The organism is Amycolatopsis suaedae, from assembly GCF_004214935.1.
Classification (GTDB): domain Bacteria; phylum Actinomycetota; class Actinomycetes; order Mycobacteriales; family Pseudonocardiaceae; genus Amycolatopsis; species Amycolatopsis suaedae.
In genome coordinates this window covers 57,330-156,520 of record NZ_SFCC01000019.1, presented here as the reverse complement: position 1 = coordinate 156,520, position 99,191 = coordinate 57,330, and the positions used below count along the sequence as shown (strand labels likewise).

88 protein-coding genes and 2 pseudogenes (1 of these 90 only partly in view) are annotated in these 99,191 nt (G+C 71.2%); 54 read left to right on the top strand and 36 right to left on the bottom strand.

Translation table 11 applies throughout. The features are described from left to right. Positions 1–433 precede the first annotated feature (433 nt). From EWH70_RS31190 to EWH70_RS31180, 3 genes are read right to left on the bottom strand one after another with little or no spacing between them, the layout of a single operon-like run. Positions 434–880, bottom strand: coding sequence for an SRPBCC family protein (locus tag EWH70_RS31190; RefSeq protein ID WP_130479149.1), 447 nt, complete (start codon positions 878–880; stop codon positions 434–436). Further along, positions 877–1,200: an ArsR/SmtB family transcription factor gene (locus tag EWH70_RS31185; RefSeq protein WP_130479148.1), complete on the bottom strand. Its 324-nt coding sequence runs from the start codon at positions 1,198–1,200 to the stop codon at positions 877–879. Before EWH70_RS31185 ends, EWH70_RS31190 begins: the two co-directional genes overlap by 4 nt. A 40-nt stretch (positions 1,201–1,240) precedes the next feature. Further along, positions 1,241–2,080 (bottom strand): LuxR C-terminal-related transcriptional regulator, encoded by an 840-nt coding sequence (locus tag EWH70_RS31180; protein ID WP_240687323.1) that lies wholly within the window; start codon positions 2,078–2,080, stop codon positions 1,241–1,243. Positions 2,081–2,253: 173 nt separating this feature from the next. Here EWH70_RS31180 and EWH70_RS31175 point away from each other — a divergent pair, with 173 nt between their 5' ends. Then, a complete protein-coding gene (locus EWH70_RS31175; RefSeq protein ID WP_130479147.1) occupies positions 2,254–3,618 on the top strand; it encodes an MFS transporter in 1,365 nt (454 codons plus the stop codon). A gap of 23 nt (positions 3,619–3,641) precedes the next feature. Then, positions 3,642–5,339, top strand: coding sequence for an AMP-binding protein (locus EWH70_RS31170; protein WP_130479146.1), 1,698 nt, complete (start codon positions 3,642–3,644; stop codon positions 5,337–5,339). On the opposite strand, the gene EWH70_RS31165 is transcribed toward EWH70_RS31170, so the two are convergent. After that, positions 5,336–6,205, bottom strand: coding sequence for a hypothetical protein (locus tag EWH70_RS31165; RefSeq protein ID WP_130479145.1), 870 nt, complete (start codon positions 6,203–6,205; stop codon positions 5,336–5,338). The genes EWH70_RS31170 and EWH70_RS31165 overlap by 4 nt on opposite strands. 107 nt (positions 6,206–6,312) lie before the next feature. On the opposite strand from EWH70_RS31165, the gene EWH70_RS36650 reads away from it, so the two are divergent. After that, positions 6,313–7,116 carry a metalloregulator ArsR/SmtB family transcription factor gene (locus EWH70_RS36650; RefSeq protein ID WP_130479144.1) on the top strand — a complete coding sequence of 268 codons (804 nt, stop codon included), beginning with the start codon at positions 6,313–6,315 and terminating at the stop codon, positions 7,114–7,116. 79 nt (positions 7,117–7,195) lie between these two features. On the opposite strand, the gene lgt is transcribed toward EWH70_RS36650, so the two are convergent. Together lgt and EWH70_RS31150 are read right to left on the bottom strand one after the other, a co-directional pair. Beyond that, positions 7,196–8,086, bottom strand: a complete 891-nt coding sequence (gene lgt, locus EWH70_RS31155) for a prolipoprotein diacylglyceryl transferase (RefSeq protein WP_130479143.1) — start codon at positions 8,084–8,086, stop codon at positions 7,196–7,198. A gap of 62 nt (positions 8,087–8,148) precedes the next feature. Then, complete coding sequence (locus EWH70_RS31150; protein WP_130479142.1) at positions 8,149–10,440, bottom strand: alpha-L-fucosidase; 2,292 nt, start codon at positions 10,438–10,440, stop codon at positions 8,149–8,151. Between the two features lie 195 nt (positions 10,441–10,635). On the opposite strand from EWH70_RS31150, the gene EWH70_RS31145 reads away from it, so the two are divergent. From EWH70_RS31145 to EWH70_RS31130, 4 genes are all read left to right on the top strand, one after another. After that, a complete protein-coding gene (locus EWH70_RS31145) occupies positions 10,636–11,877 on the top strand; it encodes an alpha/beta hydrolase family protein (protein ID WP_130479141.1) in 1,242 nt (413 codons plus the stop codon). A 141-nt stretch (positions 11,878–12,018) separates the two neighbouring features. Next, a complete protein-coding gene (locus tag EWH70_RS31140) occupies positions 12,019–13,245 on the top strand; it encodes a lipase family protein (RefSeq protein ID WP_130479140.1) in 1,227 nt (408 codons plus the stop codon). 85 nt (positions 13,246–13,330) lie between these two features. Next, a complete protein-coding gene (locus EWH70_RS36535; RefSeq protein WP_276320591.1) occupies positions 13,331–13,453 on the top strand; it encodes a hypothetical protein in 123 nt (40 codons plus the stop codon). Between the two features lie 246 nt (positions 13,454–13,699). Further along, the gene (locus tag EWH70_RS31130; RefSeq protein WP_130479139.1) at positions 13,700–14,446 is read left to right on the top strand and encodes a class I SAM-dependent methyltransferase; all 747 of its coding nucleotides are present in this window, start codon (positions 13,700–13,702) and stop codon (positions 14,444–14,446) included. Here EWH70_RS31130 and EWH70_RS31125 read toward each other — a convergent pair. Continuing rightward, the gene (locus EWH70_RS31125; RefSeq protein WP_130479138.1) at positions 14,443–15,267 is read right to left on the bottom strand and encodes a helix-turn-helix domain-containing protein; all 825 of its coding nucleotides are present in this window, start codon (positions 15,265–15,267) and stop codon (positions 14,443–14,445) included. The genes EWH70_RS31130 and EWH70_RS31125 overlap by 4 nt on opposite strands. A gap of 101 nt (positions 15,268–15,368) precedes the next feature. On the opposite strand from EWH70_RS31125, the gene EWH70_RS31120 reads away from it, so the two are divergent. From EWH70_RS31120 to EWH70_RS31110, 3 genes are read left to right on the top strand one after another with little or no spacing between them, the layout of a single operon-like run. Next, positions 15,369–16,532, top strand: a complete 1,164-nt coding sequence (locus EWH70_RS31120) for a CynX/NimT family MFS transporter (protein WP_130479137.1) — start codon at positions 15,369–15,371, stop codon at positions 16,530–16,532. Positions 16,533–16,552: 20 nt separating this feature from the next. Then, on the top strand, positions 16,553–17,392 hold the full coding sequence (locus tag EWH70_RS31115; protein WP_130479136.1) for a LysR family transcriptional regulator: 840 nt from the start codon (positions 16,553–16,555) through the stop codon (positions 17,390–17,392). A gap of 31 nt (positions 17,393–17,423) precedes the next feature. After that, positions 17,424–18,344 carry an aminoglycoside phosphotransferase/kinase family protein gene (locus EWH70_RS31110; protein WP_130479135.1) on the top strand — a complete coding sequence of 307 codons (921 nt, stop codon included), beginning with the start codon at positions 17,424–17,426 and terminating at the stop codon, positions 18,342–18,344. Here EWH70_RS31110 and EWH70_RS31105 read toward each other — a convergent pair. Continuing rightward, on the bottom strand, positions 18,341–18,901 hold the full coding sequence (locus tag EWH70_RS31105; protein ID WP_130479134.1) for a helix-turn-helix domain-containing protein: 561 nt from the start codon (positions 18,899–18,901) through the stop codon (positions 18,341–18,343). The two genes, EWH70_RS31110 and EWH70_RS31105, sit on opposite strands and share 4 nt — an antisense overlap. 88 nt (positions 18,902–18,989) lie before the next feature. Here EWH70_RS31105 and EWH70_RS36380 point away from each other — a divergent pair. From EWH70_RS36380 to EWH70_RS31095, 3 genes and pseudogenes are all read left to right on the top strand, one after another. Beyond that, a pseudogene (locus EWH70_RS36380) lies at positions 18,990–19,583 on the top strand (class I SAM-dependent methyltransferase); the annotation flags it as partial. After that, a complete protein-coding gene (locus EWH70_RS36375) occupies positions 19,569–20,051 on the top strand; it encodes a DinB family protein (protein ID WP_240687326.1) in 483 nt (160 codons plus the stop codon). The pseudogene EWH70_RS36380 and the gene EWH70_RS36375, both read left to right, overlap by 15 nt. 112 nt (positions 20,052–20,163) lie before the next feature. Then, entirely contained in the window at positions 20,164–21,003 is an 840-nt protein-coding gene (locus EWH70_RS31095; RefSeq protein WP_205669335.1) for an alpha/beta fold hydrolase, read from the top strand. Here the strand turns inward: EWH70_RS31095 and EWH70_RS31090 are convergent. Together EWH70_RS31090 and EWH70_RS31085 are read right to left on the bottom strand one after the other, a co-directional pair. After that, on the bottom strand, positions 21,000–21,650 hold the full coding sequence (locus EWH70_RS31090) for a response regulator (protein ID WP_130479132.1): 651 nt from the start codon (positions 21,648–21,650) through the stop codon (positions 21,000–21,002). The genes EWH70_RS31095 and EWH70_RS31090 overlap by 4 nt on opposite strands. Beyond that, the gene (locus tag EWH70_RS31085) at positions 21,647–22,738 is read right to left on the bottom strand and encodes a sensor histidine kinase (protein WP_130479131.1); all 1,092 of its coding nucleotides are present in this window, start codon (positions 22,736–22,738) and stop codon (positions 21,647–21,649) included. Before EWH70_RS31085 ends, EWH70_RS31090 begins: the two co-directional genes overlap by 4 nt. Before the next feature lie 31 nt (positions 22,739–22,769). Between EWH70_RS31085 and EWH70_RS31080 the strand changes: the two genes are divergently transcribed. Continuing rightward, entirely contained in the window at positions 22,770–23,558 is a 789-nt protein-coding gene (locus EWH70_RS31080; RefSeq protein WP_130479130.1) for a methyltransferase, read from the top strand. Between the two features lie 255 nt (positions 23,559–23,813). Here the strand turns inward: EWH70_RS31080 and qcrB are convergent, their stop codons facing one another. Next, a complete protein-coding gene (qcrB, locus tag EWH70_RS31075; protein ID WP_130479159.1) occupies positions 23,814–25,373 on the bottom strand; it encodes a cytochrome bc1 complex cytochrome b subunit in 1,560 nt (519 codons plus the stop codon). Between the two features lie 65 nt (positions 25,374–25,438). Continuing rightward, a complete protein-coding gene (locus EWH70_RS31070; protein ID WP_130479129.1) occupies positions 25,439–27,172 on the bottom strand; it encodes an L-aspartate oxidase in 1,734 nt (577 codons plus the stop codon). Between the two features lie 100 nt (positions 27,173–27,272). Here EWH70_RS31070 and EWH70_RS31065 point away from each other — a divergent pair, with 100 nt between their 5' ends. Then, complete coding sequence (locus EWH70_RS31065) at positions 27,273–28,091, top strand: transglutaminase-like domain-containing protein (RefSeq protein WP_130479128.1); 819 nt, start codon at positions 27,273–27,275, stop codon at positions 28,089–28,091. Here the strand turns inward: EWH70_RS31065 and EWH70_RS31060 are convergent. Then, entirely contained in the window at positions 28,081–28,557 is a 477-nt protein-coding gene (locus tag EWH70_RS31060; RefSeq protein WP_130479127.1) for a GNAT family N-acetyltransferase, read from the bottom strand. The two genes, EWH70_RS31065 and EWH70_RS31060, sit on opposite strands and share 11 nt — an antisense overlap. Before the next feature lie 110 nt (positions 28,558–28,667). Between EWH70_RS31060 and EWH70_RS31055 the strand changes: the two genes are divergently transcribed. From EWH70_RS31055 to EWH70_RS31045, 3 genes are read left to right on the top strand one after another with little or no spacing between them, the layout of a single operon-like run. Beyond that, on the top strand, positions 28,668–29,756 hold the full coding sequence (locus EWH70_RS31055) for a winged helix DNA-binding domain-containing protein (protein WP_130479126.1): 1,089 nt from the start codon (positions 28,668–28,670) through the stop codon (positions 29,754–29,756). 56 nt (positions 29,757–29,812) lie between these two features. Continuing rightward, positions 29,813–30,433, top strand: a complete 621-nt coding sequence (locus tag EWH70_RS31050) for a ClpP family protease (RefSeq protein WP_130479125.1) — start codon at positions 29,813–29,815, stop codon at positions 30,431–30,433. Further along, a complete protein-coding gene (locus EWH70_RS31045) occupies positions 30,430–31,020 on the top strand; it encodes a ClpP family protease (RefSeq protein ID WP_130479124.1) in 591 nt (196 codons plus the stop codon). Before EWH70_RS31050 ends, EWH70_RS31045 begins: the two co-directional genes overlap by 4 nt. Before the next feature lie 402 nt (positions 31,021–31,422). Here the strand turns inward: EWH70_RS31045 and EWH70_RS31040 are convergent, their stop codons facing one another. Next, positions 31,423–31,752, bottom strand: coding sequence for a helix-turn-helix domain-containing protein (locus tag EWH70_RS31040; RefSeq protein ID WP_130479123.1), 330 nt, complete (start codon positions 31,750–31,752; stop codon positions 31,423–31,425). A gap of 77 nt (positions 31,753–31,829) precedes the next feature. After that, positions 31,830–32,654, bottom strand: coding sequence for an alpha/beta fold hydrolase (locus tag EWH70_RS31035; RefSeq protein ID WP_130479122.1), 825 nt, complete (start codon positions 32,652–32,654; stop codon positions 31,830–31,832). A 99-nt stretch (positions 32,655–32,753) separates the two neighbouring features. Here EWH70_RS31035 and EWH70_RS31030 point away from each other — a divergent pair, with 99 nt between their 5' ends. The 11 genes from EWH70_RS31030 to EWH70_RS30980 all read left to right on the top strand — a co-directional run bounded on the left by EWH70_RS31030 (position 32,754) and on the right by EWH70_RS30980 (position 48,133). Continuing rightward, complete coding sequence (locus EWH70_RS31030) at positions 32,754–35,414, top strand: LuxR family transcriptional regulator (protein WP_130479121.1); 2,661 nt, start codon at positions 32,754–32,756, stop codon at positions 35,412–35,414. Positions 35,415–35,529: 115 nt separating this feature from the next. Continuing rightward, positions 35,530–38,025 (top strand): S8 family serine peptidase, encoded by a 2,496-nt coding sequence (locus EWH70_RS31025; protein WP_130479120.1) that lies wholly within the window; start codon positions 35,530–35,532, stop codon positions 38,023–38,025. A gap of 18 nt (positions 38,026–38,043) precedes the next feature. Continuing rightward, entirely contained in the window at positions 38,044–39,567 is a 1,524-nt protein-coding gene (locus EWH70_RS31020) for a S8 family serine peptidase (RefSeq protein ID WP_130479119.1), read from the top strand. A gap of 65 nt (positions 39,568–39,632) precedes the next feature. Beyond that, complete coding sequence (locus EWH70_RS31015; RefSeq protein WP_130479118.1) at positions 39,633–40,439, top strand: poly(ethylene terephthalate) hydrolase family protein; 807 nt, start codon at positions 39,633–39,635, stop codon at positions 40,437–40,439. A 38-nt stretch (positions 40,440–40,477) separates the two neighbouring features. Continuing rightward, positions 40,478–41,902 (top strand): phytoene desaturase family protein, encoded by a 1,425-nt coding sequence (locus EWH70_RS31010; RefSeq protein WP_130479117.1) that lies wholly within the window; start codon positions 40,478–40,480, stop codon positions 41,900–41,902. Between the two features lie 71 nt (positions 41,903–41,973). Further along, positions 41,974–42,348 carry a hypothetical protein gene (locus EWH70_RS31005; RefSeq protein ID WP_130479116.1) on the top strand — a complete coding sequence of 125 codons (375 nt, stop codon included), beginning with the start codon at positions 41,974–41,976 and terminating at the stop codon, positions 42,346–42,348. A gap of 3 nt (positions 42,349–42,351) precedes the next feature. Continuing rightward, a complete protein-coding gene (locus EWH70_RS31000; protein WP_130479115.1) occupies positions 42,352–43,584 on the top strand; it encodes a hypothetical protein in 1,233 nt (410 codons plus the stop codon). A 97-nt stretch (positions 43,585–43,681) separates the two neighbouring features. Then, entirely contained in the window at positions 43,682–44,815 is a 1,134-nt protein-coding gene (locus EWH70_RS30995; RefSeq protein ID WP_130479114.1) for an NAD(P)/FAD-dependent oxidoreductase, read from the top strand. A 24-nt stretch (positions 44,816–44,839) separates the two neighbouring features. Further along, positions 44,840–46,357 carry an L-piperidine-6-carboxylate dehydrogenase gene (gene amaB / locus EWH70_RS30990; protein WP_130479113.1) on the top strand — a complete coding sequence of 506 codons (1,518 nt, stop codon included), beginning with the start codon at positions 44,840–44,842 and terminating at the stop codon, positions 46,355–46,357. Between the two features lie 43 nt (positions 46,358–46,400). After that, the gene (locus EWH70_RS30985; protein WP_240687322.1) at positions 46,401–46,922 is read left to right on the top strand and encodes a PadR family transcriptional regulator; all 522 of its coding nucleotides are present in this window, start codon (positions 46,401–46,403) and stop codon (positions 46,920–46,922) included. Continuing rightward, on the top strand, positions 46,919–48,133 hold the full coding sequence (locus EWH70_RS30980) for a cytochrome P450 (RefSeq protein WP_130479112.1): 1,215 nt from the start codon (positions 46,919–46,921) through the stop codon (positions 48,131–48,133). The genes EWH70_RS30985 and EWH70_RS30980 overlap by 4 nt, the downstream gene beginning before the upstream one ends. 745 nt (positions 48,134–48,878) lie before the next feature. Here the strand turns inward: EWH70_RS30980 and EWH70_RS30975 are convergent. From EWH70_RS30975 to EWH70_RS30965, 3 genes are read right to left on the bottom strand one after another with little or no spacing between them, the layout of a single operon-like run. Then, positions 48,879–50,162 (bottom strand): ArsB/NhaD family transporter, encoded by a 1,284-nt coding sequence (locus EWH70_RS30975; protein WP_130479111.1) that lies wholly within the window; start codon positions 50,160–50,162, stop codon positions 48,879–48,881. 1 nt (position 50,163) lies between these two features. Next, entirely contained in the window at positions 50,164–50,667 is a 504-nt protein-coding gene (locus tag EWH70_RS30970) for a CBS domain-containing protein (RefSeq protein ID WP_205669333.1), read from the bottom strand. Next, a complete protein-coding gene (locus EWH70_RS30965; RefSeq protein ID WP_165436487.1) occupies positions 50,664–51,233 on the bottom strand; it encodes an SPFH domain-containing protein in 570 nt (189 codons plus the stop codon). The genes EWH70_RS30970 and EWH70_RS30965 overlap by 4 nt, the downstream gene beginning before the upstream one ends. A gap of 175 nt (positions 51,234–51,408) precedes the next feature. On the opposite strand from EWH70_RS30965, the gene EWH70_RS30960 reads away from it, so the two are divergent. The 3 genes from EWH70_RS30960 to EWH70_RS30950 are packed head-to-tail and all read left to right on the top strand — an operon-like array spanning position 51,409 to position 55,044. Beyond that, positions 51,409–52,386 (top strand): HAMP domain-containing sensor histidine kinase, encoded by a 978-nt coding sequence (locus EWH70_RS30960; RefSeq protein WP_130479109.1) that lies wholly within the window; start codon positions 51,409–51,411, stop codon positions 52,384–52,386. Next, on the top strand, positions 52,383–53,033 hold the full coding sequence (locus EWH70_RS30955) for a response regulator (RefSeq protein WP_130479108.1): 651 nt from the start codon (positions 52,383–52,385) through the stop codon (positions 53,031–53,033). Before EWH70_RS30960 ends, EWH70_RS30955 begins: the two co-directional genes overlap by 4 nt. Before the next feature lie 22 nt (positions 53,034–53,055). Next, positions 53,056–55,044 carry an acyltransferase family protein gene (locus EWH70_RS30950; protein ID WP_130479107.1) on the top strand — a complete coding sequence of 663 codons (1,989 nt, stop codon included), beginning with the start codon at positions 53,056–53,058 and terminating at the stop codon, positions 55,042–55,044. On the opposite strand, the gene EWH70_RS30945 is transcribed toward EWH70_RS30950, so the two are convergent. Next, positions 55,041–56,477 carry an amino acid permease gene (locus tag EWH70_RS30945; protein ID WP_130479106.1) on the bottom strand — a complete coding sequence of 479 codons (1,437 nt, stop codon included), beginning with the start codon at positions 56,475–56,477 and terminating at the stop codon, positions 55,041–55,043. The two genes, EWH70_RS30950 and EWH70_RS30945, sit on opposite strands and share 4 nt — an antisense overlap. Positions 56,478–56,534: 57 nt before the next feature. On the opposite strand from EWH70_RS30945, the gene EWH70_RS30940 reads away from it, so the two are divergent. From EWH70_RS30940 to EWH70_RS30925, 4 genes are all read left to right on the top strand, one after another. Next, a complete protein-coding gene (locus tag EWH70_RS30940) occupies positions 56,535–57,521 on the top strand; it encodes a lactonase family protein (protein WP_130479105.1) in 987 nt (328 codons plus the stop codon). A 27-nt stretch (positions 57,522–57,548) separates the two neighbouring features. Beyond that, positions 57,549–58,145, top strand: a complete 597-nt coding sequence (locus EWH70_RS30935) for a GNAT family N-acetyltransferase (protein WP_130479104.1) — start codon at positions 57,549–57,551, stop codon at positions 58,143–58,145. Then, positions 58,138–59,046, top strand: a complete 909-nt coding sequence (locus tag EWH70_RS30930; RefSeq protein ID WP_130479103.1) for a phosphotransferase family protein — start codon at positions 58,138–58,140, stop codon at positions 59,044–59,046. The genes EWH70_RS30935 and EWH70_RS30930 overlap by 8 nt, the downstream gene beginning before the upstream one ends. An 88-nt stretch (positions 59,047–59,134) precedes the next feature. Continuing rightward, the gene (locus EWH70_RS30925) at positions 59,135–59,899 is read left to right on the top strand and encodes a polysaccharide lyase family 7 protein (RefSeq protein WP_240687321.1); all 765 of its coding nucleotides are present in this window, start codon (positions 59,135–59,137) and stop codon (positions 59,897–59,899) included. 385 nt (positions 59,900–60,284) lie between these two features. Here the strand turns inward: EWH70_RS30925 and EWH70_RS30920 are convergent, their stop codons facing one another. Beyond that, positions 60,285–60,887 (bottom strand): helix-turn-helix domain-containing protein, encoded by a 603-nt coding sequence (locus EWH70_RS30920; protein ID WP_130479101.1) that lies wholly within the window; start codon positions 60,885–60,887, stop codon positions 60,285–60,287. A gap of 60 nt (positions 60,888–60,947) precedes the next feature. Here EWH70_RS30920 and EWH70_RS30915 point away from each other — a divergent pair, with 60 nt between their 5' ends. From EWH70_RS30915 to EWH70_RS36370, 3 genes and pseudogenes are all read left to right on the top strand, one after another. After that, a complete protein-coding gene (locus EWH70_RS30915; RefSeq protein WP_130479100.1) occupies positions 60,948–62,690 on the top strand; it encodes an ABC transporter ATP-binding protein in 1,743 nt (580 codons plus the stop codon). 3 nt (positions 62,691–62,693) lie between these two features. Continuing rightward, on the top strand, positions 62,694–64,424 hold the full coding sequence (locus tag EWH70_RS30910) for an ABC transporter ATP-binding protein (protein WP_130479099.1): 1,731 nt from the start codon (positions 62,694–62,696) through the stop codon (positions 64,422–64,424). 48 nt (positions 64,425–64,472) lie between these two features. Next, positions 64,473–65,516: pseudogene (locus EWH70_RS36370) on the top strand (MFS transporter); the annotation flags it as partial. 47 nt (positions 65,517–65,563) lie between these two features. Here the strand turns inward: EWH70_RS36370 and EWH70_RS30900 are convergent. Together EWH70_RS30900 and EWH70_RS30895 are read right to left on the bottom strand one after the other, a co-directional pair. Continuing rightward, positions 65,564–67,267, bottom strand: a complete 1,704-nt coding sequence (locus tag EWH70_RS30900) for a bifunctional lysylphosphatidylglycerol flippase/synthetase MprF (protein WP_165436486.1) — start codon at positions 67,265–67,267, stop codon at positions 65,564–65,566. A gap of 193 nt (positions 67,268–67,460) precedes the next feature. Then, positions 67,461–68,942 (bottom strand): flavin-containing monooxygenase, encoded by a 1,482-nt coding sequence (locus tag EWH70_RS30895; RefSeq protein ID WP_130479096.1) that lies wholly within the window; start codon positions 68,940–68,942, stop codon positions 67,461–67,463. 69 nt (positions 68,943–69,011) lie between these two features. Here EWH70_RS30895 and EWH70_RS30890 point away from each other — a divergent pair, with 69 nt between their 5' ends. Next, positions 69,012–69,629 carry a TetR/AcrR family transcriptional regulator gene (locus EWH70_RS30890; RefSeq protein WP_130479095.1) on the top strand — a complete coding sequence of 206 codons (618 nt, stop codon included), beginning with the start codon at positions 69,012–69,014 and terminating at the stop codon, positions 69,627–69,629. A 531-nt stretch (positions 69,630–70,160) separates the two neighbouring features. On the opposite strand, the gene EWH70_RS30885 is transcribed toward EWH70_RS30890, so the two are convergent. From EWH70_RS30885 to EWH70_RS30865, 5 genes are read right to left on the bottom strand one after another with little or no spacing between them, the layout of a single operon-like run. After that, positions 70,161–70,634, bottom strand: a complete 474-nt coding sequence (locus EWH70_RS30885) for a Clp protease N-terminal domain-containing protein (RefSeq protein ID WP_130479094.1) — start codon at positions 70,632–70,634, stop codon at positions 70,161–70,163. Continuing rightward, positions 70,631–70,855 carry a winged helix-turn-helix domain-containing protein gene (locus EWH70_RS30880; RefSeq protein WP_130479093.1) on the bottom strand — a complete coding sequence of 75 codons (225 nt, stop codon included), beginning with the start codon at positions 70,853–70,855 and terminating at the stop codon, positions 70,631–70,633. The genes EWH70_RS30885 and EWH70_RS30880 overlap by 4 nt, the downstream gene beginning before the upstream one ends. A gap of 39 nt (positions 70,856–70,894) precedes the next feature. After that, positions 70,895–71,188, bottom strand: a complete 294-nt coding sequence (locus tag EWH70_RS30875; protein ID WP_205669331.1) for a DUF6204 family protein — start codon at positions 71,186–71,188, stop codon at positions 70,895–70,897. After that, on the bottom strand, positions 71,185–71,817 hold the full coding sequence (locus EWH70_RS30870; RefSeq protein ID WP_205669330.1) for a TetR/AcrR family transcriptional regulator: 633 nt from the start codon (positions 71,815–71,817) through the stop codon (positions 71,185–71,187). Before EWH70_RS30870 ends, EWH70_RS30875 begins: the two co-directional genes overlap by 4 nt. 40 nt (positions 71,818–71,857) lie before the next feature. Then, positions 71,858–73,228, bottom strand: coding sequence for a PucR family transcriptional regulator (locus EWH70_RS30865; RefSeq protein WP_130479092.1), 1,371 nt, complete (start codon positions 73,226–73,228; stop codon positions 71,858–71,860). Between the two features lie 180 nt (positions 73,229–73,408). On the opposite strand from EWH70_RS30865, the gene EWH70_RS30860 reads away from it, so the two are divergent. The 8 genes from EWH70_RS30860 to EWH70_RS30825 all read left to right on the top strand — a co-directional run bounded on the left by EWH70_RS30860 (position 73,409) and on the right by EWH70_RS30825 (position 85,252). Further along, on the top strand, positions 73,409–74,515 hold the full coding sequence (locus EWH70_RS30860; RefSeq protein ID WP_165436485.1) for a DUF917 domain-containing protein: 1,107 nt from the start codon (positions 73,409–73,411) through the stop codon (positions 74,513–74,515). Further along, positions 74,512–75,966 (top strand): hydantoinase/oxoprolinase family protein, encoded by a 1,455-nt coding sequence (locus tag EWH70_RS30855; protein WP_130479090.1) that lies wholly within the window; start codon positions 74,512–74,514, stop codon positions 75,964–75,966. Before EWH70_RS30860 ends, EWH70_RS30855 begins: the two co-directional genes overlap by 4 nt. Then, positions 75,953–77,284, top strand: a complete 1,332-nt coding sequence (locus tag EWH70_RS30850; protein ID WP_130479089.1) for a purine-cytosine permease family protein — start codon at positions 75,953–75,955, stop codon at positions 77,282–77,284. Before EWH70_RS30855 ends, EWH70_RS30850 begins: the two co-directional genes overlap by 14 nt. After that, a complete protein-coding gene (locus tag EWH70_RS30845) occupies positions 77,281–78,843 on the top strand; it encodes a hydantoinase/oxoprolinase N-terminal domain-containing protein (protein WP_130479088.1) in 1,563 nt (520 codons plus the stop codon). The genes EWH70_RS30850 and EWH70_RS30845 overlap by 4 nt, the downstream gene beginning before the upstream one ends. Next, positions 78,836–79,918, top strand: coding sequence for a DUF917 domain-containing protein (locus tag EWH70_RS30840; RefSeq protein ID WP_130479087.1), 1,083 nt, complete (start codon positions 78,836–78,838; stop codon positions 79,916–79,918). The genes EWH70_RS30845 and EWH70_RS30840 overlap by 8 nt, the downstream gene beginning before the upstream one ends. 70 nt (positions 79,919–79,988) lie before the next feature. After that, on the top strand, positions 79,989–81,293 hold the full coding sequence (locus tag EWH70_RS30835; RefSeq protein WP_130479086.1) for a sensor domain-containing diguanylate cyclase: 1,305 nt from the start codon (positions 79,989–79,991) through the stop codon (positions 81,291–81,293). Positions 81,294–81,531: 238 nt separating this feature from the next. Next, the gene (locus tag EWH70_RS30830) at positions 81,532–84,342 is read left to right on the top strand and encodes an AfsR/SARP family transcriptional regulator (RefSeq protein WP_130479085.1); all 2,811 of its coding nucleotides are present in this window, start codon (positions 81,532–81,534) and stop codon (positions 84,340–84,342) included. Positions 84,343–84,352: 10 nt separating this feature from the next. Continuing rightward, entirely contained in the window at positions 84,353–85,252 is a 900-nt protein-coding gene (locus EWH70_RS30825; protein WP_130479084.1) for a LysR family transcriptional regulator, read from the top strand. Here the strand turns inward: EWH70_RS30825 and EWH70_RS30820 are convergent. Together EWH70_RS30820 and EWH70_RS30815 are read right to left on the bottom strand one after the other, a co-directional pair. Then, complete coding sequence (locus EWH70_RS30820; protein ID WP_130479083.1) at positions 85,204–85,767, bottom strand: GNAT family N-acetyltransferase; 564 nt, start codon at positions 85,765–85,767, stop codon at positions 85,204–85,206. The two genes, EWH70_RS30825 and EWH70_RS30820, sit on opposite strands and share 49 nt — an antisense overlap. 13 nt (positions 85,768–85,780) lie before the next feature. Next, on the bottom strand, positions 85,781–86,785 hold the full coding sequence (locus tag EWH70_RS30815; RefSeq protein WP_130479082.1) for an MDR family NADP-dependent oxidoreductase: 1,005 nt from the start codon (positions 86,783–86,785) through the stop codon (positions 85,781–85,783). Between the two features lie 99 nt (positions 86,786–86,884). Between EWH70_RS30815 and EWH70_RS30810 the strand changes: the two genes are divergently transcribed. Together EWH70_RS30810 and EWH70_RS30805 are read left to right on the top strand one after the other, a co-directional pair. Next, on the top strand, positions 86,885–87,871 hold the full coding sequence (locus EWH70_RS30810; RefSeq protein WP_130479081.1) for a carcinine hydrolase/isopenicillin-N N-acyltransferase family protein: 987 nt from the start codon (positions 86,885–86,887) through the stop codon (positions 87,869–87,871). 79 nt (positions 87,872–87,950) lie between these two features. Next, on the top strand, positions 87,951–88,817 hold the full coding sequence (locus EWH70_RS30805; RefSeq protein WP_130479080.1) for a manganese catalase: 867 nt from the start codon (positions 87,951–87,953) through the stop codon (positions 88,815–88,817). Positions 88,818–88,904: 87 nt separating this feature from the next. Here EWH70_RS30805 and EWH70_RS30800 read toward each other — a convergent pair whose 3' ends face one another. Next, a complete protein-coding gene (locus EWH70_RS30800; protein WP_130479079.1) occupies positions 88,905–89,597 on the bottom strand; it encodes a TetR/AcrR family transcriptional regulator in 693 nt (230 codons plus the stop codon). Positions 89,598–89,689: 92 nt separating this feature from the next. Here EWH70_RS30800 and EWH70_RS30795 point away from each other — a divergent pair, with 92 nt between their 5' ends. After that, positions 89,690–91,219: an MFS transporter gene (locus EWH70_RS30795; protein WP_130479078.1), complete on the top strand. Its 1,530-nt coding sequence runs from the start codon at positions 89,690–89,692 to the stop codon at positions 91,217–91,219. A gap of 10 nt (positions 91,220–91,229) precedes the next feature. Beyond that, positions 91,230–92,612 (top strand): protein kinase domain-containing protein, encoded by a 1,383-nt coding sequence (locus EWH70_RS30790; protein WP_130479077.1) that lies wholly within the window; start codon positions 91,230–91,232, stop codon positions 92,610–92,612. On the opposite strand, the gene EWH70_RS30785 is transcribed toward EWH70_RS30790, so the two are convergent. The 6 genes from EWH70_RS30785 to EWH70_RS30760 all read right to left on the bottom strand — a co-directional run bounded on the left by EWH70_RS30785 (position 92,566) and on the right by EWH70_RS30760 (position 98,370). After that, positions 92,566–93,354: an FHA domain-containing protein gene (locus EWH70_RS30785; protein WP_130479076.1), complete on the bottom strand. Its 789-nt coding sequence runs from the start codon at positions 93,352–93,354 to the stop codon at positions 92,566–92,568. The genes EWH70_RS30790 and EWH70_RS30785 overlap by 47 nt on opposite strands. A gap of 66 nt (positions 93,355–93,420) precedes the next feature. Next, entirely contained in the window at positions 93,421–94,227 is an 807-nt protein-coding gene (locus EWH70_RS30780) for an FHA domain-containing protein (RefSeq protein WP_130479075.1), read from the bottom strand. Between the two features lie 17 nt (positions 94,228–94,244). Further along, the gene (locus EWH70_RS30775; protein WP_130479074.1) at positions 94,245–96,029 is read right to left on the bottom strand and encodes a serine/threonine-protein kinase; all 1,785 of its coding nucleotides are present in this window, start codon (positions 96,027–96,029) and stop codon (positions 94,245–94,247) included. A gap of 73 nt (positions 96,030–96,102) precedes the next feature. Continuing rightward, positions 96,103–96,624, bottom strand: a complete 522-nt coding sequence (gene lspA, locus EWH70_RS30770) for a signal peptidase II (RefSeq protein WP_130479073.1) — start codon at positions 96,622–96,624, stop codon at positions 96,103–96,105. A 104-nt stretch (positions 96,625–96,728) separates the two neighbouring features. Then, on the bottom strand, positions 96,729–97,457 hold the full coding sequence (locus tag EWH70_RS30765; RefSeq protein WP_130479072.1) for a chitinase: 729 nt from the start codon (positions 97,455–97,457) through the stop codon (positions 96,729–96,731). A 535-nt stretch (positions 97,458–97,992) separates the two neighbouring features. Beyond that, positions 97,993–98,370 carry a hypothetical protein gene (locus EWH70_RS30760; protein WP_165436484.1) on the bottom strand — a complete coding sequence of 126 codons (378 nt, stop codon included), beginning with the start codon at positions 98,368–98,370 and terminating at the stop codon, positions 97,993–97,995. Between the two features lie 327 nt (positions 98,371–98,697). Between EWH70_RS30760 and EWH70_RS30755 the strand changes: the two genes are divergently transcribed. Then, positions 98,698–99,168 carry a formate dehydrogenase subunit gamma gene (locus EWH70_RS30755; protein ID WP_130479070.1) on the top strand — a complete coding sequence of 157 codons (471 nt, stop codon included), beginning with the start codon at positions 98,698–98,700 and terminating at the stop codon, positions 99,166–99,168. Beyond that, positions 99,165–99,191, top strand: the 5' portion of a protein-coding gene (locus EWH70_RS30750) for a formate dehydrogenase beta subunit (RefSeq protein ID WP_130479069.1). 1,527 nt of this gene lie beyond the right edge of the window; 27 of the gene's 1,554 nt are visible here — the first part of the coding sequence; it begins with the start codon at positions 99,165–99,167; its stop codon lies off the right edge, out of view. The genes EWH70_RS30755 and EWH70_RS30750 overlap by 4 nt, the downstream gene beginning before the upstream one ends.

Here is a 99,191-nt window from a genome sequence, read left to right as displayed (position 1 = left end):
GCCTGATCAGACCGGTGACAAACTCGATGGTGGACTTCGATACCGGCAGGGCGCTCTGGTAGACAGTGGGGCCGGAGCCCTCAGAGTGCTGATCTTGGGTCACATCTTGATCAACATCTGAGGGCTCCACCTCGTTCCAGCGAGCACCGCTGACACCCCTCCACCCCGTTCCCGCGCAACGGTTACCGCGAATGTCACCGCACTGACCAGCACAATCAGGATGAAAAATCCCCAATGTGGCATTGGGGGAGTTCAAGTTCCCCAATGCCACATTGGGGAACTTTGCTGGATCTCTTTCGTGGTGACGGCTGCGTCTGTTGGGCCGGATGTGACTGGTGAGGCCGCGACCGCGGCAAGCATGCCGTGAAGGGGGCACTCACGGCATGAGACGCCGTGAAGGCCCCCTTCACGGCAAAGTCCGGGGACGGAGCGGTCAGGCCAGCTGGTCGAGCACCTCGCCGAGCGCGACGACCATGTGGCCTCCCCAGCCGCCCGCCATCTGCCGGAAGCCCTCCAGCTGGGCGGGGTTGGTCAGGTCGAAGCCGGAGTGCTCGCCGATGAGCAGCGTTCCCGCGACACCGCCGCGTTCGGTGGCCTGGAGCCGGAACCGCATCACGGTGTCCAGGCCGGGGCCGCCGCGGAAGGTGTAGGCGAGCACGTTCGGCTCGTCGAGTTCGATCACCTCGCAGTGGGTGACCCCGTCGAAGTCGGGTGGGATCGGGTCGGTCCGGAAGGTGAACCGGTGACCGATCTCCGGCTTGAAATCGTTGGGCATCAACCATTTCGCGATCGCGTCCGGGTCGGTGATCGCGCGCCATACCTTCTGGACGGGATGCGGGAAGAACGTCTCGTTGTGGATGGCGGTCGTGGTACGGCTCATTCGTCTGTCTCCTGGGCGTCGAGGTATTCGCCGAGTGCGGCGAACCTGGCGTGCCAGAACCGCTGGTAGTAGCTCAGCCAGCGGGCGACCTCGGCGAGCCCGTCGGGCTCGAGGTGGTAGATCCGCTGCCTGCCGGAGCGCTGCTCGGACACCAGGCCGGCCTCCCTGAGCACCTTGAGGTGCTGGGAGACCGCCGGCCTGCTCATCCGGAACGACTCGGCGAGAGTTCCGGCCGACCGGTCCCCCTCGGCCAGCAGGTCGAGGATGGTCCGGCGGGTGGGGTCGGCGATGGCCTGGTAGACGTCCGTGGCGGTGGGCACACAGCCAAAATACGTAAGGAACTGCTTACGCGTCAACCCGTCAGGGCAGCAGCCCGAGCCTGCGGGCGGCCAGCACGGCCCGGTACCGGTTGTGGACGGCGAGTTTGCTCATGGCGCTGCGCAGGTACGCCTTCACCGTCTCCGGCCGGACGGCGAGCCGGGTGGCCGCCTCGGCGTTGCTGCAGCCGAGCGCGATCTGGCTCAGCACGTCGATCTCCCTGGGCGACAACGTCACCGGGGCCGGATCGGGCGGCGGGCCGCCGAGCGCGCTGATCCGGTCACACGCGCGGCGGAGCCGGTCGTGCAGCGGTCCGGGCGGGACGTCCGCGGCGATGCCACGCAGCTCGGCGTGCAGTTCGCGGAGCTGCTCCCGGCCGGCCGGGCCGGGTTCCGCGGCGGCCGCCGTGAGCAGCTTCAGCCGCTGGTCCACCTCGTCGCGGACCAGCAGCTCGCGGGCGACCTCACCGGCGATGCCGACGAGCGCGTCGACGGCACGGGTGCCCAGCGGCAGATCCGAGCGGACGGCGGCGTACAGCACGCCACGGACCCGGCCGTGCGTCGCGACCGGGACGGCGATCGTCGCGTGGATGCCCTCGCCCAGCACCGGGTCGTCGTAGTCGTGGGTGATCGAGCGGGCGGCCCGGTAGTCCGAGACGCCACACGGGCGGCCGCGTTCCAGCACCGTCCCGCCGACGCCCTTGCCCGGCTCGACGTGCAGGTCACGCAGCCCGGTCGTCCGCGCGCCGAGGAACTCGGAAAGGACGAGCCGCTGGTCGTGGAGCTGACCGGCGAAGGCAAGGGGCACTCCGGTGCGGTGGCGGATCCCGCGCAGCGCACGCCGGTAGAGCTCCCCGTCGGCCGGCCGCAGCACTGTGGACACGGTGACCTCCTGCGCTCGTCGGTGGGCGTCGCTGGCAGCAAACCCGCCCGCCCCGGCCGGGGCTACCCCTTTCCGGGGGTAGCGGGGCCAGCCGGACGATTCGGATGATACGCCCTCGCCAGCGTCCCACCTGGTGCGAAGAACGGCAGGTCCGAGCTCAACGAGGAGCCTCGATGTCCAGTTCGCAACACAGTGCCACCCCGCCCGTCCCGCTGTGGCGGGTCGCGGCAGCCAGCTGTGCCGGCACGACCATCGAATTCTACGATTTCTTCATCTACGGCACCGCCGCCGCGCTGGTGTTCCCCAAGGTCTTCTTCCCGGCACTGGGTTCCACGGCCGGCACGGTGGCCTCGTTCGCCACGTTCGCGGTGGCGTTCGTCGCCCGCCCGGTCGGCGCCATCGTGTTCGGTCACTTCGGTGACCGGATCGGCCGCAAACGCACGCTGATCTCGACCCTGCTGCTGATGGGTGTCGCGACCGTCCTCATCGGCCTGCTACCCGAGGCGGAGACGATCGGCGTCGCCGCGCCGATCGCCCTGGTCGTGCTGCGTTTCGCGCAGGGCTTCGCCGTCGGCGGCGAGTGGGCAGGGGCGACGCTGCTGACCGCGGAGTACGCGCCGAAACACCGGCGCGGGTTCTACGGCGTCTTCCCCCAGATCGGCCCGGCGATCGCGTTCGCCCTGTCCAGCGGCACGTTCCTGGCGACCGGCCTGATCATGGGCGACACCGACGAGGCGTTCCTGTCCTACGGCTGGCGGATCCCGTTCCTGTTCTCGATCGTGCTGATCCTGGTGGGGCTCTACGTCCGGATGAGCATCGAGGAGACCCCGGCGTTCCGCGAGGCGCAGACCCGGGCGCGGGCCGAGGCGAACTCGCTCGACCGGGCCAGGCGGATGCCGTTCCTGGAGGCGATCCGCGCCCAGCCGCGCGAGGTGCTGCTCTCCGCCGGTGCGCTGACCATGCTGTTCGCGTTCTTCTACATGGGAACCGCCTACCTGACCAGCTACGGCACCAACCCGAACGGCGCCGGGCTGTCCCGCCCGGTCGTGCTGGGCATCGGTATCGGTGCCGCGGTCCTGTTCGGACTCACCACCATGGCCGCCGGGATGCTGTCGGACCGGTTCGGGCGCCGCAACGTCATCCGCGTCTCCTGCGTGGCGGGCATCGTGTGGGCACTGGTGCTGTTCCCGCTGCTGGACACCGGCAGCGCCACCGCATTCGCCGTCGGGCTGTCCGGCACGCTGGTGATCTTCGCAGTGTCCTACGGCCCGGCCGGTTCGTTCCTGCCCGAACTGTTCACCGCGCGGCACCGCTACACCGGCGCCGGGCTGGGCTACAACCTCGCCGGCGTACTCGGCGGTGCGATCCCGCCGCTGGTCGCCCCCGGGCTCGCCGCGTCGTTCGGCAGCATCGCCATCGGCGTCATGCTCTCGCTGACCGGCGTGCTGTCACTGGTCTGCGTTTCCGCGCTGGCCGAGACCCGCGACCGAGCCCTCGAACACGAACAGCCCCGGCACGGCGAGCCCACCGCCGCCTGACCACCCCGCCCGGAAGGACCGTGATGCCGACCAACCACGAGATCTACCGCGAGTCCCGGGACCGTCTCGTCGCCCTGCACGGCGACCACGAGAAGGCCGTCGCGGACTTCACCTGGCCCGTCCTCGACGGCCCGTTCCAGTGGGCACACGACTGGTTCGACGTCATCGCCGACGGTGAACAGCAGACGGCGCTGCACATCGTCGAGGAGGACGGCTCCGAGGCGTCGTGGAGCTACGACACCATGCGGCGGCGCTCCAACCAGGTCGCCCGCTGGCTCGCCGGGCACGGGGTGCGCAGGGGCGACAGCGTCCTGATCATGCTGGGCAACCGGGTCGAGCTGTGGGAGTCGATGCTCGCGGTGATGAAGCTCGGCGCGGTGATCATGCCGACGACCACCGCGCTGGGCGCCGTCGACCTGCCCGGCAGGCTCGACCGCGGCGAGGCCCGGCACCTCATCGTCGACTCGGCCTGCGCGCACAAGTTCGACGGGCTGGCCGGCGACCGCACCCCGATCGCCGTCGGCGAGCCGGTGTCCGGATGGCTGAACTTCGCCGACTCGCACTCCGCGGACGACGCACCCGTCGAGCATCCCGGCACGACCGCGGACGACCGGCTGCTGCTGTACTTCACCTCCGGCACGACCAGCCTGCCGAAGCTGGTCGAGCACACGCAGGCGTCCTACCCGGTCGGGCACCTGACCACCATGTACTGGCTGGGCATCCGCCCCGGCGACGTGCACCTCAACATCAGCTCGCCCGGCTGGGCCAAGCACGCGTGGAGCTGCCTGTTCGCCCCGTGGATCGCCGGCGCGACGATCTTCGTCCACAACTACGGCCGGTTCGACGCCGCGACGCTGCTCGGCCAGCTCCGGGAGAAGGGCGTCACGACGTTCTGCGCGCCGCCGACGGTCTGGCGGATGCTGATCAAGGCGGACCTCTCCGGCGGGCCCGGCACCCTGCGGGAGGTCGTCGCCGCCGGGGAACCGCTCAACCCGGAGATCATCGAACAGGTCCGGGCGGCCTGGGGCCTGACCCTGCGGGACGGGTTCGGCCAGACCGAGACCACCGCGTCGGTCGGCAACACGCCGGGGTCGGTGGTCAAGCCGGGGTCGATGGGACGGCCGTTGCCCGGCGTTCCGGTGGTGCTGGTCGACGAGGTGACCGGCGAGGTCTCCGACACCGAGGGCGAGATCTGCATCGACCTGTCCCGGCGCCCGGTCAGCCTCATGGTGGGCTACCTCGACATGCCGGAGAAGACGGCCGAGGTCACCGAGGGCGGCTTCTACCACACCGGGGACACCGCGACCCGCGACGAGGACGGCTACCTGTTCTACGTCGGCCGCACCGACGACGTGTTCAAGGCATCGGACTACAAGGTCTCGCCGTTCGAGCTGGAAAGCGTGCTGCTGGAACACCCGGCCGTCACCGAGGCCGCCGTCGTGCCCCAGCCGGACCCCGTGCGGCTGGCCGTGCCGAAGGCCTACGTCACGCTGTCGGCCGGGTGGGAGCCGGACCGGGACACCGCGCTGGCCATCCTCCGGCACGCCCGCACGAACCTGGCCCCCTACCTGCGGATCCGCAGGCTGGAGTTCGGCGACCTGCCGAAGACGATCTCCGGGAAGATCCGCCGGGTGGAGCTACGCCGCCGCGAACGTGAGGAGGCCGGCGCGGTCGCGCGGACCGAGTGGCGCGACGACCAGTTCCCCGAGCTGAGGAGCTAGGACAGCCGGACCCAGCCGCCGAGGTTCTCGTCATCGGTGCCCAGCAGCATGGAGTCGCCGGACCGGCCGAGCAACGTGAGCGCCTCGATCTTGCGACCGGGGTAGGTGGCCATGGTGCGCGGCTTGTCCAGCAGGGTGACCTCGGGGCCGTCGGCGAGCTGGCCGATCACGTGCACCGCCGAGGCGAACGGGCCGTCGTCACCGGGATCGGAGGCCGAGGACACGACGAGCCGTCCGTTCGCGGTGACGTCCAGGTCCGAGATGTGCCGGACGTGCGTGGCCGGGGACGGCGCGCGGAACGTCACCGACCGGGCTGGGCCGAACGTCAGGTCGTCGACGTCGAACTCCGCGCTGTACAGCGTGCTCGGGCGAGCGTCCTGGCCGCGGTCGGCCCACAGCGCGACCGTCCGGTCCCGCTGCGCGACGAGCGCGAAGGACTCGTAGTCGTCTCCCGGCTGCCCGGCGGGCAGCGTGAAGGTGCCCAGCACCGACACCGCGCCGGACTCGAGCTTGATGTGGAACCCCTTGCCACCGCTGGCCAGCGTGACGTACTCACCCGGGCGGCCCGGCACCGGGTCGATGGACTCCAGGTCGACCGGCAGCTCGCCACGCCACGCCAGCGGTTCGACCGCCGGAGCCCGGCCGGGCCGCCAGGTCAGCCGGGCGATCCGGTTCTCCCCCGGCTTCTTGTTGTCCCGCACGACCAGCGCGTCGATCCGCCGGTCGGACCGCTCGACGACGGCGACACCGCTGACGCCGGACCTGATGTCCGCGCCGACCTGGACCCACGACGAGCCGGCACCGGCGACCGGCGTGAAGGCGAGGACACCGGCCACGGCCAGCAACCCGACGAGCATCCGGCGCATCCTCCACCTGCTTCTTCGACGATCAGTAGATCGTCAACGACTATCGCAGCTCCCTATTCCGGTCAACGGATTGACACCGAGCCTTGGTAAGTTCAGACTAACGGTTAGTGGAAACTTACGATGTTGACGGGTGGGGCGTGCTCGGCGACCGCACCCGGCGCGTGATCTTCGAGCGCGTCGCGGCGCGGGCGCAGACGGTCGGTGAACTGGCGGCGACGTTGCCGGTCAGCCGGCCGGCCGTCTCACAGCACCTGAAGGTGCTCAAGGACGCCGGATTGGTCGCCGACCAGCCGGTGGGCAACCGGCGAATCTACCGGGTGGATCCCGACGGGCTGGCCGCGTTCCGGGCACAGCTCGACAGCTTCTGGACGAGAACTTTGGCGGCGTACAAGCGATCCGCCGAGCAGGACGACGCAGGAGAATCGATGGCCGCACAAACTGGACAGGAAACGGTCCGTACGCAGATCGTCGTGGAGGCGTCCATTGAGGACGCGTTCCGCGTGTTCACCGAGAGGTTCGGCGACTTCAAGCCGCCGGAGCACAACATTCTCGGTGTCGAGCTGGCGGAAACGGTGTTCGAACGCCGGGTGGGCGGGCACATCTACGACCGCGCGGTCGACGGCAGCGAGTGCCGCTGGGCGCGGGTACTGGCCTACGAGCCGCCGAACCGGGTCGTGTTCAGCTGGAACCTCGACCCGCGGTGGCAGATCGAGTCCGATCCGGACCGGACCAGCGAGGTCGAGGTGCGGTTCGTCGCCGAGACGCCGCGGCGTACCCGGCTGGAGCTGGAGCACCGGCACATCGAGCGGCACGGCGACGGCTGGGAGGCCGTCGCGGGCGGCGTCGGCAGCGACGGCGGCTGGCCGCTGTACCTGCGGCGCTTCGCCGGCCTGTTCGGCCAGGACTCCTGACCGCCGGGCCGGACCGGGCCTTGCCGTGAAGGGGGCCCTCACGGCGTCTCATGCCGTGAGGGCCCCCTTCACGGCAGTGTCACGGGGTGACGGTGGGCTCCGGCTTCCCGGCCCGGGGTTCGAGCACTTCCCGTGGACCTCTCCGGCGAGCCAGGAAGAAGTAGGTCAGCGCGCCGAGGAACAGCAGGATCGAGACCCAGACGTTCACCCGGACTCCGAACACCGGCGTCGCCGGGTCGGTACGCATCAGCTCGATCCAGGTCCGCCCGAGCGTGTACGCCGCGACGTACAGGGCGAACGCCCGGCCGTGACCGAGGCGGCGTTTGCGGTCCACATACACCACCACCGCGGCGACACCCAGATTCCAGAGCAGTTCGTAGAGGAACGTCGGATGTACCGGGCTCTCCGCGAGCGGGATACCGTTGGAGATGCCGTTGAGCTGGTCGGGCTCGCCGTTGGCGTTGACGCGGTGGTAGATCTCCAGGCCCCACGGGAGCGTGGTGTGCGCGCCGTACAGCTCCTGGTTGAAGTAGTTGCCGAGCCGGGCGATGGCGTGCCCGACCGCGATGCCCGGCGCGACCGCGTCGGCGAACACCGGCAGCGGCACCCCCTTGCGCCTGCAGCCCAGCCACGCTCCGACCGCGCCGAGGGCGATCGCACCCCAGATGCCGAGGCCGCCCTCCCAGATGTACAGCGCGCGGACCGGGTCCTTGCCTTCCCCGAAATACTGGTGGTAGTCGGTGATCACGTGGTAGATCCGGCCGCCGATCACGCCGAACGGCACGGCGAACACGGCGACGTCGGCCACCGTCCCGGCGGCCCCGCCCCTGGCCATGAGGCGCTTCTGGCCCCACCAGATGGCGACGACGATCCCGAGGACGACGAACACCGCGTAGGCGCGAACCGGGATGGGGCCGAGTTCCCACACGCCCCGCGGTGGACTGGGAATGGTCGCCAGAAACGTCGTCACGGGGCCACACGGTAGCGGTCAGGACGCCGCCCGGTCCGGGAAAAAACGAAACCGAGACCAACTCAGCCGATCCGGAACGTCCACGCCCACTTCCCCGCCGCTCGCGCGGCGTCGGGCACGTCGATCATCAGCTTGCCGCCCTGCTTCGTCCACTTCAGACTGTGACCGGGGAAGCCGAGCATGGTGATCCGGTCGCCGTCGCGGATGGGCACCGGCGCGTCCACCACGATCTGGCTGCCCGGCGGCTCCAGCGAGGTGATGTAGAAGGCCTCGTTCTGCTTCACCGAGAACCGCAGCGGGCCCTGCTGTGCCATGCGTGCCCAGTAGGTCGTCCCGTGGATCGACTCGCCGTTCACCCGCAGCCACTCGCCCGCCTCCCGCAGCCGGGTCTGCATGATCTCCGGGATCGAGCCGTCCGCACGCGGTCCGATGTCCAGCAGGAAGTTGCCGTTCTTGCTGTTGGTGTCCACCAGCGTGTCGACGACCTCGTCGGCGGTCATGTACATGTGGTCCGGCGTCGCCCGGTTGTAGCCGTAGGACCGCGGATCCAGGCCGCGGCTGGTCTCCCACTTCTTCACCACGGTGTCCGGATACGTCGTGTACTCGGGCGTGGTGAAGTCGTGGGTGGGGATGCCGCAGCGGTCGTCGACCGTCACGTCCTTGGGATCGGGACGGTTCTTGGCACGGTTGAAGTACTCGGCGAGCACCGAGCGGCTGTCGTTGACCCCGCCGATGTCGCACCAGATCACGTCCGGGTCGTACTGCCGCACGATCTCCCGCATCTGCGGGCCCTGGTAGTCACGCACGTAGTCCTTGCCAGCCTGGTAACCGGTGTACGGCTCGTCGGCGCCGGTGTACGGGTTGCGTGGACCGTGCCCCATCCAGGGATTGTCCGGGTTGTACCACTCGGGCATCGAGAAGTAGAGGCCGTTGCGCAGCTCCGGGGTGTACCGGCGGGACGCGTCGAACAGTTCCTTCACCAGGTCGCGGCGCGGACCCAGGTCGACCGAGTCGCGGCCGGACACCTTGGAGTCGTAGAGCGCGAATCCCTCGTGGTGCTTGGAGGTCAGCACGTAGTACTTCGCTCCGGCTGCCTGGATCAGTTCAGCCCACGCCCGGGGGTCGTACCTGTCCGCGGTGAACCCGGGAATGAACCGGTCGTAGCTGAAGTTCTCGCCGTAGGTCTTCGCGTGGTGGGCGTACACCGGGTTGTTCCTGTCCTCCATCCAGCGCCAGTACCACTCGGCGTACTGCTCGCCCGGCGGCGACCAGGCGGGCACCGAGTAGAGGCCCCAGTGGATGAAGATGCCGAACTTGGCGTCGTCGAACCAGTACGGCGACTCGTGGGTGCCCAACGACGCGTCGGTCGGCTGGTAGTCGGGGACGCCGAGGGTGAACCGGACCGGCTGCTCGGCCCGCAACCGCCTGCCCTGGGCCACCACCGTGCCGTCCACGACGGTGTTCGCCGGCGCCGTGGTGCGCACGATGCCGATGCGGACCCTGGCCTGTTCGCCCGGGCCGAGCCTGCGGACCAACGCGGGCCGGACGGTCCGCGCACCGGCCACCTCGGCCCGCACGGTGATCCCGTCCCGCTCGGTGATCCACTCGGTGCCGAGATTGGTCACGGTGGCCTCGACAGCCTGGACACCACCGGGCAGCGACTTCGTGGTGGACCGCGATCCACGCAACGCCAACGTCTTGCCCGCGCCCGCGGGCTGCGCACTCAACGCGAACACGTGCAGGCTCGACTGGTTCGGCTGCGCGGGCTTCGTCGTCGGCAGGGTGACGGCGACGGCGTCCCGGCCTGCGTCGATCCACACCTGGGCAGCCGAGATCGAGACCGCGTGCTGGTCGGTCCCGCCGGGCGTGTACCGGAACGGCGCGGTGATCGCGCCGGACCCGCCGTACCAGTCCGGGCCGGACAACGTCGCGGTGGTCGTGCCGCCGTCGGCGTAGTGCACGGTCGCCGGACCGGACGCGGCGCCGTAGCTGCTGGCGACCAGGAAGTGCGCCGAGTGGTACCGGCCCGGCCTGAGCTCGATCCGCTGGCCGAGTGCCACGACGTTGTTCTTCACACCGGCCGCACCGGACGGGAAGGTGAAGTCGATGCCGTCGACCGACGTCCGGCCGCTGGGCAGTCCCTCGGCGGGGAAGGTGTTACCCGAGCCGTCGAAGTTGCCGTCCCGTGCCGATGCCGAGTCGATGCCGTCGTTGTCGAAGTAACCGTCGAGCGGCACGATGACCGCGGCCGGTGCCGCGGTGGCCGCCGGGCGGTCGTCCGCGTTGGCGGCCGGGATCGCGGCGGCGAGCAGGGTGCCGGTGGCCAGCAGGACGAGCGTTCGTCTGGGTCGCATGGGCGTGCACCCTCCGTTGACAGTCATCCGACCTATTGATGCTGCTTCGCCCGCATGTGCTCAGTCAATACGACAAACGTGCACTATTCATCAGATGTCCCGCTGGCGAGGGAGCTGGCCCCCGCTCGGGAGGGAGGCCGAAGGCCCCGCGCATGCCCATGCTGAGGACGGCGGGCTTTCGGAAAGGAAACCGGGATGTCGGTGAACCTCACACGGCGCACAGCCTTCGGTCTGTTCGCGGCAGCTGGAATCCAGGCGCTGGGGGCTGCGCCGGCGCACGCCGCCACGCGGGTCGCCCTGCCCCGGCCGACGGGTCCGCACGGCGTGGGCCGCGCGGCGGTGCGTGTGGTGGACTGGTCCCGGACCGACCCGTGGGATGCCGACGTGCCGTACCGGGAGCTGATGGTCAGCTTCTGGTATCCGGCCGACGGCGGCGGCGAACCGGCCCGGTACCTCGGGCCCGCCGCGACGGCGACCGTGTCCGGCAACCTCGCCGACTGGGCGCAGGTGCCCGCGGGGCTGGGAACCGTCGACATCCGCGGACGGGACGGCGCACGGCTGCTGCCCGCGAAACGCAGGCCGGTGCTGCTGTTCTCACCGGGACATCTCGCGCCCCGCGAGCTGAACACGATGCTGGTCGAGGATCTGGCCAGCCACGGCTACGTCGTCGTGACCGTCGACCACACCCGCGAGACCGCCGTCGACTTCCCCGGCGGGCGGGTCGTCCCCCGGACGGTTCCGGTGCCCACCGTGGAGACCGTCACCGAGTTCAACCGGTCCACGATCGCCGCCAGGGTGGCCGACGTGCGCACGGTGCTGGACCGGCTGGACTGGCTCGCGGACGGCCGCGGCTGCGGCGACGGGCCCCTGCCGGCGGGGCTGGGCCGGTCGCTCGACCTGTCCCGGATCGGGATGTTCGGCCACTCCGGTGGCGGCGCGACCACCGCGGAGGCGATGTACCACGACGACCGGATCCGCGCCGGAGCCGTGGTCGACAGCGGGCTGGCCTACGACCTGCACGGCAAGGTGCTGCCACCGGTGGCGCGGCACGGCCTGGACCGGCCGGTCCTGTTGTACTGCAGCGAACAGGCCAACCCGACCCACCTCGCCGATCCGTCGATCGCCTCGTTCTGGAAACACCACCGCGCCTGGAAACGCGACCTCCGGGTCGCTGGTTCCCACCACATTTCCTTCGCCGACTACGAACCGCTGCTGCCCGCGCTGCTCGCCGCGGGCGCCGTCCGGCTCGAACCCGGGCAGACGGCGGACGCCTACCTCACCACGCAACTGGGGCGCACGGCGCCGGGCAGGGTCGTCACGGCCACCCGGACGTACCTGCGGGCGTTCTTCGACCTGCATCTGCGCGACCGGCCCACCCGGTTGTTCGACGGTCCGCACCCCGCCTGCCCGGAGGTCGAGTTCATCGGCGACGCGTAATTCGTGACGTCCCGCTCGTGGCAGGCTGACAAGTTCGGTGACCACTCGGTTTTCGTGAATTGACGCTGTGCGATGGATCGGTTTCCATCCTTGGCAGCAGGCGCCTCGTCAGTCACGTTCCGACTCAATGTGGAGTGCCGCATGTCCATTTCCCGCCGCCGCGGGCTGATCGCCACCGTAACCCTGGTCGCCGCCGCGTTGTCGATCGCGCCGGCGACCGCCGACACCACCTCGGTCTACACCGCTCCGGCGACGTTGCCCGCAGGCCAGAACGGGGACGTGATCAAATCCCAGCCGTCGAACTATCCCGGCGCCAAGTCGACGCGGATCCAGTATTTGTCCAGGGACAACAAGAACAAGCCGGTCGCCGTCAGCGGCACGGTCCTGGTGCCGTCCAATCCGTGGACCGGCCCCGGTGAGCGGCCGATCGTGGCCTACGCGCCGTTCACGTTCGGCATGGGCGCCCAGTGCGCGCCGTCGAAGACCCTGGCGGGCGAAGGTGCCAGGGACATGGTGTCCGGTTTCCAGGCGACCTTCGTCAACGCGTTGCTGGGAAAGGGATTCGCGGTGGCGCAGACCGACTACATCGGACCGTGGGTCGAGGGCAGCGGTGACCACCCGTACGTGATGCGGCTGTCCGAGGCACACACGGTGCTCGACGTGATCCGAGCGGCGCAACGGCTTCCCGGCACCGGACTGCCCGCGAACGGACCGGTCGGTATCGCGGGCTACTCCGAAGGCGGCAGCGCTGCCGCCGCGGCGGCCGAACTCGCCGCGACCTACGCGCCGGAGCTGAAGGTCAAGGGCGTCTACTCCGGCGCGCCGCCCGCGGACAAGGCCGTGCTGGCCAAGTCGCTGGACGGCGGTATGTACGTGGCGTTCCTCGGTTACGCGCTGATCGGCATCAACCAGGCCTACCCCGAGGCGAAGCTGATGGACCTGGCCAACCCGGCGGGTGTGCAGCTGTTCCAGCAGGCCAAGCAGACCTGCACGCTGCCCGCGGTCTTCCAGTTCATGTACAAGCAGAGCAGGACGCTGACCAAGAACGGCCAGCCGGTGGCGTCCTTCCTCGCCCAGCCGCCGTTCGACGCCATCGTCGCGGAGAACCGGATCGGCACCATCAAACCGGCGATGCCGACCATGGTCCAGCACAGTCCGCTGGACGACGTCATCCCGGTCGCGGTCGGCAAGCAGATGGCCAAGGACTGGTGCGCCAAGGGCGCCAACGTCCAGTGGAAGGACCTCGTGTCGTTCTCGCCGATCCTCTCGCACGCGCTGGGCATGCAGAGCGCGGCCGGTGAGGCGGCCGCGTGGCTGACGACCGTGTTCAACGGCCAGGCGGGCAGCGGCAACTGCGGCAGGTTCTGAGCGACCGGGTGACGCGGGTCACGGAATGCGGGCTGATCTTCAGCGCTACAGACAGGTAGAAGCCGCCCAACCCGGAGGAGAGACCATGTCCGCCACCCCGCAGGAAACGTCCACGCTGGCCGTGCCGGCGCTCGACGACTTCGACTTCGAGCTCACCGACGGCGCGGCCTGCAACATCGACGACCCGGACTGCGAAGCCTGCCAGTAAGCCGGGCGCCAGGCGGGCACACGCCGGTGCCGTGAAGGGGGCCCTCACGGCATGAGACGCCGTGAGGGCCCCCTTCACGGCACATTTATTGAATGAGCCTCAGTCAGGCTGTTAGACCCGCTCGGCGGCGTCGAGCGGGTCCGCACGCCGTTCCTCCGCGGGTTTGGTTCGCGGCCGGCCCGGCGATCGGCGCTGGCTCATTCTTCGCAGCGTACTTGCCGGGCCGGGGCGCTATCGTTGCGGCCGATGGCCAGAACCGAGCTGTACGACGAGATCGGCACCGGCTACTCGCTGGGCAGGCGCACCGATCCCCGGTGGATGACCGCCATCGCCGCCGCACTCGGAGAGGCTCGTTCGGTCATCGACGTCGGCGCCGGCACGGGTTCCTACGAGCCGGACGGCCGGACGGTGCTCGCCGTCGAGCCCTCCGGCGAGATGATCCGGCAGCGGCCGCGTCACGCGGGCCCAGCCGTCCGTGCGGTCGCCGAGGCCCTGCCGGTCCGCGACCACGCGGCGGACGCCGTGCTGGCCGTGCTCACCGTCCACCACTGGACCGACTGGCGGCGCGGGCTCGCGGAGCTGCGCCGGGTGGCTCCGCGTCAGGTCGTGCTGGCCTACGACACCCGGCGGCACACCGAGTTCTGGTTCGTCCGCGAGTACGTACCCGAGATCGCCGACCTCGAACTCGGCAGGCCGTCGGCACCCGACATCGCCGACGAGCTGGCCGCCGACCGCATCGTTCCCCTGCCACTGCCCTGGGACTTCACCGACGGCGTGTTCCCCGCCTACTGGCGGCGCCCGGCCGCCTACCTCGACCCACGGGTGCGCCGCGGCTGCTCGGCACTCGCGCAGACCGATCCCGCCGCCGTCGACCGGGGCCTGCGAGCGCTGCGCGACGACCTCGACTCCGGCCGCTGGCACGAACGTCACCGCGACCTGCTCGGCCTCGACGAGTGGGACGCCGGGTTCCGCCTGATCGTCGCGGGCGCCTAGGAAATCGACCGGAGTGGCAGGCGAAGCCGGTCGACGGCCCGCGCCGTCCGCTCGTCCACGGGGTGGAAGACGACGAGCTGCTGGGCGTCGGCGGGAAGTTCGAGCGTCTCCCGGCGCAGTTCCAGCCGGTGCCCCGCCGGGTGATCGAGCCGGAGCGGCCCACGCCGCGGCACCGCGTGGCGGTTGAGGCGGCTGCTGAAGCCGGGACCGGCGACCGGGGTGAGTTCGGAGATGAGCCACTCGGAGTTCTCGACGGACGGCGCCAGCCACAGGTCGAAGGCCTGCTCGTCGGCGACGTCGTCCCAGTCGGCGAAGAACGTCCGTGCCCGGGGGTCGGTGAAGACGTAGCGGGTGAGGTTCGGCGGGTCGGCGTCGAGCAGGCCGGTGCCGCTGATGATCGACTCGTAGCCGCTGGTGCGGGCGAGGACGTCACCGAGCCGGTTGGTCACGACGGCGATGCCCGGTTCGAGGAGCCGCAGGGTGTCCAGGACGGACTGCCGCACCCGGCGGTCCGGTGGCACGGGGCGGATCCGGGCCGGGCACTGGTCGCTGGTGATCTTCACCAGGTAACGCAGGTGGTTGCGTTCGGCGGGATCGAGGCTGAGCGCGTCGGCCAGCGCGTTGACGACCGCCGCCGACGGATTGCGGTCCCTGCCCTGCTCGATGCGGGTCAGGTACTCCACGCTGATGCCGGCCCGGGTGGCGAGATCCACCCTGCGCAGGCCGGGCGAGCGGCGGCGGCCGCGGTCCGGCAGCCCCAGCGACTCCGGCTGGAGACTGTCCCGCTTGGCGCGGATGAAGTCCCCCAGCGGCTTGCCCACGCGATCAGTCTAGGACTCCATCCGGTACCGAGGGTGGCCGTGCGAGGGCCAGCCTGGGCACGGCCTGGTTGCCGCCCCGGCCGCGCCCGATCGTGGTGCGCATGGAGAACAGGCGGCGTTCCGGCCGGGTACTGCTGGTGTGGGCACTGCTGGTGGTGGCGGCGAACCTGCGCCCCGCCCTCACCGGCGTCGGGCCGGTGCTGGACCGGGTACAGGCCGAGCTGGGCCTGACCCCGGCCGTGGCCGGCCTGCTGAACACGCTGCCATTGCTGGCGTTCGCGGTCGTGTCGCCTGCGGTTCCGTGGCTGGCGGCGCGCTGGGGACCGGAACGGCTGCTCACGGCGGCGCTCGTGGTGCTGACGCTCGGGATCGGGCTGCGGTGGGTGGCGTTGTTCGCCGGAACCGTGTTGATCGGGGCGGGCATCGCCGTCGGCAACGTGTTGCTGCCGAGCCTGATCAAACGCGACTTCCCCACCAGGATCGGGCTGCTGACCAGCGCGTACGCCACCGTGATGGGCGGCGTCGCCGCGGTGGCCTCCGGCGTCGCGGTGCCGGTCAGCGAGGTCGCACCCGGCGGGTGGCACACCGCGCTGGGGTGCTGGATCGTGCTCGCGCTGGTGGCCGTCGCGCTGTGGCTGCCCCGGTCGCGGGCACCGCGGGCGCCGGGCACCGTGCGCGGTCACCGGCTGCCGTGGGGTTCCGGGCTGGCGTGGGCGGTCACCGCGTTCATGGGCCTGCAGTCGCTGGGCTTCTACGTCGCCGTGACGTGGCTGCCGACGGTGTTCCAGGACAGCGGGGTGAGCGCCGCGGCGGCGGGCTGGCTGCTGTTCCTGTTCCAGGCGGTCGCGGTGCTGACCAGCCTGGCGGTGGCACCCGCACTGCGCCGGGCCCGCGACCAGCGCGGGGTGGCGACCGTCTGCTCGGCCGTCGTCCTCGCCGGCTACGCCGGGCTGCTCGCGGTGCCGGAATGGGCGTTGCTGTGGAGCGTGGTGCTCGGGCTGGGCGGCGGTGCCTGCCTGGTGCTCGCGCTGGCGTTCCTCAGCCTGCGCGCCCCGGACCCGGCCGCGGCCGGTGCGTTGTCGGCGATGGCGCAGTCGGTCGGCTACCTGCTGGCCGCCGCCGGGCCGGTGCTGTTCGGCCTGCTGCACACCGCCGGTTCCGGCTGGACGGCGCCGATCGTCCTGATGTGCGTCACGGCGGCCGGTCAGCTCGTCGTCGGGCTGGTGGCTGGCCGCGGCACGGTGACGCGTCCGGTCGCGGCCTGACGCGCACGTATCGTGGCTGTGTGGAGCTACGGACGCTGCGGTACTTCGTGGCCGTCGCCGAGGAACGGCACGTCGGCAGGGCCGCCGCCCGGCTGCACATGAGCCAGCCACCGCTGAGCAGGGCGATCCAGCGGCTGGAGGCCGACCTCGGCGCGGCGTTGTTCGACCGGTCGCCCACCGGCGTCACGCTGACCCCGGCCGGGGCGGTGCTGCTGGACGAGGCCCGCGTGCTGCTCGACCACGCCGAGCGGATCCGGGAACGAGTGGCAGGCACCGCGACCCTCACCGTCGGAATCCTCGGCGACAGCACCGATCCGCACGCCACCCGGCTGGCGAACGCATACCGCGCGAGGCATCCGGGTGTCGGCGTCCGGATCCGCGACGCCGACCTGGCCGATCCCACCTGCGGGCTGCGTGCCGGGCTGGTGGACGTCGCGCTGACCCGCGCGCCGTTCGACGAGACCGGCCTGACGGTGCGGCACCTGCGCGCCGACCCGGTCGGCGCGGTGCTGCGGACGGACGACCCGCTGGCCGGCCGGGACAGCCTGACGCTGGCCGACCTCGCCGGGCGCCGCTGGTTCCAGTTCCCGAGCGGGACCGACCCGGTCTGGCAGGCGTACTGGAACGGCGGCGAACCACGGGAGGGCCCGGTGGTGCGGGTCGTCCAGGAGTGCCTGCAGGCCGTGCTCTGGAACGCCACGGTGGGGATGACCCCGCTCGGGCACGACCTGCCGGAGAACCTGACCGCCGTCCCGGTGACCGACATGGCGCCGAGCCGGGTGGTGGCGGCGTGGAAGGACGGTGACGCGAACCCGCTGATCCGCTCGTTCGCCCGGATCGCCACGGCCGCCTACCGTTGACCCGGGCCGCGAGCCTGGCACAGTCGGCACCATGTCCTTCGAGGAACTTCCGGACTGGCTGCCGTCCTGGTGCCGCGAGCACCTCGGTGCCGCACCCGCCGACGTGTTGTTCGGGCGGGAGGGGGTCTCGGCCGTGTGCGGCCTGCGGCTGAGTGACGGCACGGAGGTCGTGGTCAAGGCGCGTCCCGACGACGGGCGGGCCGGGTCGTGTGTCGCCGCCCAGGCCCAGCTCGCCGAGCGGGGATTCCCCTGCCCCCGGCCACTCACGCCGGTGACCGGCGTCGGTCCGCTGGCCGTGCACGCCGAGGAGCACCTGCCCGGCGGTGACATGCTGCGCGGGGACTCACCGGAGGTGGCCGTCCGCTACGCGGAGGTGTTCGCCCGGCTGATGGCCGAACTGGCCGGCGTGACCGTCCCGCCACCGCTGCCGAATCCACGCTGGGCACGGTGGGACCACGCGGACCCCGGGCTGTGGCCGGCGATCGGGTTCCTCGACGAGAGGGACCAGAGTGCCGTGCCGGCGCACGTCACGGAGACCGCCGTGCGGGTCCGGCGCCGCCTGCTGGCCGCGCGGCTGCCGTGCGTGCTGGGTCACGCCGACTACGAAGCGCAGAATTTGCGCTGGCACGGCGGCCGGATCCGGGTGGTGCACGACTGGGACAGCCTGGGGTGGCAGCCGGAAGCGGCACTGGCGGGAGCCGCGAGCGAGACGTTCGTCAACACCGGTGCGCCGAGCCTGCCACCGATCGAGAGTTCGGCGGCGTTCCTGACCGCCTACCAGGAACTGCGCGGCCGTGCCTTCACCGCCGAGGAACACGAGGTCGCGTGGGCGGCCGGGCTGTGGACGGCTGCCCACAACGCCCGGTGGGAGGCACTGCACGGCAGCCGCCCGCTGTCCATCGACACGCTCCGGGACCAGGCTGCCGAACGCCTCCGCCGCGCGAATGCCTAGACGTGTGCGCGCACTCCCTGCGTGCCGAACAGGATCAGCAGCTCCACCGCGCCGCCGTCGGCGCTGCCCAGCCAGTGCGGCACGGACGTGTCGAACTCCGCCGCCTCCCCGGGCGGCAACGTCAGATCCCGCTCGCCGACGATCAGCCGCAGCCGTCCATTGAGGACATACAGCCATTCGAACCCGTCGTGGGTCTGCGGAGTCGGTTCGAGTGGTTCCGGGCGTGCCGGGATGATCATCTTGAACGCGTGTACCCCACCCGGCCGCCGGGACAGTGGCACGAACGTCATGCCGTACCGGTGGATCGGCTTGAGGTGGATCCGCGGGTCGCCGGTGCGTGGAGCGCCGACGAGGTCGTCCAGCGGGACGTCGTAGGTCCGGGACAGCGGCAGCAGCAGTTCCAGGGTGGCCCGGCGCTGCCCGCTCTCCAGGCGGGACAGCGTGCTCTCCGAAACGCCGATCGTCGCGGCGAGGTCGGCGAGCGTGATACCGCGGTCGCGGCGCAGGGCGCGCAGCCGTGCCCCTACCGCGTCGAGTACCTCGTCATCGGTGTCCACGACGGCCAGCTTGCCAGAACCGCAAGTTTCCGTGCCAGCTCGGCGGATGCCTGCCAACACTGGGCTCGTGCCGACCGAAGGAGCCCCGATGAACACCACCGATGCCGTCACGTTCTGGGACGGTGTCCACGCCGCGCGGACCGTCCAGGACCCGCGGCCCAACGCCCGCCTCACCGAGGTGGTCACCGGCCTGCCGCCCGGTGACGCGCTCGACCTCGGCTGTGGTGCGGGCGGCGACGCGCTGTGGCTGGCCGAGCGGGGATGGCGGGTCACCGCCGTCGACGTCTCCGCCGTCGCGGTCGACCGGCTCGCCGGACTCGCCGGTGACCGGCTCACCGTCGAGCGGCACGACCTGCGGGAGTCGTTCCCGCGCGGCCGGTTCGACCTGATCTGCGCGCACTACCTGCACACGCCGCTGGAACTGGACAGGACGGCCGTCCTGCGCTCGGCAGCACGCGCACTGCGTCCGGGCGGGCGGCTGCTGATCGTCGACCACGGCTCGGCCGCGCCGTGGTCGTGGAACCAGGAGGCCCGTTTCCCGGGCCCGCGGGAGATCGCCGGGGACCTCGGCCTGGACCCCGCGAAGTGGACGATCGTGCGTGCCGACTCGCCGCGCCGGACGGCGACCGGTCCCGGCGGGCAGACCGCCGAGGTCACCGACCACGTCCTGCTCGTCCGCCGCAACCACCGCCGCGACGCCCCGCCACCCCGGACCGGAAACAGCGAGGCCGAGGTCCTGCGTGGCTTCCTCGACTACCTCCGGACGTCGGTCGCCGCGAAGGTCGACGGCGCGCCCGAACCGTCCGTGCGCTCGGCCGCGGTCCCCTCCGGCACGAACCTGCTCGGCCTGCTCAACCACCTGACCTTCGTCGAGCGCGCGATGTTCCTCGGCGAGGAGGTCGGCGACTGGCAGGCCACGTTCCGGGCGGACGCGGCGGACAGCGTGGCCGACGTCGTGGCCCGCTACCGGGAGGCCGTCGAGCGGGCGAACGACGTGCTCGACGGCTGCCCGGACCTCGGCGCACCCGTCCGGCCCGGCCGCGCCCCCAGCGTCCGCTGGGCACTGACTCACCTGATCGAGGAGACCGGCCGCCACGCGGGTCACGCGGACATCCTCCGCGAACTGATCGACGGCTCCACCGGCCGCTGACCGGCGCTGTCCCCCGTGCGAGCTACCCGCGGGTGTCCACCGCGTGGTGACGACTTCGGCCCTCCGGATCCGTAGCGTCCGGCGCGTCGAATCCCGTTACCTGGAGGGCACTGTGCTCCGTACTGTCAAGGCATCCGCGATCGCACTGAGCTGCGTCGTGGCCGGCGTCGGGCTCGCCGGCTGCGACGAGGCCGAGGCGTTCACCGGCACCAGGAAGCTCACCGTGGAGGGCAAGTCGGTGAACGTGTCCTGCTCGGGCAGTCCGGTGGAGGACCGGCCGGTCATCGTCCTGCTGCATGGCGGCGGCGACAGCCTGGACAAGCTGGCTGGCATCCAGCAGACGCTGAGCGCGACCGAGCGGGTCTGCTCCTACGACCGGCTCGGCGCGGGTGCCAGCGACCAGCCCGGCGAGCCGCAGACGTTCGACAGCACCGGGCGGATCCTGACCGGCGTGCTCGACCAGATCGCCGCCGACACCCCGGTCGTGCTGGCCGGGCACTCGCTGGGCGGGCTGATCGCGGGCCGGTACGCGCCCGATCATCAGGACCGGGTCGCGGGGCTGGTCCTGTTGGACGCCACGTCACCGACCCAGGGTGCCGACCTGGACAAGACGATCCCCGCGTCAGCCACCGGCTTGGGCGCCGAGCTGAAGGCGCAGACCGTCGCGGTCCTCCGCGGCGAGAACCCGGAGAGGCTCGCGGCGCCGGACGGGGATGTCCGGCCCGCCGGTGACATCCCGGTGGAGGTGATCCAGCACGGGAAACCGCACCTGGGCGTGGTTCCCGAGTATGGACCGGCGCTGGAGCGGGCGTGGTCCGAGGGGCAGGAGAAGTGGCGCGGGCTGTCCAGCCGCAGCAACCTGAGCACGGCCGCGAACAGCGGGCACTACATCTACGTCGACGAGCCCGACCTCGCCGTCGCGGCGATCCGGCGGGTCGCCGATCAGTCCTAAGCGGACAGTCCGTGCCGGAACGCGTAGACCACGGCCTGTACCCGGTCACGCAGCCCGAGCTTGGCGAGGATGCGGGAGACGAAGGTCTTGACGGTCTCCTGGCTGATCACCAGCGCTGCCGCGATCTCGCTGTTGGACAGGCCGTCGGCGATGAGCCGCAGGACCTCCAGTTCGCGGGGCGTCAGCGGGACGTCCGCCGGGTCGCCGTCGGCAGGCCGGATCCGGGTGGCGTAGGCGCCGACGAGCCTGCGGGTCACCTCGGGGTCGAGCAGCGCGGCGCCGGTCGCCACGGTCCGGATCCCGTGCAGCAGCTGGCCGGGCGGCGCGTCCTTGAGCAGGAACCCGCTCGCTCCGGCCCGCAGTGCCTGGTAGACGTACTCGTCGAGGTTGAAGGTGGTCACCACCAGCACCTTGGCCGGCCTGGCCACCCCGGCACCGGCCAGCAGGCGGGTCGCCTCGATGCCGTCGAGTTCCGGCATGCGCACGTCCATCACGACGACGTCCGGTTCGAGGCGGTGCGCGAGGTCGACCGCCGTCCGGCCGTCCCCGCACTCGCCGACGACCTCCATGTCGGGCTGGGCGTCGACGATCGTGACCAGGCCGGTGCGGATCAGCACCTGGTCGTCGCAGACCAGAACCCGGATCACGACGTGCTTCCCGCCGGGATGCGGGCACGCACGTAGAAGCCGCCGTCGCGGCGGCCCGCGCTGAAGTCGCCGCCGAGGTCACCGACCCGCTCGCGCAGGCCGTCGAGGCCGCGCCCGCTCCCGCCCGGCGACGCCGAACCGGCACCGTCCGTGCCGACCTCCACGGTGATGTCCCGTTCGCCGTGGTGCACCTGGACCGAGGTGGGGCGGCCGTGGGCGTACTTGAGGGCGTTCGTCAGTGCCTCCTGCACCACCCGGTACGCCACCGGGCCCGCGGCACCGGCCGGTTCCGCCGGTGTGCCCCGTTCGGTGAACTCCACGGGCTGGCCGGCGCGGCGGGTCTGTTCGACGAGCGTGCGTAACGTGCCGTGGCCGGGGTTGAGCACGTCCAGCAGCTGCCGCAAGTCGGTGAGTGCCAGCCTGCCGGTGTCGCCGACGGCGGCCAGGCTCTGGTCGAGGCGGTCGCCCGTCAGGTACCGCGCGGCTTCCGCCTGCACGACCATCGCCGTCACGTGGTGGGTCACGACGTCGTGGAGTTCGCGGGCGATGCGGGTGCGCTCGGCGGTCCGGGTCTCCTCGGCGACGCGGCGGCGGCGTTCGGCCTCGGCGATCCGGGTCGAGCGCAGCCAGGTTCCGACGCACCACGCGAGGACCAGCGCGAGGTAGAACGTCACGAACCCGCTGACGGACTCACCGGACCCGAAGTGGCCGAGCACGACGGCCAGCGGCACGTAGGCCACGGAGAACGTGACGGCGGTGAGCAGCCGCCGCCGTTCCAGCGCGAACCCGGCGGTCGCCAGCGCGATCGGCAGCGCGGTGCCTGCGAACGAGTGGTAGCCACGAAGCTGGTCGACGGCGAACCCGATCGACACCAGCGCGAGGCTGATCACCGGCCACCGTCTGCACACGACGAGCGGGGCGCACTGGAGCGCGACCGCCACGACGGCCAGCGCGTCGAACGGACGCGCCGGCATGCCGCCGAGCTGCGTCCCGTGACTGTGCAGTGCGGGCACGAGCGATCCGGCGAAGAGCAGCAGTGCGATCGGCGCATACCAGACACCGCTGCCGAATCGCCGAGCGATGATCACGGCGGCAGTTTAATGGGGCTACCGTGGGTGGGTGAGCGATGACGCCTGGGCCGGTCTGGCCGACCTCTTCGTCGACGAGGCCTACGCCACGGTCAAGGGCTACGTGCGCACCTACGTGATGCACCAGCACCTGCTGGAACACCTGCCGCCGCCACCCGCGACCGTCCTGGACGTCGGCGGCGGCGCCGGCCACCAGTCGTTCCCGCTGGCACGGGCAGGCTACGAGGTGACGCTGCTCGATCCGTCGCCCGCGATGCTGGACAAGGCGCGGCAGCGGCTGCTGGACGACCCGGCCCGGCAGCGGGTGACCCTGCTGCGGGCGGACGGTGAGAACGCCGTGGCGGCCGTCGAGGGCAGGCGGTTCGACGCCGTGCTGTGTCACGGCGTGCTCGGCTACCTGGAGGCGCCGGAGCCGATGATCGGCCAGCTGTGTCAGTGTGCCGCCGACGGCGGCATCGTCTCGATCATGACCGGCAACGCGCACGCGATGGCGGTCCAGCCCGCCATGGAACGCCGCTGGGACGACGCCCTGGCGGCGTTCGACACCCGCACCGGGATCGGCGTGCTGGGCGTGCGGGGCCGGGCCGACACGGTGGAGGAGATCAGCGACCTCGTGCGCGGCCACGGCGTCGAACCGCTGCGCTGGTACGGGGTGTGGCTGTTCGCCGACTGGCACGAGTTCGGCGGCACCCAGCTGGACCTGGCCGAAGCCGAACGGGTGGCGGAGGTAGAGCTGGAGGCCAGCAGACGGGACCCCTACCGCCGCCTGAGCCGCGTGTTCCACCTGCTCTCCCGCAAACCCCTCCGCGACGGACCGTAACCTCCGCCACTCCCCCGGGCACCCCTCGCCACCGCCCGGGTGAACCCGCGAGCAAGGGAGGTTTGCTCTCGTCTTAGGGTAGTAAACCTCCCTTGCTACCTTACGGAAGTGGCGCGTGGGACCGACGGGACTCGTGTGACTGCTGAGGCGGGGATCGGCGCGCGCGTCGCAGGTGTGGGATTTCGGGCGAAATCGCACGCTCCGTAGCCGGGATCGCCACGTTCGAGACAACCCGGCAGCCGACCACGCTCGTGCTCAGCGCGACGACCGCCGCAGCGCCTCCACCTCCTCCGGCGGGTCGGGCGTCCAGAGGCTGCCCGGCACGGCCGTGCCCGCGGCACCCAGCTTGTTCATCTTCTTCGGCACCGGCGCGCCCTGGTACTCCAGCGCCGTACCGTTCAGCGGCTGGTGGATCTCCAGGTAACCACCGGACGGCGTGCGGGTGATGATCCCGGTCTCCACGCCGTGTTCCAGCACCTCGCGGTCGGCCCGTTGCAGGCCGAGGCAGATCCGGTAGGTGAGGAAGTACGCCAGCGGCGGCAGGATCAGCACCGCGATCCGCCCGGCCCACACCGTGACGTTCAGCGAGATGTCGAACGTCAGCGCGATGATGTCGTTGAATCCCGACGCCTCCAGCACCCCGAACAACGTCAGCGCCATCACGCCGATCGAGGTCCGCACCGGCGTGTCCCTCGGCCGTTGCACCAGGTTGTGGTGCGCGGTGTCGCCGGACAGCTTCCGTTCGATCCACGGATAGACGATCAGCAACGTGAACAACAGCGCCAGACCGATCGCCCCGGCGAAGAACACCGGCGGAACGGTGTAGTCGCCCAGGTACAGCTCCCACGCAGGCCAGATGCGCAGGATGCCGTCGGCCCACGCGAGGTACCAGTCCGGCTGCGAACCGGCCGACACCTGGGCCGGACTGTACGGACCGAGGTTCCACACCGGGTTGATCTGGAACAGCCCCGCCATCAGGGTCACCACCCCGGTGACCACGGCGAAGAACGCCAGCGCCTTCACCGCGAACTTCGGCATGATCCGCACCCCGACGACGTTGGTCTCCTTGCGCCGCGGACCGGGGAACTGGGTGTGCTTCTGGTACCAGACGATCCCCACGTGCGCCCCGACCAGCGCGAGCATGATCGCCGGAATGATCAGGATGTGCAGGGAGTACAGCCGGGGGATGATCTCCGTTCCGGGGAACTCCGAACCGAACAACGCCCAGTGGATCCAGGTGCCGATCACCGGCACGGACAGGATGATGCCCGACAGCGTCGCCCGGATTCCCGTGCCGGACAACAGGTCGTCCGGCAGCGAGTAGCCGAACAGCCCCTCGAACATCCCGAGGATCAGCAGCAGCGCGCCGAGCACCCAGGTCGCTTCCCTCGGGCGGCGGAACGCGCCGGTGAAGAACACCCGGCACATGTGCACGAACATCCCGGCGATGAAGATCAACGCACCCCAGTGGTGCATCTGCCGCACCAGCAGCCCACCGCGAACCTCGAACGAGATGTGCAGCGTGCTGGCGAACGCCCTGGTCATCTCGACGCCCTGCAGGTTCTGGAAGCTGCCGTCGTAGACGACCTCCTCCATGGACGGGTCGAAGAACAGGGTCAGGTACACCCCGGTCAGCAGCACCACCAGGAACGAGTAGAGCGCGATCTCGCCGAGCAGGAACGACCAGTGCGTCGGGAACACCTTGTTGAACTGGCGCTTGAGGCCCTTCGACAGGTGGTAACGGTCGTCGGCCCAGCGCGCCGCCCCTGCCGCGGCCCGCTGCGCCGCCGCCGGTCCTCTCGTGGGGGTCACCATCGGCACACCACCTCCTGCCCATAGGACTAGGCGACCGCGCGAAATGTGACAGAGTCAGGACCGGCTCACTCGACCAGCTTGCCCTCGGTCGACACCTCGCGCATCAGCCGTTCGATCTCCTCCGGTACGGGCGGAAGCTGCTCCCGTTCGACCTGCCCAGGTCCGGACCAGACCAGGTTCACCCGCAGGGCGGGATCGAGGCCGGGGAAGTCGGACCGGTTGTGGCAGCCGCGCGTCTCCCTGCGTTCCAGCGCCGTCTCCAGCGTGGCGCGCGCGGCGAGGACCGACGCCTTCAGGTCGAAGGCATGGGCGAGGTCCTGGTAACCGGCGCGGTCCGGGTGCACCCCGACCTCGGACAGCCGGCGCTCGATGTCGTCCAGTTCGACGAGTCCCTTGTGCAGCCCGGTTTCGTCCCGGACGACGCCCGCGTGCTCGGTCATCGTGTCGCGCACGGCACGCTGCAGGGCGCGGACGTTCTCCGGCCCGTCGGACGCCAGCAGCCCGGCCACCTCGTCCCGCGCCTCGGCGACCGCGTCCGGCGACCGCCGCTGGACGGTCAGCTCCCTGCTGTAGCGGGCGGCGGTCTCGCCGACGATCCGGCCGTACACCAGGAGTTCGGTCAGCGAGTTCCCGCCGAGCCGGTTGGCGCCGTGCAGGCCACTGGCCGCCTCACCGATGGCGTACAGGCCGTCCACGCCGGTGCCGTGGTCCTCCGGGCGCGTCCACACGCCACCCATCGAGTAGTGCGCGGTGGGCGCGATCTCGACGGGTTCGCGGGTGATGTCACGCATCTGCAGTTCCAGCAGGGTCTGGTAGACCCGCGGGAGACGTCGCATGATCGTCTCGCGGGGCAGGTGGGACACGTCCAGCCAGACTCCGCCACGCGGGGTGCCGCGGCCCTCCTTGATCTCGGTGTAGGCGGCCAGCGCCACCCGGTCGCGGGTGGACAGCTCGCGGCGCACCGGGTCGTAGCGCTCCATGAACCGCTCGCCCAGCGCGTTGCGCAGGATGCCGCCCTCGCCGCGGGCCGCCTCGGACACCAGCGTGCCCGCCGCGTTCTCCGGGTCGATCAGCCCCGACGGGTGGAACTGCACCAGCTCCGGATCCCGGATGCGGCCGCCGGCGAGCACCGCCAGCCGGAACGAGTCGCCGGTGTTCTCGTCCCGCCGCGACGACGTCCGCCGCCAGATCCTGGTGTGCCCGCCCGCGGCCAGGATCACCACGTCGGCGTGGATCAGGTACCGCTCGCCGGTGTCGACATCGAACCCGTACGCGCCGAAGACCACGTTGTCGCGCACCAGGATGCGGGTGACGTAACAGGTGTCGATCACCGGGATGCCCAGCTGTTTGGCGCGGTTGACCAGCGTCCGCTGGATCTCCAGCCCGGTGTAGTCCCCGGCGAACGCCGTCCGCCGGTAGGTGTGCGCGCCGAAGAAGCGCTGGGAGATCCGGCCGTCGGCCTCCCTGGCGAACGGCATGCCCCAGCCCTCGAGATCCGCGATGCCCCGTGCCGCGTTCTCGGTGACGATGCGCACGGTGTCCGGGTGGGCGAGCAGGTAGCTCTCCTTGATCGTGTCCGCCGCGTGCTGCTGCCAGGAGTCCTCGGGGTCCATCGTGGCGAGCGCGGCGTTGATCCCACCGGCCGCCAGCGTCGTGTGAGCGTCCTCTTTGGACCGTTTGCCCAGCATCAGGACGTCGACGCCACGCTCGGCCAGTTCGATGGCCGCACGCAATCCCGCGCCGCCGGTGCCGATCACGAGCACCGACGTGGCGATCTGGTTCTCGGTGGGACGGGTCATCACGATCTCCGTTCGACGGGTGTTCTCCTTCCAGTGGACAGGAAAACGAGTGATTTCGTGACAGCCTGAACCTGTGCCACTGCTCACGTAGGATGGCGACGTGACTGGGGTCATCGACTACACCTCGCCCGGACCGTTCACCGGACTCGACGGCGTGGATCCCGTCGCGCTCGAACCGGCGGCCGCCGATCCGGTGGGCATCTGCCGGCCGGTCCGTTACCTGTTCATCCAGCCCACCGACGCACGGCCGCTGGGCCTGCCGGCCCCGCGCTTCGACAGCAACCAGATCCGGCGGGTGGACGAGCTGGTGCGGCTGCTGCTCGCACTGGACCCGGCGCCGTTGACCACGGCCCGCGAGCCGGACCGGCGCGTGGTCGGAACCTGCAGGCACTTCGCGACGCTGGGATGCGCGTTGCTGCGCCGTAACGGCATCACCGCGCGCCCCCGCGCCGGCTTCGCCACCTACTTCGAGCCGGGCAAGGCCGTCGACCACTGGATCACCGAGTACCTGGACGGAGACCGGTGGGTCCGCGTCGACGTGGAGCATCTCGGGAAGGACCTGCCCGGCCGACTGCACGACCTGCGCCCGGAGGATTTCCTCACCGGCGGCGAGGCGTGGAGTGCCTACCGGCGTGGCGAGGTCGACGGGTCGCGGTTCGGTGTTGTCGGCACGGAGAACTGGGGCCCGGCGGAGATCAGCGGCAACGCCCTGCGTGACCTCGCCGCGTTGAACAAGATCGAGCCGCTGCCGTGGGACGAGTGGGGCCGCATGACCGACGCCTACGCCGGCAAGACCGGCGAGGACTACGACGTCCTGCTCGACGAGGTGGCCACCGTGTGTGCCGAGGACGATCCGGTGTCCGTGCGGGCGCTGTACCAGCACGAGGACCTGCGGGTGCCGGAGAGCCTCATCCGCTGAGCCCGGGCCGGTGCAACCGGACCTCGAACTCGGCGAACCCCTGACCGCGGTAGAACGCGAGCGCGGCCTCGTTCGAGGCATACGCGGTGACCGTCAGCTCGGTCGCTCCGGACCGGCGTGCCCACCGGTCGAACTCGGCCACCAGCGCGGCACCCATCCGCTGCCCGCGGCAGGCCGGTGCGACCCGCATGCTCTCCAGCACGGCGGTCACCGCGCCCGGCCGTAGCGGATCCGGCTTCGCCAGCCGCCCGACGAGGTGCCCGACGACCTGCCCGCTGTCGCCCACTGCCAGCCAGCACGAGCAGCCGGGGTCCGCCAGCAGTTCCCGGTAATAGTCCCGGCCGTGCCGGTCGGGCCATGACACGTCCAGGTGCCGATCCCGGCGGGCTCCGTCCTCGGCGAACAATGCCGACACCGAGGCGACGAGAACTTCGATGTCGTGGTCACGCGCCACTCGCACGCCCATGTCGACCTCCCCAGCCCAGGGCGGAAACGCTAGCCCTTCGGGTTGGCCCCGGTAAATTTCGGCGCCGTAGCGGCCACAAACTGACCGCTATTGCTGTCACCATTTCTCTCATGACCGTTCTGGACACCAGGGCTCTCAACCGCGCGACGCTCGCCCGCCAGCTGCTGCTCGACCGCGCCGACATGTCCCCGTTCGACGCCGTCGCCCACCTGTGCGGCATGCAGGCGCAGGAACCGCAGGAGCCGTTCACCGGACTCTGGTCACGGCTGCGCGCGTTCGACCCGGCGACGCTGTCGAGCCTGCTGACCGGACGGCGCGTGGTGCGGACCCACCTCATGCGGCGCACCGTCCACCTGCTCACCGCCGAGGACGTCCTGGCCTGGCGGTCCCGGCACGACGCCATGCTGCGGCAGCGTCTGCTGGCGACCTACCGCGCCGAACTCGACGGCGTCGACCTCGACGAGCTGGCCGCGGCTGGCCGGGCCCTGATGGCCGACGGACGGCCCCGCACGATGGCCGAACTCGGGCGGGCGTTCGTCGAGCGCTGGCCCGGCGCCGGGCACCGGCCGCTCGGCGAGATCCTGGTCTCCACCCTGATCCCGATGGTGCAGCTGCCGCCACGCGGGGTGTGGCGTACCAAGGCCGCCGTGAGCAACCTGCCGGTGGCCGACTGGCTGGGCCGCGAGGTCGACCCGCCCGCACCCGACGGCGGCGACCCGGTGGGCCAGGCCATGGTGCGCCGGTACCTGGCCGCGTACGGCCCGGCCGCGGTGGCCGACATCCGCGGGTGGTCCGGGGTCGCCGGACTGCCCGCCGCCGTGTCGGCCATGCGCGACGAGCTGGTGACCTTCCGGGACGAACGCGGCCGTCAGCTGGTCGACCTGCCCGGCGCGCCGCTGCCCGATCCGGACACACCGGCGCCGGTGCGCTTCCTGCCCGCCTTCGACAACGCCATCCTCGGCTACCACGACCGCACCCGGATCATCGACGACGAACACCGCAACCTGTCCGTCGCGGGCGAGCGCGTCGTGCTGGTCGACGGCCGGGTGAGCGCGACGTGGACGGTCGACGGCGGCACGGTCACCGTCGCCCCGTTGCGCCGGCTGTCCCGCGCCGACCGCACGGCCGTCACCGAGGAAGGGCAGCGGCTGGCGGCCTTCCTCTCCGACGGCGAGAGCGACCGGGCCGCTGTGAGCTGATCTGCCCAGGGCAGAGAAAGCGGCGAGCCCGGGCGCGGCGGCGGCATCGTCGGGGCATGACGAACGACGAGAAGCGGCCGATGTTCGACCACCGGCTCCGCGAACGCTTCTTCAGCCAGCGCGTGCTGGTGCTCGACGGTGTCCTCGACGACGACAACGGGCTCGTCCTCACCACCCAGCTGCTGTCGCTGGCGAGTGAGGACCCCAAGAAGGACATCGCGTTGTGGATTCACTCGCCGGGCGGCTCGGTGCCGTCGATGCTGGCGATCCGCGACGTGATGCGGCTGGTGCCGTGCGACGTCGCCACGCTCGCGCTGGGCACGGCGTACAGCGCGGGGCAGTTCCTGCTGTCGGCAGGCACGCCGGGCAAGCGGTTCGCCCTCCCGCACGCGCGGGTCCTGATGCACCAGGGGTCCGCGGGGATCGGCGGGTCGGCGGTCGAGGTCGAGGTGCAGGCCGACGACCTGCGGCACACCAGGGACACCGTGCTCGGGCTGATCGCGGAGGACACCGGCCAGCCGGTCGAGCGGATCTTCACCGACTCGCTGCACGACCGGCTGTTCACCGCCGGGCAGGCGCTGGAGTACGGCTTCATCGACCACGTCGTCGACAGCCTTGAGCAGGTTGTCCCGGTACGCAGGCACGACATCGGGATCCGTTCGGAGGTCCGCGCATGAGCACCTACACCATCCCCAACGTCATCACGCGCGGCCCGGGCGGCGAGCGGATCATGGACGTCTACTCGCACCTGCTGTCGTCGCGGATCGTCTACCTCGGAACGGCCATCGACTCCGGCGTGGCCAACGCGCTGATCGCCCAGCTGCTGCACCTGGAGGCCGACGACCCGGACCAGCAGATCGACATGTACATCAACTCCGAGGGCGGCGACCCGTCGGCGATGCTCGCGCTGTACGACACCATGCGCTACATCAAGGCGCCGGTGGCGACGACGTGCGTTGGCCAGGCGGTCGCGGCCGGCGCGGTGCTGCTCGCCGCGGGCGCGGAGGGACGTCGTGCGGTGCTGCCGCACACCCGGGTGGTGCTACACCAGCCCGCGGCACAGGGCCGGGGCACGATCCCGGACCTCATCCTGCAGGCCGACGAGGTGCTGCGGGTCCGGACCCAGCTTGAGGAGATCCTGTCGAAGCACACCGGTCAGCAGATCGCGGACCTGCGCCACGACACCGACCGGGACCGGGTGTTCGACGCGGCGGGCGCGGTGGCCTACGGGCTCGCGGACAACGTCATCGACGAACGGTCCTGACCCCTCGGGTACGGCACGCCGCAAAGCACGTGAAGGCCACCTTCACCACGTGAGACGTAAAGGCCCCGGCAAAGTCGGCAGTCGTGGTGGTGCGGGAGCGTGGAGTTCGCGTGCCGGAGCGTGGGACTCGCGTGCACGACGGTGGGACTCGCGGGTCGGGAACGGAGGACTCGCGCGAACGGCCCAGTCACGCGGGCGACCGGCACTAGGTGAGAACCGGGTCCACATCGTGAGTTCTGCGCTCACGCACGCGAGTTCTGCGTTCCGGCACGCGAGTTCTACGTTCCGGCACGCGAGTTCCACACTCGAGACCAGCCACCTCACCTGCCCGCGACCGGACTTTGCCGGGGCCCTGACGTGAGACGTAATGAAGGTGGCCTTCACGAGCTTGGAGCCGGACGCTCAGGCGGCCATGAGCAGGGGGCCGGCGGGGCGGCGGAGCGGCACGGAACCGCCGGTCCGGCCGCGCCGGACCTCGCCCGCGATCCCGGCGAGCAGGTCGGCCAGCCCGACGCCGAGCGCGCCGGTGACCGCGGCGATCATCTCGCTGGACGGCTCCTTGCGGCCGCGCTCGATCTCGGACAGGTACTGCGGCGAGATACCGGCCCGCTCCGCGATGTCGACAAGGCGACTGTTCTGTTCCTCCCTCGCCGCACGCAGGCTCCGGCCGAGCACCTCACGCCACAACGGTTCGGGCTCGGGGTCGCGGTGGAAGGGCAGGATGTCGGCCATGCCGTCATCCTGACACCCCGGCGGCGCCGGGCGGCAGCCGTTCCGCTCACGGCGGAACGGCAGACCGGCAGAAACGGCTACCGCCCCGCGACCCGCCCGAGCCAGGAGCGCAGCAACGTCGCCAGCTGGACCGGGGCGTCCAGCTGGATCAGGTGCCCGGCCTCCGGCACGCGGGTGAGGTCCGCGCCGGGAATGGCGGCGGCGAGCCGTTCACCTGTCGCCAGCGGGATCCACGCGTCCTCGGTGCCCCACACCACGGTCACCGGGATGTCGAGGTTGCCGAGCAACGCCTCGTTCGAGGCGAGGAACCCCTCGTCGTAGGCGGCGATCTGACGGTAGAAGGCGCCCTGGCCCTCCTCGCCGAGCCACGGTCGCGTCAGGCGCGCGAGGTCGGACTCCCGCAGCTCACGGTGGGCGGCGCTGCCGATGTAGGTCCTGACCACCGACTCGTGGACGTAGGGCGGCAGCTTGCTCAGGACGTCCGGATGTTCCTTGACCAGCCGGAAGAACGGCGAACCCGACGGCGGGATGGCCACCACGTCGGCCATCAGCAGCGACGCGTACGGCACGCCGTGCACCAGGGTGGCACGCAGCGAGACGGCGCCGCCGTAGTCGTGCGCGACGACGTGCGGCCGGTCGAGTTCCCACGCCCTCAGCAGCGCGGTGAAGACCTCGGCCTGGACACCGAAGTCGACCGGATGCGCGGGGTCCTTCGACGACCGGCCGTAGCCCGGCATGTCCCAGACATACACGGTGAACTCGGCACTCAGCGCGTCCGCGAACGGTTCCCACAGCCACGACGACCACGGTGTTCCGTGGCAGAACACCACGGCAGGCCCGGAACCGGCCTTGCCCCAGACGATTTCCCTGCCCTTCCACGACAAACATCCGTCGAGTTCCATGACCCGACCCTAACCGGCGGGACCGACAGCCCGCGGCCGAATAGGTAAGGGCCCTTATCAAAGGACCGCCGCCGCGATTTCCCGGCGTAAGGTCTGAGCATGCCGTTCGTGGCGAGAGACGCGGAAATCGCGGCCCTGCTGGCGGCCGCGGATTCGCCGGGGGCGTTCGTGGTCGTCGAGGGGGAGCCGGAGTCCGGCAAGACCCGGCTGCTCGACGAACTCTGCGCGCGCACCGCCGCCCGGTCGGCCCGCTGCGCCGCGCACGACGGATCGGTCCCGCTCGGGCCGGTGGTCGACGCCGTCGAACGCACCGGACCGCCCAGCAAGCCGCCGCCGGTCACCGGCGCCCTGCGTACCGTCCTGCCCGAATGGGCGCCGCGGCTGCCGGAGGCGCCCGCCACCACGAGCAGGCACCACCTGTTCCGCGCGCTGCGCGAGGTGCTGGGCGACGGCCCGCTGGTGCTCGACGACATCCACCTCGCCGACGAGGAGACCCACGCCTTCCTGCGATTCCTCACCGGCAGCCGGGACGCGCCCGCGGTCGTGGTGAGCAGCGCGCCGGGCGCCCGCTGGCCTGCCCGCGCGGACGCCACCCTCGCGCTCACGCTCGGCCCGTTCCCGGTCGACGCCGTTGCCGCGCTCGCCGGAAGCACGACGCCAGCGGGCGAGCTGCACCGCCGGGCCGCGGGCCGGGTCGGCGAGATCCTCGCCCAGCTGCAGGACGGTGGCACGGAACGGTTCCGCGCCCGCACCGCCGCTCGCCTGGCCGCCCAGGACAGCGCCGTGCGGGAGGTCGTCGAGGCGTCCGCCGTCCTCGCCGAGGCCGCGGGAGCCGCCGTTCTCGGCGCGGTCTCCGGCCTGCCCGCCGACACCGCGATCGCCCGCGCGGTCACCGCCGGCCTGCTCGCCGACCTGGGTATGGACCGGTACGCACCGGGCAGCCCGCTGACCGGGGAGGCCGTCTACGCGACGCTGCCCGGCCCGCGGCGGGCGCGGCTGCACGCCAGGGCCGCGGCGGCGCTGGCGACCTCGGTGGACCCGCCGTCGGCGCGGATCGCCTGGCACCACCGCCGGGCGGGCGAGATACCCGAGTGGATCCGGTGGACGTCCGGCGCGGTCGACCAGGCCAGTCCGGACGAGGCCGTCCGGCTGCTGGAGGAGGCACTGGACGACCCGGGCCTGCCCCGCACCGCCCGCGAGACGTTCGCCGTGCGGCTGAGCAGGGAGATGCCGCACGGCCTGGTTCGCGACGGCACGATCAGCAGGCTGCGGCAGACCGTACGTGATCACCCGCTCAGCGGCTCAGCGCGTGGCGAGATCCGCATGCACCTCGGCCGGGTGCTGATCAACCAGACCGGCCAGGTCGACGCGGGGCGCCACGAGATCGAGCTGGCCTCGGCCGATCTCGCCGGTCACGAGGCGGTGCTGGCCAGGGGCCTGGCCTCGCTGTCCCTTCCCCACCTCGGCGCGGTGCCGGTGCAGGAGAACCTGCGCTGGCTCGCACTGGCCGAGCGGGCGAGCAGGACGGCGGGCGACGCGGTCGTCACCGCGGCCGTCACGGCCAACCGGATGTCGGCCCGGATGCAGGTCGCCGATCCGGACGTCTGGCAGGACATCGAGACACTGCCTGCCGCGCCGGACAGCGCGGACGTCCGCAGGCAGGTCAGCCGCGCCTACGTCAACCTCGCCGACGCGGCGGCCTGGAACGGCCACTACGCCGCCGCCCGCGGTTACCTGGCGACGGCCAAGCAGCTCACCACCGACGAGCGCCAGCCCTACCTCGACGCGCTCGCCGCCGGAACCAGCCTGCGCCTCGACGTCGCCACCGGCGTCTGGGCCACAGTGGACAGTGACGCCGCCCGCCTGCTGGACCAGGTCGGCGCGGCCGGTCCGCTGGCCGCAGAACCACTCGTCGCGCTGGGCTGGCACGACAACAGCAGGGGCAGGCGTACGGCCGCGCTGCGGCACTTCGAGCGCGCACACGCGCTGGCCGAAGGCAGTGCGCCGCTGCGGGCCTCGACGTTCGCCGGGCGGGTGACCGTCCACCTGGCAGGCAAGGACCTGGTCGCCGCCAGCGCGCTGGCCCGGCAGGGACTCGCCGGCATCCGCACGAAAGACAACTGGGTGTGGGCGGCCGAGCTGCTGCCGCTGGCGGTGCGGGTGCTGGTGCTGCTGGGCGGCAGCGGAGAGGCAGCCGAGTTGCTGGCGGAGTTCCAGGAAGGTATCGCCGGCCGCGACGCGCCGCTTGCCACCGCGGCCGACCTGCTGTGCCAGGGCATGCTCGCCAGGGACGCGGGTGAGCCCGCGCGGGCGGCCGAACTGTTCGGCGGAGCCAGGGTCGCCTACGACGCACTGCCCCGGCCGTACTCCGCGGCCAGCGCCGGTGAACTGGCCGGTGACTGCCAGGCCGAACTCGGCGACGCCGAGGCGGCCGTCGCTGCCTACTCGACCGCCGAGGCGCTCTATCACGGCCTCGGCTCTGCCGCCGACGCACTGCGCTGCAGGCGGGCGATGCGCCGGTGCGACCCGCTGCTGCCACGCCGTGGCCGCCGTGGCTACGGGCCCACGCTGTCGCCGAGGGAAACCGAGGTCGCCAGGCTCGCGGCACGCGGCCTGACCAACCGGCAGATCGCCGAACTGCTGTTCCTCTCGCCGCGAACCGTCGAAATCCACGTCGGAAAGGCACTACGCAAACTGGGGTTACCGTCCCGTTCCCTGCTTACCGAGGAAACACTCCGAAAAATCAATAAGGGTCCGTAGCGTAATTGCATGACTCAATTATTGGGTAGTTTACGGCCACCCACCACTATTGTTCTCGCCAGCCGCACTACTCGACAGTAATAGGCGTCCCGATCCCTATTCTACGGAGACGCCCATGTCCAGAAGAAAACGCGCGCTGGGCGCGGCCGTGGCCGCCGTCGCGGTGACGGCACTCGCCGCCCCCACCGCGGCCGCCCAGGCACCCTCCGGCTACATCGTGCTGCTCGACGGTGCCGTGTCCGCCGCGGCCGGCACACTCGCCGAGCGGTACGGCGCCGACCTCGGACACACCTACGACACGGCGGTCCGCGGCTTCTCCGCGACGATGACCGAGAGCCAGGCCCGGCGAATGGCCGCCGATCCCGCCGTCGCACTGGTCGAACGGGACGGCATCGCCACCGGCGTCGACACGCAGACCGATCCCACCTGGGGCCTGGACCGGGTCGACCAGCGGGACCTCCCGCTGGACAGGCGATACAGCTACGCCGGAAAGGGTGAGGGCACCACCGTCTACGTCGTCGACAGCGGCGTGGACTACCGGCAGTCCGAGTTCGGCGGGCGGGCATCCAGCGGGTACGACTTCATCGACAACGACGGTGACGCCGCCGACTGCGCCGGGCACGGCACGCACGTCGCGGGCACCGTGGCCAGCAACACCTACGGGGTGGCCAAGGGCTCAAGGGTCGTCTCGGTACGCGTGCTCGGCTGTAACAACTCCGGCGCGTGGTCGGGGATCATCCGTGGCATCGACTGGGTCGCGAAGAACGCCCGCAAGCCCGCGGTGATCACGCTGAGCCTGGGCGGCGGCGCGACGTCCAGTGTGGACCAAGCGGTGCAGGGCGCCGTCCGCGCGGGCGTGACCGCGACGGTCGCGGCAGGCAACAACGGCCAGGACGCCTGCAACTACTCACCCGCGCGGACACCGGAGGCGATCACCGTCGCGGCCAGCGACGAGCGGGACCGGCGGTCGGTCTTCAGCGGGTTCCAGTCGTCCAACTTCGGCCGCTGCACCGACATCTTCGCGCCGGGCAGCAACATCACCTCGCTGCGCAACGGCGGCGGGACCACCCGGATGAACGGCACGTCGATGGCGACACCGCACGTCGCCGGGGCCGCGGCGATCTACCTGGGCGCCAACCCCAGCGCCTCGCCGTCCCAGGTGACGAGCGCGCTGACCGGCAGCGCGACCAGCGGCAAGATCACCGACGGCCGTGGCTCGCCGAACAAGCTGCTGTACACCGGATCCCTGGCACAGCGGGCGGTCGCACCGACCGACGAGGCGCGGCTTCCCGGCGACGTGCGGCCGGCCAGCATCGGCGGGGAACCGGCCTCGGTCCGCGATCACCCGTTCGTCATCGCCGCGCTGCGGGAAGGCGGTAGCAGGCCACGCGGGCAGAGCTGTTCCGGTTCGGTCATCGCGCCGCGCAAGGTGCTCGTCGCCGCGCACTGCAAGGAACTGCAGGGCCGCAAGACCGTTCTGTACGGGCTGGACGACCTCGCCGCTCCGGGCGGAACGCAGCTCAACGTCGTCGACTACAAGACCCACCCGCGCTACGTCCACTTCGCGCAAGGCTACGACGTCGCCGTCATCACCACCGACGCCGACATCCCCGTGCCCGCGGGCGGCTACGCCAAGGTGGCGACGTCGGCCGACACCGGACTGGAGTCGCCGGGGCGCGACGGCTACAGCCTCGGTTACGGCAAGAAGAGCCACAGTGACAGCCCGCCAGACGTCACCCTGCACAAGCTGACGCTGCCGATCGTCGACCACCGGCAGTGCACCGGTGTGGAGAACGGCGCCGACCCGAAGACGATGATCTGCGCCGGTTATCCCGACGGCCGCAAGACCGTGCTGCCCGGCGACAGCGGCGGCCCGTTCATCGTCGACGGCAAGGTCGCCGGGGTGGCGTCCTGGAGCCGCAGCGACTTCCGCTGGTACAGCATCTACAGCCGGCTCAACAACGAGATGGGCGACTGGGTCAACGAGCAGATCGGCGGTCAGCCGCCGACCGGCAGGTTCAGCCTCGGCGCCACACCGGCGTCGGTGCGGGTGGAACCCGGTAAGCACGTGTCGGCCAGCATCACCAGCAAGGCCGGCGACGGCGGGGCCGAGAAGGTCACGCTCACCGCGTCCGGCCTGCCCGGTGGCGCGACGGCCACGTTCCAGCCGTCGACCATCAACTCCGGCGAGGTGGCGAAGCTGACCATCGAGACGGCGACGTCCACACCGGAGGGTGAGTACCGGATCACCGTGTCCGGCAAGGGAAACACCGACACGGCGACCACGACGCTGATGCTGACCGTCGGTAAGGGGTCCCAGCCGGGCGACCTGGTGGTCAAGGTCGACCCGGCCGCGGGATCCGCCCGGCCCGGGGCGCTGGTCAGCGCCACCGTGACCGCGACCGGCGGCACCGGGTCGATCCGGCTCTCCGCATCCGGCAACGGCCTGCCGATCCCCCCGATGTTCAACCCGCAGACGATCGCCGCGGGCGGCAGTTCCACGATGCAGGTCTTCGCGCCCTTCCAGGCGGGCACCTACCCGATCACCGTCACGGCGGCCGACGCCGCAGGCAAGACCGTCACCGCCACCTACACCCTCACCGTCCAGTGATCAGCGAGGTAATTGTTCATGCGTAGCAAGGGAAAGGCACTACTACTGACGCTCGGGCTGGTGGCACTCGGCACCGGGCTGGCGTCGGCGGCACAACCCGAGGGCACGGTCGTCAAGGCCAGGGAGCACTACGGCGACCAGTACATCGTCGTCCTGCGCGACAACGCCGTCAGCGCGCAGGCGGGTGCCCTGGCGGAACGGTACGGCGGCGAGCTGCGGTCGACCTACAGCGTGACCCTGCGCGGATTCTCCGTACGCGGCATGACCGAGCGGGAAGCCCGGAGGCTGGCGGCAGACCCGGCCGTGAAGTCGGTTCACGAGGACGGCACCGCACGCGGCGCCGACACCCAGCAGGGCGCGACCTGGGGACTGGACCGCGTCGACCAGAAGGCGCTGCCGCTGGACCGCACCTACACCTACAACAACACCGGTGAGGGCGTGACCGTCTACGACCTCGACAGCGGCATCGACCCCGGTAACCCGGAGTACGAGGGAAGGGCCAGCGTCGGCAAGGACTTCATGGGCGGCAACGGTTCCGACTGCCACGGGCACGGCAGCCACACGGCGGGGACCCTGGGCAGCAAGACCTACGGCGTGGCGAAGAAGGTCAAGATTGTCGGCCTGAAGGTCCTCGGCTGCGACAACACCGGGCCCGACTCGGGCATCATCGACGCCGTCGAATGGGTCACCGCCAACGCACGCAAGCCGGCGGTGGCGAACATGAGCCTGACCATGGACGCCCCCGGCGTCGGGGACGACGCGGTGAAGGCGTCGGTCGCCTCCGGTGTCGTGTACACGGTGGCGGCGGGCAACGCCTCCAGCGACGCGTGCAACACCAGCCCGGCCCGGGTGCCGGAGGTGATCACCGTCGGTGGCACCAACTCGTCGGACAACCGCTACTTCGGGTCGAACATCGGGAGCTGCGTCGACCTGTTCGCGCCGGGCGAGAACGTGACCTCGCTCAGCAAGGGCACCGGTGGCGGCTCGACGAACATGACCGGCACGTCGATGGCGGCTCCGCACGTCGGCGGCGCGGCGGCGATGTACCTCGCGGCCAACCCGGGTGCCACCCCGCAGCAGGTGCGCGACGCGCTGGTGAGCAACGCGACCGACGGGGTCATCCGCAACGTCGGCAGCGGGTCGCCGAACAAGCTGCTGAACGTGTCGTTCATCGGTGGCGGCGGCCCGGGCCAGTGCGGCGTGAAGTCCAACAACACGCCGGTCGCCATTCCCGACGCGGGTGACGCGGTGACCACGTCGGTGACGCAGGACTCGTGCCCCGGCACGGTATCCGCGCGGCTGCCGGTGAAGGTGGACATCAGCCACGGCTACACCGCCGATCTGGTGATCGACCTCGTCGGGCCCAGCGGCAGGTCCTACCGGCTGAAGGACTCCGGCGGTGTCGGTTCGGCCGGTGGCGTGCACCAGACGTTCACCGTCGACGCGTCGGCGGAGAACGCCAACGGCACCTGGAAGCTGAGCGTCCGCGACGTGTACCGCTTCGACACGGGCACGATCGAGGGCTTCGCCATCACGTTCTGACCGCACTCCAGCCTGGTGGGCCGCTGGGGCAGCGGCCCACCAGGCTTCCCATGGAAAGGCACCTCATGACACTCACCCGAGCGGTCGTCGCCGCCACGCTCGTCGTCGGCCTGCTGGCGCCGGCACCGGCGTCGGCCGCACCGGCCCGCCACTACGAACAGGCCGGGCCGCACGCGGTCACCGTCGAGCGGGGCGGGCCCGACCACACGCTCTACTACCCCACCGACGCGCCCGGCCCGATGCCGGTGCTGATCTGGGGCAACGGAACCGGCGCCACGCCCGAGCCGTACGACGCCGTGCTGCGGCACATCGCGTCCTGGGGGTTCGTCGTGGCGGCCGCCAACACCACCCAATCGGGTAGCGGCCGCGAGATGCTGGCCGGTGCCCGGTTCCTGATCGACGAGGACAAGCGGCCGGGCAGCGTCTTCCACGGCAGGATCGACGAGACGAAGATCGGGGCGGCAGGCCACTCGCAGGGCGGTGGCGGCGCCATCGCGGCGGGGGCCGATCCGATCGTCGACACCACGGTGCCCATCCAGCCAGGTCCGCAGGGACAGGTGGGCGCGCTGCACGGTCCCGCGTTCTTCGCCGCGGGTCAGGTCGACCTCATCGTGCCCTCGTTCTACGTGCGTGCCCGCTACGGGCAGGCCGATCAGGTCCCCGCCGTGTTCGGCGAGGTACGCGGTGCGGGTCATTTCCTGGCCGGGGACACGCGGGTGCGGCTGCTCGGTGCGGTCACCGCGTGGCTGCGGTACTGGCTGACCGGCGACCAGCGGGCGAAGCCGGTCTTCTTCGGGCCGTCCTGCGAGCTCTGCGGCGACGACGCCTGGTCGTCGGTCGCCCGCAACGACAGGGCCGGCGAGATCACCTGACGGGGCACGCCCCGGGACGAGCGGCTACCGTTCGGCCGATGAACTCCGCGATCGTGGTCGGCAGCGGGCCGAACGGGCTCGCAGCGGCGATCAGGCTGGCGCAGGCCGGTGTCGGCGTGACCGTCCTCGAAGCCGCCGGCCGGATCGGCGGCGGCACCCGCTCCGGCGAGGCCATCGTCCCGGGGCTGCTGCACGACCACTGCTCGGCCGTGCACCCGATGGCCGTCGGCTCGCCGTTCCTCGCCGGGCTCGGGCTCGACCGGTACGGCCTGCGGTGGCGGCTGCCGGAGATCGACTGCGCCCACCCGCTCGACGACGGCAGCGCGGGCGTGCTGCACCGGTCCGTCGCCGAAACCGCCGCCGGGCTGGGTGTGGACGGGCGGCGCTGGGAACGGCTGTTCGGCCACCCGGCCGCCGGTTACGACCTGCTCGCCGAGGACATCCTCGGCCCGCTGCTGCGGTTTCCGCGCCACCCTCTGCGGCTGGCGCGGTTCGGACTGCCCGCCCTCGCCCCGGCGACGCTCGTCGCCAGGCTGTTCGCCACCGAGCAGGCACGGGCACTGTTCGGCGGCGTGGCCGCGCATGCCTTCCATCCGCTGGAGAAACCGTTCAGCTCCAGCATCGGGCTCGGCATCCTCACCGCGGGGCACCGGTACGGCTGGGCGGTCGCCGAGGGCGGATCACAACGCATCGCCGACGCCATGGCGGCATTGCTGACCGAGCTGGGCGGCACGGTGGAGACCGGCGTGCGGGTGCGGTCGGCGAGCGACCTCCCGGCCGCCGACGTGACGCTGTACGACCTCACGCCGACCGCCGTCGCGGACATCCTCGGCGACCGCCTGCCCGCCCGGGTCGCCCGGGCCTACCGGCGCTTCCGCTACGGCCCCGGTGCGTTCAAGGTCGACTTCGCCGTCGAGGGCGGCGTGCCGTGGACGGCGGAGGCGGCCAGGCGGGCGGGGACCGTGCACGTCGGCGGTTCGCTCGCCGAGATCGCCTTCACCGAACGGGAGATCCACCGCGGCCGGATGCCCGAACGGCCCTTCGTGCTGGCCGGGCAGCAGTACCTGGCCGACCCGGGCCGGTCGGCTGGCGAGGTCCACCCGGTGTGGACGTACGCGCACGTCCCGCACGGCTACACCGGCGACGCCACCGAGGCGATCATCGCCCAGCTGGAACGCTTCGCGCCCGGGTTCCGGGACCGGATCGTCGGCACCTCGACCCGCACCACGCAGGGATTCGCCGGGTACAACGCCAACTACGTCGGCGGCAACATCCTCACCGGGGCCAAGGACGTCCGCCAGCTCGTGCTCGGCCCGCGGGCCACGACGCAGCCCTACGACACCGGGCTGCCTGGCCACTTCCTGTGCTCGGCGGCGACCCCGCCGGGGCCGGGCGCACACGGCATGTGCGGCGCGAAGGCCGCCGAGCGCGCACTGCGGCACCTGCGGCTCTCCGAGGCTTGATCAACTTCAAGATTCCCTCAATGTGTAGCGCCTAGCCTCGTGCGGCGCCAATACACGAAGCGGGGGGCCACATGTCGAACCGGGTCAATATTCACGTCAACCCAGAAGAACTGCTCAAGGGGATTCAGGACCACAAGTCCAGCACGCTTGATGGATTCAGCGACCAGCTTGGCAGCTACGGGGCCGCACACAAACTCGTCAGCAGCCCCGATGACCAGTGGTTCGGCGGCAACGGTGGAACCGGTCGGCTCCCTGACGCCAGTCGACAGTTCCTGGCGTGGCTGGCCGGCAAAATCGCGGAACAAATGGCCGAGCAGAAAGAACTCGTTGACTCGTTCGATCGCTACCTCAACGGACTCGCCCAGTTCGCGAACAACTTGCGAGCCGCGGACGAGGAAAGGTGCGAGCAAACTTGCGACCATCGCAAAGTCCTTGGCGGACGGTGACCGATGACCCGCGCGCCGGCCCCGTACACCGACAAACCGGTCCCGGGGTGGGACAGTGAATACATTGACAAGGATGTCCGGAACACTGTCCACGACTTCGCGTGCTGGATCAACTATCTTCTCAACCCGAGCGACCATGACGGACCTCGTCGTTACGTATGCGGCGGCCAGGAAGGTTGTGGCTTCTACTACGATTCAACCAGAAAACGCAACGAGGCAGAACTGGATCACTTCCACAACATCTCTCAAACCCATGGCGAAGCGGCGAGATGGGAACTACGCTCTGTCCTCCAGGACCTGAAGGTTCCATCGCTGTTTCACGCCATACACGCGTTTTGCGGCATGTTGTGGCATGAACACAGCACGATGGGCGACGCATTTCGCGCATTGACCGACGGCGAACTGTGCAAGTCACACCTGCGAATATCAAGCGGTAAATCGCTTCTGTACGACCATGACATGAGTTTCTGCAAGTTTCGTGCGGCCATGGAGGTCATACCGGGGCTGGGCGGGGAAGATCCACGTCACGCCACCTGCCTGTATTACCAGCGAAGCATCGTCATACACGCGGAGCGACTCGAGAACCAAGCCATCCTGCTCGCCGAGGCACTGGGCCGTTACCGAGGGTGCTTCGAGGGCAGCAGGAACAAAGTCAAGTCGTTGATGCAGCGCACGACCGAGATATTCGCCGCGATCGACGAAGGCGGGCTGGCCATCGACATCTCCGGATGGGATATCGCCAACGCGGTGCTCGGCAGCCTGCTCGCCCTGCCGCTCACCGCGACCACAGGGGCCGTCGGCGCCACAATCGTCGGTACAATCACTTCACTGATTGCCGGTGAAATAATCGAGGAATTCCAGGGTTCGGTCGAAGTGGAACGAGCTGACTGGCTACGCGCACCACCGGGCCTGGGGAGCGCCAATCGCGCCCACTGGTTCGAAATTGTGAACCCACTGATCGACGCTTTCGACCGGGCCGGCAACGAACTATTCGACATGATCGACGTGAACAACCAAAACGGGATCGCCCAGGACACCGAACGCAAGCTGAGCAAGCTCATACAGGAGACCAGCCAAGGCTCGCCCATCCCGAAATCCCCCAGTGAAGTCGGCGTCGTGATCGTCGACAGTCATTTCCTGTGCGACAGAGCAAGCGTCTGCGGCAACTACATGGAGCTGGTCAAGGAATACGAGAACGCGGGAATCGACGCCGGAATCGAGCCGGGAAGGGACTGACCGTCGTCGGACCCCCTCGGCATCGTCGAGGATTCCGCACGGTCGAGCCCACCGATCGGGAATGGACGTCAACGGTCCCGACCGGGACCATGTGCCCATGACCAACACGCTGCCCGCCGGAGCCGAGGTCGTCGTCATCGGCGGCGGCGCGATCGGCACCAGCATCGCGTTCCACCTGGCCGAGGCCGGTATCCGCGACGTGGTCCTGCTGGACAGGGGCGAGTTCGGCGCCGGGTCGACCTGCAAGGCCGCGGGCGGGGTACGCGCCCAGTTCTCCGACCGGATCAACATCGAACTCGGCGCCCGCAGCCTCGCCGCGTTCGCCCGCTTCCCCGAGCATCCCGGGCAGGAGATCGACCTGCACCGGGTCGGCTACCTGTTCCTGCTCACCACGCCGGAGGACGTCGCCGCGTTCGAGGCCGACGTCGCGCTGCAGAACGAACTCGGCGTCACCAGCCGCATGATCGACGCCGCCGAGGCGAAGCGGCTCTCGCCGCTCGTGGACACCGAGGGGGTGCTCGCGGCGGCCTTCTCCCCCGGCGACGGACACTGCTCGCCGGAGTCCGTCGTCCTCGGCTACGCCACCGGGGCGCGACGGCACGGTGCGCGGCTGTTCAGCGGGGTCGAGGTCACCGGTTTCGACGCGGGCAGCGTCATCACCGACCGTGGCACGATCCGGGCGGGTGCCGTGGTGTGTGCCGCCGGGGCATGGTCGCGTGCCGTCGGTGAGCTGGCCGGCGTCGACCTGCCGGTGACGCCGGTGAAACGGCAGATCATCTTCACCGAACCCATGCCGGAGCTGCCACCGGCCGTGCCGTTCACCATCGACTTCGGGACGTCGTTCTACTTCCACCGGGAAGGTCGCGGCCTGCTGCTGGGCATGTCCGATCCCGATCAGGAGCCCGGGTTCGACCTGCGCTACACCGACGACTGGCTGCCCCGGCTGGGCGCGGCCATCGGGACCAGGGCTCCGGGCCTGCTCGACGTCGGGCTGCGCGACGGCTGGGCCGGCCTCTACGAGGTGACTCCCGACCACAACGCGCTCATCGGCCGTACCGGGGACTTCCTGTACGCCACCGGGTTCTCCGGCCACGGGTTCCTGCAGGCTCCCGCGGTCGGCGAGGTCGTGCGCGACCTGTACCTGGGCAGGCCACCGGTGGTCGACGTCGGCCCGCTGTCCGCCGAGCGGTTCGCCACCTCGGCGGGGCGCCCGGAAGCCCACATCGTCTGAGAAACCACAAGCCGAGAGGACACCATGACCGTCACCCTGCCGACCACCCAGGAACTGCGTGACCGCGCCCGCACCGCGCTCGACCGCGTCGGGGTGACGCTGCCGGACGGTGACGGCGTCCGGGCACGTACCCCGATCACCGGTGAGGACCTCTTCCCGTTGCGTGCCAGCACGTCCGCCGACGCGGAAGCGGCGATCGCGGCCGCGGCGGAGGCGTTCGGCACCTGGCGGACCACACCGGCGCCGGTCCGTGGCGAGCTGGTCCGGGTGTTCGGCGAACTGTTGCGGGAGCACAAGTCCGACCTCGCGGACCTGGTCACCATCGAGGCGGGGAAGATCCGCTCCGAGGCGCTCGGCGAGGTCCAGGAGATGATCGACATCTGTGACTTCGCCGTCGGTCAGTCCCGGCAGCTCTACGGCCGCACCATCGCGTCCGAACGCCCCGGCCACCGGCTCGCCGAGACCTGGCATCCGCTCGGGGTCGTCGGCGTCATCTCCGCGTTCAACTTCCCCGCGGCCGTCTGGTCGTGGAACACCGCGATCGCGCTGGTATGCGGGGACACCGTGGTGTGGAAGCCGTCCGAGCTGACGCCGCTCATCTCGCTGGCCGCGAGCCACCTACTGGACCGCGCGATCGCCGCGACCGGTGCGCCGAACGACGTGCACCGTCTGCTGCTCGCCGACCGGGCCGTCGGCGAGCAACTCGTCGACGATCCGCGGGTGGCGTTGATCAGCGCGACGGGTTCCACCCGGATGGGCCGCGAGGTCGGGCCGCGCGTGGCCGGGCGGTTCGGGCGCTGCCTGCTGGAGCTGGGCGGCAACAACGCCGCCATCGTCGCCCCGTCGGCCGACCTCGACCTGGCACTGCAGGGCATCGTGTTCGCCGCCGCGGGGACCGCCGGGCAGCGCTGCACCACGCTGCGGCGGCTCATCGTCCACCGCGACGTCGCCGGGAAGCTGCTCGACTCGCTGGTCACCGCGTACCGCAGGCTGCCGATCGGCGACCCCTTCGACGACACCACGCTGGTCGGCCCGCTCATCTCGGCGAACGCGGCCAAGCGCATGCGCGAGGCCATCGCCCAGGCCCAGGCCGAGGGCGGCGAGGTCCTCGCCGGCGGCGGCCTGCTGGACACCGGCGCGGGCGCCTACGCCGAACCGGCCATCGTGCGCATGCCCGGCCAGACCGCGATCGTGCGGGAGGAGACGTTCGCGCCGATCCTGTACGTGCTGACCTACGACACGTTCGACGAGGCCATCGCGCTGCACAACGACGTCCCGCAGGGGTTGTCGTCGGCGGTGTTCACCCGCGACCAGCAGGAGGCCGAGCGGTTCCTGGCCGCCGACGGTTCCGACTGCGGCATCGCCAACGTCAACATCGGCACGTCCGGCGCGGAGATCGGTGGCGCGTTCGGCGGGGAGAAGGAGACCGGCGGCGGCCGCGAGTCCGGCTCGGACGCCTGGCGCGCCTACATGCGCCGCGCGACCAACACGGTCAACTACTCCAGCACGCTCACGCTGGCCCAGAACGTCAGCTTCCTCTGACGTCACTCAGTGTTGTTGGCATGTCACGCTAACCTAGGTTACCGTGACACATGTGTGGATCGAGATCCTCCTGCTGTCCCGGCTCGCCGAGGGCCCGTTGCACGGCTACGAGCTGCGCAAGGCGGTGGAGGCGTCGACGGGCCGCATGCTGTCGAACAACTCGCTGTACCCGACGCTGCGGCGGTTCGTCGACGCCGGCGCGGTGCTCCGCGACGCGGAGGACCAGCAGAGCAAGCCGCCCCGGCACGTGTACTCGATCACCGACGTCGGCAGGGAACTGCTGCACGACCAGCTCACCGACTTCCCCGAGGAACTTGCGCTCAACGACACGGAGTTCCTGGCCAGGGTGGGCAACTTCAGCAGGCTCGACGAGGACGAACGCCGCGCGGTGCTCGACACGCGTGACCGCGTCATCACGGCCGAGCGCGAGCGGCTCAGCAAACTCGCGGCGGCGCAGGCGGATCCGTGGACCCGCACCGTGCTGGCCGAGGTCGGCCGCAGGCTCACCGAGGAACGGGCGTGGCTGGACACCCTGCGCTCGACCAGTAGCGAGGAGGACCGATGACCACCACCGAGAACCCGCGGCTGCCCTTCGACCGGCGCAACGCGCTGGAGATCGCGCCGCTGTACGCCAGGCTGCGCAGCCGGTCCCCGCTGACCAGGGTCGTCACGCCGGCCGGTGACCCAGCGTGGCTGGTGACGTCCTACGAGCACGTCAAGGAAGTCTTCCGGGACAACCGGTTCGGGCGTTCCCACCCGGAGCCGGAGCGTGCGTCCCGCATCTCGCACGCCGCGTTGCAGGACGGCCCCAGCGGCAACTACGACACCGAGGAACACGAGCACAAGCGGATGCGCCGCATGCTCGCGCCCGCGTTCTCCGCTCCGCGGATGCGTGCGCTCAGCGACCACATCGCCGACCTCACCAGCCGCTGCCTCGACGACATGCGCGCGGCGCAGGACGCGAACCCCGGCCGTCCGGTCGACCTGACCGAGCTGCTCGCGTTCCCGCTGCCGGTGCTGGTGATCTGCGAGTTGCTCGGCGTCCCGTTCGCCGACCGTGCCCACTTCCGGACGCTGTCCGAACGCATCGCGGTGCTCGACGGCAGGGAGGACGCTCAGGCGGCGATGCGGGAGTTCATGGCCTACACGGCGTCGCTGGCGGCGGCCAAGCGAAAGGATCCGCAGGACGACGTCATCTCCGACATGGTGGCCGTGCAGGCCGAGGACCCGACGTTCACCGACGAGGACCTGGCCCGCCAGGCCGCGGGTCTGCTGTTCGCCGGCCACGAGACCACGTCGACCCGGATCGCGCTCGGCGTGTTGTTCCTGCTCAGCGACCTGAGCAGGCGCGACCGGTTCGTCGCCGACCCGGACGGTCAGGTGCAGCGGACCGTCGAGGAGATCCTGCGGCTGTCGGCCACCAGCGGCACCGGCGGGCTGCTGCGGTACGCGCACGAGGACGTCGAGATCGGCGGGGTCCGCATCGCGCGTGGCGACGCCGTGCTCGTGTCCAGCGACGCGGCCAACCGCGACGAGTCGGTGTTCCCCGCGCCGGACGAGTTCGATCCCACCCGCTCGCCGAACGTCCACGTCGCGTTCGGGCACGGCGCCCACGTGTGCATCGGCGCCAACCTCGCCCGCATCGAGCTGCGGACCGTGTTCCCGGCGCTGTTCCGCCGGTTCCCCACCATGCGGCTGGCCGTCGACGTCGACGACATCGCGGTGCGCACGGACAGGCTCGCGGGCGGTGTGGAGAGCGTGCCGGTCTTCCTCTGACGCTGACCGGCGCTGGCCCCGGAGCACGTGAAGGCCACCTTCATTACGTCTCACGTCAGGGGCCCGGCAGGGTCCGGGGCGGGCGACCGTGCGCGAGCGTGGAACTCGCGTACCGGAACGCAGAACTCGCGTGCACGAGCGTGGAGTTCATACCGTGAGACACGCCTCCCACCCCGCGGCCCCGCGAGTCCCACCTTCGCGCACGCGAGTCCCACGCTCCCGCACGCGAACTCCACCTTCACGCACACCACCCGACCTTTGCCGTGAAGGGGGCCCCTCACGGCATCAGACGCCAGGGCACCGGCGAAAGTCGGACGTCGGACAGGGCGAGGTGGGCGGTCCCGAGCGCAGAACTCGCGGGCCGGAATGCAGAACTCGCGTGCGTGAGCGCAGAACTCACGATGTGGACGCCGGTTCTCACCTGGTGCCGGTCGCCCGCGTGAACGGGCCGTTCGCGCGAGTCGTACGTTCTCACGCGCGAGTCGTACGTTCTCACGCGCGAGTCGTAGGTTCTGACGCGCGAGTCGTACTTGTTCGGGGCGTGAAGGCCGAGTTTCTGTCGTCTCACGTGGTGAAGGTGGCCTTCACGAACTCCCGCCCCGGCGCGGCAGCCCCACCAGTCACATCCGGCACAACCGACCCAGCCGCCACCACGAAAGAGACCCAGCAAACTCCCCCAATGTGGCATTGGGGGCGCACAGCACCTGGACCCCGCCGGGCCCTCACGGCATGAGAGGGCCCGGCATCAGAGGAAGTAACGCAGCCAGACGTAGACCCAGGCCAGCACGGTGCTCAGCACGGTGACGACGATGCCGTAGCGGGTGAACTGCCAGAACGAGATGCGGTGCCCGGTACGCGCGGCGATGCCGATGGCGACCACATTCGCGCTGGCCGCGACGGCGGTGCCGTTGCCGCCGAAGTCGGCGCCGAGCGCGAACGCCCACCACAGCGCCTGCCCGGTCGACGGGTCCGGGATCTGCGCCACGACACCCTCGACGATCGGCGCCATCGTCGCCACATACGGGATGTTGTCGAAGAACGCGCCGAGCACACTCGACCCGAACAGCAGCGCCGTCGCCGCCCCGAAGTAGTTGTCGCCGAGCGCGCCGATGGCCCACGTGCCGACCGTCGAGATCACTCCGGTGTGCACGAGCCCCGCCACCATGACGAACAGACCCATGAAGAACACCAGCGTCGGCCACTCCACCTCGTTCAGCACGTCCCGGATGTCCACACGCGACACCAGCACCATCACCCCGGCGCCGACGAGCGCGACGATGGACGGCTCGACGTGGACGACGGCGTGCAGGCCGAACCCGACGACGACACCGGTGAGCACCACCAGGCAGCGCACCAGCAGCGCCGGGTCGGTGATGGCCCGGCGTTCCTGCAGCGCCATCACCGCGGCGACGTTGTCCGGGTTGTAGACGAAGGACTTGCGGAACAGCACCCGGGTCAGCAGCACGAACACCGCGAAGATGACGATCACCGGCGGCGCCATGTGCACCAGGAAGTCGTTGAACGACAGGCCGGCCCGGCTGCCGATGATGATGTTCGGCGGGTCGCCGATGAGCGTGGCGGCACCGCCGATGTTCGACGCGAGCACCTCGGCGATCAGGTACGGCTGGGCGGGGATGCGCAAACGGTTGCACACCACCACCGTCACCGGCGCCACCAGCATGATCGTGGTGACGTTGTCCAGGAACGGCGAGGCCACCGCGGTGATGCCCATCAGCATCACCATCAGCCGGTACGGGCGCCCCTTCGACCGTTTCGCCGCCCAGATCCCGAGGTAGTCGAACAGGCCGGTCTGCTTGATCACGCCGACGATGACCATCATCCCGAGCAGCAGGAAGATGACGTTCCAGTCGATGCCCTCGTGCTCGGAGAAGAACACCTCCGAGCCAGGGATCAGCCCGAGCACCGCCATCGCGCCGGCCGCGGTGAGTACCACCGCGACCTTGTTGATCTTCTCGGTGGCGATGAAGAAGAACGCGACCAGGAAGATCCCCAGCGCGACAACCGCCACGTCAGTCCCCCAGCCCGGACAGGGCGAGGCTGACCAGCAACCGCTCCAGCGTGATCGCGCCGGTCAGCACGCCGTCGGTGTCGACGACGGCGACCAGCGGGCTGTGCGCCCTCGCCATCAGGGCCGCGACCTCCAGCAGGGTGGCCGATGCGGGCACGGTGACCGGCCGCAGGGGCTGGCGGGGCAGGCAGTCGCCGACGGTCAGGTTGCCCAGCTCGTCCCAGAACCGGTCGGCGTGGTCCTCGTCGACGACCCTGGCCAGCGCCGGGTCGTCCTGGTAGGCGCCGGGGACCGCGAGCCGCAGCACCTGGGTGCCCGGCAACACGATCTTCGGCCTGCCGCGGTCGTCGACGACCACCAGCCCGGGCAGCCTGCCCACCGCCATCAGCCGGACGGCCCTGGCGACCGGATCGGCCACGGTGATCGTCGGCACGCGCACGGCGATCTCCCCTGCTTTCATGGCCACCTCTCTGTGGTCGGGCTCGATGTCGGGTGACGTGGTCACGACTGGCCTCCTTGACGCTCGTTGTCGGGGTGCGCCCACCGGAACAACTCGGGTCCCAGGGGCACCTCGGCGCGGGCGACCTCGACGTCGGTCACCTCGATTCCCCTGGACCGGGTTCGCGTCGTCACGGCCCGCGCGAGTCCGTCGCCGTCGGCCCGCGCGATGTCCGCGAGCCGACGGCGCGCCAGGCAGGTGACGATCACGTCGGCGGCGACCCGGTCCGTGTCGGGCGCGTCACCGGCGAGCACGTGACCCGCGTAGGCGGCGGGATCCCGGACGACGGCGGTCGCCGTGCAGCTGACCGTGACCGGCACCCCGTCCCGGGTCACCACCTCGAGCCACAGCAGGTCGAGGGTGTGCGGCGTGGTCGGTACGCGCAGGCCCTGCCGCAGCAGGGGCAGCACGACGATCAACCCGGGTCCCCGAACCCCGGAGACCGCGCCGAACCGGAGCAACACCAGGCACTGTCCCGCCGGGACGATCCGCACGACGGACACCGCCAGGACCACCAGTGCCGTCGCGGCACCGGCTGTCCAGTAGACGAGCGGGTCGGCACGCGTCTCCACCGTTATCGACCCGTTCGTCCGTTCCGTCCGTTCACCGGGTCAAGTCTTCGCTGGTCACAGGCCTGACGACATCGGAGCCAGCACCCATTCCCCATGGGCCGTGGGGGTGTGATCCCTGCCGCGATGGGTGTTGACTCCAATGGACAACACGCGGCCGCGGAGCGAGGCTGAGGGGATGACCTACGCCGAGAGGGCGCCGCGCGTGCGCCGTCCAGCGCAGGCCCTGTTCGGCCGGCTGTGTGTGATCAACGGGTTCCTGTTCACCGCGGGGACGGTCGTGCTCGCGTTGTCACCGGCGACGGTGTCCGCGCCGGTCCTGCCCACGGAACTGCCGGTGCTGCTGACCGGGCTGCTGCTCATCCTCGCCGCCAACGCGTTCCTCGTCCGGCGCAGCCTCGCACCGCTGGACGCGCTGGAGACGCTGATGGAACGCGTCGACCTGCTGCGCCGCGGCGACCGGCTGACCGAGCAGGGCAACGGCGACCTGACCCACCTGGTGCACACGTTCAACGGCATGCTCGACCGGCTGGAGGCCGAGCGCAGCGCGAGCAGCGCGCACGCGCTGGCCGCGCAGGAAGCCGAACGTCAGCGCATCGCCAGGGAACTGCACGACGAGATCGGGCAAAGCCTGACCGTCGTCCTGCTCGGCTTGAAGCGCACGCTCGACCGCGCGCCGGAGGACCTGCGACCGGAGCTGCAGGCGGCGCAGGAGACCGTCCGCGACAGCATCGACGAGGTCCGGCAGGTGGCCAGGCGGCTGCGGCCGGGCGTGCTCGCCGACCTCGGCCTGCAGAGCGCGCTCGCCGCGCTGGCGAGCGAGTACCCGTTCGTGACCCGCCGCGTCGACCCGGACCTGCCGGAGCTGGGCGCCGACGTCGAGCTGGTGCTGTACCGGATCGCGCAGGAGAGCCTGACCAACGTGGCCCGGCACGCGGGTGCGACGTCGGCGGAGCTGTCCCTGTCGGTCCGCCCGGGCGAGCTGCTGCTGCGGGTCGTCGACGACGGCCGCGGCGGCATCACCCGCGAGGGCGCTGGCATCCGCGGCATGCGCGAGCGGGCCCTGCTGATCGGCGCGCTGCTCACCATCAAGTCCACAGTGGACTCCGGAACCGAGGTGCGGCTGTCCGTGCCGTGGGACGGGCAGGCACGGTGACCCGCACCCGGATCCTGCTCGCCGACGACCATGCCCTGGTCCGGCGCGGACTGCGGCTCATCCTGGACGCCGAACCGGACCTCACGGTCGTCGCCGAGGCGTCCGACGGCGCGGAGGCCGTCTCGGCGGCCGTCGACGGAAAGGTCGATCTGGCCATCCTGGACATCGCGATGCCGAGGATGACCGGCATCCAGGCGGCGCGGGAGATCGCCAGGGACGCGCCGGGCATCCGCATCCTGATGCTGTCCATGTACGACAACGAGCAGTACTTCTTCGAGGCGCTCAAGGCCGGTGCGTCCGGCTACGTGCTCAAGTCGGTCGCCGACCAGGATCTGATGGAGGCGTGCCGGGCGGCCATGCGTGGCGAGCCGTTCCTCTACCAGGGCGCGGTGACCGCGCTGGTCCGCGACTACCTGCGGCGCAACCGCCAGGGCCAGCCGCTGCCGGACAGCATCCTCACCGCGCGTGAGGAGGAGATCGTCAAGCTCATCGCCGAGGGCCACTCGGCGAAGGAGATCGCCGACACCCTGGTGATCAGCGTCAAGACCGTCGACCGGCACCGGGCCAACATCCTGGCCAAGCTCGGCATGCGCGACCGGGTCGCACTGACCCGCTACGCCATCCGCGCCGGTCTCGTCGAACTGTAGGTCCCCCCGAAGAGAAAACCCGATGAACGAACTCCGCGTCCCCACGCGCCGGTACCGCCCCGAACTGCAGGGGCTGCGTGCCGTCGCCGCACTGCTCGTCGTCGTCTACCACGTCTGGCTGAACCGGGTTTCCGGCGGCGTGGACGTGTTCTTCCTGATCTCCGGCTTCCTGCTGACCGGCCAGCTGGTGCGGGCCGCCGCCGGTGCGGGCATCCGCTGGGGCGCGATGTGGGGCCGGATGGTGCGGCGGCTGTTCCCCGCCGCGCTGACCGTGCTGCTCGGCGTCGTGGTCGCGTCGTTCCTGCTGCTGCCGGAGAACCGCTGGTTCAGCACGATCCGCGAGGTGGCCGCGTCGGCGCTGTACCTGGAGAACTGGCAGCTCGTCGCGGACTCGGCCGACTACTTCGCCCAGCACGGCACCGCGAGCCCGGTCCAGCACTACTGGTCGCTGTCCATCCAGGGGCAGTTCTACCTGCTGTGGCCGCTGCTGGTCGGCGGCCTGCTCCTGCTGACCCGGTCCCGCCGGACGCTGACGGCCGTGCTGCTGGCGGTGTTCGCCGCGTCGCTGCTGTACTCGGTGACGCTCACCGCCACCGACCAGCCCGTCGCCTACTTCGACACCGCGACCCGGATGTGGGAGTTCGCCCTCGGCGGACTGCTCGCGCTCGCCGTCGACCGGATCACGCTGCCGAGGGCCGTCCGGGTCGCGCTGGGCTGGCTGGGAGTGGCCGGGCTGGTGTCCTGCGGGCTGGTGCTGCAGGTCGGCACCGTGTTCCCCGGGTACGCCGCGTTGTGGCCGCTGCTGTCCGGCGCCGCCGTCATCGCCGCGGGCAGCACCGGCAGCCGCGCTGGAGCGGACCGGTGGCTGTCGGCCCGGCCGGTGCGTCACCTCGGTGACCTCAGCTACGCGCTGTACCTGTGGCACTGGCCGGTCCTGGTGCTGTTCCTGGTGGCCACCGGCCGGGACGAGCCGGGCCTGGCGGGCGGTGCCGCGGTGATCGGCCTGTCGCTGCTGCTCGCCGCCGCCACCCACCACCTGGTGGAACGGCCCGCGCAGGCCCGGCAGTGGGGTGCGGTGACGCTCGCGGCGGCGACCTTGCTGCCGGTGCTGGCCGTCACCGGTGGCTGGCAGGCCGTCGCCACCGGTAAGGCCCGCACTTACGCCGCCACCGTCGACAACCCGGATCACCCCGGTGCCAGGGCGAAGGAACCCGGGTTCACCTACTGGGGCTCGGCCGATCCGGACCTGGCACCGTCGCTGGTCACGCTGCCGCAGGACTACGCGACGATCCCGGAGGAGCAGTGCGGCATCGCGCCCCGGCACCCGGAGCTGACCGTCTGCACCACCGGCGAGCTGGACACACCCCAGCGGCGCATCGTCGTCGCAGGCGACTCGCACGCACAGCAGTTCGTCGCCGCTCTGCAACCGGCGGCGCAACGGCGGAACTGGCAGATCATCACGATGGTGCGGGGCGGCTGCCCGTTCTCCACCGACTCCGAGACCGTGCCCGGCGACCAGCCGTGCATGGACTGGAACGCCGCCGTCGCGGACGAGATCGTGGAGCTGCGGCCGGATCTGGTGTTCACCATCGCCACCAGGGACGTGCGGGTCGACGCGACCGAGTACACCCCGCCGGGCTACGTCAACCAGTGGCGCAAGGTCGACGCCGCCGGCATCCCCGTGCTCGCGGTACGGGACAACCCGCGCTTCGGCTCGCCGCCGGTGGCCTGTGTCGAGTCGCGCGGCCCGGCCTCTCCGGAGTGCGCCACCCCGCGAGCACAGCTGTACGCGCCGGACCCGCCGTACACGGCCGTCGCCGACCTGCCCCCGGGCGTGGCATTCGCGGACTTCAGCGACTACTTCTGCGAGGCGGACGTCTGCCCGCCGGTGATCGGCAACGTGCTCGTCTACCTGGACGACAACCACGTCTCCGCGACGTACATGGCCACCATGTCGGAAGCCGTCGAGCAGGCCGTCGTGCGGGTGCTGGAGCCCGAGGTCACCGGCTAGCGCTCGCGCAGGCGCGAGTGACGGCGCCCGTAGACGAAGTAGATCAGCAGGCCGAGCGCCAGCCAGGCGGCGAACCGGATCCAGGTGAGCACGTCCAGGTTCAGCATCAGGTAGACGCAGGCCAGCGCCGTGACGATCGGCAGCACGGGCGAGAACGGCACGCTGAACGGCCGCTTCAGGTCCGGCCGCTTGCGCCGCAGCACCGGGACCGCGATCGCCACGATGATCATCGCCGACAACGCGCCGATGCTCACCATGTCCGACAGCTCGGTGATCGGCACGAACGCGGCCAGCGCCGCGATCAGCACCGCGCCGATGATGGTGACCCGGTGCGGCGTTCCCCACTTCGGGTGCACCGTGCCGAGCTTCCTCGGCAGCAGGCCGTCGCGGCCCATGGCGAAGCCGATCCGGCCGATCGTGACCAGCTCGACCATCATCACCGACGTCAGCCCGGTCACCGCGCCGAGCGAGATCAACGCGCCGATCCAGCCCATGCCGACCGAGTCGAACGCGGCCGCCAGCGGCGCACCGGCGTCGATGTCGGTGAACGGCACCATGCCGGTCAGCACCAGCGACACGCCGATGTAGAGCAACGCGCAGACACCCAGCGCGCCGAGGATGCCGACCCGCAGGTCCTTGCGCGGGTTCCTGGTCTCCTCGCCGAGGTTGGCCAGCGCCTCGAAACCGGTGTAGGCGAAGAACACGATGGCCGCGGCGGTGAGCACGCCCGCGATGCCGAACGCCGTCTGCTCCAGTCCGAGCGCGGCCTGCACGACCGGCTGGTGCAGGGCGTCGGCGTCCTCGGGTGCCGGGCGCGACGGCGGGACGAACGGCGTCAGGTTCGCGCCCTTCACGAAGAAGAAGCCGACGGCGAGGATCAGCACGCACACCGCGACCTTGACGACGACGAGCACGTTGGTGACCACGGAGGACTGCCGGATCCCGACCACGGCGACCACCGTCAGCAACGCGATGATCAGCACCGCGCCGACGTTGACCGTCGCGTCCTCGCCGAACCACTCCTGCGGCAGGCCCAGCAGGTTGGCCAGGTAGCCGGACCAGCCACGGGACACCACGGCGGCGCCGAGCGCGAACTCCAGCAGCAGGTCCCAGCCGATGATCCAGGCGAACACCTCGCCGAGGGTGGCGAAGGCGTAGGTGTAGGCGCTGCCCGCGGTCGGCACGCTGGACGCCAGCTCCGCGTAGCAGAGCGCGGCGAGGCCGGCGACCACGGCGCCGATGACGAACGACAACGTCACGGCCGGGCCCGCGTGGGTCTTGGCCTCGACACCGGCGAGGGTGAAGATCCCGGTGCCGATGATGATGCCGACCCCGAAGCCGACCAGGTCACGGCCACGCAGCCGGCGCTTCAGGTCGCCGCTCTCCTGCCGCTTCAGCACGGTGTCGACGTCCATGGTCCGTGTGATCCCCATCGGAGCACCGTAGAAGGTCCGGCGCGCTTCCGCAGTCCGGCGTTCTAGGGTGAGCGCATGGACCTGGTCTACGTCGGCTGCTACACCCCGGACGCGGGCAGCGGAACCGGCATCCGGACGTTCTCCCACTCCGACGGCACCCTGACCCCGGTCGGCGAGCTGGCGATGACCTCGCCGTCCTGGCTGGCCTGGCACCCCACGCTGCCGGTGTTGTACGCGGCCAACGAGTCGGCGGAGGGCACGATCACGACGGTCCGGACCGACCCGCTGCGGGCCGCCGGCACGGTGTCCAGTGGTGGCGCGGACCCCTGCCACCTGGCCGTGACACCCGACGGCCGGTACCTGCTGTGCAGCAACTACACCAGCGGCAGTCTCGCCGTGTTCGCCCTCGACCACGAGGGCACGGTGGCCGAGCGCACCGACCTGGTCACCCACGACGGCTCCGGCCCGGTGACCGAACGGCAGGCGTCGGCACACGTCCACATGGCCGTGCCGCTGGCGACCGCGGACGGCACGGTGGTCAGCGCGGTCGACCTCGGCACCGACCAGATCGTGTCCTACACGCTCACCGAAGGGCAGCTCACCCGGCTCGCCACGTCCGCGCTGCCGCCGGGAACCGGGCCGCGTCAGCTGGTCCGCAAGGAGGGCAACGACCTCGCCTACGTCGCGGGCGAGCTGGCAGGCACGCTGATCGCCGTGCGGGAGGACCCGGTGGGCACGTTCACGCCGCTGTCGGTGGTGCGGGCGACCGCCGCCGAATATCCCGGGGTGACCAACTACGTCGCCCACCTGGAGATCACCGGCGACCGGCTGTACGTGTCCAACCGCGGCCCGGACTGCGTGACCGAGTTCGACGTGTCCGCCCCGGAACCGCGGGCCGTCGCCGATCACCCGTGTGGCGCGTTCCCCCGGCACTTCACGATCGCGGGCGACCGGCTGCTCGTCGCATCCCAGCTCGGCGGTGAGATCACCGCCGTCCCGCTCGACGGCGGCGAGCCGGTCCGCACGGCGACCGGTTCGCCGTCCTATGTGGAGATCAGGTAGCCGGTATTTTCGGTAGTGTCGGCAGGGATGACCCTCGACAAGATCAGGCCGGCCGAGACCGGCGACATCGACAGCGCCGCCGACGTTCTCGCGGCGGCATTCTCCGACTACGCCTGGACCAGGCACACCATCGCGGCCGACGACCACCAGCGCCGCGTCCGCGATCTCCAGCGGCTGTTCATCGAACGCATCGGCCTGCCGCACGGCAGGGTGTGGGTGGCGGACGGGCCCGACGGCGTCGTCGCCGCCGCGGTCTGGACCACCCCGGATTCGACGGGGATCGGCGAGGCGTTCGCCGAGCTGGCCGAGCTGACCCCGGCACTGGCAGGCGACCGCGCGGCCGCCGCGGCTTCCGCCGAGGCGGCCATGGCCCCACACCGGCCGGCCGAGCCGGTGTGGTTCCTCGCCACCGTCGGCGTCCACCCCGATCACCAGGGCAAGGGGCTGGGCCGCGCGATCGTCGAACCCGGCCTCGCGGCGGCCGAGGCCGCGGGCGTGCCCGCCTTCCTGGAAACCTCCGAGCAGGCGAACGTCCGGTTCTACGAGCGGCTCGGGTTCACCGTGACGGCCGAGGTCCAGCTGCCCGACGGCGGGCCGACCACCTGGGCGTTCCGGCGTGGCTGAGCGGGTCGCGCGGGAGGTACTCGCCGAACACGGCGTCGACCTCGGCGAGACCGAGCGCGGCAGGGGCTGGACCAACGCGACCTGGCTGGCGCGCGACCTCGTCGTCCGGGTGGCGCGGGAGCCGGGACCGGCCGATCTGCTGCGGGAGCGCGGGATCGTCGCCCTGCTGCCGCCGGAGGTCGGCTACCCGGAGGTCGTCGACGCCGGTGTCCGGCACGGCCACGAGTGGGTGCTGACCCGGCGCGTGCGCGGCGAGAACCTGGAGGAGGTCTGGCCCACGCTCGGCGACGAGGCCCGTCGCGCCGCCGTCGAGCAGATGTGGGAGCGGGTGCGGCACGTCCACCGGGTCGGCACCGCGGCGGCCGCACCTCACGCCCGGTCGCGGTCGCCGTTCTTCCCCGACGATCCGGCGGAGGCCACGGCCACGCTCGCCAGGCTGGTCCGCGGCGGCGCGCTCACCGCCGCGCACGCGGACGGCCTGGGGCGCGTGCTGGACCGGTTCTGGGCGGCGTTGCCGGACGCCGAGCCGGTGCTCAACCATGGCGACTTCTGCACGCCGAACACCCTGTGGCGCGACGGCGAGGTGCTGGCGCTGCTGGACTTCGAGTTCGCCGTGATCGCACCGGTCGCCGTCGACCTGAACGAACTGGTCAAGATCGCCTACGGCCCTGGCGACCGGGCGGCGATGCGGCCGGCCGTCGACCCGATCGTCAAGTCCACTGTGGACGAGGCGGGCGGGCCGGACGTGCTGATCGGATACTCCGTGCTGCTGGAGGCCTGGCTACTGGAGCAGGAACTGACCGCCGAGGAGCCCGACGAGGAGGGCCGGGCGGACGCGACCGCGATGCTGACCGCGTTCGCCGAGGGCGACGGTGGCTACTTCGCCCCCGTCGTCAACTGAGCTGGCAGGAGCCTGCCACGGCCCGTCTCGGCCGCTCATGATCCGGTTGACTGCCCGCGAGGACAGTCACCGACGAAGGAGCGACACCGTGTCCCACCTCCGAATCCTCGCTGTGGCGGCGCTGGCGGGTACAGCCGTCACGGTTCTGCCGGCGAGTGCCACGGCCGCGCCGGCCTGCGACCCTCCGGCAGCCGTGATCGGGCTGAGCAAGGACTGGAAGGTCCAGCTGCCGATCGACGACCCCGACAAATCCGGCAAGCAGCCGCTGGAGGTCAAGCAGCCGAAGTTCGCGACCTACAGCAAGAGCCCGTGGTTCACCCCGACCGCGGCCTGCGACGGCATCCAGTTCCGGGCCGCGGTCAACGGGGTCACCACGTCGAACTCCAGCTACCCGCGCTCGGAGCTGCGGGAGATGACCGACGATGGCCGTGACGAGGCAGCCTGGTCGTCGACGTCGGGTACCCACACGATGGTCATCGACCAGGCGATCACCCACCTGCCGAAGAAGAAGCCGCACGTCGTCGCCGGGCAGATCCACGACGGCGAGAACGACCGGTCGGTGTTCCGGCTGGAGGGCACGAAGCTGTACATCACCAAGGAGAACGACAAGCACACGCTGATCACCGACGACTACCGGCTCGGGACCCGGTTCCAGGCCAAGTTCGTGGTCAGCGGCGGCAACATCCGGGCGTACTACAACGGTGAGCTGAAGGCGACCATCCCGGCGAAGTTCAGCGGTGGCTACTTCAAGGCCGGCGCCTACACGCAGGCCAACTGCGACAAGTCCGACCCGTGCGAGAGCGGCAACTACGGGCAGACGGTCATCTACAGCGTGAAGGTCACCCACTCCTGAGCCCCGCGCCCGCCCGGCAAAGCACGTGAAGGCCACCATCACCACGTCACACGTAATGAAGGTGGCCTTCACGTGCTTGACCTCAGGCCCACGTCTCGCGATCTGGAACCGGCGTGCCGGACAGTGGGACCAGGTGGGCGGGAACGGACAACTCGCGGGTCGGGAACGGAGGACTCGCGCGAGTGGGCCGTTCACGCGGGCGACCGGCACCACGTGAGAACCGGCGTCCACATGGTGAGTTCTGCACTCACGCACGCGAGTTCTACGCTCCGGCACGCGAGTTCTACGTTCCGGCACGCGAGTTCCACGCTCGAGACCAGCCACCTCGCCTGGCCGCCACCGGACTTTGCCGGGTCCCTGACGTCTCATGTAATGAAGGTGGCCTTCACGTGCTTTCGATGACCGTCCGGCGCCGGTAACCGCGCTGCCGGCAGGCGTGCGAGCAGAACCGGCGCCGCCTGCCACGCTCCGGCTGTTGCAGCGGCGCACCGCACCAGGCGCACCTTTCGTCACCATCGACCGCCATTTCGTCACCCTCCCTTGCCCGCGCCGCCGTGACGAGGTCCGGCGCCGTCACCCGGCCCCGCGGGGTGCGCGCGATCAGCTCGCCGTCCAGCACGGGACACGACGCCATGTCGTCGCTCTCGCAGCTCAGCAGGTGCGCCAGGTACTGCCGCGCCGCCGTCAGCTGCCGGATCGCCCGGTCGGCCTCGACGATCTGCTCACGCACCGTCTCCTGCCATACTTCCAGGTCAGCCGCGCCCGAGGTGACCACAGCGGCCCGGTCCAGCGGCATCATGCCGGTGACGCAACACAGGTACGCCACACCGATCCGGCGCAGGTCGGCCTCGTCGTAGACCCGCCTGCCGTCCCGCCGCGGCGGCGGGGTCAGCACCCCGCACCGCTCCCAGTACCGCAGTGTCGACGGCGCCAGGCCGAACAGTGCCGCCGCCTCGCCGATGGTTACCGCCATGCGTCCAGTTGACATCAAGTCACCTTCAAGAAACAAGATTCTCAGGTAAGCCTAACCTTGCCACGAAGGGCATCCATGGCACCGCACCTGATCGGACTCGGCGCCGCGGCCCGCATGCTGCGCCCGGTCCGTCGTCACCTCGTCACCTGCGCCCTGCTGTCCGCGGCGGGCGAGGCCGCCGGGTTCGCCCCCTACATCGCCGCCGCCGAGATCGCCCGCGCCGTACTCGGCCCGGACGGCCGGGACCCCGCCTCCGCCGTCTGGACCTGGGTCGCCATCGGCATCACCGGCGCGTTGCTGCGGCTGGTCCTGCTCGGGTTGTCTTCGCACATCGGGCACCACGCCGACGCCACGATGCTGCACGAGCTGCGCAGGCGGATCGTCGGCAGGCTCGGCGTGCTGCCGCTGGGCTGGTTCCGTTCCGCCGGCTCCGGTCAGATCAAGAAGGCGATGACCGGCGACCTGGAGGACATGCACGACCTGTTCGCCCACTCGCTCGGCCAGATCGTCGGCGCCTGCACCGCGCTGGCCGTCGCGTTCGGCTACCTGGTGACCGTCGACTGGCGGATGGCGCTGGTCACCGTCGCCGTGCCGCTGCTCGCACTGGCGGTCTACCACGTGTCGATGCGGACGATGCCCGGCCGCGTCGCGGAACTGCTGGCGGCCGAGCGCCGGGTGAGCGCCGCGACCGTCGAGTACACCGACGGCATCGCGGTCGCCAAGACCTTCGGCAACGGCGGCCGGATCCTCGACCGGTTCGGGCAGGCCGTCGCCGAGCAGAGTGCCGCGTTCCGCGCCTGGGTCGACGAGGTCCGCCACAGCCTCGCGCTCAACCAGGTGCTCGGCTCCGAGGTCACGGTCCTCGCCGTCGTCGTGCTCACCGGCACCCTGCTGGTCGCCACCGGCGGGCTCGCCGCGCCGGATCTGCTGCCGTTCCTCGTGGTCGGTGTCGGCCTGCCGACGTCGTTCCTCCCGCTGATCCAGGGCACGATCGCGCTGCGTACCGCCAGGATGGCCGCCGGGCACATCGACTCGCTGCTCAGCCTGCCGCCGCTGCCCGCGCCCGGCCGTCCCCGCGAACCACGCGGCAACCGGGTCGAGTTCGACCGGGTCACGTTCTCCTACAACGGTTCCGGCAACGCACTCGACGACGTCAGCGCCGTCTGCGAACCGGGGACGCTGACCGCGGTCGTCGGCCCGTCCGGCGCGGGCAAGACGACGCTGGCGAGCCTGCTCCCCCGGTTCTACGACGTCACCGGGGGCGCGGTCCGCATCGGCGGGGTCGACGTCCGGGACATGACCCAGGCGACGCTGCTGTCGTCGATGTCGCTGGTGTTCCAGGACGTCGTGCTGCTGCGCGCGACCGTCGCCGACAACATCCGGGTCGCCCGGCCCGGAGCGAGCGACGAGGACGTCCGGCAGGCGGCCAAGGCCGCGCAGATCCACCACGTGATCGAGCGGCTGCCCGGCGGCTACGCCACCGTGCTGGAAGCGGGCGGCGGCGGCCTGTCCGGCGGGGAACGGCAGCGGCTGACCATCGCCCGCGCGATCCTCGCCGACACACCGATCGTCGTACTCGACGAGGCGACCGCGTCGCTCGACCCGGACAGCGAGGCCGCCGTCCAGGAAGCACTGTCCGAACTGGTCTCCGGAAAGACCGTGCTGGTGATCGCGCACCGGCTGCACACCGTCAGCGGCGCCGACCAGATCCTCGTGCTCGACGGCGGCCGTCTCGTCGAAACCGGTACCCACGAACAGCTTCTGGCTCGCGATGGCCGGTACGCCCGCCTCTGGCGGGCCCAGCACGAAAGGCACTGACCCATGCTCCGCCAGCTCACCGGGCTGTGGCCGCGCCCCGGCCTGCTCGTCCGCTTCGCCGTCCTGCGGGCGGTGCTCGCCGTCCTGCAGGGCCTGCTGCTCGGCTCGCTGGTACCGATCCTGCGGGCCCTGCTGCGGCCCGAACCCGACCTCGGCGCCGCGTTGCCGTGGCTGATCGCCGGTGCGGTCGGCGTCCTGGTCCACTGGCTGCTCGGCATCGTGGTCACCCCGATCGGCTTCGCCGCCAGCAACGAACTGGCCGTACAACTGCGGCACCGGCTGATGGGCCACCTCACCACACTGCCGCTGGGCTGGTTCGACTCCGACCACAAAGGACGGTTCGTCCGGACGGTCACCAGCGTCACCACGACGATCTCCCGGATCTGCGTCGTGGTCGGCGGCCCGGTGATCACCAGCATCCTGGTGCCGGTGACCGTCCTGGCGGTCACGTTCGCCGTCGACTGGCGCCTCGGGCTCGTGCTGCTGGTCACGCTGCCGGTGCTGTTCGTCATGCTGCACCACGCTCGCCGCACCAACACCGCGGTGGTCGAGGACATCGAGGTGGCCGCCAACGAGATCGCCGGCAGGGCGATCGAGTACGGCCAGGCCCAGCCCGTCCTGCGGGCGGCAGGCCACGGCAGCACCGGGACCGCTGCGATGCGGGACGCGCTGGCCGAGCACCGGCGCCGGTACGCATCCGGGCTCAACCGCCTGCTGCCAGCCGACCTGTCGATGAACGCGGTCATCGCGGCGGGCTTCGCGCTGACGCTCGCGCTGAGTGCGTGGCTGCTGCTGGACGGAGCGCTCGGCGTCGCCGACGCGGTGGCGGTCCTGGTGCTCGCCGCCCGGTTCCTGGAACCGCTCGGCACGCTGACCGGACTGGTCGGCGCACTCGGTGCGCTCGACTACCTGGTGGAGACCGCGGGCCGGACCCTGCGCATCACCCCGCTACCCGCCGCAGCCGATCCGGTCCGCGAGGTCACCGGTTCCGAGGTCGAGCTGCGTGACGTCAGTTATTCCTATGTGGACAGTGAACCGGCCGTCGACGGTGTCTCGTTCCGTTGCCTGCCAGGCACCACGACCGCCCTGGTCGGCCCGTCCGGCTCGGGCAAGACCACGGTGACCCGGCTGATCGCCCGGTTCTTCGACGCCGGTTCCGGCCAGGTCCTGGTCGGCGGCAGGGACGTCCGCGAGTACGACCACGCCACCCTGCTGGAGCGGCTGGCGATCGTGTTCCAGGACGTCTACCTCTTCGACACCACCATCGAGGAGAACCTGCGGCTGGCCCGGCCGGACGCGACGGAGGCCGAACTCGCCGCCGCCGCGCGGTCGGCGCGGCTCGACGAGGTCGTCGAGCGGCTGCCCGACGGCTGGGACACCCTGGTCGGCGAGGGCGGCGCACAGCTGTCCGGCGGCGAGCGGCAGCGGGTGTCGATCGCCCGCGCGTTCCTCAAGCGGGCGCCGATCGTGCTCATCGACGAGGCCGCGTCGGCACTGGATCCGGAGAACGAGGCCGCCGTGAGCGCGGCCATCTCCGAGCTGGCCGCCGAACCGGGCCGGACCGTGCTGGTGATCGCGCACCGCCCGACGACGCTGGAGGCCGCCGACCAGGTCGTCGCGCTCGACGGTGGCAGGGTCGCCGAACTCGGCACGCCCGCCGAGCTGCGGCAGGCCGGTGGCCTGTACGACCGCCTGTTCCGCCAGTACGAGCAAGCTCGCGGCTGGCGCATCTAGACCCGCTGTTCCCACCACACCCCGAACCGGCTCCGCTCCCACCACCACATCCACCGTGAGGAGCCATCCCGTGCCCGACGCCCGCGCGAACCCGTCCACGCTGCTGTGACCCGGCCCCAGCGGATGGCGCTGGTAGGCGCGCTCTACCTGGTCTCCAACATCGGCTACTCGTTCCTGTTCATGACGCTGGGCACCATCCTGCTCGGTCGCGGTGTCCCGCTGGGCACCGTCGCGGCCATCAACCTGCTCGGAATGGTCTACTTCGGACGGTTCCTGATGGCACCGGTGGTGGACCGGACCGGCCACTACCGCCGGTGGCTCATCGGGACCCAGCTGGCGCTCGTCGCCACGCTCGTCACCATCGCGTGGCTGGACCCGGCGGACGACCTGGCGGCGCTGCTCGGGCTGCTCGTCGTGGTGCTCGTGCTGTCGCTGTTCCACGACGCCGCGATGAACGGGCTGGTGGTGCGGATTCTGCCGGAGAGCGATCACGGCAGCGCCAACGGCATGCAGGTCGCGTCGGCCGCCGCGTCCATCCTCATCGGCTCCAGCGGGGCGCTGCTGCTCTACTCGAACGCCGGGTGGACGGTCACCCTTCTCGCGCTGGCCGCGGTGTACGCCGTCCCGCTGCTCGTCCTGCGAACGGTGACCGAGCCGGCGGCGACGGGCACCGTCGCCGAGGCGCCGTGGCGGACGCTGGCCGGGTACTTCGCCTCGACCCGGCGAACGCTGTGGGCGCTGGTGATCATCCCGCTGTTCGGCGCGGGCGCCTGGCTGGGAACCGCGGGCCAGCCCGCCATGCTGCTGGGCGCGGGCTGGCCGATGGACCGGATCGCCGTCGTGCAGTCGGTCGGCACCACGGCACAGCTGCTGACCGCCCTGGTGGCGGGTGCCGTGCTGAGCCGGGTCGGCTCGTCGCGGTTCGCGGCGGTCGCCGGGGCGTCGTGCGCGGTGGCCACTGCCGGCCTGCTGCCGCTGGCCGCCGGCGACGGTTCGTTCTGGCCGACCGCCGCCGCGATGGTCACGATGTCCGCCGCCTACGGCGCACAGCTGACCTGGATCGCCACCGTCTCGATGGGACAGGCCCGCCGGTCGGCGGCGGCCACCGACTACACGGTGCCGATGTCGATCGAGGCCGTCTACGTGACGGTGATCAACTCCGCCGGCCTGTGGTTCGCCGCCACGGCTGGCTTCACCTGGCTCCTCGTGGTCGCGCTGGGCATCGCGGCCGCCGGTGCCGTGGTCGCACCGCTGTGGACCGGCTGGGCCAGGCGGCGGGCGACGGTCGGCTTGGCGAGGTAGGCGGCCGTGATGGCGGCACCGATGCGGGGCAGGTCGGCCGCGTGCCGGTAGACCAGGAACAGCGGCTCGCGGCGTGGCTGGAACTTCGCCTTGAACGCGTGCAGCGAACCGAAGCCGTACAGCGGCTCCATCAGCCTGCCGCCCAGGTCCAGGCCGCGCTGCAGCAGCCCGGCCGGACCACCCGCGGTGCGCACCAGCGGCGCGCCCGACAGCGACACCACCTGGGCGCCCTCGGCCTGGAACAGCAGGCAGGACTCGGCGATGAGGAACTCGATCACCGGCCGGAAGCCGTCCTCGCGCCTGCGCATCAGGTCGAGCGTCCAGCCGCGCGGGTGACCGGTCTCGTCGAGAATCGGCAGCCACGAGGTGACCCCGTGTACCGTGCCGTCCGCGTCCACCGCGATCCCGACCCGGACCCTGGGGTCCATGGCCTCGTCGACGCCGCCGAGGGTGAACCGCAGTTCGGGCGTGTGCTTGGACTTCAGCCAGGACGCCGAGATCTGCCGCACCTGGGCGATGACCGACGGGTCGGCATCGGCCAGCGTGACCATCCGGAACTCGATGCCCTCCTTGGCCGCGCGGTTGCGCGCGGTACGGATGTCCTGCCACTTCTTACCGCGGAAGGCCAGCTCCGGCAGGTCGATCAGGGTGTCCTCGGCGACCTGCACCCGGCGGGTGCCGACGGCGTCGGCCGTCGCCTCGCCGACGGAGAACCAGCACGGCACGAGGCCCTCGCGGCGGCAGTGCGCGGTGAACTCGGCGTGGGCGGCCCGCCGCCAGCCCGCCGAGCCCACCGGGTCACCCAGCGCGATGGCGACCCCGGCGTGCCTGCGGTAGGCGAGGAAGCCGTCACCGGCGGCGGCGAAGACGTACTCGGCGCCGGGCCAGGTCGTCATCCAGGACAGCGTGCCGCCACCGTGGCGGCGCAGCAGGTCCAGCGCGCGGTCGGCGTCGGCAGGCGGGCGGGCCCTGCGGGTGAACAGCGACCCGAGTGGCAGGCCGGCCACGACGGCGACGAGGTGCAGCAGGTCGGCGAGGCTGCCGATGATCAGGATCGAGCCGACGACGTAGGCGAGCAGTCCGATCCGGATGACCAGGCGGGCCCGGGGCGCGAGGGTCGCGGTCACGATGGCGGCGACGGCCATCGTGCCGGCCGACGGGCCGACGTCACCGGCGTCGGCCAGCGGGCCGTCCACCGCGAGCAGGACGAGCAGCGCGCCGGTCACGCCGACGACGTGGCCCAGCGCCCAGGCCACCACCGTCCGTCCGGTGCCGATCCGATGCTCGGCGAATCCGACGAACGCGGCGAAACTGCCCAGCACGGCGATGTAGCACAGCGGGGTGATGGCGAACGGGAGTCCGGTGAGGATCGTCCACCAGCGACCCTCGATGACGGCTGGCAGGCCGTAGGTCACCGCCTCGCTCCACGGCTTGTCCTCCACGGCCGTGGTGAACGTGCCGAAGACCAGCCCGACCACCACGATCATGGCCAGGCCACCCACGGTGAACGGATACCTGCGCAACAGCTTGGTCACCATCATCAGTCCCACCCAGATACGTCGGTCCCTACGATCACCAAGCCTGGCGCGCTGAGGCTCCCGGCACAGTGACGTCAGCACCCGAGCTGGGGTGGGGCTAGCCCCCATGCCCCGCCTGCGGTGCTCCCTCATGGGGTGAGTCTGACGGTGCGTGACCACCGGCGGCGTCGCCCCGCGGGGCGACGCACGGTCCTACTTAGGGTTGATACGCGTAGTCGGACAGCGGGAAGCTCGCCGCCCGGCGGTGGGTGCCGATCGTCGAGCCCGCCCGCAGCAGGGCGGCCTCGCCGTGCTGGTTGAAGTAGTACGACCGGGCCGTCGAACAGTCACCGAGGTAGAACACAGAGTCACCGAGCTTGACCGTCATGCGGTCGAGGAACTCGTCGTTGGCGCGCTGGGTCACCTCGAACGTCGTGGCGCCGCGTCGCCGCAGCTCACCGAAGAGACGCTTGATGTGCTTCATCTGTGCCTCGATGGTGGTGAAATAGGACAGTCCGCTGTAGGAGTACGGGCTGTTCAGGCAGATCAGGTTGGGGAAGTACGGGATCGTCACACCCTCGTAGGCCTGGAACCTGTTGTCCCGCCACCACTTTCCGAGATCGCGGCCCTCCCGGCCGATGATCTCGATGGCGGGAAAGTTGGTGTTCCACAGGTCGAAGCCGGTGGCCAGCAGCAGCGTGTCGATCTCGGTCTTGCGGCCGTCGGCGGTCACGATCCCGTCCGGCTCCACCCGTTCGATGCTCGTCGTCTCCAGGTGGACGTGTGGTTTGGTGAACGTCGGGAAGTAGTCGTTGGAGAACGTCGGCCGCTTGCAGCCGAAGGAGTAGTCCGGCGTGAGCTTGCGGCGCAGCTCCGGGTCGGGAACCTGACGGCGCAGGTGCTTGCGGGCCAGCCGTTCCGCGCCCCGGTTGGTCGCCCTGGCCTGCCGGTAGTGCAGCACGCCGACGACCATCAGGGCTTCCAGCATGGCGGTGTTGACCAGCCGGGCCAGGCGCTGTGCCAGCGGGACGGTGGCGAACAGGCGTTGCACCAGCGGCGGAATCCGGCCGTCCAGCTTCGGGGTGACCCAGATGGGCGTGCGCTGGTAGACAGTCAGCTCGGCGACCTTCCTGGCGACCTCGGGGATGAGCTGCACGGCTGTCGCGCCGGTGCCGATCACCGCGGCCCGGCGGCCGGTAAGGCCGTAGTCGTCGTCCCACGCGGTGCTGTGGATGACCTTGCCCGCGAACGAGTCGATGCCGGGAATGTCGGGCATCTTCGGCTGGGAGAGGAAGCCGGTCGCGGTCAGCAGGTAGCGCGTGGTCACCTGCTCGGCGCCGATCCGGACGGTCCAGGTGCGGGTCTCGTCGTCCCAGACCGCGCCGTCGACGACGGTGCCGAAGCGCATGTGCCTGCGCAGGTCGTACTTGTCCGCGACGTGGTCGGCGTAGCGCTTGAGTTCCGCGCCGGGTGCGAAGAGGCGGGACCAGTAGGGGTTCGGCTCGAACGAGTAGGAGTAGGTCACCGACGCGATGTCGACGGCCAGCCCGGGGTACCGGTTGACGTGCCAGGTGCCGCCGAGGTCGTCCTCCCGCTCCAGGATCAGCAGGTTGTCCACGCCGAGCCGCTTGAGCTGGATGGCGGCCCCCATGCCGCCGAACCCCGCCCCGACGATGACGGCGTCGTACTGCGGTGCCATGCGACCACTCCCTTTCGGATACCATTGGTATTCGAGTTCCCGCAGGATGTCAATGGCTAGACTGTCCGGGTGCCACGACTGACCCGAGCCGAGAGCCAGGCCCGTACCCGGGCGCAGTTGCTCGCCACCGCGCGGGAACTGTTCCTGCGGGACGGCTACCAGCCCACGTCGCTGGACAAGGTCGCCGAGGCCGCCGGCTTCTCGAAGGGCGCCGTGTACTCCAACTTCCGCGGCAAGGACGAGCTGTGCATGGCGGTGCTGGACGAGATCCGCGCCGAGCACGCGATGGAGATCGCCGAGGTACTGCGGGCGCCGGACACCGAGGAACGGCTGCGCCGGTTCGAGGTGTGGGCCGAGCGGGTGATCGGCGATCCACAGTGGACGACACTGGAACTGGAGTTCGGCGTGCACGCCGGGCGCGACCCGCGACTCCGGGAGGAACTGGCGCGCCGGATCGCGGCGTTCAGCTCGACGGCGGGCACGGCCGTGACGTCGGTGGCCGACGCTGACGGCATCACCCCCGCCATCCCGGCGGAGGAACTGGGTGTGGCGCTACTGGCCATGGGGGTGGGCCTCGGCCTGTTCCGCTCGATCGCCCCGGAGACCCCCGTCCGCGCCCTGGTGGACACGGTCCGCGTCCTGGCGGGCCTCCCGCACGTCGGCAGCACGCCGTCCTCAAGCACGTGAAGGCCACCTTCATTACGTAAGACGTCAGGGTCCCGGCAAAGTCGGGCGCCGGGGTGAGCAAGGGAGCTTTACTAGCGAAGAAGGGTAGTAAAGCTCCCTTGCTGTCTTACGGGTGTGGCTGGTGGGGCTGCCGTGGCCTGCGATGCCAGCGGGACAGCTGGGATCGCGTGAAGGCCGAGTTCCTGTCGCCAGACGTGATGAAGGTGGCCTTCACGTACCTGACGCGAACCCGCCAGGCGGGCACACCTGTCACACCGGCACCAGCCAGCACACCCACCCCACCAGCCACCACGAACGAGACAACACCCCCGCAGCTCGCCGCCAGCAACGGCACCATACTTGCGCAAGACGCAACCACAGCGCCCCTGCCGACGGCCCCAGGCCGACGCTGCCCACGACTTTGCCGGGGCCCTGGCGTCTGATGCCGTGAGTGCCCCCTTCACGGCATGCTTGCCGCGGACACGTGGGCGGATAGCCCGTTGTCCGGTGTGAAGGCCGAGTTTCTGTCGTCTCATGTGATGAAGGTGGCCTTCACGAGCTGTGGAGCGACTCCCGGAGCCGGACACGCAGCGCGGGCACGTCGACCTCGGCCACCTCCAGCGCCCGCGGCACCGTGCCCGCCTCCGCGGCGAGCACCCCGAGCAGCAGGTGCACCGGCCGCAAGTCCTTCTTCCTCGGGACGAGCGCGAAACCACGCTCCAGCGCCAGCTTCGTCGACGCCCCCAGCTTCGGCTTGCCGGGCCTCGGGGTCGGCCGGGGCAGGTCGAACGCCGCCCTCGACACCCCGACCGCCGCGAGGCTCTTGTCGAACTCCCGCTCCAGCGCCGCGAGAATCGACGCGTGGTCCAGGCCGGTCGACGCGAGCGCCTCGCGGATGACCGGACCGCCTTCGCCGGCCAGGGCCAGCAGCAGGTGCTCGGCCTCGATCGTGCCCGAGCCGCCGTCGACAGCCTCCCGCTCCGCACGCACGAGCATGTCGTTGATGTAGTGGTCGATGGCGCTCACGACTCGCGTCTCCTCAGCTCGACTCCGGCGTCGATCAATCGCTTGACGTGCTTGCGGTGCACCGCCTGGCGGGTCACCCCCAGCGCCTCGGCGACCCTGGGCCAGCCCCAGCCGGTCCGCATGGCGTGCTCGACGGCGGCGTCCTCGAGCTGGTCGGCCAGGCGCCGCAGCGCCACCACGGCCGCCAGCGCGTCGGCGGGATCCTGGGGTACGTCCGGCATGCAAGCAACATTAGTTGACTAATCGCGCCGGGGTCAAACTCAGCGCTTGCGGCGGACGCGGATGTCGCGCATGTCGGTCACGGAGAACGCCAGGTCACGGTAGGGCAGGCCGTGCGCCCGCAGCGCCTCGGTGGCCCGCTCGCGCGCGACCCGCTCGTCGTCGTCCGGCCCGGCGGGCACCTGGCAGCGGAACGTGAACGCGGTGACGTTGCTGTCGAAGGTGAACGAACCCTCCGCACTGAACATCGGACCGCCGCTCCCGCGCAGGCTCGCCTTCTGGGCCTCGTCCAGCCCGTCGAACTTTCCCCGCACCAGCACCCTGAACACGTTCACGATTCCCTCACCGCATAGCTCATGATCCGATCGCCGAGCAGCCACTCGACGCTGTCCAGCAGGTCCACAGTGGACTCCGCGATGTCGTCCGGCCGGTCACCGGCCAGCACCCGCCTGCCGACCTCGCCGTACACCAGGCTGTGCAGCCAGCCGATCTGGCTCGCCACCAGCCGGGGCAGCGGATCGTCCGGCGCGGCGCCCGTCTCCTCGGCGAGCACCACCGCCAGCGAGCGGACCATCTGCTCACCCAGCCCGGTCAGCCGCGCCGCCAGCGCCGGGGTCGCCAGCATCATCGCCAGCACCCGGCCAAACCCCTCGGCCAGCCCGATCTCGCGGTCCCGCGACCGCAGCGCCTCCCGCAGGTAGGCCAGCACCGCACCGGCGGCCGACTCGCCCACCGGCCGCGTCCTGACGACGTCGGCCAGCCGGTCCGGCAGGGCATCGCCGCCGGGGAAGACCAGGTCCTCCTTGGCCGGGAAGTAGTTGTAGACGGTGTTGACCGAGACGTCCGCGGCCGCCGCGACCTCGGCGATCGTCACCCGGTCGAACCCGCGCTCGACGAAGAGCCGGATCGCCTCGGCGGAGATCCGCCGCAGCGTCTCCTGCTTCTTGCGCTCGCGTAAACCCACACCAATATTGGAGCACACTCCAAACTTGGAGTCGACTCCATTAATTGAGCAGCCAGGCCCGGCAGGCGAGCTGGAGGGCGAGCCGCTGGTCCGGGTCGTCGAGGTCGGCGTCGAGCAGGCCGCGGATGCGGCGGATGCGGTAGTTGACCGTCTGCGCGTGGATCTTCAACGCGGCCGCCGCCTGCTTGGGCGAGTTCTGGTGGTCCAGGTACGCCTGCAGCGTGCGGACGTTGTCCGTGGCCGTCCGCGTGTCCGTGGTGAGCGGCGACAACAGCTCGTCGGCCGTCGCCCGGGCGGTTCCGGCGGCGTACCAGGCGACCAGCATGCGGTTGAGGTTCAGCGCGTCGATGGCGACCACCTCCTGCGGCGGATCGCTCTGCTGGCCGATCACCAGCGCCGCCTTCGCCTCCGCCGCCGACGTCCGCAGTCCTTCCTCGCCACGCTGCGCGCTGCCGATCCCGCACCGGACGGACAGGCCGGGGAACCGCTCGCGCACCACGTCGATGCCGGCGCGCGCGGCACGCTGCGCCGCCCGCCCGGTCGACGGCCCCGGCGCCCCGCCCAGCGCGTGCACCAGCAGCGGATCGCCGCCGATGAGCGTGCAGTACCAGCGGTCGTCGTCACGCACGGCCTCCAGCACCAGCGTGGTGACGGTGTCGAGCTGGTCGGCACCGGGCGAGGCCAGCGTGAACCGCAGCACCTGGTGCCAGCCGTCGGTGCGCATCCCCAGCGCCCGCGCCCGCGCGCCGAGGTGCCCACGCTCGCTGTCCGGCGCGAAGATCAGCTCACCGAGGAGCCTGCCCCGGTCCCGCAGACCGGCCAGCGACGCCCGCCGCTGCGCCGCGAGCGCGTGGGCGTAGGTGTGTGCCGCGAGTTGCAGGACGGCCAGCACGGCGACCTCGTGCCCGGCCGAACGGGACGGCTCGGCCAGCGCCAGGTAACCGACCGGGCCACCGCCCTCGCTCGGTACCGGCACCGCAGGTCCCGTTCCCGCCGTCGCCCGCGCGACGACCCGGGTCCCCAGCGCCGCACCGGCGGCCTCCAGTACCGCCTTCGGCTCGGCCGGAACGGTTCGCAGCCGCCTGCAGGCCTCGTCGATCTGCGCCAGCGAGTCGACCGGGTCACCACGCAACGCCCCGGCGACCGCGGCGACGACCCTGGCCGGCTCCACCGGTTCGGGCGCGACCAGCAACGCGAGCCCGTTGCGGTCGGCGATGTGCTGCGCACTGCGTTCCACCGCGGCGGCCTCGACACCGGCCAGCACCACCGCGGCGACCCCGGCCATGGCGGCGTTGCGCAGCGCGATGTCGAAGACGTGACCGTGCGCGGCACCGGCCGCCGACGGCGTCAGTACGGCGAGCGCACCGGCCGGTAGGTCACCCAGGGTGTCGAGCGTGTCACGCACATGCACCGAACGGACGATGCGTTCGTCGTCTCCAGCGACCATTATCAATCTCGGCAGGTCACCACCTGCGAGAACACCGTGTAGTGCAACCGTGTTCATCCAGTCCCCAGATTCATACGGTCAGTACTAGCCGCCGAAAGTTTTCATACTACCAACACAGCCACGTTGGGTGACCATTTCGCTACGGTGACGCTTGTGCTCCTGGACCTGCCGGCTCTTCCCGAGTTCGCCGTCGGCTGCGACGTGCTCGGAGCCGGTGGCGGAGGCTCCGCGGCCGGTGCACTGCCCCTGGCCGCGCACGCCATCGCCGAGCACGGCCCGGTTCCGGTCGTGACGCTGACCGACCTGCACCCCGACGACCTGGTGATGCCGTGCGCCTACCTCGGCGCGCCGGACATCGCCATGGAGCGCATCGGCACCGGCCACGAGTCCGAGTCGATCCGCCGCCAGGTCGAGGCACACTTCGGCCGTCCGGTCGGCGCGCTGATGTGCACCGAGATCGGCGGCTTCAACGGCCCCGGCTCGGTGGCGCTCGCCGCGCACGCGGGGCTGCCGCTGCTGGACGCCGACGGCATGGGCCGCGCGTTCCCCGGCGTCGAGCAGGTGTCCATGCAGCTGGCCGGCATCACCCCGGCGCCGGCCGTCCTCGCCGACGAGCACGAACGCGTCGTGCTGGTCAACGCCGAGAACGGCCGCTGGCTGGAACGGCTCGCCCGCCAGGTCACGGCCGGGTTCGGCGACCGCGGCGCGAGCAGCGAGTACGTGATGAGCGCCCGCGACGCCGGCACGGCCGTGGTGGCCGGTTCGGTCGGCAAGGCGCTGGCCATCGGCGCGACGCTCACCGAGGCCGCGGCCGAGGGCGGCACCACCGCGACGGTGGTCGACCGGCTGGTCGAGCGGTTCGGCGGCCTGCGGCTGATCGAGGGCAGGGTCACCGACATGCGCCACGCCCACCCCGCGGGCACCCCGATGGCGGGCAACGCACGCTCCGCCGCCGTCGTCGAGGGCATCGGCGCGGACGCCAGCCGGTGGCTGCGCCTGGAGGTCGGTCACGAGTACCTCGCCGCCGTCGAGGACGGCGAGGTGCGGGCGACCGTGCCGGACATCATCTCCGCCTTCGATGTCTACAGTGGACGGCCGGTGCCCGCCGACGCCCTGCGATACGGCCTGCGGCTGGTGATCGCCGCGCTGCCCTGCCCGCCGCAGTGGCTCACCCCCGCCGGGCTCGACCTGGTCGGGCCACGCGCGTTCGGGCTCAGCCTGGACTATCACCCGCTGGGGGTAACCGCGTGAACCTGCCGCAGCCGCGTTTCCGCCTGGGCCTGTGCTGGGCGGACGACTCGGTCTCGGCCGCCCTGCTCGACCCGGACGACGAGGTGCTCGCCGCGACCGGCACGACCGCGCCCGCGCCGGACTCCAGCTGGCACACCGTCGTCGCGGGGCTGACCGGCGCGCTGCTGGAGCAGCCGGGCGCCCGCGGCATCGTCCCCGGTGACGTCGACCGGGTGCTGGTGTCGGCCAGCGCGGTCGCGGGGTTCGCCGGCTGGCCGGACGGGATCTGGCCGCCCGGCATCGGCGGTGTCGCGGTGCTGCGGCTGGGCGCGGCGACCACGGCCGTACCGCCGCTGGGAGCGTGGCCGCCTCCGCTGCGGGACCGGATCGCCGTCGACACGGCCTGCGTCGCCGGTGGGTCCATGCTGGACGGTGAGGAGTTCGAGCCGCTGGACCGGGCGGCCGTCTCGGCGTTCGCCGACCGCATCGCCGGACGCGCCGCCGCGGTCGCCGTCACCGGCGTGTTCGCCGCCGTTCGGCCCGGTCACGAACTGGAGGCGGCCGCACTGCTGCACCGGCGCCTCGGCGACGCCATGCCGGTCGTCACCTCCCACGAGTTCGGCGGGCTCGGCCTGCTCGACCGGGAGAACGCGACCGTGCTGCAGGCCGCGCTCATCCACCGCGCGCGGGCGCAGGGCAGTGCACTGCAGGCCGCGCTGGCCGACGCGGGCTTCGGTGACGCCGAGGTGTTCGTCGGCTGCCACGACGGCACGGTGGCGGCGCTGGACCACGCCGTGACCCACCCGCTTCCGCTGCACGGTGGCGTCAACGCCGCGACGGCGGCTGGTGCGGGAAGGCTCGCCGGGGTACCGGACGCGCTCGTGCTGCTGTCCGATGTGGACGGACGCCAGCGTGCCGTGTGCACGCTCGCCGACGGCATGCCGAGGCTGGACATCGGGCCGACGCTCATCGCCGGAATTCCCACCCAGCTGAGGGTTCCGGCGCTGGTCTCCACCGCGAACACCACCCTGGACGAGGCGCTCGACCGGGCCAAACCCGGGCCGGATGACCTCCCCGTACTGCTGGCCGGTGCCGGTGCGACCGCGCTCGCGGCCCGGCTGCCGGCACGCATTCCCGGTGTCTCCACGGTGCGCCGCCCGCCGCACGCCGAAGCGGCCGCGGCGGTCGGGGTGGCGTGTGCCGCGGTGCGCGGCAGGGCGTACCGGATCGTCGCCGCCCGGCGGCCGGACGCCGACGGCGTGCGGGAGGAAGCCAGGGCCGCGGCGCGGACCGCGGCCGTCCTCGCCGGTGCCGACCCCGGCGGCGTGCGGGTCACCGCGGTGCGGGAGACACCGCTGCCGTACCTGAGCGAGCCTGCGATGACGCTGAACGTCGTCGCCGAGGGACCGCCCCGGCCGGGCCTGCGCGAGCCGTCGCCGCGAAGGGTGGTGGCGTCCCGTGCACGGCGGTGAGACCGGCGAGGACTACGCACTGGAACGGGTACCGGACCGCGCCCGCTATCCATGGTGGACGGTCGCCGTCCAGCGGTTCGGCCAGCTGTCCGATCTCACCCAGTTCCTGCTCGGCGCGACGCTGGGTGCGGGCCTGTCGCTGTGGGGCGCGTTCTGGTCGTTCACCCTGGGCGCGGCGATCCTGGAGCTGGTGGCCATCGTCGTCGGGATCATCGGCGTGCGTGAAGGACTGTCCACATCGGTCCTGGCGCGCTGGACCGGCTTCGGCCGCTACGGTTCCGCGCTCATCGCGCTGGTGATCGGCGTCAGCCTGATCGGCTGGTTCGGTATCCAGAACAGCCTGTTCGCCGGCGGGATGCACACGCTCGTCGGCGCGCTGCCACTGCCGGTCTGGTCGGTGATCACCGGGCTGGCCGTGACGGTGCTGGTGCTGTTCGGCTTCCGCTGGATGGCCTGGGTCGCCTACGTGACCGTCCCTGCGTTCCTCGTGCTCGCCGGCTGGTCGATCGTGAGCCAGCTGTCCGAGCACGACCTAGGCGACCTCGCCGCGTCCGGCCCGTTCGGCGATCCGATCTCCATCGCCACCGGCGCGACGATCGTGGCGGGCTCGTTCATCGCGGGCGCGGTGATCACCCCGGACATGACGCGGTTCAACCGCACCGCCGCCGACGTGGTGAAGCAGAGCGTCGTGTCGATCACGCTGGGCCAGTACGTGATGGGCCTGATCGGCGTGCTGGTCGCCTACGCCGTTCGCTCCAGCGACATCGTCGCCATCGTCGCGGCGACCTCCGGGGTCGCCGGTGTGATCGTGCTGGTCTCGGCCACGGTCAAGATCAACGACTGGAACCTCTACGGCGGCAGCCTCGCCGTCGTCAACGGGATCGCCACGCTCACCCGGACCCGCGTCCGCCGCGTGGTCGTCACCGCGGTGATCGGCGTCGTCGGAACCGCGTTGTCCACGGCGGGAATCCTGGAGCGGTTCAGCGACTTCCTGACGCTGCTGGGCGTCGCGCTGCCGCCGATCGCGGGGATCATGGCGGCCGAGTACTTCGTCGTGCGCCGCTGGCGCGGCGACCTGGACACCTCGCGCGCGAACGGTGTGCTGCCGGCCGCGGAGCCGGGCTGGGTCCCGGCGACGCTGGTGGTGTGGCTCGGCGCGGCCGCGTTCGGCTGGTGGACCGAGCAGGCGCAGTGGGGCATCCCCGCGCTGAACTCGCTGGCGGTGGCCGCCGTCGCGTACCTGGTCGCGGCGAAGGCCGGGCTGCTGCGTTCGTTCGCCGACGGCCCGACCAGCGGTCGCGAGGAGGTGCGCTCATGAGGATCGGCCTCGACGTCGGCGGGACGCACACCGACGCGGTGCTGCTGTCCGGCACCGATGTCGTCGCCGCCACGAAGACGCCGACGACCGCCGACGTCACCGGCGGCGTACGCAACGCGTTGCGGGACCTGCTGTCCGAACCGGTGGCGGCGCGGGTCCGGGCGGTGATGATCGGGACGACGACCTTCACCAACGCGCTGGTCGAGGGCAAGCGGCTCACGCCGACGGCGGCGATCCGGCTCGGACTGCCGGCCACCGCGGCGATTCCCCCGATGACCGGATGGCCGGCGCGGTTGCGGGAGGCGCTACGGGGCCGGTGGCGGCTGTGCGACGGCGGCTACGAGTACGACGGCTCGACGCTGTCCGAGGTCGTCCCGGAGCAACTGCGGGCCGCGGCGGAGGAACTGGCGGGCGAAGGCGTCCGCGCGGTGGCCGTGTCGTCGGTGTTCGCGCCGGTCAACGGCGACGCCGAACTGCGGGCGGCGCAGATCGTCGGCGAGACCGTGCCCGAGTTGCGGGTGACGTGCTCGCACGAGGTCGGCAGCATCGGGCTGCTGGAACGGGAGAACGCCGCGATCCTCAACGCCGCGCTCGGCGAGCTGGCCGAGGAAACCATCGCCGCGCTGACGGCCGCGGTGGCCGACTCCGGCGTCACCGCGCCGCTGCTGCTCAGCCAGAACGACGGCACGCTGATGGCGCTGGACCACGCCCGCCGGTTCCCGATCAGGGCCATCGCGTCCGGGCCGACGAACTCCATGCGTGGCGCGGCGCTGCTGTCCGGTGTGGACGATTGCGCGGTGATCGACATCGGCGGCACCACGACGGACATCGGCGTGCTGAGCGGCGGCGTGCCGCGGGAGGCGTCGTCGCTGACGACGCTGGCCGGCGTGCGCACCAACGGCAGGATGCCCGACCTGCTCTCGCTGGGCATCGGCGGCGGCAGCCTGGTGCGGGGCGACACCGTCGGCCCGGACAGCGTCGGGCACGACCTGACCACCCGCGCGCTCGCGTTCGGCGGGTCGACACTGACCGCCACCGACCTGGCGACGGCGGCGGGCTGGGCCGACGTCGGCGACCGGTCGCTGCTGGACGGCGTCGATCCGGCCCGGGCCCGGCGGGTGCTGGCCGGGATCGGCAGGCGGATCGCCGACGCCGTCGACCGGATGCGTACCTCACCCGAGCCGCTGCCCGCCGTGGTCGTCGGCGGCGGCAGCGTCCTGCTCCCCCACCCCACCGAGGAGCTGCCCGACCTGCGCAGGCCCGAGCACTACGCGGTCGCCAACGCCATCGGCGCGGCGATCGCGGCCGTCGGCGGGGAGGTCGACCGAGTCGTTCACTTCGGCACCCGCAGGCGCCGCGACGTGCTCGCGGAGGCGAAGGAGGAAGCCGTCGCCCGTGCCGAGGCGGCGGGCGCCCGCGCGGGCAGTGTGCGGGTGGTGGCGCTGGAGGAGATCCCGCTGGCCTACCTGACCAGCGGTGCCACCAGGGTCCGGATCAAGGCCGTCGGTGACCTGGACATCGACCGGCTGCCCGGGGAGCCGGAGGTGTCCTGTGCGTGAGCTGGACGCCGGGGTGCTGCCCGACATCGCGCGGGGAGCCGCGATCCTCGGCTGTGGTGGCGGCGGCGACCCGCACATCGGCATGCTGCTGGCCACACGTGCGATCGAGCTGAACGGGCCGGCGACGCTGGTGAGCGTCGACGAGGTGCCCGCCGACGCGGTCGTCGTGCCGGTCGCCATGATGGGCGCGCCGACCGTGTCCACCGAGAAACTTCCGCAGGGCGGCGAGGCGGTCGCGGCCCTGCGGGCACTGGAACGCACCACGGGCAGGCGGGCCACGCATCTGGTGCCGATCGAGATCGGCGGCATGAACTCGCTGGTCCCGGTCGCCGCCGCCGTCGAGACCGGGCTGCCGCTGGTCGACGGCGACGGCATGGGCCGCGCGTTCCCCGAGGCTCAGATGACGCTGCCGTCGCTGGCGGGCGTCAGCGCCACGCCGATGGCCATCACCGACGACAAGGGCAACACGACCCTGGTAGAGACCGGCAGCAACCGGTGGGCGGAGCGCATCGCCCGTGCGGTGTGCACGGAGAGCGGATGCTCGGTGTTCACCGCGGACACCCTGCTGGCAGGGCATCAACTGGCCGACGGGCTGGTCAGCGGGACGGTCACGCTGGCACAGCGACTGGGCGCGGCGGTGCGCTCCGCGCGGGAGGATCACGCCGATCCGGTGGCCGCCGCCGTCGACGTGCTCGGCGGGGTCCACCTCGCCACAGGCAAGATCACCGACGTGCGGCGCGCGACGAGCCGAGGCTTCGCCCGGGGCACCGCGACGGTCGAATCGATCGGCCGAACGGACGTGGGCGCGCTCGTCCTGTCGATGCAGAACGAGTTCCTCCTCGCACGCGGCGAGGGCGGTGCGGTGCTGGCGTCCACACCGGACCTGATCTGCGTACTGGAAACAGATACCGGTGAGCCGATCACGACCGAGGCTCTCCGGTACGGTCACCGGGTCACGGTCGTCGCGGCCCCCTGCGATCCACGATGGACCACCAGCGGTGGTCTGGACCTCGTGGGGCCGGCTGCGTTCGGCTACCACCACGCGTATTCGAGTGTGCGGGTGAACGCCTCATGATGATCAGTTGTCGCGGTTACGCATGGCGAAGCTCCTCTCCCGGCTCGCTGTGGATCGTCGGGGTGTACTCATGAGTATCCGCACCAGGGTCACCGGTTCCGAACCACCCACCCGACTTCGTAACGCGATCGTCGCCCCGCGGCGCTGGGCACTGTGGTCGCAGCCGTCGCGGGTCGTCGTCTACTGCCTGGCCACCGAGGCCGCGGCGGTGGCCACCACACTGTGGCTGCACCGCACGCCGACGGCAGGTCAGCTCGCGTTGCTGGCTGTAATGATCACACTCGCCATCGTGCAGGCTGAACTCGGCCGCCACTTCGAGCGCGTACGGCGACGGGTCGGCAGCACGCTGCACATCAACATGACGTCGGTGTGGACGTTCGCGGCCGTGCTGGTGCTGCCGCCGTCGCTGACCGCGACGCTGACGGTGATCCTCTACGCCCACCTCGCCGCCCGCAGCTGGCACCGCCTGCACCGCGCGCCGACCTGGCGCACGGTCAACAACGCCAGCCTCATCGTGCTGACCTGCCATGCCGCGCACACCGTGCTGACCGTCGGCGGCGTCACCGACCTGCGCAGCGTGCTGAACGGCGGCTGGCGCTGCGCGGCCGTGCTGCTCGCGGCGATCGGGGCGTACTTCGTGGTCAACGCCCTGATCGTGCTGCCCGCGCGGACCACCGTCGGGCGTACCCCGGTGCAGTTGTTCGGCACCTGGTCGGACAACGGCCTCGAACTGGCGACCCTGTGCCTCGGCGCGCTGAACGCGCTCGCGCTGGTCACCCAGCCCGTCCTGGCCGTGCTCGTGGTGCCGCCGCTGCTGTTCCTGCAACGGACCCTGCACGTGCGCCAGCTGGAGGCGGCGGTCAACCGCGACCAGAAGACCGGACTGCTCAACCTGACCGGCTGGACGGCGGTCGCCGAAGAGGCACTGGTCAAAGTGGACCAGCACGGTAGGCCGATCGCACTACTGATGATCGACCTCGACCACTTCCGTGAGATCAACAGCCGCTACGGCCACCTCGGCGGCGACGACATCCTGAAGGTCGTCGCCACCACCATCACCCGCACCGTGCGCGACCACAACGACGCCGTCGGCCGGTTCGGCGGCGAGGAGTTCGTCGTCCTGCTGCCGAACATCACCGACCCGGACGACGTCCGCACGGTCGCCGAGCGTGTCCGGGCCGCGGTGAACGAACTCGAGATCGAACTGAACGGCGCCAACGTGACCGGGCTGTCGGTGTCCATCGGCACGGCGCTCTACCCGGCGGCGGGCACCACGATCCGGCAACTGCTCAACTCCGCCGACGGCGCCCTGTACCTGGCCAAGGACGCCGGCCGCAACCAGACGGTCTCCTCCGACCTGGCCCGGAGCTCGTGAAGGCCACCTTCATTACGTCTCATGTGGTGAAGGTGGCCTTCACGAGCTTCGGCCGGAGCGGTCAGTCGTCGGGCTCGGTGGTCTCGTCGGCTGTGCGGGCACGGTCGGCGGCCTCGGCGCGGGCCGCCTCCTGGTCCAGCAGGCTCATCGTGGACTCCCTTCTCGGCTGGTTACCAAGGCTGGGACCGCCGCCGTGTGGAAAGCTGGGAGGAAACCTTGAAGTCCCAGGTGACAGGGGGTGCGGGTGGACGTCCGGTTCCGCCTGCTCGGCGAGTTGGAGCTGCTGGTCGACGGTCGGCCGGTGTGGCTCGGGCACGCCCGCCAGCGCGCCGTCCTGGTCGCCCTCGTCGTCGACGCGAACCGCCTGGTCACCGCGGCCGACCTGATCGACCGGGTCTGGGGCGAACGCCTGCCGCGGCAACCCCGCGAGGCGCTCTACGGTTACGTCTCGCGGCTCCGCGGCGCCCTCGACGGGGTCGCCACCATCGAACGGCGCCCGGAGGGGTACCGGCTCACGGTCGACGCCGCCACCGTCGACCTGCACCGCTTCGACGACCTGCTGACCAGGGCACGCGACTGCACAGACGACGCCCGGGCGGTCGAGCTGTACGACGAGGCACTCGGCCTGTGGCAGGGCCCGCCACTGTCCACAACCGACACACCGTGGCTGGAGTCGCTGCGGGCGAGCCTGGACCGCAGGCGGGTCACGGCGGAACTGGACCGTGACGACCGGATGCTGCGCCTCGGCAGGCACGCGGAGGTGCTGCCCGAGCTGCTCGCCCGCGTCGACGGTGCCACGGTCGACGAGCGGCGGGTCGGCCAGCTGATGCTGGCGCTGTACCGCAACGGCAGGCAGCCCGAGGCACTCGACCACTACCGGCGGCTCCGCGAACGGCTGGCCGACGAGCTGGGCACCGACCCCGGCACCGAACTCCAGCGGCTACACCAGCGCATCCTCACCGCCGACCCCACGCTGACGGCGCCGGCGAGCGGCAGGCGCGTGCCGCGGCAGCTACCCGCGCCGCCGCCCGCCTTCACCGGCCGCGAGCGGGAACTGGCCGCACTGACCGGCGCGCTACGGCAGACCACCGTCGTGTCTGTGGTCGGTGGCGGCGGGATGGGCAAGACCTGGCTCGCACTGCGCTGGGCACACGACCACGCGGCCGACTTCCCGGACGGCCAGCTCTACCTCAACCTCCGCGGCTTCGACCCGGTCGAGGAGCCGGTGACGCCGGCGTCGGCGCTGCGTGGCCTGCTGGACGGCCTCGGCGTCGCGGCCGTCCCGCCGGACCTGGACGCGCAGGCCGCGCTGTACCGGGGCCTGGTGGCCGACCGGCGAATGCTCATCGTGCTGGACAACGCCCGCGACAGCACCCAGCTCGCCCCGCTGCTGCCCGGCGGTGCCACCTGCGCTGTCCTGGTGACCAGCCGCAACCAGCTCGGCGCCCTGGTCACCACCCACGGCGCACGCCCGCTCCCGCTCGACGTCCTCGACGACACCGAGGCCACGGACCTGCTGACCCGCGCCGCCGGCGCGGCCCGGGCCGAAGCCGAACCCGCCGCGGTGGCAGACCTGCTGCGGCACTGCGCCGGCCTGCCGCTGGCGCTGGGCATCGTCGCCGCCCGGGCCGCGACCCAGCCCGGGCTTCCACTCGCGGCACTCGCCGACGAGCTGCGGGACACGCGGCTGGACGCACTGGACGCCGGCGAGGTGCCCGCCAACCTGCGGGCGGTGCTCGCGGCGTCGTACCGAACCCTGAACCCGGGTACCGCCACGACGTTCCGGCTGCTGGGGCTGGCGCCGGGTCCGGTCGTCACGCTGGCGGGTGCGACGGCACTGACCGGTGCGGACGCCAAGCCCGCACTGCGGGAGCTGACCACGGCGAACCTACTCGGCCAGGTCGACGCCGACCGCTATCGCATGCACGACCTGGTCCGCCTCTACGCCGCCGAGCTGGCGTCCACTGTGGACTCGGAGCAGGACCGGGCGGCGGCACTGACCCGGCTCTACGACCGCTACTGCTACCTCGCCTCGGTCGCCGCGATGCGCTGGAATCCGCACGACGAGCATCGCTACCCGCCGATGCCCGAACCCGCCGGACCACCGGTTCAAATCACCCGGGGTGACCGGTGGCTGGACCGCGAAATCGACATCCTGCTCGCCATCACCGCGCAGGGTTCCGCGCGGCATGTCACGCACCTCTCCTCGGTCCTGGCCCGGTATCTGGACATCAGCGGCCGGTATCACGACGCACTGGCGTTGCACACCGCCGCGGTGCAGCTGGAGTCGCCGAACACCGGCAGGGCGCTGGTCCACCGGGCGGGCACCCTCTCCCGGCTCGGCAGGCTCGACGAGGCCATCGACGCGGGCCTCCGTGCCGACGCGCTCGGCCGCGCCGCGAACGACGGCGTCACTCAGCTGATCGCGGCGAACTCCCTGGGGACAAACCTGGGCATGCGGGGAAAGCTGGACGAGTCCCGGCAGCACTACGAGCGCGCGCTGGCCATCGCCCGGGTCATCGGGTCCCGCGACGCGGAAGCCATCGCGGCCAACAACCTCGGCATCGCCCTACAACAACTCGGCCGACTCGACGAGGCCGAGGAACTGATCGACCTGTCGCGGGCCATCGCGGAGGAGTCCGGCAACGGCGCGATGGGGACCTACGTCCGGGGAAGCTACGCCGACCTGTCCCGGGAGCGAGGTGACTATCCCAGGGCCATCGAGCACTGGCAGCAGGCCGTGGAGATGGCTCATCTGAACGGCGACGTGGGACTCGAGGTGGAGGGCGCCAACTTCCTCGGCCTCACCGTCAGGGCGAGCGGCGATCCCGAAGGGGCCGTTCAGCATCACCGGCGGGCGCTACGGCTGGCCACCGAGGTGCACTTCCGCTACGAGCAGGCCCGCGCCCACGACGGCCTCGCCCGCGCCTTCCACGAACTCGGCCGCCACACCGAGGCCCGTGAGCACGCCACGTCGGCGCTGGCGCTGTACCGCGAGCTGGGGACGGCGGAAGCCGCCGACTTCGCCGCGTTCGCGGCCGGGTGGTAAAGCTCATGACATGGAGCTTCACCAGCTGAGGTACCTCGTCGCGGTCGCCGACGAGGGCAGCTTCACCAGGGCCGCCGCCCGGCTGCACGTGGCGCAGCCGGGGGTGAGCGCGCAGATCCGGCGCCTCGAACGGGAACTCGGCGAGGACCTGTTCGACCGAACGGGCCGTTCGGTGCGGCTGACCGACGCGGGAGCGGCAGTTCTGCCTTACGCCCGCGCCGCGCTGGCCGCCGTCGACGGCGTCCGGCTCGCCGTCGACGAACTCGCCGGGCTGGTCCGCGGGAAGGTCTCCATCGGCATGGTCACCTCACATCCGGTCGACCTGCCCGCGCTGCTGGCGCGGTTCCACGACGATCACCCGGCCGTGGAGATCACCCTGACCGAGGACGACAACGACGCCCTCGTCACCGCCGTGCTCGACGGCAGGCTGGACGCCGCGATCGTCGCCTACGGGACCGAGCCACCCGCGGGCCTGACCGCCCAGGTGGTGACGGACGAGGCGATCTTCGCCGCGGTCGGCCCGGGCGACCCGCTGGCAGGGCGCTCCACGATCCCGCTGAGCGCCCTGCGTGACCGCAGGCTGATCTGCCTGCCTGCGGGCGGCGGCATCCGGTCGATTCTCGACGACGCGTGCACGGCCGCGGGCTTCGCGCCGCTGGTGCCGTTCGAGGCGGGCACCCCGCAGGCGCTGGTGCGGCTGGCGGCACGCGGCCTCGGTGTCGCCGTCGTGCCGGAGACCATCGCCGTGAACCACGACGGCGTCGTGCCGCTGCGGATCACCCGCCCGTCGCTACGCGGGCGGCTCGGGTTCGCCTGGCGTACCGAAGGACCGGTCAGCCCCGCCGCCCGTGCCCTGCGCGGTCAGCTCGCCCACTTCGACGCCCGCCACTCGCGGTCGAGCATGGCGTAGTGCAGCTCGCCGCCCCACTCGCCCTTGAAGATCTCCGCCTCGACGAAATGCGCCTCCCTGCGCATGCCGATCCGCTCCATCACCCGCGCCGACGCCTCGTTGCGGACGTCGCAGCGGCCGTAGATCCGGTGCAGCCCGAGCCGCTCGAACCCGATCCGCAGCATCTCCACCGCGGCCTCGGTGGCGAACCCCTTGCCGCCGTAGCCGGGGTGGAAGACGTAGCCGAACTCGCCCTGCCGATGCGTCACGCTGACCCACACCAGCTGCACCCAGCCGATCACCTTGCCGTCGTACTCGACGGCGTGCACCAGGGTGTCACCCTCCCTGGCCAGCGACGTCTGCTTCCGGCGCTTGGCCAGTGCCCTGGCGTTGTCCTCCTCGTCGAACGGCTCGTTGAACAGGTACCTGGCCACCTCGGGCAACGATTCGAACTCCAGTAGGTCGGCCTCGTCGGCCGCGGTGAACGGACGCAGCACGAGGCGCTCGGTCTTGATCGGATCGACAAAATCGGCCACGACCCCAACATACCTACGACAGCCGCACCAGCACCGTCCCGCGGAACCGGCCGGCCACCACGTCGAGCATGGCCTGCGGAACCGCGCCGGCCCCGCCCTCGACGACCGTGTGCGGGAAGACGAACCGGCCTTCGGCGAGCCACCGGGTGTAGTGCTCGGTCCACTCGGCGACGTCGGCGGGTTCGTAGGGTGTGGTGAACCCGCGGATGGTGAGGTCCTTGAGCACGACCGGGTCGAGGTCCAGCACGGGACTGCGCCCGGAGAGCGCCCCGCACAGCGCGAACCTCGCGTTCGGCGCGGCCGCCTGCAGTGCCGCCTCGAACTGCTCGCCGGCGACATTGTCGAACACGACGTCGAGCCCGTCCGGCGCCAGCTCGATGAGCCGGTCGAGGACCGGCCCGTCGTGGTAGTCGAACGCGGCGTCGAAGCCCAGCTCGCCGACCAGGTACCCGATCTTCGCCGGGTCCCCGGTGCTGCCGATCACCCGCTTCGCGCCACGGCACCTGGCGATCTGCCCCGCGAGCGAGCCGACGGCCGTCGTGGCACCGGAGACGAACACCGTGTCGCCCTCGCCGACATCCGCCACGGTCACCATGCCGCGCCACGCGGTGACACCCTGGTTGAGGTAGTACTCCGGCCCGGGCACCCGGGTGGTGTCCAGCTTGCTGAACTCCCAGTCCTCCGCCTGCCCGAGCACGTACTCGCGGAAGCCGCGGGTGTGCGAGACGACGTCGCCAACGGCGAACTCGCGTGCGCGGGACCGGACGACCGTGCCGATCGCGGGCGCCCACGGCGCCTCGTTCAGCCGGTAGCCCGACATCGGCAGGTCCGGGTGCACCTCGGCGTCCATCAGGCTGCGCATGACGATGGACAGGACCATCCAGTCGTTACGGACGAGAAACTGGCCCTCGTCCGGCTCGGGCACGTCCACCTCGGCCGTCGTGAAGTGCTCGAGGCCGAGCCGGTCGCCCGGGCGTGCCACCAGCCGGACCTCCCTCGCGCGGGCCGGAACGTTCACTGCGTCTCCTCCAGGGTCGGGGTAACAACAACGGCGAAGCTAACGGGCATTCAGGTCATTTCGGGACCTGAATCGACCCGGGCCTGCGATGCTGTTCCGATGAGACGTGCCGTCCCGATGCTGTTGCTGGCCGCAGTGCTCGCCGGATGTCACAGCGCGGCCGCCCCACCGGCACCGGCGCCGGCTGCGCCGGTCATCGACGCGGCCGCGACGCTGGCCACCCTCCGCAAGGTCGACGACCATCCATTGTGGACAATGCGGGTCCACGGGGACTACGACCCCCTGGTGGTGCCGGACGCCCTGCGGGTCCGGCCCACCACGAACTGCTCGCTGTTCACCGCCCACGGCGACCCGGCCGACCCGCTGTTCGGCCGCAACTTCGACTTCCCGCACCAGCCCGCACTGCTGCTGTTCACCGCCCCCGCGGGCAGGCATGCGTCGGTCTCGATGGTCGACACCTCCTACCTGGGGCTCACCAGCGACGCCGACTTCACCACCGAGAAGGGACGGCAGGCGCTGCTCGGCGCCCACCTGCTGCCGTTCGACGGGATGAACGCCAAGGGCCTCACCGTGGGAATGGCGACCGCACCCGACGCCCGCGCCACCGTCCGGCCGGAACGGCGCACCGTCGGCAGCGTCCGGATCATGCGGATGGTGCTCGACGAGGCGTCCACCGTCGACGAGGCGATCGCCGTGTTCGAGCGGTTCAACGTCGACTTCAGCGACGGCACCGGCCTGCACTACCTGTTCGCCGACGCCCACGGTGGCGCGGCGGTGCTGGAGTTCGTCGACGGCAGGCTGGTGGTGGAGCGGCAACGCGGACCGTGGCAGGTCCTCACCAACATCCAGCTCGCCGGCAGCGACGAGGCCACCCGCCTGGCCGATCCGCGCTACGCCACCGCGAGCGGCGCCCTGCGGGCGGCGAACGGGAAGCTCGACCAGCCGCAGGCGATGGACCTGCTGGCCAGGGTCCACCAGCCACACACCCAATGGTCGATCGTCTACGGCCAGAAGTCGGGCAAGGTCCGCATCGCCACCGGCCGCCGTTTCGACGTCGTGCACGACTTCAGCCTGACGATGGCCTGACGCGAGAAACCCGTCGCGGCGCCGCATGGTTTCCGGATCCCGGGGAATGCCAGGCGTTCACCGACGACGAGGAGGCGACGTGTTCCGACACACCAAGCTGCTGCAGTGCGAGGCCAAGCCGGAACGTCCGGACGCCGTCTACGCCCGCAAACTCCAGGAACTCATCGGCGGCGCGTACGGCGAGATGACCGTGACCATGCAGTACCTGTTCCAGGGGTGGAACTGCCGCATCGAGGGCAAGTACAAGGACCTGATCATGGACACGGCCACCGAGGAGATCGGGCACGTCGAGATGCTGGCCACGATGGTCGCGCGGCTGCTCGACGGCGCTCCGGCGGAACAGGCCGCTGCCGCGGCGAAGGACCCGGTGATGGCGGCGGTGCTCGGCGGAATGGACCCGCAGCAGGCCATCGTGGCCGGTGGCGGAGCGATGCCGAACAACAGCCAGGGCGTGCCATGGAACGGCGGCTACATCGTGGCCAGCGGCAACCTGCTGGCCGACTTCCGCGCCAACGTCGCCGCCGAGGCCCAGGGCAGACTGCAGACCGCGCGGCTCTACAACATGACCGACGACCCCGGCGTCAAGGAGATGCTGCGGTTCAACCTGGCACGCGACACCGTGCACCAGAAGCAGTGGCTGGCCGCCATCGAGGAACTGATCAGCGACGGGCTGGAGCAGCCGATCGTGCCGGACGCCCTGTTCGACGAGGAGGACCAGACCCACAACCACACGATCTGGCACCTGTCCGACGGCACCGACGGCGACAAGGGCGGCTGGGTCGGCGACGGCACGGACCTGGAGTACCTGCACGACCCCGAGCCGCTCGGCGGCCCGGCCACGGCACCGAGGCCGAACCCGGCGCTGTACGCGACCTACTCGCCGACCATGGACGCCGTCGGCACGGTGAAGGGCAAGGCGAAGAAGCTCAAGAAGAAGGCGACCTGACGGCCCGGGCTCCCTCGCGCGTCAGCCAAAAGCACGTGAAGGCCACCTTCATCACGTCTCACGTAATGAAGGTGGCCTTCACGAGCTCTACGGCCGGTCTGCGCGACCGGACACGTAGGCCTCCACGCCGTCCAGCACCCTCGCCAGGCCGAACTCGAACTCCTCGTCGACCTCCTCCTGCCAGCTCGGGTCGCCGGCCAGGTCGGTGGTCAGCTCGGCCAGGCGCGGATAGCGGTCGTGCCCGGCGGAGTCCAGCTGGTCGCGCCACCAGCGCGCCGTGCCCTCCCGGCCTGCCGACGCGGCGGGCAGCCAGGTCATCGCCAGCCCGTGCACGTAGGAGACGACCGAGCTCAGCAGGTGCAGCCGCTCCCGCCCGGTCACGTTCAGGCCGTCGAAGACGGCCAGCGCCCACTCCATGTTGGCGAGCATGTTCGGCCCCATCGGCGGACGGGTCGACGCCGTCGCCCGCAGCACCCACGGGTGCGCGAAGAACGACCGCCAGTCCTGCCTCGCCGACGCGGCCAGCGCCGCCCGCCACCCCTCGGGCCGCGGGACGGGGTAGGCGTACTCGCCCACCACCTTGTCGATCATCAACGCGATCAGCTCGTCGCGGTTGGCGACGTGCCGGTAGAGCGCCATCCCGCTGGCGTTGAGCCGCTCGCCGACCCGCCGCATGGTCACCGCGTCCAGGCCGCCCTCGTCGGCCACGCCGATGGCGGTGGACACGATCAGCGACAACGTCAGCGGCGGCCGCCGCGCCGGGTCGCGCACCTCGGTCATCCTTCACCACATTTCGTTTGCCAATCCTACGTCCATGGGTTTACGTTGTAATCACGCTGATGTTTACGTCGTAATCACCCATGGAGATTCACATGGTAAGCCTTTCCACCGCGCCGCGTGCCGGACGCAGGGAGTGGCTGGGCCTGGTCGTGCTCGTCCTGCCCTGCCTCCTCGTGTCGATGGATCTGTCGGTTCTGTTCTACGCCCTGCCCTTCCTGTCCGCCGACCTGGCTCCGAGCAGCACCGAGCTGCTCTGGATCCTCGACCTGTACGGCTTCGTGCTGGCGGGCCTGCTGATCACCATGGGCTCGCTCGGCGACCGGTTCGGCCGCAGGAAGGTGCTGCTCGCCGGCGCCGCCCTGTTCGGCGCGGCCTCCGTGCTGGCCGCCTACGCGCCGTCCACCGAGCTGCTGATCCTGGCCAGGGCGCTGCTCGGCGTCGCGGGCGCGACGCTGGCCCCCTCGACCCTGTCACTGATCCGGAACATGTTCACCGACGCACGGCAACGCCAGGTGGCGATCAGCGCGTGGACCATGGGTTTCGCCGGTGGCGCGCTGGTCGGCCCGATCGTCGGCGGGTTCCTGCTGGAGCACTTCTGGTGGGGCTCGGTGTTCCTGCTCAACGTCCCGGTGATGGTCCTGCTGCTCGTCCTCGGCCCGGTGCTGCTGCCGGAGTTCCGCAACCCCGCGGCGGGCCGGTTCGACCTCCCCGGCGCCCTGCTGTCGCTGGCCACCGTGCTGCCGGTCATCTACGGCGTCAAGAAGATCGCCGCCGACGGCTTCGCACTCGGCTACCTCGGCTCGATCCTGGCCGGCTGCGTGTTCGGCGTGTTGTTCGTCCGCAGGCAGCTCGCCGCGGACAACCCGATGGTCGACGTCACGCTGTTCCGCCGCCCGCAGTTCACCGGCGCGCTCGGCACCTGCGCGGTGACCTTCCTGGTGCTGGCCGGGATCGGGCTGTTCGTCTCGCAGTACCTGCAACTCGTGCTGGGTTACAGCCCGCTGGTGGCGGCACTGTGGAGCCTGCCGAGCGTCGCCGGGATGGGCGTCGGCGTCAGTGCCGCGACGGCGATCGCGGGCAAGGTGCGGCCCGCGCGGATCGTCGCGGCCGGGTTGTGCCTGGCCGCCGTGGGGTTCGTGTTGTTCGCCCAGGTGAGCGCCGAGTCCGGGGTGGCCTGGGTGGTCGCGTCGCAGGTGGTGCTGGCCGCCGGGATCGGCGGCGTGGCGACCATCGCGACCGAGCTGGTGCTCGCCACCGCGCCCCCGGAACGGGCCGGTGCGGCGTCGGCGATATCCGAGACCGCCAACGAGTTCGGCGGCGCGGCCGGGATCGCACTGCTGGGCAGCCTCGGCGCGGTGGTCTACCGCGGTGACCTGGCCGAGTCCGCGCCCGTGGGACTCGCTCCCGAGGCACTGGCCAGGGCGCGGGAGACGCTCGGCGCGGCCTTCGACGTCGCCACCGGGCTGCCCGCCGACCTGGGCGGCGCGCTGACGAGCGCGGCGAGCCGGTCGTTCGTGACCGGGCTGCAGTGGGTGGCGTGGATCGGCGTCGCGGGCAGCCTGCTGGTCGCGGCGTTCGTGGCGGTGGCGCTGCGGTCGGTCCGGCCGACCTCCGCCAAGTAGGCTTGACCGCATGCGGGCCTCGGTGACCCTGGCGGTGACCGCCGGTACGGACGCCGGGGCCGAGTACACCTTCCACGAACGCACCACCCGCATCGTCGGCCGCGCGGCCGACTGCGATCCGCGGCTGTCCGGCGGGCGGGTGTCCCGGCACCACTGCCTGTTCGACATCAACCCACCGGACGTGCGGGTACGCGATCTCGGCAGCCTCAACGGAACCCACGTCAACGGCGAGGAGATCGGCCGCAGGCAGGCAGGTCAGACGCCGGAGGAGGGCGCCCGGCTGTGGTTCCCCGAACGCGACCTGCTCGACGGCGACGAGGTACGGATCGGACGGTCGGTGCTGCGGGTGCGGGTCACCGCGCCCGCCACCGGCCCGTCCCGGGGCCGGTGCGCGCACTGCGGCGCCGAGGTCAAGGCCGACCCCGCGGGTGGTGACGTGCTGTGCGCGACCTGCCGCCGCGACCCGGCCACCGCCGCACGCCTGCTGCTCGAACGGGCCGCTCGCGGCGAGCCCGAGGTGGTGACCCTGCAGGGGTTCACGCTCGTGCGGGAACTGGGCCGGGGCGGTCAGGGAGCCGTGTTCCTCGCCGAGCACGACGTGACCGGCGAGCGGATCGCCCTGAAGATCCTGCTGCCGAGGATCGCCGCCCGGCCGATGGCGCGGCAGGGATTCCTGCGCGAGATCGACAGCACCCGGGCACTTCGGCACCCCAACATCGTGCGGTTCGTCGAAGGCGGCGCGAGCGGCGCGACGTTCTTCCTGGCCTCGGAGTACTGCACGGCGGGCAGCGTGCGCGAGTGGGTGCCCGCGCAGGGTGGAACGCTGTCCCCGGACGTCGCCGTCCCGCTCGTCATGCAGGCACTGGACGGCCTCGACCACGCGCACCGGGCGACGATCCCCGACGTGCCGCTGGCCGACGGGAAACTCGGCCGGGGCCGCGGACTGGTGCACCGCGACGTCAAACCGGCCAACCTGCTGCTCGCCGGGGTGCCGGGCGAGCGGGTGCTCAAGGTCGGCGACTTCGGGATCTCCAAGGCGTTCGACATGGCCGGGCTGTCCGGGCACACGCACACCGGTGCCGTGGCCGGGACGATGGCGTTCATGGCCCGCCCGCAGCTGGTGAACTTCAAGTTCGCCAAGCCGGCGGTCGACGTCTGGGCCGCGGCCGCGTCGCTGTACTGGATGCTGACCGGGCACACCCCGAGGGACTTCCCGCCGGGCCAGGACCCGATTTCGGTGGTGCTGGGCACCGAGCCGGTGCCGGTCCGTACCCGCGTGCCGGGCATCCCGCGCCGCCTCGCCGAGGTGATCGACCACGCGCTGGTCGATCATCCGGAGATCGCGGTCAGGTCGGCCGGTGATCTCGCACGGATGCTGCGCGAGGCACTCTAGGCACTTCGGTGGTGTCGTCGCCGACCTCGACCGCGCCCGGCTCGGGGGCGAGCAGCGCCAGGTCGGGTGGCACGATCACGCCGGGTTCCACGAACCCGGCTGACAGCCAGTCGCCGCCGGTCCCCGCCGGTATCCGCGCGCGCAGATCGGTCACCAGCCGTTCGACGGCCACCACGGTCCACCCGGCGAGCGGCTGCAGCCTGGCCAGGTGCTCGGCGGCCTGCAGCCAGCTCAGCGGCCGCGGCGACGGTTCACACCGCAGATAACGCTGCCCGAGCACGGTCATGACGAGCCGTTCCCGAGCAGTCAGTTTCCACGGCCTGCGTACGGCGTCGTCCCGTTCGCTCGACACGTACATCTCCAGCACGTGTTCCTGACCGCGGCTTCCCCGCAGGAACAGCGGTGTGTAGCCGGGCGTGAGCCGGACCGGCTCGGCGTCGGCGAACAGCAGCCGCGAGCCCGGCAGCCGCACCGGCGTCCGGCCGGTCACCCGCAGCCACCAGCCCGCCTCGTACCATTCGGCGTACCCGTGCCTGCGGCTGACCCGGCGGTCCTCCTCGCCGACCCCGACGGCCACCAGCGCGCGGTTGCGCCCGAACGTCACCTCGGCCCCGGCCAGCGGCGGCATCACCACGCCGCCTCGCGGGCCGAGCACCGACAGCGTGCCCGGCGTCCGCGAGGCGACCCCGTGGGCGAGGCTGTCGTGCCCGGCTGGCAGCCTGGCGTCCGGCTCGACGTCCACGGGCCCTCCCCTGCTCTGGTTACGAGCGGGACGGTACGACCGGTGCCGGGGACCGGTCCCGGGCGATCAGCGGTCGGCGGGCGGGTCCAGCAGCCGCAGGTCCGGCGGCACCAGCGAGGTCGTCAGCAGCAGCTCCCTGACCAGGTTGTCGTTGAGCGAGTTACCCACCGGCTCACCGACCTCCTCCCTGGTCAGTCCCGCCACACCGGCCTTGGCCAGCCTGGTCCGCACCCGCACCACCAGGTGCTCGACCCGCTTGGCGCTCCACGGCTTCTCCGCGTCCGGCTCAAGCTGGCTGAGCTGCTCGGCCACCTGACCCCACGTCCGGGGCTGCGGCCGCGGCTCCTGCAACAGGTACCGCTGCGCCAGCGCGACCAGCGCCAGCCGCTCGTCCGGCTTGAGCGGCCACACCTTCGGCGGCTCGGTGACCTCCCACGGCTGCGCGTGCGGCCGCTCCACATCCGATCCCGTGACGAACAACTCCAGCAGGTGCTCACGATCCCGCGACCCCGGCACGAACGCCGCCGTGTACCCCTCGTCCAGCGGGAACGGCTCGTCCGCGGGAAACAGCAGCCGCGGCCCGGGCAGCCGGATCGGCACCCTGCCGTCGTTGTGCATCCACCAGCGGCCACCGTCGCAGATCAGCCTGCCCTGCAACCGCGACACCTTGCGGTCGTCCTCGCCCACACAGACGTGCACGTCCTCCCGCTGGCGACCGAACAGCAACGTCCGCCCCTGCTTCGGCTTCACCGTGATACCGCCGTTGATCGCCAGGGCGTAGATCGTCCCCGGAACCGACGGCGGCACGCCGTGCGCGAGGCTGCCGTACCCGGCCGACAGGACGTCGTCGTCGGGCTGCTCGGGTTCGGTCACTGGAACTTCCTCTCCGCTCACGGACGCGGCAGCCTGGCCGCCACCACGCGTGCCAGCTCGGCGACCGGTTCACACAGCCGGGCGGTCGGCGGCGGCCCGCTGAGCACGATCTGGACCATCTCGATCGTGTCCTCCCCGTTGGCGTTGGTGTAGGTGCGGTAGACGATGTCGGCCTCGCAGGTGTCCGGGCCGTAGTCGCCCTCGATCAGCCGGACGTCGCGGTCGGACATCCGCACGAACCTGCCGTTCTCGACCTTCAGCGGCTCGTTGCGGTCGAACCGGACCATCAGCTCGTCCTCGGTCGTCGGCAGCTCGTAGTCGCAGACCCAGTTGCCGTAGAAGGGTTCCGGCTTCGCGGCACCGAGTGGCGTGAGCCGTCCGATGGTGGCGTTGTCGAGCAGCGAGCAGGCGTTCAGCCAGGCCAGTGACTCCCGGGGCAACGCGACCGCGCGGCGTGGCACGCCCGAGCGTTCGATCACCGCGGCGGCCGTGGCGGTCGCGATGTCCGCGACGGCACACAGGTCGACCACGGCGGGATCCTTGTAGTCGACGGCGGTGACGACCACCCGGTACCCGTCCGGCAACGGGATGGTCCGCAGGCACCGGCCATCCATGATGAGTCCTTTGTGGACGTCGACGGCGCCGACCCGCACCACCTCGCCCTCCGGCTTGCCTCCCGGACCCGGCGGCTCCTCCAGCTCGACCCGGATGTCGACCTCGTGGTCGCCGGGGAGATCGAGCAGCACGTCGCAGCGGTTGAAGCCGCCGTAGGCCGGATCGACCGTGGGAGCGCCGATGTGCGCGAGCGGCTTGGGGTCGACCAGCGCACACGGGTCGGCCGCGTGGAGGTCGTGGCTCACCTGGGCGACCGGCGGCGAGGTGAGCTGCCCGGTCCCGCGCCCGCTGCCGACGACGATGGTCACCACGGTCGCGGTCACCACCACGGCGAGCACGACGGCCGCGATGGCGGCCAGCCTGCGTGACCGGCGCCGCCGTGGCCGGACGGGCGGGACGCTGCCGTCGAGTTCGGCGAGCCTGCGGGCAGCGGCGGTGGCCGACGGCCGCTCGGCCGGGTCGACCCGCAGCAGTTCGGCCAGCAGCGGCGCCAGCGCCCCCGCCCGCCGGGGCGCGGTCAGCTCGCCTGCCGCCGTGCGGCGCAGGACGGCGTAGGGATTGGCGCCACTGACCGGCGGTACGCCCTCGACGGCGGCGAACAGCGTCGCGCCCAGGGAGAAGACGTCCGACGCGGGCGTCGGCTCGCGGCCCTCGGCGACCTCGGGCGCGAGGTAACCGGGGGTACCGCCGACGACGGCCGCGTCGGTGAGCGTCTCGTCGGTGGCCACCGAGCGGGAGATGCCGAAGTCGGTGAGCTTGACGCCGTCGTCGGGCAGCAGGACGTTGCTCGGCTTGACGTCGCGGTGCACGATCCCGCGGTCGTGGACGGCCGCCAGCGCGCCGGCGAGCGCGGTGCCGATCCGCGTCACGTCGGGGACCGGCAGCGGCCCGTCGTCCTCCAGCCGTTCGGCGAGGTTACGCGCGGGCACGTATTCCATGACCAGCCACAGCTCGTCGCCGTCGACGATGGACTCGTACACGGAGACGACGTTGGGGTGGGACAGCTCGGCGGCCAGCCGCGCCTCCCTGCGCAGCCTGCGTCCAGAGCCGGAGTCGGCGATCCTGGCCTGCTTCAGCGCGACCGTGCGGTTCTTGTCCTGGTCGAGGGCGCGCCAGACGACCCCCATGCCACCGGTGCCGATCTGCTCGACGAGCCGGTAGCGCCCAGCGACCACCCGGTCCTGCATCAGCTGCGCTCCCCTCGGCCGGCTAAAACCATACACACCCGCGAGTCAACCGGTCACTGATCGCGAGCAACCGCTACTCGGTCACCGGATCGCGGCCGTCCATGCTCACTTTGCGCAGTGACAACAGGATGATCAACGCCGCGCCGACGGTGAGGGCGATGTCGGCGACGTTGCCGACGAACCAGCCGTTGTAGTCGATGAAGTCCACGACGTGCCCCCTGGCGAATCCCGGCGCGCGGAACAGCCGGTCGAGCAGGTGGGTGGTGGCGCCGCCGAGCAGCAGGCCGAGCGCGACGGCCCAGCCGCCGGACCGGACCCGGCTGATCAGCCAGCCGATGCCGACGACCGCGAGCGCGGCGAAGATGGTGAAGATCCAGGTCTGGCCTGCGCCGATGGAGAAGGCCGCGCCCGGGTTGTACAGCAGGCGCAGGCTGAGGAAGTCGCCGAGCAGCGGGATCGGCGGGCGGTCGGTCAGCGCGTTCTCGGCCCACAGCTTCGTCAGCTGGTCCACCACGAGGACGACCACCGCGAGCAGCACGGCCCGCACCCACCGCACGGCCGGCTCAGGCTGCTCGTGCTGCTCAGGCTCAGTCATGGAGGCAGCCTAGCCAGGCGCCGCCGACAAGCTCGTGAAGGCCACCTTCATTACGTGAGACGTAGTGAAGGTGGCCTTCACGTGCTTTGGACGGGACCGGAGGCTCAGCAGTAGAGGTTACCGCCCGGGTCGACGCCGATGATGCCTGCGAAGCGCTGGTAGGCACTCACCCGGCTCTGCACCTGACCCGGGTTCTTGCCGTCGCACTCCAGCGCGCCGTTGATGCTGCGGATGGTCTGGCCGAAGCCGTGCCCGCCGACCATGGCGTTGTGCGGCGTCATGGTGCCGGGACCGTTCTGGGTCATCCAGTACCAGATTCCGGTCTTCCAGGCCACGGCCGAGTCGTTCTGCACCTTCCACGGGTCGTTCAGCAGATTGATGCCCAGGGCGTCACCGGCGGCCTTGTAGTTGAAGTTCCAGCTCAGCTGGATCGGCCCCCTGCCGTAGTAGGCGGCCTGGCCTGCCGGGCAGCCGTAGGGCTGGCTGCGGTCGCAGTAGTGCGGGTAGTTGGCCTCGTTCTGTTCGACGATGTGCACGAGGCCACCGGTCTCGTGGTTGACATTGGCGAGGAAGGCCGCGGCCTCCTGCTTCTTCGTCGTGTCACTGCCGGTGTTGGCGAACGCCGGATACGCGCTGAGCGCCTGGGTCAGGCCGGAATACGTATAGAAGGGATTCCGGTTGGGGAACATCTGATTGAACTGGGACTCGCTCACGGGGAACGCCATGATTCCCACGTCGTCACGGTCCTGAGCTGAGGAAACCGACGGTGCGACGAGGGCGATGGCACCGGCGAGTGCGATGGCGAGCAGGGACAGGAGACGTCGTACCACCATTGCTGACTCCCTTGTCGAGCATGGGCGGGATGGAGTTGGCGCCGGAAAGGGTGATGCTGTGAGTTCACCCGGTGACTCAGTGCGACCCAGAATGGACTAGACCAATACGGCTGTCAAGGTCGCGCGGTATCCCGGAAAATTTCTGTCCGGTCGGCTAGTTCGTTGTCAGGGCGCGGTGCGCGGCCCCGAGCGCAGAACTCACGCGCGAGTCGTACGTTCTCACGCGCGAGTCGTACGTTCTCACGCGCGAGTCGTACGTTCTCACGCGCGAGTCGTACGTTCTGGCGCGCGAGTCGTACGTTCTGGCGCGCGAGTTGTCCGTTCCGGACCCGCGAGTTGTCCGTTCCCGCCCACCGGGTCCCACTGTCCGGCACACCGGTTCCAGATCACGAGACACCGGGCAGCCATAAAGCACGTGAAGGCCACCTTCACCACGTCAGACGTAATGAAGGTGGCCTTCACGTGCTTTACAGCTTCGCGGAAACGAACCGCTTCCCATCGAAGTTCTCCATCGGGTGGAGTCCGGAGTGGACTCTCAGCGGGTCGCGCGCCCCGGCGGCGTGGCCGGCCGCCGCGCCGGAGCCCGGCCCTGCTGCCGGGAACGCTGCCCGGCCTGCGTGCGCTGGGCCTGCGTCCGCGGCTGGGCCCGCTGGTTGCGCTGCGGCTGCCGGGCGGGCTGACGCGCGCGCTCCCTGCTCCGCTGCGGCGGGGCCTCCTTGACGTTTCCCCGGTTGACCCTGGCGTCGATGAGGAGCAGCAGGATCGCCAGCACGGCGGCGATGATCGCGCCCTCGATGATCTTCAAGATGACGAACAGCACCGCGACGATCAGCAGCGGGCCGGCGGCGGCCCAGCAGAAGGGGTCGATGCGCCCGAACGCCGGGCGGCGGCCCTTGCGGGCATCGCGTGCCATCGTCATCTCCCCTACGGCTCGAACCGGGCGGGTGCCAACCCTCGAACACTACCGGGTGACGTCGCGCACCCGGCACCCGCACTCTACGGCCTGTACCGCCAACCGAGTGCAGTTCGTCCGGATCCCGCCGCGATCGTGCGATCAGTGTCTCAGTTCACCCGGGCACGCGTCGGCACCCGGGTGGGCCATTCGGTCCACCGTCAAGCCGCCAACCGGGGCCCAGCCTGGACCGGCAGCCTCGACCAGGACGGCGATGGACCCGGTCCCCTTTCGTTCCGCCGGGGTCGGCGGTAGTGTTGGTGTATACCGTATGCAGGGAGAGTGAGCATGGCGTCCATTGCCGAACGCGTGCGGGCTGTCGTCGAGGAGCACCGCGGTGACCGAGGGGCTCTGATGCCGATCCTGCACGACTTGCAGGAGGAGTTCGGCTACATCGCCGACGAGATGGTGCCCGCGCTGGCCCGCGAACTGAACCTGTCCAGGGCCGACGTGCACGGCGTCGTCACCTTCTACACCGACTTCAGGTCCGAACCCGCCGGCACCACCGTCGTCAAGCTGTGCCGGGCCGAGGCCTGCCAGTCCGTCGGCGCCGAGCGGGTGGTGGCCCACGCCGAGCAGACGCTGGGCAGCAAGCTCGGCAAGACCACCGCCGACGGCGCCGTCACCGTGGAGCAGGTCTTCTGCCTGGGCAACTGCGCGCTCGGACCGGCCGCGCAGGTCAACGGCCGGATGTACGGGCACGTGACGCCCGAGCGGTTCGACTCCCTGATCGCCGAGGCGAAGGCGGAACACGCATGACCACCACCATCTACGTCCCCCGG

Bases quoted from the DNA above. Each gene is read 5' to 3' on its own strand.
- EWH70_RS30915 (WP_130479100.1), top strand. From the start codon at position 60,948: ATGGCACCGCACCTGATCGGACTCGGCGCCGCGGCCCGCATGCTGCGC.
- EWH70_RS30760 (WP_165436484.1), bottom strand. From the start codon at position 98,370: ATGGCACGCGATGCCCGCAAGGGCCGCCGCCCGGCGTTCGGGCGCATC.
- EWH70_RS30810 (WP_130479081.1), top strand. From the start codon at position 86,885: ATGAGACGTGCCGTCCCGATGCTGTTGCTGGCCGCAGTGCTCGCCGGA.
- EWH70_RS31045 (WP_130479124.1), top strand. From the start codon at position 30,430: ATGAGCACCTACACCATCCCCAACGTCATCACGCGCGGCCCGGGCGGC.
- EWH70_RS30895 (WP_130479096.1), bottom strand. From the start codon at position 68,942: ATGGCACCGCAGTACGACGCCGTCATCGTCGGGGCGGGGTTCGGCGGC.
- EWH70_RS30800 (WP_130479079.1), bottom strand. From the start codon at position 89,597: ATGACCGAGGTGCGCGACCCGGCGCGGCGGCCGCCGCTGACGTTGTCG.
- lspA (WP_130479073.1), bottom strand. From the start codon at position 96,624: ATGACTGAGCCTGAGCAGCACGAGCAGCCTGAGCCGGCCGTGCGGTGG.
- EWH70_RS31130 (WP_130479139.1), top strand. From the start codon at position 13,700: ATGGCCAGAACCGAGCTGTACGACGAGATCGGCACCGGCTACTCGCTG.
- EWH70_RS30960 (WP_130479109.1), top strand. From the start codon at position 51,409: ATGACCTACGCCGAGAGGGCGCCGCGCGTGCGCCGTCCAGCGCAGGCC.
- EWH70_RS31170 (WP_130479146.1), top strand. From the start codon at position 3,642: ATGCCGACCAACCACGAGATCTACCGCGAGTCCCGGGACCGTCTCGTC.
- EWH70_RS30755 (WP_130479070.1), top strand. From the start codon at position 98,698: ATGGCGTCCATTGCCGAACGCGTGCGGGCTGTCGTCGAGGAGCACCGC.
- EWH70_RS30790 (WP_130479077.1), top strand. From the start codon at position 91,230: ATGCGGGCCTCGGTGACCCTGGCGGTGACCGCCGGTACGGACGCCGGG.
- amaB (WP_130479113.1), top strand. From the start codon at position 44,840: ATGACCGTCACCCTGCCGACCACCCAGGAACTGCGTGACCGCGCCCGC.
- EWH70_RS30980 (WP_130479112.1), top strand. From the start codon at position 46,919: ATGACCACCACCGAGAACCCGCGGCTGCCCTTCGACCGGCGCAACGCG.
- EWH70_RS31175 (WP_130479147.1), top strand. From the start codon at position 2,254: ATGTCCAGTTCGCAACACAGTGCCACCCCGCCCGTCCCGCTGTGGCGG.
- EWH70_RS31190 (WP_130479149.1), bottom strand. From the start codon at position 880: ATGAGCCGTACCACGACCGCCATCCACAACGAGACGTTCTTCCCGCAT.
- EWH70_RS30945 (WP_130479106.1), bottom strand. From the start codon at position 56,477: ATGGGGATCACACGGACCATGGACGTCGACACCGTGCTGAAGCGGCAG.
- EWH70_RS31005 (WP_130479116.1), top strand. From the start codon at position 41,974: ATGTCGAACCGGGTCAATATTCACGTCAACCCAGAAGAACTGCTCAAG.
- EWH70_RS31165 (WP_130479145.1), bottom strand. From the start codon at position 6,205: ATGCGCCGGATGCTCGTCGGGTTGCTGGCCGTGGCCGGTGTCCTCGCC.
- EWH70_RS30775 (WP_130479074.1), bottom strand. From the start codon at position 96,029: ATGCAGGACCGGGTGGTCGCTGGGCGCTACCGGCTCGTCGAGCAGATC.
- EWH70_RS30995 (WP_130479114.1), top strand. From the start codon at position 43,682: ATGACCAACACGCTGCCCGCCGGAGCCGAGGTCGTCGTCATCGGCGGC.
- EWH70_RS31035 (WP_130479122.1), bottom strand. From the start codon at position 32,654: ATGGAACTCGACGGATGTTTGTCGTGGAAGGGCAGGGAAATCGTCTGG.
- EWH70_RS36535 (WP_276320591.1), top strand. From the start codon at position 13,331: ATGTCCGCCACCCCGCAGGAAACGTCCACGCTGGCCGTGCCGGCGCTC.
- EWH70_RS31060 (WP_130479127.1), bottom strand. From the start codon at position 28,557: ATGGGCGTGCGAGTGGCGCGTGACCACGACATCGAAGTTCTCGTCGCC.
- EWH70_RS31015 (WP_130479118.1), top strand. From the start codon at position 39,633: ATGACACTCACCCGAGCGGTCGTCGCCGCCACGCTCGTCGTCGGCCTG.
- EWH70_RS31000 (WP_130479115.1), top strand. From the start codon at position 42,352: ATGACCCGCGCGCCGGCCCCGTACACCGACAAACCGGTCCCGGGGTGG.
- EWH70_RS31040 (WP_130479123.1), bottom strand. From the start codon at position 31,752: ATGGCCGACATCCTGCCCTTCCACCGCGACCCCGAGCCCGAACCGTTG.
- EWH70_RS31150 (WP_130479142.1), bottom strand. From the start codon at position 10,440: ATGCGACCCAGACGAACGCTCGTCCTGCTGGCCACCGGCACCCTGCTC.
- EWH70_RS30935 (WP_130479104.1), top strand. From the start codon at position 57,549: ATGACCCTCGACAAGATCAGGCCGGCCGAGACCGGCGACATCGACAGC.
- EWH70_RS31010 (WP_130479117.1), top strand. From the start codon at position 40,478: ATGAACTCCGCGATCGTGGTCGGCAGCGGGCCGAACGGGCTCGCAGCG.
- EWH70_RS31025 (WP_130479120.1), top strand. From the start codon at position 35,530: ATGTCCAGAAGAAAACGCGCGCTGGGCGCGGCCGTGGCCGCCGTCGCG.
- EWH70_RS30835 (WP_130479086.1), top strand. From the start codon at position 79,989: ATGAGTATCCGCACCAGGGTCACCGGTTCCGAACCACCCACCCGACTT.
- EWH70_RS30940 (WP_130479105.1), top strand. From the start codon at position 56,535: ATGGACCTGGTCTACGTCGGCTGCTACACCCCGGACGCGGGCAGCGGA.
- EWH70_RS30765 (WP_130479072.1), bottom strand. From the start codon at position 97,457: ATGGTGGTACGACGTCTCCTGTCCCTGCTCGCCATCGCACTCGCCGGT.
- EWH70_RS30910 (WP_130479099.1), top strand. From the start codon at position 62,694: ATGCTCCGCCAGCTCACCGGGCTGTGGCCGCGCCCCGGCCTGCTCGTC.
- EWH70_RS31050 (WP_130479125.1), top strand. From the start codon at position 29,813: ATGACGAACGACGAGAAGCGGCCGATGTTCGACCACCGGCTCCGCGAA.
- EWH70_RS31140 (WP_130479140.1), top strand. From the start codon at position 12,019: ATGTCCATTTCCCGCCGCCGCGGGCTGATCGCCACCGTAACCCTGGTC.
- EWH70_RS31070 (WP_130479129.1), bottom strand. From the start codon at position 27,172: ATGACCCGTCCCACCGAGAACCAGATCGCCACGTCGGTGCTCGTGATC.
- qcrB (WP_130479159.1), bottom strand. From the start codon at position 25,373: ATGGTGACCCCCACGAGAGGACCGGCGGCGGCGCAGCGGGCCGCGGCA.
- EWH70_RS31030 (WP_130479121.1), top strand. From the start codon at position 32,754: ATGCCGTTCGTGGCGAGAGACGCGGAAATCGCGGCCCTGCTGGCGGCC.
- EWH70_RS30825 (WP_130479084.1), top strand. From the start codon at position 84,353: ATGGAGCTTCACCAGCTGAGGTACCTCGTCGCGGTCGCCGACGAGGGC.
- EWH70_RS30920 (WP_130479101.1), bottom strand. From the start codon at position 60,887: ATGTCAACTGGACGCATGGCGGTAACCATCGGCGAGGCGGCGGCACTG.
- EWH70_RS30880 (WP_130479093.1), bottom strand. From the start codon at position 70,855: ATGCCGGACGTACCCCAGGATCCCGCCGACGCGCTGGCGGCCGTGGTG.
- EWH70_RS31020 (WP_130479119.1), top strand. From the start codon at position 38,044: ATGCGTAGCAAGGGAAAGGCACTACTACTGACGCTCGGGCTGGTGGCA.
- EWH70_RS31120 (WP_130479137.1), top strand. From the start codon at position 15,369: ATGGAGAACAGGCGGCGTTCCGGCCGGGTACTGCTGGTGTGGGCACTG.
- EWH70_RS31055 (WP_130479126.1), top strand. From the start codon at position 28,668: ATGACCGTTCTGGACACCAGGGCTCTCAACCGCGCGACGCTCGCCCGC.
- EWH70_RS30795 (WP_130479078.1), top strand. From the start codon at position 89,690: ATGGTAAGCCTTTCCACCGCGCCGCGTGCCGGACGCAGGGAGTGGCTG.
- EWH70_RS30845 (WP_130479088.1), top strand. From the start codon at position 77,281: ATGAGGATCGGCCTCGACGTCGGCGGGACGCACACCGACGCGGTGCTG.
- EWH70_RS31145 (WP_130479141.1), top strand. From the start codon at position 10,636: ATGTCGGTGAACCTCACACGGCGCACAGCCTTCGGTCTGTTCGCGGCA.
- EWH70_RS31110 (WP_130479135.1), top strand. From the start codon at position 17,424: ATGTCCTTCGAGGAACTTCCGGACTGGCTGCCGTCCTGGTGCCGCGAG.
- EWH70_RS30900 (WP_165436486.1), bottom strand. From the start codon at position 67,267: ATGATGGTGACCAAGCTGTTGCGCAGGTATCCGTTCACCGTGGGTGGC.
- EWH70_RS30950 (WP_130479107.1), top strand. From the start codon at position 53,056: ATGAACGAACTCCGCGTCCCCACGCGCCGGTACCGCCCCGAACTGCAG.